The organism is Nonomuraea sp. NPDC023979 (assembly GCF_040639085.1).
GTDB classification, from domain to species: domain Bacteria; phylum Actinomycetota; class Actinomycetes; order Streptosporangiales; family Streptosporangiaceae; genus Nonomuraea; species Nonomuraea ceibae.
Map to the genome: position 1 here is coordinate 1 of NZ_JBEZZG010000020.1, position 113,363 is coordinate 113,363.

Sequence of the window (113,363 nt, forward strand, 5' to 3'; positions counted from 1 at the left end):
GTCAGAAGGGCGTCCAAGTCTGTCTTCACACACCGACCATGGACGCCCTTCGTCACGCCCGCAGCCGATCACCAAATTTCACATCAGCGATCTAGTCGTCGCCCCGGGGGGTGCCGTAGACCTTCGGCTCGAAGTAGCCCTCGGGCTCGGGGACGAACGGCTGGCGCGGGCGCGGCACGTCGGCGCCCGCCCGCAGCTCCTCGCGCAGCTCACGCACGTTGTCGCGCAGGCCGCGCCCCCAGGCGATGCCGAGCACCACGGCCGAGCCGGCGAACAGCCAGGGCGCGCCGCGTGACAGCGAGCTGTAGAGGCCGAGCGCCAGCGACTGCACGATGCCCACGGAGCTGAGCGCCCGCCCGAGCTCGACGAAGAGGGTGGCGACGAAGAACACCAGCGGCGGCGTGACGACCAGCGACAGCAGCTCGCGTGGATTGACCAGGAGCACCGCGAGCAGGCACGCCGCCACGAACGCGACCCCGACCAGCGCCTCGATGCCGGCGACCGCGGCCAGCACGTAGCCGGCGAGCGTGGCGAGCAGCGTGAGCGCGATGGCGCCGCGGGCGGTCAGCCTGACGGCAGATCTCTTGCCTTTCCCGGTCATCGGACCCGCCCCCCTTTATTGCGACCCGTTGGCCAACTTACCGTTCGTGTGCGGGAGGAGAGACGTGGTTTCGAGCAGTTCGGGGGAGGCCAGGGGCCTGGGCACGCCTTCGAGCGTCTCGGGCGTGGCCAGCTCGCCGTCGACCACGCCCAGATCGTGCAGCTTGCGCGCGGTGACGAGGACCCGGCTCTCCAGGGAGCCGACCGTCTTGTTGTACGCCTCCACCGTACGCGCCAGCGAACGGCCCAGCGACTCCACGTTGCGGCCCATCGAGGACAGTCTTTCGTACAGCTCCTTGCCCAGCTCGAACACCGCGCGGGCGTTCTCGCTGAGCGCGGCCTGCTGCCAGGCGTAGTGGGCGGTGCGCAGCATGGTGATCAGCGTCGTCGGGGTGGCGATGTGCACCCGGCGGGCCATCGCGTACTCCAGCAGCCCGGGGTCGCGCTCCAGCGCCGGTGACAGGAACGCCTCGCCCGGGATGAACAGGACGACGAACTCCGGCGACGGGTTGAACCCCTGCCAGTAGGACTTGGCGGCCAGCCGGTCGATGTGCTCGCGGATGTGGCGGGCGTGGGCGTCGAGGCGTACGGAGGCCAGTGACTCGTCGGCGGCCTCGGCGGCCTCCAGGTAGGCGGCGAGCGAGACCTTGGAGTCGACCACGATGTTCTTGCCGCCGGCCAGGCGCACCACCATGTCGGGCCGCATCGCGCCCTCGGTGACCTGTTCGTCGAAGTCGCAGTGGCGCTGCATCCCGGCGATCTCGGCGACGCGGCGCAGCTGCATCTCGCCCCAGCGCCCGCGCGCCTCGGGCCGTTGCAGGGCGCGCACCAGCGCCGTCGTCTGGGCGCGGAGCTGCTCGTGACTCTGCCGGACGAACTCCATCTGCTGGGCCAGCTCGGCGCTCGCGGCCCGGCGTCCCGACTCGGTGTCGCGCAGCTGCGACTCGACCCGCGCCAGCGCGTCCTTCAGCGGCTCCACCAGGTGTTCGACGGCCTGCCTGCGCTGGTCGAGGTCGCCGGTGGCCTCGGCGCGGGTGGCGGCCAGCCGCGTCTCGGCCAGCTCCAGGAAGCGCACGTTGTTGACGTCGAGCGCCCGCGTGGACAGGGCCTGGAAGCGCTCGGCGAGCTGCTCCTCGACGTAGACGAGCTTGTCGGCGGCGGCCTTGGCGCGCGCGTCGGACTCGGCCACCCGCACCGCCGCCCGCGTGCGGGCCACCAGGAATCCGATGGCCGCGCCGACGAGCAGCCCGATGAGGAGGGAGACGACATCCATCCACACGATGATGGCAGCCCTGCCGCGCCGGGACGGGTCCCGACACGCGACACAGTAAACTCGCTGGACGTGAGCCTCTCTATCGGCATCGTCGGCCTGCCCAACGTCGGCAAGTCCACGCTTTTCAACGCGCTGACCAAGACCGGCAACGCCCTGGCGGCCAACTACCCGTTCGCGACGATCGAGCCCAACGTGGGCATCGTCGGCGTGCCCGACGACCGGCTGCCCGTGCTGGCCAAGATCTTCGGCTCGGCCCGGATCCTGCCGGCCAAGGTGGAGTTCGTGGACATCGCCGGGCTGGTCAAGGGCGCGTCCGAGGGGCAGGGCAGGGGCAACCAGTTCCTCGCCAACATCCGCGACACCGACGCGATCTGCCAGGTGATCCGGGTCTTCGGCGACCCCGACGTGACGCACGTCGACGGGGAGATCTCGCCCAAGCGCGACATCGAGACGATCAACACCGAGCTGATCATGGCTGACCTGCAGACGGTGGAGAAGGCGATCCCGCGCCTGCAGAAGGAGTCGCGCCACAACAAGGACAAGAAGGGCGCGCTGGAGGCCGCCGAGGCCGCGCTCAAGGTCCTGGAGACCGGCAAGACGATCTTCGAGGCCCAGCTCGACGGCGAGGAGCTGCGCGAGCTCCACCTGCTGACGGCCAAGCCGTTCCTCTACGTGTTCAACCTCGACGCCGACGAGCTGGTCGACGACGACCTGCGGGCCCAGCTGTCGGCGCTGGTCGCGCCGGCCGAGGCGGTGTTCCTCGACGCCAAGATCGAGTCGGAGCTGGTGGAGCTCGACGACGAGGAGGCGCTGGAGCTGCTGCAGTCGGTCGGCCAGCAGGAGTCGGGCCTGTCGCAGCTCGCCAGGGTCGGCTTCGAGACGCTCGGGCTGCAGACCTACCTGACGGCCGGGCCGAAGGAGACCAGGGCCTGGACGATCCGCAAGGGCGCCACCGCGCCCGAGGCGGCCGGCGTCATCCACACCGACTTCCAGCGCGGCTTCATCAAGGCCGAGGTCGTCTCGTTCGACGACCTGGTGGAGGCCGGCTCGATCGCCAGCGCCCGCTCGGCCGGCAAGGCCCGGATCGAGGGCAAGGACTACGTGATGCGCGACGGCGACGTGGTGGAGTTCCGCTTCAACGTCTAACGTGGGCGCGTGCCCGACGCGATCTTCGCCGACCCCCGGCTGGCCCGGATCTACGACCCGCTCGACCCCGACCGGAGCGACCTCGACGCCTATGCGGCGATGGTGGCGGAGTTCGGCGCGCGGCGGGTGCTCGACGTGGGCTGCGGCACGGGCACGTTCGCGTGCCTGCTGGCCGCGCGTGGCGTCGAGGTGGTCGGCGTCGACCCGGCGCAGGCGTCGCTGGACGTGGCGCGCGGCAAGTGCGGTGCGGTGCGGTGGATCCACGGCGACGCCACCACGCTGCCGCCGCTGCGCGTGGATCTGGCCGTGATGACCGCGAACGTGGCCCAGGTCTTCCTCACCGACGACGACTGGCAGGCCACGCTGCGCGGCATCCGGGCGGCGCTGCGGCCGGAGGGCGTGCTGGCCTTCGAGACCCGCGTTCCCGCCCGGCGCGCCTGGCTGGAGTGGACGCGCGACCGTACCCGCAGGCGGGTGGAGATCGCGGGCGTCGGCGGGGTGGAGACCTGGTGCGAGGTGCTGGACGTGTCCGGCCCGCTCGTGACCTTCCGGCACACGTACGTGTTCGGCGACGGCGGGGACGTGGTCACGTCCGACTCGACGCTGCGGTTCCGGGAGCGGGACGAGGTCGAGCGGTCGCTGGTCGCGGCGGGCTTCCGGGTCGAGGACGTGCGCGACGCGCCGGACCGGCCGGGGCGGGAGTTCGTGTTCGTCGCCCGGTTCGTTGCCTGAGGGACAACTTCCGCGTCAACCACCCGGCGAGTTTGCGCGTCGAATCGTCACGGCGTTCACGCTGAATCGGGAGGCCCTCATGATCCGTCGCATCATCCGCCGACGTCGTCCGGTGCCGAAGCTCGCGGGCATCACCCTGGAGGAGGAGCTGGCCCTGCTCAGGGTGGAGCTCATGTACGGCCTGCGCGTCAACCGGGAGGCATATCTGCGCAGGAAGGTGGACGAACGGGAGGAGCTGGCCACCCGCACGCGCGGAGGCGACGCCAGGACGATGCTCGCGGAGCTGCGCGGGTCGTTGGAGCGGGCCGTACCGCCGGCTGCGCCCCCGACCGTCGTCGACCTCCACAGCCGCCGCAGGCCGGTCGGCGACCAGGGTCCCGAGCCGGCCTGACCCCCTATACGGACGTGCCGCCTGCCCGCTGCCGGGCAAGGCGGCCGTTCCTCTTTTCAGGAGGAAATCGCAGGTCAGAGCACCCCTGACGCCATATGGACAGGAATAGGTGGCCACCGGGTTATGCGTTTTTAGGTCTCTGGCCTGGTCAAATGCCCATTCGACAGGGAACGCACACAAGTCGGCGCTCCGATGCGTCCCATGCGCACTCGGTTTGCCCCCGGACGGCGATGCTTGCAGCATGGGCGTGGCTTTCCTGGAACAATGGCGGAGACCGGATAGGGTGACTGCTTCACCGCGGATGATGGGGATCGGCAACGGACGACACCGCGCCAGCCGGGGGGATTGGCGCGAGCGGAGGCGTGATGGCTCGTAGGTCAACCGTCCAGCACGGTCCTCGGATCGCTGGCGACCCCGGCCTTTCCGCACGCCCTGAACACGCCTTCGACGCGCCGCCTCCGCACAGGCCGCGGCGCGGAGGCTGGTCGGGCGGCGGCGGGCGATGGCTGGTGTGGACCGGGCGCATCATTCTCTGGGCGCTTATTGTGGTTATCGTGGTGAATGGGATCCGTGCCCCTTTTGAGCGGTTTACCGGCCAAAACGCCGCCGCGCCGAATGCGGCCGCCCAACCGGGCAGCTCGTTCCCGGCGGACCGTGGCATGGCGTTCGCCGCGCAGTTCGCCGGCGTTTACCTGAATTTCAGCCCCGACGACGCCGTGAGCAGGTCCGGCAAGCTGGCCGCGTTCATGGCCGACGGCATGGACCAGCAGATGGGCTGGGACGGCAACGGCAAGCTCGGCGCCGTGGCGATCCAGCCGTACGACATCCAGGTCAGCGACGACAACAACGCGATCGTCACCGTCGCGTTCCAGTCGGGCTCCCGCAGGCTTCACCTGTCGGTGCCGCTCTACTACTCCGACGACAGGTTCGTCGTCTCCGGCTGGCCCGCCATCCTGCCCGCTCCCGCGCCGGCCGAGCTGCCGCAGGTGGCCGCGCCCGAGAGCGACGACGTGGCGGCCGCCGAGCTCAAGCCGCAGCTCGAGGGCTTCTTCCGCTACTACGCGCTGGGCAACACCGTCGAGCTGCAGCGTTACGTGACCGCCGGCACGAGCCTGCCCACCTTCGCGGGCGCGTTCACCTTCGGCGAGCTCAAGAGTGTCGTGGTGCCTGTGGGGGGTGCCACCCGTGAGATCCAGGCGGTCGTGGTGTGGATCGTGCCCGACGGCACGCCGCCCGCGGACGAGGCCAACAACCCCGAAGCGGTGTCCGGCCGCCTCCAGCAGGCTTACCGCCTCACTGTCGAGAAGCAGGGCGACAAATGGTACGTCGACGACATCCGCGGTGCCGGTAGGGCCGTTGGGTAGACGCACGACCGCGCTGCTGATCGGCACCCCCCGGGAGGACAAGAAGTGATCTTGAAAACCATAGTGCTCAACCTCATCGAAATGACGCCCACACCAGCACCGACGGGCGTCAACACCGAAGGACTCGCCGACTTCCTGCGCGCGTTCTTCGCCCCGCTGTTCCTCGTCGTCGTGTCCGTGGTCGCGCTGTTCTTCCTCTTCACCCGCGAGATCACGCGCTTCGTCCAGTTCCTGATCCTGGCCGTGGCCATCGGCGTGATCTTCTACGTGCCCAACATCATCGAGGTGACGGCCAAGGCGATCGCGGGCGCGCTGGGCATCAACCAGTGAGGGTTGGGACCGCCTCCGCGCGGTCATGAACGAGCGGGTGGAGAGGAGGACCGCGTGGACCTGCCCACGTACACGAACATCTGGCGTATCGAGAAGCGGCTCTACAAGCTGTACGACCTACGGCTCCCCATGCCGCTGCCCATCGTCTGGATCGGCGTGTTCGTCGGCGTCTTCGTGCCGTGGTCGCTCCTGCTCTGGCTCGTCAGCGTACCCGTCGAGATGCCCTGGCACGTGCTCTTCCTCGTCCCGCCCGGCATCGTCACCTGGCTGTCCACCCGGCCCGTCATCGAGGGCAAACGGCTGACCGAGCTGCTGGAGTCGCAGCTGCGCTACCTGGGGCAGCCGCGCGCCTGGTACCGGCTGTCGCCCGCGGCCGAGCCCGAGACCATCACGTTCTCCGGGCGCGTCTGGCACGCCACGCCCAAGCGGGTGAAGGTCAAGAAGCCCCGTAAGGCCCGCCAGACCGAGCGCAAGCGCGCCCCCGAACGGGTCACCGGGCCCCGCCAGGTCCGCCCCGCCGTGGCGGCCGCCGCCGTGGCCGCCGCGCAGGCGCCGCTCGCCGACCCGCCCGTCCGCTGGGGCTCCCGCGTCCGCCCCACCGCCGCCGCCCCCGCCCTCGCCCCCGAGCCGTCGTCGCCCTCGTCCTCGCCCGCGCCCTCGTCCTCGCCCGCGCCCTCGGCCGTGCCCTCGCCCTCGGCCCCGGTCGAGCTGCGCCTCGTACGCGACACCCCCGCCGCCCCCGACCCCGCACCGGACGCGCAGGGCCTGCGCGCCTTCGACGGCGTACGCGACCCCGCCCCGGCGCGCCCCAGACCGGAGACGGCGGCCCGCAAACCCACGGGCAAGCCGATCGACACCGAGGCCCTGCGCCGCCTCCGCAAACTCGCCGCCACCGCCGACCCCCCCAAACCCACCCCACCCCCCGAGGCCACCCAGACCCCCGAGGGAACCCCGGGCCGCCGCAAGGGCAGCCCGACGCCCGACCGCGCACTGCCCGCCGGGAGCGCGTCCGCTGCCGAGCAGCCCCTGGCGATCGAGGGAGCGTCGGCCTCCGAGCAGCCTCCGGTCCGCGGCGGCGCGCGGGGCCGGCAGAGTGCCCCGGCCCGCGAGAGCGCTGCGGCGTCCGAGCGCCCGCTGACCGCCGGGAGCGCCCCCGCGCCCGAGCCGGCCGCGGCCCAGGAGGGGGCGTCGGCCTCAGAGCAGCCTCGGGCCCGTGAGGGTGTGCGGGGACTTGAGGGTGCGCCGGCCCGTGAGGGGGCTGCGGCTTCCAGGCGGAGGCGAGCTGCTGAGGGTGCGTCCGGTGCTGGGCAGACTCCGGCCCGCGAGCCCGCCCCTGCGCCCGGACAGCCTCCGGTGTCTGCGGTGGCGCATGGAGAGTCCTCGGTCCGTGAGAGTGTCTCCGTCTCCGATGCGGGGCCGGCCGCTGAGGAGGTGGCCGTTTCGGAGGAGTCCCCGGTTGGGGGGAGTGCCGCCCCCGCCTCCGAGCAGGCCCCCGCCCACCAGCGGGCCGACGCCTCCGAGCAGGCCCCCGCCTCTGAGGAGGACGCCGCCCGCTTCCGGGCCGTCGCCCCTGAGGAGGCTCCCGCCTCCGAGGAGGGCCACGGTGAGGTTGGTGGGGCTGGGCCGGAGGCCGAGGGGGATGAGGCGGCGCGGAGTCAGCACAGGAAGGGGCAGCCGCCCAGGTTGGGGCCGGGGGTGGCGTTGCCCGACGCGCGGGCGTGGGCGCCGTTGAGCCCCGATGCCAAGCCCGTCACCCTGTCGCGCCCGCTGCGGGGGCGTGAGGCTGAGCTGCCGAGCCGTACGATTCATCGTCCGGACGTCGTGCCTGGGGAATTGCCGCCCCCAGAGGAGGTCGCGCCGGAGCCGGTGGCCGAGGCGCCGACGGTGCCCGTGGAGCCGGAGGAGGGGCGTGACGGCGGGGCGGCCGTGGTGCCGGGGCCCAGGCCGGGGCAGCGGGTGCGGCGGGTCGAGTCCGTGGTGGGGCGCGATTCGGGCGGCTGGCGGCGCATCGCGCAGGTGGTCGTGGGCGGCAACGGCGTACGGACCGACGGGTCGGAGCTGGACGAGGCGCGCGCCCGGGGCGTGTTCGCCGGGAGCCGGCGGGTGGTGGTGCTGGGGTGCACCGGCGGCGCCGGGCAGAGCACGACGGCGCTGATGCTGGGTCACACGTTCGCGCAGTACCGCGACGACCGGGTGGTGGCCGTGGACGCGGCGTCGGGTGACAGCAGCATGACGAGCCGCATCCATCCGGAGACGCCCGAGACGCTGACGTCGCTGCTGGCGGGGTTGCAGCGGGTGAGCGGCTATCTGACGATGCGCGGCTACACCACGCGCACTGCTTCGGGGCTGGAGGTGGTGGGGGCCGACGGTGACGAGCAGCGGCTGGCCGACCGGGGGCTGTTCTCGGATCACCGGCTGGGCGAGGCGATGAGCCAGCTCGACCGGCACTACAAGCTCACGGTGATCGATCCGGCCGCCGCGCTGGCCGCCCGCGTGCTCCCGTACGCGGATCAGCTCGTGCTCGTGGTGCCCGCGAGCGTGGAGGCACCGGACGCGGTGGCGATGACGTACGAGTGGCTGGACGGGCACGGCTGCGCGGACCTGAGGCGGCGCGCGGTCATGGTGGTCAACGGGGTGAGCCGGCGTTCGATGACGGACGTCGAGCAGGCGGAGGCGGTGGCGCGCGGCAGGTGCCGGGCCATCGTCAGGGTCCCCTGGGACGACGATCTGGCGCCGGGCGGCGCCGGGGTGGTCGATCCGGGGCAGCTGCGCGCGGCCGGGCGGCGGGCGTATCTCGCTCTCGCCGGGGTCGTGATCGCGGGCTTCGCGGCACAGAAGGTCCGAACTGACGAAGAGGAGCTGGCGAGTGACCCCCCGGGCACGAGAATCGGTGAGCGATAAGTGAACATGCGAGCAGGCATGGCCCGTTCATGCGCCGAGGGGGCGGCATGAGCAGGGCGTCTAGAGCGCGTCAGCGCCTGGCGGTCCGCTATTTCGACGACCGCATCCTGCTCACGGACACCGACGCATGGGCGTATTTCCGCCTTCCGACGGTCAGCTACGAGTTCGTCACGCCTGAGGAGCGTGAGGCGCTGGCCACCAACATCACGATCGCGCTGGCCGCGATCAGGATGCCCGACGCCGAGGTGCACCTGCGGGTGGCGCATCGCGCCTATCCGGCGGCGGAGTGGGCGATGGCGCTCAACGCGACCTCCGACGAGGGGCCGGGCTGGCGCGACTACCTGGAGGAGATGTACCGGCACGTCTGGGCGAAGGACTTCTGGTCGAAGGAGGTCTATCTGGGCGTACGGCTCGGTCCGCGGGGCAAGCAGCTGGGCGCCGGGGTGCTGGCTCAGGTGTTCGGCTTCTACCAGAAGACGGAGAAGGTCCTCGGGCTGGAGGACGACCACGTGCCCGAGAGCGAGGTCGGCCGGTGGACCGAGCAGGCCGAGCGGCTGGGCCGGGCGCTGGCGTCCAGTGCCCTGTATGCCCGGCATGCCACGTCGGTGGAGGTCGCGTGGCTGTTCCAGCACGCGGCGGCGGGGGCGCTGGCGGACGCGGCGCCGTCGGCGAGCCCGAAGCGGCGCTGGGGCAAGGGCGAGATCGAGTCGCTGGTCGAGGGTGAGATCCACAACGGCAGGTCGCTGCTGCGGATCGTGCAGCCGCAGGGCGACTCGTACGTGGCGTATCTGTCGTTCGCCCGATTCCCGGATCTGATGCCGTTCCCCGACGGGGAGCCGTGGATGCACTTCGCCGACCAGTTGCCGTTCCCGGTGGAGGTGTCGTCGCGGATGCGGCTGATCCCGCCGGTGAAGGCGTCCAAGGACGTGGCGCGCAAGCTGGCGCACGCCCGCGACATGGACATCCACATCCGCGAGGCGGGCGCGGAGGCGCCGCTGGCGCTGGCGGAGCAGATCGACGCGGCCCGGATGCTGGAGCACGGCATCACGAAGGAGCGGCTGCCGTTCGTGTACGGGTGGCACCGGCTGATCGTGTCGGCGCCGACCGAGGACATCTGCGTGCAGCGGGTGGAGGCGGTCGTCGAGCACTACCGCGACATGGGCATCGACGTGGTCAACTCGACCGGTGACCAGTTCTCGCTGTTCTGCGAGTCGCTGCCGGGCGAGAAGGTGGGCGTCAACGCCTACGCCCAGCGTCAGCCGCTGCGTACGATCGCGGGCGGGATGGCGACGGCGACCGTCGACCTGGGCGACCGGCTGGAGGAGGGCGGCGAGGGCTGGCTGGGCCCGTACATCGGCGAGACCGTCGGCCGGGCGCGCAGCATCGTGCACTTCGACCCGCTGCTGGCGGCCAGCCGCAACCGGCCGACCGCCATCGCGATCACCGGCGAGCCGGGCGGCGGCAAGACGACGCTGGCGCTGCTGATGATCTACCAGATGGCGTTGCGCGGCGTCACGGTCGCGGTGATCGACCCGAAGGGCGACGCAGAGTCGCTGGTCGAGCTGCTGCAGAAGCGCGAGCGCAAGGCGCGGATCATCCCGCTGGGCTCGGCCGCGCCGGGGCTGCTGGACCCGTTCTCGTTCGGGGACGACATCGCGGCCAAGAAGACGATGGCGACCGAGACGCTGCGGCTGCTGCTGCCGCGCATGTCGGAGGAGCGCGAGTCGGCGATGATCCAGGCGGTGGCGGCGGTGTCCAACGCCGCCGACCCGTCGCTCGGCAAGGTCGTCGACTATCTGGAGCAGGCCGAGGACGCCGCGTCGAAGAACCTGGGCGCGGTGCTGCGCTCGATGTCGGAGATGCACCTGGCCAGGCTCTGCTTCGACCCGTCGGGCGGCGACCAGATCGACAGCGAGGGCTGGACCACCGTGTTCACGCTCGGCGGGCTGACGCTTCCCGACGTGGCCACGGGCCGCGACGACTACTCCTACGAGCAGCGGCTGTCGGTGGCCCTGCTCTACCTGGTGTCGCAGTTCGCCCGGCGGCTGATGAACGGCCTCGACCGGCGCGCGCCCAAGGCGATCTTCCTGGACGAGGCGTGGGCGATCACGTCCACGCCCGAGGGCGCCAAGCTGGTGCCCGAGGTCAGCCGGATGGGCCGCTCCCGCAACACCGCCCTCGTCCTGGTCTCGCAGAACGCGGGCGACCTGCTCAACGAACAGGTGACCAACTGCCTGTCGTCGGTGTTCGCCTTCCGCTCGACCGAACGGGTGGAGGTCGGACACGTGATGTCGCTGCTGGGCGTCGAACCGTCGGAGGAGCACAAGGCCGTCCTCAGATCACTGGGCAACGGGGAATGCATTTTCCGTGATCTGGATGGCAGGGCGGGCCGCATCGGAGTAGACCTGATCTCCGAGGAGCTGCTCCGCTGGCTCGACACGAACCCGACACACGACAAACCCGGCGGCGGCGGGCATGATGATCTTCAAGGGGGAGTGGGCCACGCGCAGGAGGTGCGGTCATGAGGATCCGGCTACCCAGACGATGGGCTCTGGCGCTTGTGGTGTTGCTCGGCGTCCTCGTGGTGCCGATCGTGGCGGGCAGCCTGTCGCCCGCCGCCGCGGGCCCGTGTGACCTGTCCGGCGAGCTCGCCCCCGAGGTGATCGGCGGCGGCACCGACGGCATGATGCAGCCGCCGACACCCGAGCCCGGCACGCCGGCGGCGGTCACCAACTACAGCCAGTTCGGCATGGCCGGACAGTTCTGGCACACGCACGAGCTCGGCTGCTCCGACATCGCCGCCGTGCTCGGCAACTCGTGGGCCAACACGATCTTCCTGTGGGCCAAGGCCGTCGACCGGCTCACGATCACGACCTACCAGGCGGCGGCGACCGAGGGGCCGCTCCAGTCGATCAAGGACGTGGTCGACGACATCGTGACGAACCTGTCGGAGGCCATGTACTGGCCCTACCTGCAGCCCATCGTCATCCTCGGCGCGATCTGGCTGGCCTGGTACGGGCTGATCCGCAAGCGAGCCACCACGACCGCCGAGGGCGTGATCTGGATGGTGCTCGCGGTCACGGTCGCCACCTGGTTCCTCAGCCGGCCGCAGGACTTCACCGGCCTGGGCAAGGTCGTCACGGACAAGACCGGCGAGGTCGTCAACTCCGCCTTCTCCGGGCTGCCCGGCGCGGGCGGCGCCTCCTGCCTGCCGCCTCCAGGCGACGCCAGCCCCGAGGTCAAGGCCGGCGGCTTCGGCCAGAACGGCACCCCGGGCGTCGACCAGAACGCCGACGCGCTCTGGTCCACACTGGTGTGCAAGCCGTGGCTGATGGGCCTGTTCGGCACCGCCGACCCCAACCAGCCCATCGTGCGCGACTTCGGCCGCACGATGCTGGAGACGCAGTCCATCCCACCGGCCACGGCAGGCCAACCGGCGCCCGACGTGGGAGCGCATCAGGCGAAATATGCCGAGATCGCTGACAAGCTGCGCAACGACTCGCGTTACTTCATCTTCTCCGGGCGTGACTGGACGAGCCGGCTCGGCGTGGCCATCGGCGCGCTGATCGCCGCGCTGGTGGCCGGGGTGCTCATCTTCCTGGTGGCGGTCTCGCTGCTGGTGCTCAAGGTGGGCTTCCTGCTGTTGCTCATCCTCGGGCCGGTGTTCCTGCTCATCGGCGTGCATCCGGGCAGCGGGCGGATCATCGCCATGCGCTGGGTGGAGATGCTGATCGGCACCCTGCTGCGCCAGGCCGTGCTCGCACTCGTGCTCGGCGTGCTCGTGTACGGTTACGCGCTGATCATCTCGACCGCGATGCCGTGGGGCATGCAGATCCTGTTCATGGCGTTGCTGACGATCGCGGTGTTCTTCTACCGGAGGCCGTTCCAGCACCTGTTCGCCTCCATGAACGGGCACACGCTCACCACCCGCATGCTCGGCGACGCGGCCAGCTCGCCCGTCCTGGAGCGGGCCTCGAACGTGCTGCCGCCGGTCGCCTCGGCCAGGATCGGCCGCTGGGGGGCGCGTAAGGCGGAGCCCATCGTCAGCGCGGTGGCGGGCGGCGCGGCCGGCGCCACGGCGGCGACCGTCGCCCAGGGCCGGGCGCGCGGCGAGGAGGGCGAGACCGGCGCGATGCCGTCGGGCGTCCGGGTGCCCGCGCCGCTCGACACCGACCCGCAGGGCGGCAAGGCGGCCGGGCGGCAGGCGCCCGCTCCCCGCAAGGGCGACGCGCCGCCGCTCAACCTGGGTGGCGCGCCGACCCGCACACGCGGCGCCGGCGCGGCCCCGCGCGGCGCCGCCCCTGGCCGTCCCGGCGGCTCAGGTGGCTCGGGTGGTTCCGGCGGTTCCGGTACGGCGGGCGGCGGCTGGTTCGGCGGCCGTTCGGGCGGTGGCTGGGCGCCACGCGGAGGCTCGGGCGGCACCCGTACGGGCGGTTCCCGCCTCGGCGGCTCGGGCGGCTCAGGCGGCGCGAGCGGCGCGAGCGGGTCCGGCGGGTCGGGCGGGTCCCGGTCCGGCGGTTCCTGGTCGGGCGGGTCCGGCAGGTCGCGGTTCGGCGGCTCCGGGTCCGGGTCCGGGGGGTCGCGCGCGTCGCGGTTCGGCGGTTCGGGCGGCGGCGGGTCCCGGTCGGGCGGGTCGATGTTCGGCGGGTCGCGGCGGACCGGCTCCGGCGGCGGGTCGCGGTCCGACCGGCAGTCGTCCGGCGGCGGCATCTTCGGCAGGAACGAGGACGGGCGCGTGTTCGGCAACGGCGGAGGCGGCAGCATGTTCAGCCGCTCCGAGTCCGACGGCCGCGCCTCCGAGCCGCCGCCGCTGTGGGGCAGCTCCCGCAAGGCCGAGCCGCCGGTGCCGTTCTGGCTCAACCCCTCCCACCCGGACAGGGACTGATCATGGCTCAGCGGAGCGACAAGCGAGGGATGGCCTTCGCCGTCATCGTCGTGATCATCGCTGCCGTCGGCGCCTACCTGTGGCTGTGGCCCGATCCGGAGCAGCCTGCCGCCGAGCAGGCCGCCTCCGGCCGGACCACGAGCACGCCGGTCATCGCGAGCACGCCGCTGGCCACCGCCAGTGACGCGCCCTTCGACGTCTACTCCTTCCTGCCGATGTCCAAGGAGCAGCTCGCCGCCGCCGCCGACCTGGCCGAACGCTTCACCGCCGAGTACGCGACGTACCGCTTCGACGAGGCGCCGCAGACGTACGCCGACCGGGTGCGCAAGTACACCACCGCCGACTTCGGCAACATCCTGGCCAGGACCCGCACCGCGGCCGGCCCGGTGGAGCAGGACGACCAGACCGTGTCGACGGCGACGGCCGCGCTGAAGGAGATCCGGCAGATCGAGAAGACCAGCATCGTGTTCGTCCTCACCGCGACGCAGCAGCTCACCGGCAAGAGCGGCGCCAAGCAGCAGGCGGCCGACTACGCGGTGACGGTCAGCCAGCTGGGCTCCGATTGGCGGGTGTTCGACCTGAGGCCCGCCGACGAGGGCCAGGACGGGGATTCGCAGGGGTGAACACCTCCCGCCCCCGCGTGATCCTCGCGGTCGTCGTCGCCGGGATGCTGCTGCTCGTCCTGGTCATCGTGTCGCCGATGCTGATGACGTCCATCCCGTCGTTCGTCGGCAGCGGTGGCGCGCCGCCCGACTGCGCCGACGGCACCCAGGTGCAGGAGGCGTCCGACTCGGCCGCCTCCGACATCCCCGCCGAATACCTGGAGCTCTACCGGCAGCACGGCAAGAAGATCGGCGTCCAGTGGAACATCCTGGCCGCCGTCGGCAAGCGCGAGACCGACCACGGCCGCTCCAACCTGCCGGGCGTCAAGAGCGGCACCAACTACGCCGGCGCGGCCGGGCCGATGCAGTTCCTGATCAGCACGTGGGGCGGCAAGGCCCGGATCCCCATGTCGTCGACGTTCAACGGCTACGCCTCCGACGGCGACGGCGACGGCATCGGCGACGTCTACAACCCCGCCGACGCCATTCTCGGCGCGGCCAGGATGCTCAAGCGTAACGGCGCCCCCGAGAACGTCCGTCGCGCCCTGTTCGTCTACAACCGGGCCTGGTGGTACGTGGACCAGGTCGAGGAGATCGCCAGGAAGTACGCCAGGTCCGGCGAGGTCGAGGTGCCGCCCGAGACCGACGACTCCTGTGACGAGCCGCTGGTCGAGGCCGCGCCCAGCGACATCGTGCGCAAGATCCTGGCCTACGCGCTGGACCAGCGCGGCAAGCCGTACCTGTGGGGCGGGACCGGGCCCGATGCGTTCGACTGCTCGGGCATCATCTTCGCCGCCTACCGGTCGGCGGGGCTGTCGATCCCGCGCACCACGTTCGGGCAGTGGCCGTTCGGGGTGAAGATCGAACAGGGCACCGAGCAGCCCGGCGACCTGGTGTTCTTCAACGCCGGGCCGGGCACGTCGGCCAACAACCCCGGGCATGTCGGGATGGTCGTGTCGAAGGGGAAGATGGTGGAGGCACGCTGCCGGCTGTGCGGGCCGATCAAGGTGACGAGCTACGAGTCGCGGGACAAGATCGTCGGGTTCACCCGGCCTCTGCAGAACCCCGCCGTCCTCGACCAGCTCGAGAAGCTGAAGAATGCATCCCTATGACAGTGATCGTGGTGGCCGCGGCGATCGTGGGAGACGGCGGGCAGGTGCTCGCCGCGCAGCGGGGCGCGCCCGCGGCGCTGCGAGGCGGGTGGGAGTTCCCCGGCGGGAAGGTCGACCCGGGGGAGAGCGAGCTCGACGCGCTGGTCCGCGAGTGCCGCGAGGAACTCGGCGTGGAGATCGCCGTCGGCGAACGGGTCGGCGGTGACTGGGCGCTCGGCAAGGAGTACGTGCTGCGCGTCTGGCTCGCCACCGTCGCCGCCGGCACGCCCCGGCCCAAGGAACACCTGGCGCTGCGCTGGCTCGCGCCCGGCGCGTACTACGACGTGCCGTGGCTGGCGGGGGACCTGCCCGTGATGAAAGCCGTGGAGAAACTGCTCCGCGAGGATTGAATGGTCGCTCTCTGTGACATAACGATTACTGGGCGTTATTTGTCACGATGAGGGAGGCGGCGTCATGAATCGGGGCTGGATCGTGGGCGGAGCCCTGATGCTCGCTGCCGCAGTGCCCGCCGTGCCGGCGGCGGCTAACGGGGTGTCCATGGTGCTCGACCAGATGGGCAACCCCGACGGAGTGCTCAAATGGATCAGGACCGGCGACGTGCTGCGCTACCAGGTGCGGCTCAAGGGCATGGGGCACGACGCCCGGCTCGCGGTCGCCACGGTCCCGGCCGCCGCCCTCACGACCGTCGCCTGCCCGGCCACTGGGGCTGTAGCGGGAGCTGTCACCGAGCCTGTAGCCGGGGTCGTCCCTGAGGCCGCCGCGAGTCCCGCGCCCGCGCCGGTGGGGGCCGGCGTTCCTCCGGAGGGCGTCCCCGGGCGGGTGGCAGGCGCCCGGGTGACGGCGAACCGGGCGCTCTCGGGGACGGTGGACGCCGGTGCCCGCGTGTGCCTACTGGGGCGGCTCGCCGGCAAGCAGGTCGTGGACGTGACGCTCACCGTTCCGCAGGGGGCCGGCGAGGTCGAGCTGGCCGCCGTGGCGAAGGTGCGCGAGGACGACGGGCTCGGGCACACGACGATCGCCAGGAGTGTGCGTACCGCGGTCTTCGAGGGGCCGGTGCCGCGTGACGTGGTGGGCTTCAGCGGCAACGCCGTACGCCTCACCCAGAAGGCCGCCCCGCCCGCCGCCGTCCCTCCGCGCCCCGGGGGCCACTCGGCACGGCCGTCCCGGCAGGACGCGCTCGCCCAGAGGGACGCGTCCCGCCAGGTACGCCCGCCCGCCCAGGACGCGCCCGCCCTCAATGCCGCACCCTCCGTCGGGGGCGCACCCGCGCCGGGCGACGCCACCACGCGGAGGCGCACGCCGCCCGTAGGTGGCGCGCCCGCGCCGGGCGACCCCACCGCACGTGGCCGCACACCGTCCACGGGCAGCGCGCCCGCTCAGCGGGGCGCATCCGCTCAGAAGGGCGCGACCGCCCATGACGCGCCGGCCCTCAGCGCGGCCCCCTCGGTCGGGGGTGCGCCCGCGCCCGGTGGGGCCACCGTGCGGGGGTATGCGCCGTACGGTGCGGACGCGCCCGCGTTGGGTGGGGCCACTGCCGTTGGCGGCGTGCCCGACCGGCAGGGAATGCCCGCCCCGGGAGGAGCGCCTGCTGCTGGGGTGGCGGTGGCACCTGTGCAGACCGGGCAGCCGGTGGAGGCGGTGGAGGCGCCCTTGCCTCGGGAGGTCGGGGGCGGGAGGATGCAGGTACGGGCCGAGGAGGCGGTGAATCCGCTGGCCGGGCCGCGGGGCGTGCCTGCCGTGGCGGTGGGGATCGCGGCGCTGATGGGGGCGCTGTGGCTGATCGCCAGGGTGCAGCGGGCACGCATTCAAAAAAACGTCTGGTAATTCCGTCTTTACTGTGCCTTTTACCCGACTAGTATTCCCTTGACCATGGTTGCGGGACTGCGCGGAGGGCACAGGTGGCACGCACGCGAGCGACGGCCGTGTCCGCGATGGTGCTCGCACTGGGGCTGACCTGCGCGGGCGTCGCCCCGTTCGTGGGGCAGAGCGCTTCGGCGACTGCCTTGACCCCGGTGGAGCCGTGTGACGCGGGCGAGGTGTGCGAGGAGGGTCCGCCGGAGACCACGGTCACCGTCATCACCACGCTGCCGACGCCGACCCCGACGGAGCAGCCGGAGACGACGGTCACCAAGACGGTCACGGCGACGCCGACTCCGAAGAAGACGACCGCCAAGCCGACGCCGACGAAGACCACGCAGGCGCCCGATCCGACGCCGCAGACGAGCTCGGCCCCGCAGCCGCTGCCGACGCAGAGCGTGGAGGTCCCGGCGGCGACGCCTTCCGAGACGGAGTCGGAGGTCGAGATGCCGCAGGTGGCCACCAGCGACCCGCTGCCGTCGGAGACGCTGCCGCAGTCGTCGGAGAGCGAGCCGATCCCGCTGGAGGTGCGTAACGCGGCGCCGGAGTTCGACCAGCGGACGCTGACGCAGCAGCTCAGCATTCCGGCGCTGGTCATGGTGCTGCTGGTGCTGTTCGCGGTGCTGATCTTCGAGGGCCGGTTGCGCCGGATGGCGCACGCCGCGGCGGTGCGCAAGGCGGGGCCGCAGCTGCCGCCGGTGCCGCCGGAGATGGCGGGCTACCCGGCGGGTCCGGGTTATGCGACGGCGGCGTTCCCGGCTCCCGGATATCCGGGCGGCACGGCGTACGCGCCGATCATCAGCTTCGTCCCGGTGCAGACGTATCCGGGGGGCCAGGTCCAGTACGGCGCGGTCTACCAGGACCCGGCCATGTACGGCCAGGCGGCTCCCGAGCACCAGCAGCCGGCGACCGTGCAGGAGCCGGTGGTGCTGCAGCCGGACCAGTTCGACACCGTGGACCAGGAGCCGGCCTACCGGGCGCCGTTCGAGCCGCTGGTCCCGCCGGAGCCGCCGCCTTCGGACATCCCGCCTGGCGGCGCGGGCCCGTACGAGGACACGCCCGAGCGCCCGCTGGGTGCGGCGTCGATGGCCGAGCAGGGCGACGCCGAGCCGTGGCAGGCGTTCGCGGCGGACCGGACGGTCGTCCAGCCGCTGCCGGGCACGCCGGCGGAGGACACGCCGGCAGACGGCGCGACGGTGGAGGAGCCCCGGCCCGAGCAGGGCAAGCGCAAGCGCGGGCTGCGGCGCAAGAGCAAGTGAGAACGGCGGGGCCCGAAGGCCCCGCCGCCGGTGTCACTTGGACGAGCGCTTGAAGATCTTGTTGCCGAGCCAGACCAGCGGGTCGTACTTGCGGTCGACCACGCGCTCCTTCATCGGGATCAGCGCGTTGTCAGTGATCTTGATGTGCTCGGGGCAGACCTCGGTGCAGCACTTGGTGATGTTGCAGTAGCCGAGGCCGTGGTCCTGCTGGGCCGAGTCCTTGCGGTCGGCCACGTCGTACGGGTGCATGTCCAGCTCGGCGATCCGCATGAGGAAGCGGGGGCCGGAGAAGGCTGGCTTGTTCTCCTCGTGGTCGCGGATGACGTGGCAGACGTTGTTGCACATGAAGCACTCGATGCACTTGCGGAACTCCTGGGACCGCTCGACATCGACCTGCTGCATCCGGTATTCGCCGGGCCGCACGCCCTCCGGGGGCGTGAAGGACGGCACCTCCCGGGCCTTCTGGTAGTTGTACGAGACGTCGGTGACCAGGTCCTTGATGACGGGGAAGGTCCGCATCGGGGTCACCGTGATGGTCTCGTCCTCCGCGAAGGTGGACATCCGGGTCATGCAGCCCAGGCGCGGCTTGCCGTTGATCTCCATCGAGCAGGAGCCGCACTTGCCGGCCTTGCAGTTCCAGCGGACCGCGAGGTCGGGGGCCTGGGTGGCCTGGAGCCTGTGGATGATGTCGAGGACGACCTCGCCCTCGTTCACCTCGACGGTGAAGTCTTCGAGCCTGCCTTCGCCTCCCTCACCGCGCCAGACCTTGAACTTCGCCTTGTAGCTCATTTCGAAATCCCGTCGAACTCGGCCATCTCTTCGTCGGTGAGATACTTCTTCAGCTCGTCGCGGTCGAACAGGGTGATCAGGTCGTCGCGCATCGGGGGCTGGACGCGCTCCTCGACCTGGATCGACCGGCCGTCGCCGGTGGAGCAGACGAGCAGCTTGCGGCGCCACTCGGGGTTCATGCCGGGGAAGTCGTCGCGGGTGTGGCCGCCCCGGCTCTCCTCGCGCTTGAGCGCGGCCCGCGCCACGCACTCCGAGACGAGCACCATGTTGCGCAGGTCGAGCGCCAGGTGCCAGCCGGGGTTGTAGACGCGCGACCCGGCCGCGCCGACGAGCTGGGCGCGCTCCTTGAGCTTCTCCACGACCTCCAGCGCCTCGGCGACCTCGTCGGCCTTGCGGATGATGCCGACCAGGTCGTTCATCGTCCGCTGGAGCTCCTGGTGGACCTCGTACGGGTTCTCGCCCGAGCGCTGGAGCGGCGCCTCGGCCTCGGCGCGGGCGGCGTCCACGTCCGCCTGCGCGGGCCGGGGCCGGGCGGCGAGCGTGTCGACGTAGGCCGCCGCGCCCGCGCCGGCCCGCCGGCCGAAGACCAGCAGGTCCGACAGCGAGTTGCCGCCGAGCCGGTTGGAGCCGTGCATGCCGCCGGACACCTCGCCCGCCGCGAACAGACCGGGCACGGAGGCCGCGCCGGAGTCGGCGTCGACCTCGACGCCGCCCATGATGTAGTGGCAGGTCGGGCCCACCTGCATCGGCTCGGCGGTGATGTCGACGTCGGCCAGCTCCTTGAACTGGTGGTGCATCGACGGCAGCCGGCGCTTGATCTCCTCGGCGGGCAGCCGGGTCGACACGTCCAGGTAGACACCGCCCTGGGGGGATCCGCGCCCGGCCTTCACCTCGGCGTTGATGGCCCTGGCGACCTCGTCACGCGGCAGCAGCTCCGGCGGACGGCGGTTGTTGGCCTGGTCGGTGTACCAGCGGTCGCCCTCCTCCTCGGTGGTGGCGTACTTGTCCTTGAACACCTCGGGGATGTACTTGAACATGAAGCGCTCGCCCTCGGAGTTGCGCAGCACGCCGCCGTCGCCGCGCACCGACTCGGTGACGAGGATGCCGCGCACGGAGGGCGGCCAGACCATCCCGGTGGGGTGGAACTGGATGAACTCCATGTTGATCAGCTTGGCCCCGGCCAGCAGGGCCAGCGCGTGGCCGTCGCCGGTGTACTCCCAGGAGTTGGAGGTGACCACGTACGACTTGCCGATGCCGCCGGTGGCGAGCACCACGGCGGGGGTGTCGAACAGGACGTAGTTGCCGCTCTCGCGCCAGTAGCCGAACGCGCCGGCGATCCGGTCGTCCTGCTTGAGCAGGCGGGTGACCGTGCATTCCTGGAAGACCTTGATGTAGGCCTCGTGGTCGCCGTGCGTCTCGAAGTCCTCCTGCTGGAGGGCGACGACGCGCTGCTGCAGGGTCCGGATCATCTCCAGGCCGGTGCGGTCGCCGACGTGGGCGAGCCGGGGGTACTCGTGGCCGCCGAAGTTGCGCTGGCTGATCTTGCCGTCCTTGGTGCGGTCGAACAGCGCGCCCCACGCCTCCAGCTCCCAGACCCGGTCCGGGGCCTCCTTGGCGTGCAGCTCGGCCATGCGCCAGTTGTTGAGGAACTTGCCGCCGCGCATGGTGTCGCGGAAGTGCACCATCCAGTTGTCGTCGGAGTTGACGTTGCCCATCGCGGCGGCGGCGCCTCCCTCGGCCATGACCGTGTGGGCCTTGCCGAACAGCGACTTGCACACGATCGCGGTGCGCTTGCCCTGCTGGCGGGCCTCGATGGCGGCGCGCAGCCCGGCGCCTCCCGCGCCGATGACGACGACGTCGTATTCGTGACGCTCGATTTCCACTGTGAAACGATTCCTTACGCGAACGGGAAGGCGATGATGCCCTTGGCCACCAGACGGACGTAGAGGTCGGCGCCCATGACGGAGAACATCGAGGCCCAGGCCCACTGCTGGTGCTTGGCGTTGAGCTTGGAGACGAGGGTCCAGGCCTTGTAGCGGAACGGGTGGCGCGAGAAGTGGTTGAGCCGGCCCGCGGTGATGTGCCTGCAGGAGTGGCAGCCCAGCGTGTAGCCGAGGATGAGCACGGCGTTGGCCAGCAGGATGTAGCTGCCGAGGCCGAGCGGCTTGTGGACGAGCGCCAGGATCGCGTCGTAGGTGAGGATCGCGCCGATCAGCAGGGCGAAGTAGAAGAAGTAGCGGTGGATGTTCTGCATGATCAGCGGGAAGCGGGTCTCACCGGTGTACTTCCCGTGCGGCTCCTGCACCGCGCACGCCGCCGGCGACAGCCAGAACGAGCGATAGTACGACTTGCGGTAGTAATAGCAGGTCAGCCGGAACCCGCCCGGCAGACCGAGGATGAGCAGCCCCGGCGGCAGCGCGTACCAGTCGCCGATCGGAGCCCACCCGAACAGCCGGGCGCCGTCGCACACCGCGGAGGTCGTCAGGCAGGGCGAGGCGAAGGGGGCGATATAGGGCTCGACGAAGTTGCTCGTGTCGATGATCGCCCACACCCCGTAGACCAGGAATGAGCTGAGCCCGAGAAACGTCAGCAGCGGGGTGATCCACCATCGGTCGGTGCGCAGGGTGCGCACCTTGACTTGGGCACGCTGCCTTCTCACTGGAGCGTCGGGCGTCGTCTGGGTCATCGCGGACCTCTCCACCTCCCGCGGACCCCGCACGCCTGGGGTCCGGGTCGTCTGTCTGGCGCGCACATGTGGCGGGCGCTGTGCTCCGCTCCGGCGCGCGTTGGTGTGGGATACGTTACGACGCCCGCATACGGATTTGTGAGAAGCATCACTCACTTTTTCCAGGACGACCTGTGATTCCTGTCACGTCCGCCGTCAGGCGCGCAACCCCTGGTTGGGCAACTTCACCACAGTCACAAAAAAGTTATCGATTTGACGGACAACTCTTATGAACTGCTGAAAATCGACCGGTTTTGCGACATACGCATTCGCGTGCATCTTGTAGCTGAGCAGGATGTCCTCCTCGGCCTCCGAGGTCGTCAGGACCACCACCGGGATGGTCCGCAGATCCTCGTCGAGCTTGACCTCCTCCAGCACCTCCAGCCCGCTCTTCCTGGGCAGGTTGAGGTCGAGCAGGATCAGGTCGGGCCGGGGCACGCCGGTGTGCTCGCCCTTCTGGCGCAGGAAGTCCATCGCCTGCTCGCCGTCGTTCACCACGTGCAGGCGGTTGCTCACCTTGTTGAGCTCGAACGCCTCCCGCGTCAGCAGGATGTCACCCTGGTCGTCCTCGACCAGGAGCACCTCGATCGGGCGCCAGTCATTCATCGTCGTCTCCCGCGGCCGGTAGCGTCCATCGGAACGTCGTGCCCGGCCCCTCCGCGTCGCCGTCGAGCCACAGCTGCCCGCCGTGAAACTCGACAATCTTGCGGCAGAGCGCGAGCCCGATGCCCGTACCTGGATACACGTCCCGCGGGTGGAGGCGCTGGAAGATGAGGAAGATCCGGTCGGCGTACTTGGGCTCGACGCCGATGCCGTTGTCGGAGCAGCTGAACTCCCACATGCCGCCCTTGCGGGTGACGCCGATGTGCACGCGGGGCGGTTGCTCGCCGCGGAACTTGACGCCGTTCTCGATGAGGTTCTGGAAGAGCTGCGTGAGCTGGACGCGGTTGCCGACGACCGCGGGCAGCTCGTCGGCGGTGACGGTGGCCTCGACGTCCTCGATCATGCCCGAGAGGTTGACCAGCGCCGCGTCCAGCGCGGGCCGCGTCTCCACCACGGACCGGCCGCTGGTCACCCGGCCGACGCGGGAGAAGTCGAGCAGGTCGTTGATGAGGAGCTGCATGCGCTTGGCGCCGTCGACGGCGTAGTGGATGTACTGCTTGGCCCGCTCGTCGAGCTGGTCGCCGTAGCGCTGTTCGAGCATCTGGGTGAAGCTGGCGACCTTGCGCAGCGGCTCCTGAAGGTCGTGGCTGGCCACGTACGCGAACTGCTCCAGCTCCCCGTTGGAGCGGCGCAGCTCGTCGGCCTGGTCCTGGGCGATGCGCCAGTTCGACAGGATGCGCCGGCGCATCGAGTCGACGTGGCTGGACAGCTCGGCCAGCTCGGCGGGCCTGGCCACGCCGAGGCGGTGGTCGAAGTCGCCGCCCGCGACGGCGCGCACCTGGTCGGTGAGCCGCGCGATGGGCTTCAGCACGGTGAAGCGGACGATGAGCACCAGCGCCAGGACCGAGGCCAGCAGCACCGAGCAGAGCACCACGAGCAGCACGGTCAGCCGGTTCACCTGGGCGGCGATCTCGGGCCGGGGCTCCAGCACGCTCAGCTCGGAGATCATCATCATGATCAGCGTGGCCGAGGTCAGGAACGCGACGCCGGTGAGCGCGCCGGTGATGAGGAACCAGCGGGTGAGCGGGATCCGGCCGACTCCGGTGGCGGGCTTGGCCGGAGGCAGCGGGTTGATGCTCATGAGGCGCTCCTGCGGACGAGCACCGCGGCGAGGTCGTCGCTGAGGGTGCCCACGTGTCGGATGAGCCGGTCGAGGTCGATGACGCCGTGCTGCTTGACCAGGCTGACCAGGCCGTCGACGCCGAGCTCGCCGCCGTGCCCGGCGGCGGCCTCGATGAGCCCGTCGGTGTAGAGCATCATCGACCACCGCTCGCCGAGCGGCACGTCGATGACCGCCCACTCGCGGTCGGGGAAGATGCCCAGCGGCGGGCCGGACGGGGTGCCCTCGACGATCTCGACGACGCCGTCGCGCAGGAGCACGGGCGGCGGGTGCCCGGCGACCCGCATCGCGGCGTGGCTCAGGTCCGGGCTGATCCTGGCCGTGCAGAGGGTGGTGAAGATCTCCGGCGCCTTGCGCTCGGCGCGCAGCAGCGTGTCCATGGTCCGCAGCAGCGGGTCGCCGTCCATCCCGGCGAGCACGAGCGTGCGCCAGGCGATGCGCAGCGAGACGCCGAGCGCCGCCTCGTCGGGGCCGTGCCCGCACACGTCGCCGATGACGACGTGGACCGCGCCGTCGGGGGTCTGCACGGTGTCGAGGAAGTCGCCGGCCAGCCGCTGGCCCTGCGAGCCCGGCAGGTAGCGGGTGACGTGCTCCAGGTCGTGGGTGCGCAGCAGCGGGGTGGGCAGCAGGCCGTTCTCCAGCCGGGCGTTCTCCTCGGCGGTCAGCTCGGCCTTCGTCAGCGCGATGTGGGCCAGGTCGGCGCGCTTGCGTTCCATCGCGTAGCGGACGGCCCTGGCCAGCAGGCGGGCGTCGATGTCCTGCTTGACCAGGTAGTCCTGGGCGCCCGCCTGGACCGCCGCCACGCCGACGTGCGCGTCGCGCAGCCCGGTCAGCACCAGGACGGCCGCGTGCGGGGCCATCGCCAGCACGTGCTCCAGCGCCTCCAGGCCGGTGGCGTCGGGCAGCGACAGGTCGACCAGCACGCACTGGATGTGGGGGGTGAGCTTGGCCCTGGTCTCCGCCAGGTTGCGGGCCCAGGTGATCCGGGGCGGCGCCGCGGCCTGCTTCAGCAGCTCCTCCACGAGGAACGCGTCTCCGTCGTCGTCCTCGATGAGCAGGAGCGTCAGCGTTTCGGATAGGGATGCCGTCACAAACGCCTCTTCGCTGGAGATAGGCCGTCCGCTCATTCTGCGATGAGCTCGACCCCTTGGGGAAGCGTACCCTCCTGACCAGCTTCGACGACGAATGTGAGCAATGTCGTCCGGAACGCCTGGGCCGCCCGCGTCGGCTCCACGTCGCGCCGGTGCGCCAGCGCTATCGTCCGGCTCAGCCCCGGCGGGGCCAGCGGCGTCCCGGCGAGCCCCGGCCGGCCGTCGAGCACCATCGACGGCACCACCGCCACGCCCAGCCCGGCCTCCACGAACCGCAGCACCGCGTCCATCTCGCCGCCCTGCACCGCGAACCTCGGCTCGAACCCCGCCTGCCGGCACGCCGTCAGCGTCGCCTCCCGCAGGTCGTAGCCGCGCCGGAACATCACCATCGGCCGGCCGCGCAGGTCCTCGATCCGCATGTACGGTTTGCGCAACCGCTCATGGGAGGGCGCCACGACCACCAGGTTCTCGCGCAGGATCTCCTCGGTCAGCAGCGCCGGGTCGTCATGCTGCAACGGCATGATGATCAGCGACAGGTCGAGCTGCCCCCGCGCCAGCGCCCGCACCAGGTCACGCGAGCCGCCCTCCTCCACCAGCAGCTCGATGCCCGGGTAGGCGTGGTTGAAGCGGGCCAGCACGTCGGCCATCAGCCCGGCGCACAGCGACGGCGTCGCCCCCAGCCGCACCCGGCCGCTGCGCAGCCCCGCCAGCTCGGCGACCTCCCGCCGGGCCGTCTCGGCGTCCTCCAGCATCCGGCGCGCCAGCGGCAGCAGCGCCTCGCCGGCGGCGGTCAGCGTGACGTTGCCGCGCGCACGGGAGAACAGCGGGGCCCCGAGCTCGGTCTCCAGTGCCTTGATCTGCTTGCTGAGCGACGGCTGGGCGACCCGCATCCGCTCGGCCGCATGGGTGAAGTGCCTGGTCTCGGCCACCGCTACGAAGTACGCCAACTGCTGCAACTGCATGTGATTTTCCTCGCACCGGCGGACTCGCTGGCTTTTATGCCGGCCATACAAACCAGACATCATAGCCTTTGGCTATGGAAACCAGGCCCGCGATGACTTGGACGGATCATCGCTGGTTACCTAGCTTCAGAAGATGTGACAGCCACGATAGAGCGCGGCGCCGCCACCGCGCCCGTTACCTCCCCAGCACCCGTGAAGAAGCCAACGCGCAAGCGGCCCCGCGGGTTCCTCAGCTCGTCCAACGGCAAGAAAGCCGTCATGGCCGTCACCGGCGCCGTGATGGTGCTCTTCCTGATCGGCCACATGCTGGGCAACCTCAAGATCTTCATCAGCAAGGACTCCTTCAACGAGTACGCGCACGCCCTGCGCACGCTGCTGGAGCCGCTGCTGCCCTACCGGACGCTGCTGACGATCGTGGAGATCGCGCTCGTCCTGTCGGTCGTGCTGCACATGTGGGCCGCGATCTCGCTGTCGCGCCGGGCCCGCTCGGCCCGCCCGGTCAAGTACGTCGCCAAGAAGTCGCAGGCCACCGGCTACGCCACGCACATCATGCGGTTCGGCGGCCTGACGATCGCGCTGTTCGTCGTCTGGCATCTGCTCGACCTCACCTTCGGCGTCGTCAACCCCAAGGGCTTCGACTCCACCCCGGCCGACCGCATGATCGCCGGGTTCGACCCGTCCCGCTGGTGGGTCACGCTCATCTACCTCGTGGCCGTCGTCATGGTCGGCCTGCACCTGCGCCACGGCGTGTGGAGCGCCTTCCAGACGCTCGGCTGGGCCAACCGTGACCGCAACAAGGCGCTGCGCCTGAGCGCCGGCCTGCTGTCGGCCGTCCTGGTCGTCGGCTTCCTCGCCCCGCCGCTCGCCATCATGTTCGGAGTCGTGCAATGAAGTACACCGAGGGCCCGGAGATCCGGGACACCAAGGCGCCCGAGGGGCCCATCGAGGAGCGCTGGGAGAAGCGTAAGTTCAGCGCCAGGCTGGTCAACCCGGCCAACAAGCGCAAGCTCAACGTCATCGTGGTCGGCACCGGCCTGGCGGGCGGGTCCGCCGCCGCCACGCTCGGCGAGCTCGGCTACAACGTCAAGTCGTTCTGCTACCAGGACACGCCCCGGCGCGCCCACTCCATCGCGGCGCAGGGCGGCATCAACGCCGCCAAGAACTACCGGGGCGACGGCGACTCGATCTACCGGCTGTTCTACGACACCGTCAAGGGCGGCGACTTCCGCGCCCGCGAGTCGAACGTCTACCGCCTGGCCCAGGTCTCGGTGAACATCATCGACCAGGCCGTGGCCCAGGGCGTGCCGTTCGCCCGCGAGTACGGCGGCCTGCTCGACACCCGCTCGTTCGGCGGCGCGCAGGTGTCGCGTACGTTCTACGCGCGCGGCCAGACGGGCCAGCAGCTCCTGCTCGGCGCCTACCAGGCGCTGGAGCGGCAGATCGCCGCCGGCACCGTCGAGATGTTCACCCGGCACGAGATGCTCGACCTGATCGTCGCCGACGGCCGGGCGCGCGGCATCATCGTGCGCGACATGGTCACCGGCGAGATCGAGCGCCACACCGCCGACGCCGTCGTGCTCGCCACCGGCGGCTACGGCAACGTGTTCTTCCTGTCCACGAACGCCAAGGGCTGCAACACCACCGCCATCTGGCGGGCCCACGAGCGCGGCGCGTACTTCGCCAACCCCTGCTACACGCAGATCCACCCGACCTGCATCCCGGTCTCCGGCGAGTACCAGTCCAAGCTGACGCTCATGTCGGAGTCGCTGCGCAACGACGGCCGCGTCTGGGTGCCGCTGCGCAAGGACGACAAGCGCGCCCCCGGCGACATCCCCGAGGACGAGCGCGACTACTACCTGGAGCGGATCTACCCCGCTTTCGGCAACCTCGTCCCGCGTGACATCGCCTCCCGCGCCGCCAAGAACGTCTGCGACGAGGGCCGCGGCGTCGGCCCCGGCGGCCTCGGCGTCTACCTCGACTTCCGCGACGCGATCAACCGGCTCGGCCGCGACGCCGTCGAGAAGAAGTACGGCAACCTCTTCGAGATGTACGAGCGCATCACCGGCGAGAACCCGTACGACGTGCCGATGCGCATCTATCCGGCCGTCCACTACACGATGGGCGGGCTCTGGGTCGACTACGACCTGCAGTCGACGATTCCCGGCCTGTTCGTGATCGGCGAGGCGAACTTCTCCGACCACGGCGCCAACCGCCTCGGCGCGTCCGCGCTGATGCAGGGCCTGGCCGACGGCTACTTCGTGCTGCCGACCACGCTCGGCGACTACCTGGCGGACGGCCCGTTCGGCGAGGTCGACGAGGCGGCGGTCGCCGAGGCCGAGCTGAAGGTCCGCGACAGGATCGAGCGCCTGCTCGCCGTCAACGGCACCCGCACCCCCGACTCCTTCCACCGCGAGCTCGGCAGGCTCATGTGGGACTACTGCGGCATGGAGCGCACCGAGGAGTCGCTGCGCAAGGCCCTGGAGCGCATCCCCGAGCTGCGCAAGGAGTTCTGGGAGAACGTCAAGGTCTCCGGCACCGCCGAGGAGCTCAACCAGGTGCTGGAGAAGGCCGGCCGGGTGGCCGACTTCTTCGACCTGGCCGAGCTCATGTGCCTGGACGCGCTGGTGCGCACCGAGTCGTGCGGCGGCCACTTCCGCGCCGAGTCGCAGGACGCCGACGGCGAGGCCCTGCGTGACGACGAGGCCTTCGCGCACGTGTCGGCCTGGGAGCACTCGCCCGACGGCGAGCCGGTGCTGCACAAGGAACCGCTCGTGTACGAGTACGTCAAGATGACCCAGCGGAGTTACAAGTGAACCTGACCCTTCGCGTCTGGCGGCAGAGCGGCCCTTCCGACGCCGGCCGGATGGTGACATATCGGGTTGAGGAAGTCTCGCCGGACATGTCGTTCCTGGAGATGCTGGACGTCCTCAACGAGCGCCTCATCCTCGAAGGCGACGACCCGATCGCCTTCGACCACGACTGCCGCGAGGGCATCTGCGGCATGTGCGGCATGGTGATCAACGGCGTCGCCCACGGCGAGCAGCGCGCCACCACCACCTGCCAGCTGCACATGCGCCACTTCGAGGACAACGCCACCATCACCATCGAGCCGTGGCGCGCCGCGCCCTTCCCGGTGGTGAAGGACCTCGTCGTCGACCGCAGCGCCTTCGACCGCATCATCCAGGCGGGCGGCTTCGTCTCCGTCCCGGCCGGCTCCGCCCCCGACGCGCACAGCGTCCCGGTGCGCAAGGAGGACGCCGACGCCGCCTTCGACGCCGCCACCTGCATCGGCTGCGGCGCCTGCGTCGCCGCCTGCCCCAACGGGTCGGCGTCGCTGTTCACCGCGGCCAAGATCACCCACCTGAGCCTGCTGCCGCAGGGCCAGCCCGAGCGCCTGTCCCGCGCCAAGGCCATGGTGGACCAGATGGACGCCGAAGGCTTCGGCGGCTGCACGAACACCGGCGAGTGCACCGCGGTCTGCCCCAAGGGCATCCCGCTCGACACGATCGCCCAGATGAACACGGACTACCTGAAGGCGAACGCCAAGTAGCCGCCGCTTCCCGGCCTATCGTGCGTGCGTGAAGCTCGCGCGGTAGGCCGTCGGCGTGAGCCCCACCCGGTCGACCAGGTGCTTGCGGAGGGAGTCGGCGCTGCCCAGCCCGCTCTTCTCCGCCACCTGGTCCATCGGCAGCTCCGTCGTCTCCAGCAACTCCCTGGCCCGGTCGACCCGGCGGTGCAACAGCCACTGGAGCGGGCTCAACCCGGTCTCCGCGTGAAAACGCCTGGTCAGCGTACGGACACTGGTGCTGGCGTGCGCCGCCAGGTCGGCCAGCGTCAACGGCCGGTCCAGCCGCGCCAGCGCCCACGCCCGTGTCGGCGCCAGCGACGTGCCCCGCTCCGGAGGCAACGGCGTCTCGATGAACTGCGCCTGACCGCCGGGCCGCACCGGCGACACCACCGCCGCCCGCGCCGCCACGTTCGCCACCGCCGCCCCGAAGTCCAGCCTCACCAAGTGCAGGCACAGATCGATGGCGGCCGCCGCGCCCGCCGACGTGAAGATGCCGCCGTCCTCGACGAACAGCAGATCGGGCTGCACCTCCACCGACGGGAACCGGGCCGCCAGATCCCCGGCCAGCCCCCAGTGCGTGGTGGCCCGCCGCCCGTCCAGCAGCCCCGCCTGGGCCAGCACGAACGCGCCCGTACACAGGGACGCGATGCGCGCGCCCGCCCGCTCCGCCTTCCGCAGCGCCGCAAGCACCTCCGGCGGAGCCGGCTCACCGCCGCTGCCCACAGTGATCACCGTGTCGACGCCCGCCACCGCCTCCAGGCCGTCCGTCACCACGATGTCCGGCCCCCCGACGGTCGGCACCGCCCCCGGCCGCGCCGTGCAGATCCGCACGTCATAGTTCGGAACGCTGTTGAACACCATCAACGGGATCGACACATCGAAACTCAGCACCGGGGTCACGACCACGACGGCAATCCGGTGCCTGTCCTGAATTTCCGTCATGGCCAGATCCTCCGGATAGTTGGCATTCCGGCCACTAGGCTACGCCGCCGCCACCCGGAAGCGTGGTCGCCATGACTTTTCACGTGATCGTGGGCCGCGGCGCCGCCGCCTCGAAGACCGCACAACTGCTCGCCGAGGACGGCGAACGCGTGCGCATGATCAGCCGCGCCGGAGGCGGCCCCGAACATCCCCTCGTCGAGCGCATCGCCGCCGACGCCACCGACACCGACCGGCTCACCGAACTGGCCACCGGCGCCCGCACCCTCTTCACCACCGCCGCACCGCCCTACCACGCCTGGCCCGCCCAGTTCCCCGTCCTCGCCGCCTCCCTGCTCACCGCCGTCCGCCGCACCGGCGTCCCGTACGTGATGCTCGGCAACCTCTACGGCTACGGCCCCGTGCACGGCCCCATCCGGCCCGACTTCCCCCTGACGGCGACCGGGCCCAAGGGGCGCACCAGGGCGCGCATCTGGGAGGAAGCCGTCGCCTCGGGCGTCAAGGTGACCGAGGTGCGCGCCGCCCAGTTCTACGGCGCCGGCGCCTACTCCGTGTTCAGCCTCATGGTGCAGCGGCCCGTCCTCGAAGGCAGACTCGCCCTCGTCCCCCAGGAACTCGACGTCCCGCACAGCTACTCCGCCATCACCGACACCGCCCGCACGCTCATCGCCGCCGGACGCGACGAACACGCATACGGCCGCGCCTGGCACGTCCCCACCGCGACCCTGTCCGTCCGCGACCTCGCCGGCCGCCTCGCCCATCTCGCCGACGCCCCGACCCCCCGCCTGGAGCAGCTGACCGAGCGGGACCTCACCCTGCTGGCGCTCACCGACCCCTTCTGGGCCGAACTGCACGAAGTCCTCGCAAAGCCCGGCCACCCCTTCGTCATCGACCACACCGAAACGGAGAAGATCCTCGGCATCACCGCCACCCCTGTCGACACCGTCCTGAGCGACCTGCTCTAAGCCTCATCGAATGCCCGCCCCCAACCGCGCCCCACCGGTCGGTGCCCCACCGTGTCGCGCGCTGCCGGGTCGCGCGCGGTCGGTCCGTGCGTCGCCGGGCCGCGCACCACCGGGCCGCGCATCTTCCGGCCGCAGGCAGTCAGTCCGCACGTCGCCAGGCCAGCACCGTCGGGCACGCATGATCCGGTCGCGCACCGCCAGACCCCGCATCGTCTGGCCGCAGGCCCGTCAGACCGGCACCGTGGGGGCACGGACCGGTCGCGCACCACCCGCTTGAGCGCCGTCCGTGGGCGCACCCTCTGGCGGGCCACCGCTTGGCCACCGTGCCCTGTCCGCCCGTGCCCTGTCCGCCCGTGCCCTGTCCGCCCGTGCCCTGTCCGCCCGTGCCCTGTCCGCCCGTGCCCTGTCCGCCCGTGCCGTCCGTCCGCTCGCCGTCCGCTCGTGCCCCGTCCGTCCGTCCGCTCGCCGTCCGTCCACCCGGCGTCCGCTCGGGCGGCTGTCCGCCCGACGGCCGTCTGTCCGCCGTCCGTCCGCCGTCCGTCCGCCGTCCGTCAGATCGCCCCCACCGTTAGACCTCCCACCGTCAGGGCGCGCGCCGTCCCTCCGCCGTTCACCCGCTCCGCCGGGCCGCCATCCGCTGCCAGCTCACCTCAGGTCGGGCGCGGTCAGGTCGGGCGCGGTCAGGCGCGGTCAAGTCGGGCGGGGGGCAGGTTGGCCGAGGGCAGGTCGGTCGGGGGCGGGTCGGGCGGAGGCAGGTCGGGTGGAGGCGCGGACGCGGTCAGGGCGGACGCGGTGAGCCCCACCGTCTGGGTGCGGTCGTTCGGCTGGCGGGCTGGCGGGCTGCCATGGTGGCGGGGTGGCCGGGGGGTGCGGTGTGTCCTGTGGGTAGGACGGGGCGCCCCGCTCGCCCGATCGTCTTGGGCACTGGGCAACCCGCCAGCCCGGACGCCGCTGGGGTGGCCCGCGCCTCCCTCATGCGTTGGGCGGCGGGAGGCGGTGGGTGTCTGCGCCGGTCCGTGGGGTTTCACGTGAGGAAGTCCGACAGGACGGGGGCGAGCTTGTGCGGGGCCATCATGACGGCTCCGTGGTTGAGGCCGGCGAGCGTGCGGTGCTCGGCGTGCGGCAGCACCTCCGCAAGCGCCCGGGCCGCGTCGTGGAACCCGGCGGGGCTCTTGCTCCCGGTCAGCACCAGCGTGGGCGCGACGGCTCCCGCCCATGCGGCTGCATCCAGAGGCCGCCCCTGCTGAGTGTCGCCCATCACCGCGATGTCGTACGGCAGCGTGGGCGCGAACTTCTTGAGCGTGGACCACACGCCCGGCATCAGCCGCATCATGGCGACCATGAACGACGGCATCCCCTGCGCCCGGGTCATGAAGTGCTTGACGGCATCCCCAGGCCGGTCGGCGGCCAGCAGGGCGTCGATCTCCTGGGCGAACCCGGCCGGTGGCGCGAACCCGTCGCCCGTCACCGCGAACGGCGGCTCGTACAGGGCCAGGCGGTCGACGTTGAGGCCCGCGGCGGCGGCACGCAGGGCGAGCACCGCGCCGGAGGAGCTGCCCAACAGCGACGCCGAGCCGCCCGCATGATGGATGAGCGCGGCCACGTCCTCGATCTCGCGCTCCACGGTGTAGGCGGACCCGTCGCCGCTCGCGCCCCGCCCCCGCCGGTCGTAGTTGATCACGGTGAAGCGCGGTGCGAGCAGGCGGGCGAGCTTGGCCGCGTCCTTGCGGTCGGCCAGCGCAGAGGCGACCAGGATGACGGCGGGACCGGTGCCGAGCTGCTCGAAGGCGATCGGGGTGCCGTCGCGGGAGATCACGGTCGTGGTCGTGGTGGTGCGCATGGGGTGTTGCTCCGTTTCTGTCACGTTCTCGACCGTGTGACGGGTGCCGGGACAAAAAGGAATCGGTCCTCCTGGTAAGGGCGTGAGTGGGTACGTTCGAGCGCGTGACCCTCCAAGACAGGCCGCCCGCGCAGGTCGTCGCCGCGGCGGTGATGTTCGAGTTGGGCGTGTTGGTCGTGCTCGTCTCCGCGGTGGTCGGGATCTTCCAAGGTTTCTGGCCGCTCGTCCTGCTCGCCGCGATGGCCTCCTTCGCCGGTGTTTCGGCGGCGCAAGGGCTGTGGCGCGGCTGGCGGGGCTCACGGATCTTCCTGATGCTGGTGGGCGGGTTGCTGGTGCCGGCGGGGCTGTCCGTGCATGAGTCGTCGTCGGGGCCGTACGTACCGGGCTATGGGCTTTTCGGTCTCTTCGTCGCTGCCTATGGGGTGGTGATGGCCGTGCTGCTCGTCGTGCCGGGATCGTCGCGGGCCTGGTTCGCCGTCAGACCAGCCCCGCCTCGTACGCCGCGATGACCAGGTGGATGCGGCTGCGCGCGTCCAGCTTGGTGAGCAGATGACTGACATGCGTCTTCACCGTGCTGAGGCTGAGGTAGAGCTGTCCGGCGATCTCGGCGTTGGACAGCCCCTTCGCGACCAGGACGAGCACCTCGCGCTCCCGCTCGGTGATGGCCAGCGGCGGAGGCGGCGCCGGACGCCGGATCCGCTCGGCGGCACGCGACACCAGGCTCCGGCTCCGCTCCACGGCGGGCGGCGCGGAGCTCACGAACTGCTGGATCAACCGCCGGGTGGCGGTCGGCGCCAGCAGCGACTCGCCTGACGCGATCACCTCGATGGCCTTGAGCAGCTCGGCCGCCGGGGTGTGCTTGAGCATGAAGCCCGCGGCTCCGGCGCGCAGCGCCCCGTAGACGTACTCGTCCAGGTCGAACGTGGTCACGATGAGCACGCGGGTCTCCGGGCGGGCGGCGCAGATGAGGCGGGTGGCCTCGATCCCGTCCATCACCGGCATGCGTACGTCCATCAGGACCAGATCGGGACGGTCCCGCTCGGCGAGCCGCACCGCCTCCGCACCCGTCGCGGCCTCACCGATCGCCACACATCCGGGCGCACTGTCGACCAGCAGGCGGAAGCTGCCCCTGATCTGCGGTTGGTCGTCGGCCACCAGCACTCGTGTCACTGAGGCAACCTCGCCATCACCCGGAATCCGCCCGGCGCGTGGGCGCCCGCCGCGAACTCGCCGCCGAAGACGCGCACCCGCTCGCGCAACCCCGTCAGCCCGTGCCCGTAAGGCCGCACCGGCCCGTGGCGGCCGTCGTCGACGACCTCCACGACCAGCCCGCCCTCCTGCCGCTGGATCCGGACGTCGACGTGCTGGGCGTCGGCATGCCTGACCACGTTGGTCAGCGCCTCCTGCACGATCCGGTAGACCGTCAGCTCCATTTCTCCGTTCACCTTGCCGTCGATCGCCAAGTCCACTTCCAGCCCGGTCGCCTCGGCCCGCCTCACCAGCACGCCGAGATCGGCCAGGCCGGGAACGGGGGCGAGCTCCGCCCCGTCGTCGTCGCGCAGCACGCCGAGCAGCCTTCCGGTCTCGCGCAGCGCGGACCGGCTGGTCTCCTCGATCGAATGCAGCGCCCGGCTCATCTCGCCCTCGATGCCCACGTGGCCCGCCACGCCCGCCTGGACGGCGATCGTGCTGAGGCTGTGGCCGACGACGTCGTGTAACTCCCTGGCGATGCGCAGCCGCTCCTCCGCGGCTTGGGCCCGGGCGCGCTGCTCGGCGTGCTGGGTCAGCCGCTCGGTGTAGACCCGGCGCTGGCGCACGGTCGTGCCGACGGCCCAGGAGGCGACCAGGATCGCCGCCACCAGGGCTAGTTGCTCCAGCACCGTGTCGGTCACCGGCAGCTCGGCCACGCCCTGCCAGCCCACGGCGACGGCCGCCACGAGGGGGACCGCGGCCCGGTGGCGTGCCGCCACCGTGTAAAGGGCGAGGGGCAGGCACAGCAGGTCGGCGTGCGGGAGCAGGAACTCTCGCATGCCGAGCCCCGCCGCCAGCACCACCAGGAACACCGCCCGCGGCCAGAGCCGCCGGACCGCGATCGGCAAGGTCGTCGCCAGAGCCGCCGCATAGTCGAACGCGTCGGGCGCCACGCTGCCGCGTGACGAGGCGAGCCCCACGAAGGCGGCCGCGAAGAACACGGCGACGCCTGCGTCGAGGCACAGCCAGGCCCGCTCGGGGACCCGGCTCAACAGCGGGGGACGGAGGTCTTCGCGCACGGAACGAAGGTAACCGGGGCGGCGGGGCCGAACATCGGTCTCAGGACCGATGTGGAAAACCCTCGTTCCGGCCGATCGTGGAGCACGTGATCGAAGTGAACGGGCTCACCCGGCGTTTCAAACAGACCCTGGCCGTGGACGACCTCACCTTCGTGGTGCCGTCGGGCAGGATCACCGGCTTCCTCGGCTCCAACGGCGCCGGGAAGACCACGACCATGCGGCTGATCCTCGGCCTCGACCGGCCCACCGCCGGTCAAGCCACCGTCGGCGGCAGACCGTACCGAAGCTTGGAACGGCCGCTCACCCACGTCGGCGCGCTGCTGGACGCGACGGCGGTGCAGGGCGGGCGGCGCGCCGAGCAGCACCTGCGCTGGCTGGCGGCCTCCAACGGGCTCTCCGCACGGCGCGTGGGAGGGCTGCTCGACCTCGTCGGCCTCAGCGACGCGGCCGGCAAACGGATCGGCGGCTTCTCCCTCGGCATGAAACAGCGGCTGGGCATCGCCGCGGCGCTGCTCGGCGATCCCGGCACGCTCCTGCTCGACGAGCCGGTCAACGGGCTCGACCCCGAGGGCATCCGCTGGACGCGGCAGTTGCTGAGGTCGCTGGCCGCCGAAGGCCGCACGGTCCTCGTGTCGAGCCACCTGATGAGCGAGATGGCGCTGACGGCGGACCATCTGATCGTCATCGGGCGCGGCAGGCTGCTCGCCGACGCGCCGATCGCCGAGCTGGTCCGGCCGGGGACGTCGTTGGAGGACGTGTTCATGGACCTTGTCTCGGAGGGCCGGGAGGAGGCTCCGGAGCGGGACGAGGGAGCTCGGGAGCGACGTGGGGCAGTTCAGGACATGAGGCATTCGGGGGTGCGCGGTGGACACGGTCAACGCTGAATGGATCAAGTTGCGGACCCTGCGTTCGACCTGGTGGACGATGGGGATCGCGGTGTTCGTCGCGCTCGTGCTCACCGCGCTGGGCGCCGGCGCCGTCATCTCGCGCTGGGACCCCGGTCACGCCCCTGACCAGGCCGCCATGGGCATCGTGGTGGCCGTGTACGTGGGCGTCATCCTGGCCCAGCTCCCGCTCGGGATGCTCGGTGTGATGACGATCAGCGGCGAGCACGCGTCCGGCATGATCGACGCCACGCATGTCGCCACGCCCGCAAGGTCGCGGGTCCTGCTGGCCAAGGCTGTGGTGCTGGCCGGCGCAGCGGTCGTCGCCTCGCTGCTCATCGCGGTTCCCGGCTATCTGTACGGGCGCGTGGTGGCCGCCGAGTTCAACCCGTCGGCACTGCCGGGGGAGGCGTGGCCGGTGATCGCCGGCGGCACCCTCATGATCGTGGCGACCACCCTGCTGGGGCTGGCGCTGGGCGCCCTCCTGCGTAACGGGGCGGCGGCGATGGCGGCGCTGATGGCGATCATCCTGTTGGTGCCGTTCGTGGCCCGCATGCTGCCCGGGGGCGAGTGGGGCAACTACTTATTGCCGACCTATCCGGCACTGCAGCTCATCGGGCAGGTGCCGGCCATCATGCCGGGATGGGTGGCTTTCACGGTGCTCGGCTGCTGGGCGGTCATCCCGCTGGGCATCGCGGCCCTCACCGGACGGCGCTGAACGGGCTGCGCGCCGGGTCCCGTCCCCGGTCAGGGAAGCGCGTGCGCGTGCGGACCTTGTGAAGGGGCCGTGCGGGCGTGCTGTGGACCTGCTGTGGGGCGCCTGGGGGCCTGCTGCGGGCCCCTGCTGTGGGCCTGGGGGGCTGCTGTGGGCCTGGGGAGTGCCGGTTGCGCTGTGGGGAGTGCCGGTTGTGCTGTGGAAGGTCCGGTTGTGCTGCGGGAAAGGGCTGCATGGGCCGTCCCGGCCTCCCCTGGAGTTGCTCACGGGAGGCCGGGACTGGGTGTGCGTCAGTGGGGGCAGGTGTCGCGGTATTCCTCGATGGCCGTGCCGCTCGGTGGCGGGCAGAGGAAGCGTTCGTAGCGGGTGTCGTCGTCGACGAACCTCTTCAGCCAGGCGACCATCGACTTGGCCATCGTGGTGTTCGTGGTCTGCGGGAAGAAGTGGCTGGCGTTGTTGAGCTCCAGATACGCCTTCTCCGACGAGGAGGGGATGCTCTCGTAGAACGGCTGGGAGTGGGTGGTGACCGAGGCGACGGAGTCGCTCTCGCCGCCGATGATCAGCGTCGGGACGCGTACGCCGGACCAGTTCTTGGTCAGGTTCCACGGCGCGAGCGGGACCGCGGCCTGCAGTGTGGGGCGGTCGTCGGCGGCTTCGAGGGAGCCGCCGCCGCCCATGGAGTGGCCGGCCACGGCCAGGCGGGAGCCGTCGATGCGGCTGCGGATGGCGAGCGGGCTGTCCTCGACCAGCCAGTCGAGGGCGGCCAGGAGCTGGCGGCCGCGGCTGGCGGGCTGGTCGTAGCGGGAGTTGGTCTCGATGCCGATGACCACGAAGCCGTGCGAGGCGATGCGCGGGCCGAGCCAGTCGAGGCTGGACCAGGAGGCGGTGTAGCCGGGGGAGATGGCGATCGCGCCGAACGTGCCCTGGCTGGTGTCGTTCGGGTAGTAGACCTCTCCGCCGCCGAACCCGCTCACGCTGAGGGAGGAGACCGACTGGTCGGAGGTGGAGAAGGGGCCGCGGAGCGCTTCGAGGATGGCGTCGGTGGGGTCGGGGCCGCGCTCGTACGGGCTGGCGGCATGCGCGGGCAGCGCGATGGTTCCGCATGCCAGGGTCGCGGCCATGGCGATCTTCGCGATGGTCCTCGCTGGGGATGACGACATGTCGGGAACTCCAGGTTCTCGGGGGGTGCGACGTCGTCATTTTCAAACGGGGGTGAAGGGGATGCATCGGGTGAATCGCCGGTGTCAGGAGAGGAGGCGCGACAGTTCGACGCGTGAGCGTACGCCGAGCTTGGCGAAGACGTTGCGGAGGTGGTGGTCGATCGTGCGCGGGCTGAGGAAGAGTTGCGCGGCGACCTCGCGGTTCGTGGCGCCTTCGGCCACCAGGCGGGCGATGCGCAACTGCTGTGCGGTGAGCAGCCGCTCGGGGCCGTCGGCCGGCGCGATGGGCACGACGGTCTCGCCCGACGCGCGCAGCTCGGTCCTGGCGCGCTCGCTCCACAGGCCCGCGCCGAGGCGCTGGAACGTCTCCAGGGCGCCGTGCAGGTGTTCTCTGGCGGCACCCGGCCGGCGTTCCCTGCGCAGCGCGACCCCGTACAGCAACTGCGTGCGCGCCGTCTCGAACGGGCACGCGTGCAGCTCCAGCGCCTCCCTGAACAGCTCGCCGGCCTCGCCGCCGGTGGCGAGCAGCGCCCGGCAGCGCGCCACGAGCGCGCGCCGGTCGGGGCTGCGCGTGCTGCCCGCCCAGCGGTCGAGCACCCGCAGCGCGGCCGAGGCACGCCTGCGGTCACCGGTACGGGCTGCCGCCTCGATGAAGTGCGGGCTGGCCATGACCCGGATGACGACATGATCGTTGCCGCGATGGCCGCGCAGCTTGGCCGCCGCCTCCGCCGGACGTCCAGTGGCCAGGTCGAGGTGGGCCAGCGCCCAGTTGCCGAGGCTGGTGGCGATGCCGAGACCATGGGATTCGGCCAGGTCCAGCGCGGCGTGGGCGCGTTCGCGGCAGCCTTGTGCGTCGCCCTGTACGGCGGCGGCGTGGGCCAGCCAGCCGAGGTGACGGGCGGCGGAGTTGAGCTGTCCCGACGCCTGCGCCAGCCGCAGCCCGTCGGCGGCGTGCGTGGCCACCGACGAGTAGCGGCCCAGCCAGAACTCCGCCTGGATCAGCGACTCCAGCAGCTGGGGCACCACGCTGACCGCGCCGCGTCGGCGTGCGGTGTCGATCGCGCGGGCCGACAGCTCGATGGCCGTGGCGTCCTCGCCGAGCAGCAGGCTCGCCACGCAGGCCCAGACGAGGGTGGTGGGGTTGCGTACGGCCGGGGCCAGCGCGACGACCCGCCACAGTGGCCCGGCCGCCGCCCGGTGCCTGCCGCTGAACGTCGCCGCGATCCCCTCCAGATACTCGAACATGAGCTGCGTGTCCTGGCAGTCGTCGCTGCGCCGCAGGAGTGCGGCTTGGTGGGCGATTGCGTGAAATGTACGGATATCGCCGGACATGTAGCTGGCTTCGGCGGCATGCAGGAGCGCCTTGACCGCGACCAGCCGGTCACGGTCCACGAGCCGGGCGGCGGCGGCCAGCAGCTTGGCGCTGGCGCTGTCGGCATGGCCACTGAGCAGCTCCAGCCGCCCGTACATGAGCTCAGCCTCGTCGGTGACCACCGGGCGGTGCAACCCGGCCAGCAGCGACCTGGCCCGGGGGAAGTCCCCGGACATCCACGCGTGCCGAGCCGCCGCTGCCAGCCATGCCGCCTTGCTCGCCTCGTCGCCGCCGAGCTGCGCGGCCCTCTCGTACGCGAGGGAGGGAGTGGGGTGACAGTGACCACCACCCGAGCCGCTTGGTCCGTTCGGCCCGCCCGGTCCCTGCGCCGCGTTGTCCGTGGTGGGCTCGTGGATTGTGCCCGGTGTGTGGCTTTGGCTTGGGGCGTAGATGGGTGGTGGGGCGGGGGCGTACGGGGTGGTGCGGGCGGCGGTGGAGGCGGCGGCGGCCAGGTCGGCGGCGAGTTCGTCCGGCGGGCCGTCGAGTGCGGCGGCGCGGTGCCAGGCGCCGGGCAGGCCGGTGAGCTGCCTCCCGAGCAGCCGGTGCACCTCGCGGCGGCGGGCCAGCGGGGCTTCGGCGTACGCGACGGCCCGCAGCGTCTCGTCGGCGAACACGTACCGGTCCCCGTCCGGCCGGATCACCCCCGCCCGCTCGGCCACCGCAAGCACGGCGAGTGGGTCCGTGGACCGAACGGGTGCCGCTTCGGCGGGAGGATCGTCGGCGCGCCGGGAGGGAGGCGCCGGGATGGCCACGGGATCGCCCGTCCGGACGGCTGACCAGTCGGTGGTTTGGCGCGCTCCCAGGGGCGCGGCCGTGGGGCGAGCGCAAGGCGGGTCCTCTGCGGCCTGGAGGAGGTCGCTGGTGGGGAGGCCGGGGGCGGCGGCCAGGAGGAGGAGCAGGGCGCGGGCCTCGTCCGGTAAGCCCGCGAGCCGTTCCGCGTGTGCCCGGTGGAGGCGGCCATCGGGCGGCAGGGTGTCGGGCGGCGGGGCGAGCCCGGCGAGTTGCGCGGCGGTCAGCGACTCGGCGAGTTCGCGCAGCCCCAGCGGGTTGCCGTGGGCGACCCGTACCAGACAGGCGCACAAGCCCTCCGAGGCCCGGCCGGACAGCAGGTCCCTGGCCAGCGCGTGGCTCGCGGTGTCGTCCAGCGGTCCGACGGCGAGGACCGGGACGTCGTCGGGCACCGGCGGGTCGCCCGGCGTACGGGCTGAGAGGAGGAGCGCGATCCGTTCGCCGGCCAGCCGCCTGGCCGCGAAGCAGACCGCCTCGCGGCTGGCCCGGTCGAGCAGGTGCACGTCGTCCACGCGCACCAGCACCGGCTGCTCGGCGGCGAGCTCGCGCAGGAACTCCAGCACCGCCACCGGCAGGGCCACCCCGCCTCCGGCCACCCCGGTGCGCAGGGCCCGCCCGAGCACCCCGGACCGCACCCGATCGGCGACCGGCCGCAGCAGCGCGTCCAGCCCGGACAGCGGCAGGTGGGCTTCCTGCCGCACCCCGCGCGCCCGCAGCACCGTGAACTCGTTCACCAGCGAGGCCGCCAGCTCCAGGACGGCGGTCTTGCCGATCCCCGGCGCCCCCAGCACCGCCAGCGCGCCCCCGTCACCGCCCCGTGCCCCGTCGAGCAGCCGCCGCACCGCTTCCTGTTCGGCGGCACGGCCATACAGCGTGGTGGACATGACCAGAGTGTTACTCGGGTGTGTCAAGCGATAAAGGGCCCCCTGTAAGGCAGGCGATTTCACCGATTCGCCCAGAAAGATATAGCACCAGCTATTATAGTTCCAGCTATGATAATCCTATGAGCCTCAAGAAGCCCAAGCGGCTGTACGGCCGGGACTTCGAGTGGGAGGAGCTGGCCGACTTCGTCGCGGCGCCGTCCCCTGGTGCCACCTTGGGCCTGGTCTACGGACGTCGCAGGCAAGGAAAGACGCTCATGCTCGAGCTGCTGGCGCGGGAGACGGGCGGCATGCTCTTCGGCGCCACCCAGCAGAGCGAGGCGCAGAACCTCGCCGACCTCGGCGCCGCCTACGCCGAACATCGCAACCTCAGGCAACCGGTCGTCTTCACGAACTGGCGTGAGGCGCTGGACGAGCTCCTTCGCCTCGGGGAAGAGCGGGCGGTGCCTGTGATCATCGACGAGTTCCCCTACCTCGTGTCCGCCACACCGGCCCTGCCCTCCTACCTCCAGCAGGCCCTGAGCCCGCTCGGTCATGCACGGGAGCGCACGTCCACCCGACTGATCCTGTGCGGCAGCGCTCTCACCACCATGGCCCAGCTGCTCGGCGGCGGAGCCCCGCTCCGGGGGCGTGCGGTGCTCGAACTGGTGGTGAAGCCTTTCGGGTTCCGCGACGCGAGCGCGTTCTGGGGGCTCCAACACGACCCGGAGCTGGCGTTCAGGGTGAACGCGCTCGTCGGCGGCACGCCCGCCTATCTGGAGATGTGCGCCGGATCGGGACCTGCCGACCTCGCCGGGTTCGACCAGTGGGTGGGGCGACGGCTGCTGAATCCCGCGTCGGCGATGTTCCGCGAGGGCGGGCTGGTGCTCCGTGAGGAGCCCTCCATCTCGGACCCCACCTCCTACGCCGCCACGCTGGCCGCCATCAGCGCCGGCAACCACCGCCGTGGTGAGATCGCGGCCGCGATGGGCCGGCCCGCCGCCGCCATCGCGCATCTGCTGTCCGGGTTGACCGACATCGGGCTGCTGGAACGGATCGATGACGCCCTGCGTGCCAAGCGCAGCGTGTTCCGGATCGCCGAGCCGGTCGTACGGTTGCACAACCTCATCACGCAACGACACGAGCCCCAGCTGGTCATCGGTCAGGCGGAGCGCGTCTGGCAGTCGAACGCCGACACCGTGGCAGCCAAGATCTACGGCCCCCATTTCGAGGACCTGGCCCGGGAATGGTGCTTCCGACACGCGTCGCAGGACACGCTCGGCGGCTTCGCGACGGCGGTGCGCCCCAGCGAGATCGCCTGCCCGCAGCATCGCCGTGGACACGAGCTGGACCTGGTCGTCAGCGAGACGAACTCGTTCGCGTCCGATCGCGTCATCGCCATCGGCGAGGCGAAGAGCACGCTCGCGCCCATGGACGTGCCCCAGCTTCAGCGGCTCGAGCACCTACGCGCCCTGCTCCCTGACGCGCGCGTCGACGGCCCGCCCAAGCTGCTGCTGTTCACGCGATCCGGTTTCAGCGGCGAACTGCTGCGCGCCGCCGAGGGCCGGCGCGATGTCGAGCTCGTGGACCTCGCCAGGATGTATTCAGGACATTGAGTCAGATACGCAGCGTCAGGCGAATGTCCAGGCGCTGGTGGTCTCGATGCGGTGGCGCCAGAGTTTCTCGCCCTCGCCGCCCGGTTCCCAGCGGGCGGTGAAGTCGAGCAGTGACCGGCAGCGGGCCAGCATGTACGCGTGCCGGTCGGGCCACGGCGGCACCGGTCCGCCGTAGGCGTCGAAGAAGTGACGCAGGTGCGGCACGTGCTCCGGATGATGCGATCGGACGATCCACTCACACCACGCCAGATCCTCCACCGGGCGGCCGGGATGCGCCCACTCCCAGTCGAGGATCGCCGCCGTCTCGAACGTCGCCGGATCGAACAGCATGTTCTGCGGCCCGTAGTCGCCGTGCACCAGGCCCAGCCGGTGCAGCCGCGCCAGCGTGCGCCCGCACTCCGCCAGCACCTCCGCCGCCCGGCCCTCGTCGAGCAGGTCCTGGCCGTGCGCACCCGGCACGAACTGCATGCTCAGGCTCGTCTCGGTGACGGAATGCAGGCGCGGCACCGGCAGCCGCCCGCGCAGCCGCCGCAGGAACCGGCTCTCCGTCCCGAGCCTGATCCGCGCGTCGGGACCCTGGTAACACTTGACGACCAGGGCGCCGTCTCCGACGGTGCTGTTGGTGTAGCCGTGCTCCACAGCCAACGATTCTGGCGCACTCCCGGGCGCGCGTCAGCCCTGGAAAAATGGATTGCTGGAGCGGCAACGACTTTGTCAACCTTGACAGGCTATGCGCTCCCTTCCCGAAGCCGATCCCGGCGTGCCCGACATCCGAAGCCCACTGCGCTACCTCTGGTGGAACGCCCGTCGCCAGGGCCGTCAGCTGCTGGCCGGCATCGGGTTCGCCACGCTGTGGTGGCTCGTGCAGTCGCTCGTGCCCGCCGTGCTCGGCAAGGGCATCGACGCCGTCACGGCCAAGGACACCCGCGCGCTGCTGACCTGGTCGGGAGTGCTGCTGGCGCTCGGGCTGGTGCAGGCGTTCAGCGGGATCATGCGGCACCGGTTCGCCGTCTACAACTGGCTGGCCGCCGCCTACCGCACCGTCCAGCTCACCACCCGGCAGGCGGCCAGGCTCGGCGCCACCCTGCCCAAGCGGCTGTCGACCGGCGAGGTGGTCAGCGTCGGCAACTCCGACATCGCGCACATCGGCAGCTCCATGGACATCCTGCTGCGCGGCACCGGCGCCGTCGTGGCGATCGTCACCGTGACGGTGATCCTCATCTCCACCTCGCTGCCGCTCGGCCTGCTCGTGCTGGTCGGCGTGCCCGTCATGGCGGGCGCCGTCGCGCCGCTGCTCAAGCCCCTGCACAAGCGGCAGCACCGGCAGCGCGACCTGACCGGCGACCTGTCCACCCGGGCGGCCGACATCGTGGCCGGGCTGCGGGTGCTGCGCGGCATCGGCGGCGAGCGGGTGTTCGCCGAGCGCTACCGCGAGGAGTCACAGCGGGCGCGCCACGCCGGCGTCTCCGTCGCGCGCGTCGAGTCGCTGCTCGAAGGCGCCCAGATCCTGCTGCCGGGCCTGCTCATCGCGCTCGTCACCGGCGTCGGCGCGTCCTTCGCGCTGTCCGGCCAGATCTCCGTCGGCCAGCTCGTCGCCTTCTACACCTACGCGGTGTTCCTCATCGGGCCGATGCGCACGCTCACCGAGGCGGCAGACAAGCTGACCAAGGGCCACGTCGCCGCCCGCCGCGTGGTCCGCATCCTGTCGATCGAACCCGAGGTGACCGGCGGCTCCGGCGCCAGCGCGGGCGGCGTGCTGCGCGACTCCTACAGCGGCGTCACCGTACAACCCGGCAGGCTGACCGCGCTGGCCGCGAGCAGCCCCGAGGACGCCGCCGCCATCGCCGACCGCCTCGGCCGCTACTCCGACGGCGACGTCACCTTCGGCCCCGCCGAGCTCGCCACGCTGCCCCTCGACGAGGTACGTGAGCGCATCCTGGTCGCCGACAACGGCGCCCGCCTGTTCACCGGCCCGCTGCGCGACGAGCTCGACGTACGCGGCGGCGCCTCCGCCGAACGCGTCCGCCAGGCCCTCCACGACGCCTGCGCCGAGGACATCGTCGAGGCGCTGCCCGACGGGCTCGACGCCGAGGTGGCCGAGGCCGGGCGCGAGTTCTCCGGCGGTCAGCAGCAGCGGCTCCGGCTCGCCCGCGCGCTGATTGCCGACCCGGAGGTGCTGATCCTCGTCGAGCCGACCAGCGCCGTCGACGCCCATAGCGAGGCCCGCATCGCCCAGCGTCTCGCCGACGCCCGCGCCGGCAAGACCACGCTCATCTGCACCACCAGCCCGCTCGTGCTCGACCGTACCGACCACGTCTTCTACGTCGAGGACGGTCGCGTACGAGCCGAAGGAGCCCACCGCGACCTGCTGGCCACCGCGCCCGCCTACGCCGCGACCGTCACCCGAGGGGAGGACTGACGAGATGGCCCGCGAGATCCTGCCCGTCGCCGATCAGAAACAGGTGCGCGCCTACGCGCGGCGGCTCACGCTGAAGTACCCGCGCCAGCTCGCCGGCGCGCTCGGCCTGCACGGGCTCGCCGCCGTCGCGGGCCTGGCCGTGCCGTGGCTGCTCGGCAATCTCGTACGTGACGTCGAGACGGGCGCCGAGGTCAACGCGTTCCTGGTCGCCGCCGGCATCGCCGGATTCCTGCTGCTGCAGGGGACGCTGGTGCGCTACGCCGTGCTCGCCTCGTCCAAGCTCGGCGAGAAGGTCCTGGCCGAGCTGCGCGAGGAGTTCGTCGACCAGGTGCTCGCGCTGCCGCTCTCCACGGTCGAGCGGGCCGGCGCCGGCGACCTGCTCACCCGTACGTCCCGCGACGTCGACTCCCTGTCCAGGACCGTACGGCACGCCGTGCCGGAGACGCTGATCGCCGTGGTCACGTTCACGATCACCATCGGCGCGCTGCTGCTCGTCGGGCCGCTGCTCATGCTGCCCATGCTGGTCGCGGCGCCGCTGCTCTACTTCAGCACCCGCTGGTACCTGAAGCGGGCCCGTGACGGCTACCTGCGGGAGAACGCCGCATATGCCGACATGACCGAAGGGCTGGCCGAAACCGTCGAGGGCGCCCGTGCCATCGAGGCCCTCGGCCTCCAGCAACGCCGCCGCGAACGCACCGACCGCGACATCAGCCGCTCCTTCGCCGCCGAACGCTACACGCTGCGCCTGCGCGTCATCTGGTTCCCCTCCGTCGAGCTCGGCTACGTCGTCCCCGTCGTGGCCGCGCTGCTGTGCGGCGGCCTCTTCTACAGCTCGGGCTGGGTCACGCTCGCCCAGGTCACCGCCGCCACCCTCTACGCCCAGCAGCTCATCGACCCGCTCGACCGGTTCCTCATGTGGATCGACGAGCTCCAGGTCGGCGGGGCCGCCATGGCGCGGCTGCTCGGCGTCGCCAACGTGCCCGACGACCGGCAGCCCAGCGACGCCCGCCCCACCGGCGAACTGCTGGAAGCCGACGACGTCCGCTACGCCTACCGGCCCGGCCGCGACGTGCTCCACGGCGTGTCGCTGACCGTGCGGCCCGGCGAACGGCTGGCGATGGTCGGCCCGTCCGGCGCCGGCAAGTCCACCCTCGGCCGGCTGCTCGCCGGCATCCACGGCCCCCGCACCGGCGCCGTCACCGTCGGCGGCGTGCCGCTCGTCGACCTGCCCCTGGACGACCTGCGCGGCCACGTCGCGCTCGTCACCCAGGAGCACCACGTCTTCAAGGGCACGCTGCGCGACAACCTGCTGATCGCCCGGCCCGAGGCCGACGACGACGCCGTACGCGACGCGCTCGCGGCCGTCGACGCGCTCGACTGGGTGCTCGCCCTGCCCGACGGCCTCGACACCGTCGTCGGCTCCGGCGGCCTCGACGTCTCCCCGGCCCACGCCCAGCAGCTCGCGCTGGCCCGCCTCGTGCTCGCCGACCCGCACACGCTCGTCCTGGACGAGGCCACCTCGCTCATCGACCCGCGCGCCGCCCGGCACCTCGAACGCTCCCTCGCGGCCGTCCTCGACGGCCGCACCGTCATCGCCATCGCCCACCGCCTCTACACCGCCCACGACGCCGACCGGGTCGCCGTCGTCGAGGACGGCCGCATCAGCGAGCTCGGCTCCCACGACGAGCTCGTCGCCGAAGGCGGCTCCTACGCGGCGCTGTGGCAGAGCTGGCACGGCACCCCGACCACCACCACCCGCTCCTGACCAGCGATAAAGCGAAACCAAAGCGGCCCTCGCTACCGTCGGCGCCGTCGATCCGACGAATGACGGGGGCAGACATGCGCAAGTGGCTAGTCATCCTGGGGATAGCGGCAACGGCCTTCACCGGGGTCACCGGCCCCGCCGGCATCACCGCCGACGGACCGGTCCCGGACCCGCCTCGCCTGTGCGAGACGAACCCGAAGATCGACTGCGACATCCCATGGACCATCTGACGGAAGGACGCGGCAGCCGCTGACCGGCGTGCGGCTCTGGAGCAGTCGCCACACGTGCGACACGGGAAACCAGGGCCGGTGCCACGCCGTACCAGCGGCTGCCACACCCGGCGCGCGGGGGACGCGCCCGGGGTGGCGGTGACGCGGGGCCGGGACCCCGGCCCCGCCCGCCACGCAACAGGGGATGAGCCTGCTGGCGACAGCGGCACGGTGGGGCACGTAGAGCTCCGCATTCCCCCGCGCCGGCCAGCGGCCACGCCGGCCGGTGGAGTGGGGCGCTCGCAAGACGCGCCCGCAGGGGGCTCCGGGGGGCACGCGGGGCAGGCGGCGAGTGCCCAGGGGGAGTCGCAGGGGGTGCGGCGGCCACCGGGGCGCGGGGCGAGTGCCGTGCCGAGGAGGCGTCGCAGGGGGTGCGGCGGGCACCAGGGCGGGGTGAGTGCCGAGGGCGCGTCGTAGGGGTGCGGCGGGCACCGGGGGCGAGCGCCCGCGCGTGCGCCGTACGGGGCGTGGAGGGGCGCTGGGCAGCGGTGGGTGCCGAGGGGGCGTCGCAGGGGCGGCGGGCACCGGGGGTGAGTGCCCGAGGGGGCGTCGCGAGGGGGGGGGGCGCGGTGGGGCACACCGTGGGCGGGGCCGCACGCCGCCTGGTGACGGGGAGCCGGGGCGGGGGACAGCGGGGCTCCGGTGGGCATGTGTGAGCTCCGGGGGGTGTGTGGGGCCGGGCGTGTGGGCCGGGTGTGTGGGGGCGGGGGTGCGCAGGCCAGGGCGTGCGGGCCAGGGCGTGTGGGCCGGGTGTGTGGGGTCTGGTGTGTGGGGTCAGTGGCTGCGGGACAAGGCTGCGGCGGCTTTGGCGCGTAAGGGCTCGGCGTGGATCTCGGCGAACAGCGCCTGTGCCCGCTCCAGCTCCAGCGTCGCGCCGGGGCGGCCGCTCTCCAGCAGGAGCGTGCCCAGGGCCAGGCGGGCGCGGCCCTGAATGAGCCGGTCGCCGACCTCGGCGGCGACGTCGAGGGCCTCGCGCAACGTGCGCTCGGCGTCCGCCGCCCGCCCCAGCTTCAGGTGCGCCTCCCCGAGCCCCTGCAGCACGTACGCCTCCCCGATGCGGTCATGCGCCTCACGGACGATCCTCCTCGCCTTCTCGTACGCCTCCAGCGCCGGCTCGGAACGGCCACGGCGCAGCGACAACTCCGCCAGCCGCATCAGCGCCTGCGCCTCGCCCCGCCGCACGCCCTCCTGGGTGTAGAAGGTCAGCGCCTCCCTGAGCAGCGGGTCGGCCTCGTCCAGCCGCCCGCATTCGCCGTGGATGAGGGCCATGTTCGACAGCACGTACGCCTCCGCCGCCCGGTCGCCGACGGCGCGCAGCAGGCGCCGGGCCTCGGTGTAGCGGTGCAGGGCGCCGTCGAGGTCACCGGCGGCCCGGTCCAGCAGCGCGGCGTTGCGCAGGGCCAGCGCCCGGCCGTGATCTTCGCCGATCTTCTCGAAGATGGCCAGCGCCGAGCCGACCAGGGGAGCGGCGTCTTCGTAGCGCTGCTGGAAGATGGCCAGCGAGCTGAGCGAGAACAGCATCGCGCCCTCCCCACGGGCGTTGCCCGCGGCGCGGCAGGCGGCGAGCGCGGTCTCGGAGACGGCCCGCCAGTCGTCGAAGTAGCCGTAGGTCTCGAACAGCGTCACCGCCGTCATGGCGAGGCTCCAGGCCAGCTCGGCCAGCCCGTGGTCGGCCGTCTGCCGCACGGCGCGGATCAGCACCGGCAGCTCGGAGTCGAGCCAGGCGAGCGGCTCGTCCCCGAACAGTCGTGACCCGTCGATCGGCGGCAGGTCCACCAGGCCGCGCAGGACGGTGAAGTGGCCGCTGTAGTGGCGCCGGTGCGCCTGCTCAACCAGGGCGAGCAGGGTCGCGCCCGCATGTTCGAGCACCGAGGTGCGGATCTCCCGGGGGTCCTCCGCGAACGCGTGCTCGGCGGCGAACATCCTGACCAGGTCGTGCCACACGTAGTGGTCGCCCCGCCGCCGCAGTAGCGCCGCGTCCACCAGCTCCTGGAACGCCCGTTCCAGCACCGTCGCGGCACCGGACGGTGAGGGTGACGGCGGGGTGAGGGTGCCCGAGATGACGGGATCGTCGCCCACGTCCCGCCTCGTGCTGTCCGTCCGTGCCGGTCCCGCCAGGGCGGTGGATGGGGAGTGGATGGGGCGGGGGAAGGCCGAGTGGGGTGCTGTGGTCAGCTCCCGGTGGAGGGTTCGGGTAGCGGGGGTGGAGATGAAGGCGTGGGCCAGCCAGGTGCTGATCTGCTGGCCGCTGATGAGGCCGAGGCGGCGGAACAGGGCCTGGGCCTGGGGCGAGAGGGCGCGGTAGCCGACGTCGAGGACGGCCTTGACGTCCAGGTCGCCGATCGTCATGACGAGGTCCTGGACGGCGGAGTGCGGCCAGGTGCCCAGGCTCGTGCCGGCGATCCGGAGGGCGAGAGGGTGGCCGCCGCACTGCTCGACCAGCAGGCGGATCGCCTCGGGGTCGGCTGCCGAGCCGCCGCCGATGTCCTGGGTGAGGAGCTCGGCCGCGTCCGGGCCGTCGAGCAGGCCCAGCCGGATCACCTGGCGCTCGGGCAGGCCGACGAGCGTGCGGCGGCTGGTCACCAGGACGGCACAGGACGCCCCGCCGGGCAGGAGCGGCTCGGTCTGCTGCATCGACTCGGCGTCGTCGAGCAGGACGAGCACCCGGCGTTCGGCCACCGTCGAGCGGAACAGGGCTGAGCGCTCCTCCAGGGTGCGGGGGACGGCGGGCAGGCCCAGGGCGCGCAGGAAGCGGGCCAGCGCGTCCTGTGGCCGCAGCGCGCCGGACTGGAGGTCCACGTAGAGCTGGCCGCCGGGGTAGGCGTCGGCGAGCCGGTGGGCCGCGTGCAGGGCGAGCTCCGACTTGCCGACCCCGGCCTTGCCCAGGACCGCCACCACGGGCAGCGTCGTCCCGTGCCGCTCGGTCAGCAGCTCCTCGATCCGGGCCAGCTCCGCTTCCCGGCCCGACAACCGCGACAGCACCGGAGGAAGCTGACGCGGCACCGGCCTCGGCGCCGGTGCCGGTCGTGACGCCGATCCGGGCGCCGGTGTGGGCCGGGACGTCGGCCCGGGCGATGGGGTGGCCGCCGTTGCCGCCCCGGCTGCGTCTGAGGCCGGCCCTGCCGATGGTCCCGCCGCCGCTCCCCGGGCGGGCGCTGCCGGGAAGGAGGCGCTGGGAGCGCCCCGCTCTTGAGAGGCGGGGCCGCCCCGCTCCTTATGGGAGGCGGGAGCGCCCCGCTCCCTCTGGGCGGCGGGGCTTCGGCCGCCCTGCTCCTGGGAGGAGGATGTGGGGCCGCCTCGCTCCCGCTGGGAGGACGAGGCGGGGCCGTCTCCGGATGTCTGGGAGGAGAACGGGCCGCCGTCCGGTCTTGCGGAGTAGGGCGCGGGGGACGGATCGTCCGGGGCGGTGGGCCGGCCACGGGGATGGTGGCCGTTCAGGGGGCGGCCGGTCGGCTCCTGGGGTGGGGTGTCGGTGCGGGGGGTCGGAGGGGTGGGGGAGGCGTGGTTGAGGATGGCGTGCTCGATGCGGCGTAGCTCCTCACCCGGTTCGAGGCCGAGGGTGTCGAGCAGGTAGGTGCGGTAGGAGCGGAACACCTCCAGGGCCTCGGCCTGGCGGCCCGCGCCGTAGAGGGCGAGCATGAGGTGGCCGTGGGGGCGTTCGCGCAGCGGCTGGGCCTGGGTGACGGCGCGGAGCTCCTCGATCAGCCGCAGGTGGTGGCCGAGCTCCAGCTCCAGCTCGACGCAGCGCTCGAAGGCGAGCAGGCGGCGCTCCTCCAGGCCGTGGGCGATGCTGCGCACCAGGTCGCTGTCGACGTCGGCCAGGGCGGGGGTGCGCCAGAGGGTGAGCGCCTCCCGCAGGGTGCGGGCGGCCTGGTCGCGGGGTTGCGACTGGGCCTGGGTGATGAGGTGTTCGAAGACGGTCAGGTCCAGGTCGGAGGGGGCGACGCGGATGAGGTAGCCCGACGGCTTGGTGATCACGGTCTGGTAGGGCTGAGCGGTGTCACCGAGGGTGCGGCGGAGCTGGGAGATCCGGATCTGCACCTGGTTGCGCGGGGTGCCGGGTGGGCACTCGCCCCAGATGGCCTCCACGAGCCGGCTGATCGGCACCACCTGGTTGGCCTCAAGGAGCAGCATCGCGAGCACGATGCGCTGTCTGCCCCCGCCGAGCTCAAGCTCTCCCGCGTCGCCCAGGACTTGCAGCGGTCCGAGAATCCTGAATCTCACGGGTCGGATCATGCCCTGGTGCTTTTGCACCAGGATTGTGGACGGGTTGCATTGGCGCAATTTCGTAATATTGCGCCGTTTGCGAAACTTGGCCGGGAGGGTCGTCAGCACGTCGTGCCCTGGGACGGGAGCCGCCCGTCGGTGAGGTAGCGGTCGATGTGGTCACGGGCGCAGGCGTTGGCGCCGTACAGGGTGTGGCCGGGACCGTCGTGGGCGATCGTGACGCTGCCCGGCACCTCGGCGAGGATGCGCGAGACGGCGTCGGACTCGCCCCACGCGCCGGCGCCCAGCAGCGGCGGGAGGCCCTTGGGGAGCGGGGCGGGCGGGTTGGTGACCGGGGCGGGCCAGCCGATGCAGGCCAGCGACCCGGCGGCGAGGGTGTTGGCGGCGCCGGCGGTGGGGGCGGCGCGGCGCACGCGGGTGACGGTGGCGTCGAGCTCCGCGCGGGAGGCGGGGCGCGGCCAGTCGGTGCACTCGGTCACGCCGGTGCTCTGGTCGGGATAGCGGGCGCCGCGCTCGGGGAGGAAGCCGGAGGCGTCACCGGCGTGGGCCCGGCGGACGGCCTTGGCCAGGGCGGGCCAGCCCGGCTCGCCCTGCCGGGCCCGCCCGATCGCGAAGGAGCGCAGGTCACGGCCGGTGTAGGCGACGCCGGCCGCAGCCCGGACCGGGGTGCGGTCGGCCCGCCTGACGAGGGAACGGAACTTGCCGGGGACGTCGCGGCAGTCGCCGGAGGCGGCGCACCAGGTGAAGAAGCGCCGCAGGTGCCGCTCGTTGTCGGCGGCCATGGCCGCCACCTCGGCGCCCCAGTCGGCGGTGCTGTGGTTGAGGGTGCCGTCGAGGACCATCGTGCGGACCTGGCCGGGGAACAGGCGGGCGTAGGCCTGGCCGTAGATGCCGGAATAGGAGGCGCCGTAGTAGTTGAGCCGGTCGCCGCCGAGCGCCTTGCGGATCGCCTCCATGTCGCGGGCGTGGTCGGCGGAGCTCATGTGGGCGAACAGCTCGGGGTCGTTGTGGCGGCACACCTCGGCCGCCCCGCGGTTGGTGTCGGACAGGCGGCCGAAGCCGGCGTCGTCACGCGGGAACTCGGGGATCGGCAGGCGGGTCCAGGTGCAGTCGAGGCCGGTGGCGAGGCCGCCGAACTGGCGGCCGTAGCCGCGGGTGTCCCAGGTGACGAGGTCCATGCGGGCGCGGAGCTTCGTCCACCACGAGGACAGGCTCTGCGTCAGGCCGATGCCGGGACCGCCGGGGCCGCCGTAGGAGATCAGGACCGAGCCCTCGGACCTGCCGGTGGCCTTGAGGCGGCCCAGTTTGAGCGTGATGCGGCGGCCGTCGGGCTTGCTCCAGTCGACGGGCACCTGGAGGTCGGCGCACTCCATGCCGATCTTGTCGCCGGGGCACGGGCTCCAAGCGAGCGAGGGGGCGGGGGACTGTTGCGGGGTGGGCAGGACCAGGGCCAGCGCCAGCAGGAGGGGCTTGAACATGACGTTCACGATCGCGGACGCGGCGCCCCCCGCACATCGGACCACGGTCTGGTTCTGGCGGGTGCCGAATCAGACCGTGGTCTGTCAGACCTGGGTCACAGGTGCAGCGCCTTCTTCAGGAAGTCGACCTGGAGCAGCATCATGTTCTCGGCCACGACCTCCTGCGGCGTCATGTGCGTGACGCCCGACAGCGGCAGCACGCTGTGCTGGCGCCCGGCCGCGAGCAGCGCCGACGACAGGCGCAGCGTGTGGGCCGCGACCACGTTGTCGTCGGCCAGGCCGTGGATGAGCAGCAACGGCCGTTCGAGCTTCGCCGCGTCACCGAAGAGCGAGGACTTGTCGTACACGTCCGGCTGCTCCGCCGGGTCCCCCAGGTAACGCTCGGTGTAGCAGGTGTCGTACAGCCGCCAGTCGGTCACCGGCGCCCCCGCCACGGCGGCGTGGAACACGTCGGGCCTGCGCAGCACCGCCAGCGCCGCCAGGAACCCGCCGAACGACCAGCCCCGGATCGCCACCTTCGTCAGGTCGAGGTCGTCGGGATACTGCTCGGCCACGCCCTGGAGGGCGTCGATCTGGTCGTCGAGCGCGGGCGTGGCCAGGTCGTTCAGCACCGCCCGCTCGAACGCCGGACCGCGGCCCGGCGTGCCCCGCCCGTCGGCCACCACCACGGCGAACCCCTGCTCGGCGAACCACTGGCTCTCCAGGTAGCCGCCGCGCCGGTTGAGGACGCGCTGCGCGTGCGGACCCCCGTACGGATCCATGAGGACGGGCAGCGCCCGCGAGCCGGGCTCGTGCCACGAGGGCAGCACCACGGCGGTGGACAGCTCGCGGCGGCCGGAACGGCCGAGCGAGACGCGCAGGTCGAGGCCGGGACGCTCGGCGTGGGAGGGGATCGGGATCGCCACGCCGTCGCGCCGGACGACGGTGGTGGCCACGCCCTCGGTGTCGAGGCTCTGCTCCGACAGCACGCCGACGCCGCCCGCCATCCGGCCGGAGAACACGCCGGAGCGGGTGGAGACGGGCAGCAGCGAGTGGCCGTCCCAGGTCCAGAGCTGGATCTCGGTGGGGTCGCCGCTCGCGCTGAACAGCACGCTGTCGTGGTCGACGTCGAGCACGGCGCGCACCTGGAGCGTGGGCGGGGTGACGGCGCGGTCGCCGACGAACAGCCGGTGACCGCCGTCGGCGGACGCGACCCAGACCAGCGTGCCGTCGTCGAGGTGGGCGGGCACGCCGGTGACGATGTCGACCCAGGCCGGGTCGGTGTCCTCGCGCACCAGCGTGGACGCGCCGGTCGCGGGGTCGACGGAGAGCAGGCGCATGGTCTTCTGGTCGCGCGACAGCGTCACGATCGACAGCGCGTGGGAGTCCCAGGAGGCGGTGGTCAGGTATTCGTGCTCGAACGGCACCGCGACCCGGGAGCCGTCGAGGCCCAGGACGAACAGCTCGGTGACGGCGTTGGGCGTGCCCGCGGCGGGGTAGCGCTGGACGGTCGCGGGCCGGTCGGGGTTGGCCGGGTCGGCGATGTACCAGGTCCGGACCGGCGCGTCGTCGGCCCGCTCGACCAGGAGCGCGTCGCTCGACGGCGACCACCAGTGGCCGCGCATCCGGTCCATCTCCTCGGCGGCGACGAACTCGGCCAGGCCGTAGGTGACGGTCGGCGACTCGGGCGTCGCCAGGACGCGGTCGGCGCCGGACGTCAGGTCGTGCACGTGGAAGGCGCCGCCGGTGACGTACGCGACATGCCGCCCGTCGGGCGAGATGCGGGGATCGATCACCAGGCCGGGCGTGTCGAGCCTGCGCGTGCTCCCGTCGGCCAGCTCGGTCACGTACAGCCCGCCGGCCAGCGCGAACGCCGCCCTGGTCACCGCGGAGTCGGTCGAGTAGGCGACGACGCCGCCGGCCTGCTCGCGGCTGCGCTCACGCCGGGCGCGCTCCTCGGCAGGCAGGTCGCCCTCGTCGGCGTCGAGCGTGCGCGGATCGACCACCAGCCGCTCGACGTGCGTCTCGGTGTCGAGCTCCCACAGGCAGGTCACCGGGTCGGTGCCGGACCTGGTCCGCAGGAACACGACCCTGCCGCCGTCAGGGGAGATCGTGAAGCCCCTGGGCACTCCGAGGGTGAAGCGGCGGGTCCTGGCGGCCAGGCGCGGGAAGCTCTCACTCATGGGCCCAATCCTGCCAGCAACCAGGCGCCCGTTACGCTTCGGACCATGATGGACCGACGTCTGCTGCTGGTGCACGCACACCCCGACGACGAGTCGATCGGCACCGGCGCGACCATGGCGCGTTACGCCGCCGAAGGCGCCCACGTCACGCTCGTGACCTGCACGCTGGGGGAGGAGGGCGAGGTCATCCCGGAGGAGCTCGCGCACCTGGCAGCCGACCGCGACGACGCGCTCGGGCCGCACCGCATCGGCGAGCTGGCGGCCGCCTGCGCCGCGCTCGGCGTCGAGGACCACCGCTTCCTCGGCGGGGCGGGCCGCTGGCGCGACTCCGGCATGATGGGCGTGGCCTCCAACGACCGTCCCACCGCGTTCTGGCAGGCCGACCTGGACGAGGCCGCCGGCGCCCTGGTCGAGGTGATCCGCGAGGTCAGGCCGCAGGTGCTGGTCACGTACGACGAAAACGGCCATTACGGGCATCCCGACCACATCCAGGCGCACCGGGTGTCGCGGCGGGCGTGGGAGCTGGCCGCCGACCCGGCGTTCGGCGCGGGCGAGCCGTGGCGGATCGCCAAGCTCTACTACACGGCCAGCGCCAGGTCCGTGATGCGCCGGAGCAACGAGGCGCTGCGGGAGGCCGGGTCCGGGTTCATCGTCGAGGACGTGGACGAGATGCCGTTCGGCAGCCCCGACGACGTGATCACCACCGAGATCGACGCGCGCCCCTGGATCGGCCACAAGGCCGCCGCCATGCGCGCCCACGCCACGCAGATCACGGTCAGGGAGCCGTGGTACGCGCTGTCCAACGACATCGGCCAGGAAGTGCTCGGCGTGGAGCACTTCGTGCTGGCCGAGGGCGTACGCGGACCCGCCGTGGCAGGTCCGCCGATCGAGGCCGGAGGGCTCGGCGAGCCGCACGTCCGCGAGAACGATCTGTTCGCCGGCATCCACTAACCTCTCGATATGGAGCAACGCAGCCAGGCCGAGTCGGCGCTGGGCGGAGCCGCCTACGGGATGCTCTTCGTCCTGGGCGTCGTCATGGGCGTGGTGGGCGGCTTCACCCATGCCCACGACGGCGTGCGCCAGCCTGTCACGGCGATCGCCTGGCTGGTCATCCTGTTCGGCGTCAGCCTGGGGGCGGGCAGGCTGATGGGGACCCGCCTGGGCTCCGCGGTGACCTCGGCGGGGTGGCTGCTGGTGTCGATGGCGTTCTCGTTCAAGCTTGGCGCGGGCGATCTGGTCATCTCGGGAAACACGCCCGGGTACGTGTATCTCTACGGGGGGATCGCGGCCGTGGTCGCGGCGTTCCTGCTGTCGCCCTCATCAGGGGGTTCGTGGTTGATGCACGGCCACCCGGAGAGCAGCCGGTCGTAGCGGCATAAAGTAACCTTCGTGCACCATGCGTCCATAGAGCGGCACGGAGATCGGCAAACGTACCGGAAAGTCGTCGGGCGTTTCGCCACCGGTGTGACGGTCGTCACGACCCGGCTCGGAGACGTCGACTACGCGATGACCGTCAACTCCTTCACGTCCGTGTCGCTGGAGCCGCTGCTGGTGCTCTTCTGCGCCGAGAAGGTCGCGCGCTTCCATGACGCGGTGCTGGAGGCGGGGGTGTGGGCGGTCTCGGTGCTGCCGGCCTCCATGGAGGACGCCTCGCGCTTCTTCGCCCATCGCGGGCGGCCGTTGAACGGGCAGCTCGCCCGGTGGGGGCACCACCGGGGGGAGACGGGGGTCGCGCTGTTCGACGCGGCGCTGGCGACGGTGGAGTGCCGGACCGACGCGGTGCACCCGGGCGGCGACCATTCGATCATCGTGGGGGCGGTGACAGCGCTGGGGATGCCGGGTGAGGGCGAGGCGCTGACGTACCACGAGGGGCGCTACAAGAAGCTCTGACGGTCCCACCGGCCCCCTGGAGATCGGGAGCCGGTGGGACGCCGCGTCACTGGACCGGGGGCTCAGGGACGGTCGGCTCGCCCGTCGGGAAGACGGTCGGCGGTGGCGGCTCGGTCGGGGTGTGACAGCCCGGCCCCGGGTCCGTCGGAAGGGTGGGCGGGGGGCCGGTCGGGGTCGGGGTCGGCAGAGGGCCGGTCGGGACGTCCGTCGGGACGTCCGTCGGATCAGGCGGAGGCGGCACGTCGGTGGGCTGGTCCGTCGGCGGGATCAGCGTGGATGTCGGCGTGGGAGTGATCGTCGGGGGCGGGGTGGAGGTCACCGTGGGCGGCATCGGGCCCGTCACCGTCGCCGTCGGCGTGACGGGCGGCACCGGGACCGGCTGACAGGTGATCGTCACCGTGGGGCCTGGCTCCGTGACGGTGACGGTCGGCCCCGGCTCGGTGACCGTGACCGTGACGGTGGCAGTCTCCGTGACCGTCTCCGTGGGGGTCTCCGGGGGCGGCGCCGACGCGGTGACGGTGGCCGTGGGCGTGGCCGTGACCGTCTTGGTGGGCCACGGCAGCGGCTTGACCTTGATCTTCGGCTTGCCGCGCAGCTTGTACGCGCCCTTGCCCACCTTCTTCTGGACCTGGCCCGCGCCGGTGGTCACGGCGAGCTCGGCCGTGGTGGTCCGGCACGACTTGCCCTTGCAGGCGCGCTGCTTGACGCTGAACCTGGCGGCGCCGCCGTACTTGATGGAGACGTCCAGGTAGGAGACGCCCTTCTTCTTGACGATCTTCGTCTTGGCGGTGTAGCGCCCGACCTCGGGTTTCGGGGTGGCGGTGCTGGGGAGCAACGCCAGTCGCGCGCCGGGAGGGGTTTCGATGAGGCGTAGGGGATCGGTGGTCGACGTCTGGGTGATCGCGATTCCGCCCGCACCGGCCAGTGCCGCGGTGCCCAGCAGAGCGCCCAGGATGGCTAATCTCATAATCCTGCTCTTGTGGGAGATTTCAGGACGCAGGCCATTATCCCGACCTGTCAAGATTGGTCAAGACTGAGACGTATGGACAGGCGCTATCGGTTCCGGCGCGTGGTGAACTATGTCAATCTCACCACGCCGCTCGGCCTGCTGATCGCCGCCGCGGGCGGGGCGCGCCGGCAGCCCGGACCCGACGGGCTCGTGCTCGCGTACGGCTACCGCTACCGGTTCCCCGTCGCGGGCGCGTTCACGGTCGGGAACGTGGTGCTGACCAGGCGCGACGCGCTCAGCGACCGGCTGGTGCGACACGAGGGCAGGCACGCCACCCAGTGGGCGTGGTGCGCGGGGCTGCCCATGCTGCCGCTCTACCTGCTGGCCATGCTGGTCTCGCTGGCCGTCTGCGGCGACCAGGCGTCCTACAACCCGTTCGAACGCCTGGCCGACCTCGACGACGGCGGCTACCCGCGCAACGCCGCGCGCTGGCGCAGGCGGGCGTAGCCGCGTCAGGGAGTCAGCTTGAGCGTGTGCGCCGCCGCCTTCTTGACCGACTCCGGCTTCGAGCGCATCGGCAGCAGCTCGCCCCTGGCCCAGACGGCGGCCTGGTCCCAGTAGTTGTCGTGGAAGGCGTGCCCCGAGGCCCCGGTGAGGTTGATCCACTGCGACTTGTCCAGGTCGGACAGGTCGAGGACCATCCGCATCGACGGCACCGAGGTGATCGCGTAGTCCTCCAGGACGTTCCAGCCGGTGGCGTTGACCGCGTCCTTGTTGCCCGCGACCGCCAGCGGCCCCCGGTTGAACAGGGACTCGATCGGGCCGATCCCGGACGTGCCGAGCGTCTGGTGGGTGAGCGTGAGCCGGTGCAGGTCGCCCCAGCGCCACGCCTTGACGTCGTCGCCGAGCAGCTCGGTGAGCTCCCGGTAGGCGGAGGCGAGCGCCTGACGCAGGATGTCGTCGCGCTCCTCGACGCGCTCCTCGGTGGTGACGTCGTCCCAGAACGGGTCGCCGGGGGAGTTCAGCAGTTGCCCGACCACCTCGTACCAGCGGTCGCCGCCGCTCGGCCTGGCCGCCTCCGGCAGCTCGTCGTGGAAGGTCAGCCTGAGCAGGTGCCGCCAGACCGCGTTGAAGTACGCCGCCGGGGCCGAGTCGAGCCCCTGGGCGCCGTCCCAGCCGTCGAGGAGCTGCCTGGCCTGGGCGCTCGGCCCCGCCAGGCTCACCTCCATCAGCGCAGGGACGAGCGTCGCGGCCAGCCCGTTGTGGTCGTCCTGCTGGATGCGCGACATGGCGGCGGCGTCCAGCTTGCCCTTGCCGATCTCCTCCTTGAGCCGGTCGAGGATGCGCTGGGAGCGGAACCCGTACGACCAGTCCTTGGTCAGCAGCGGCGCGTAGCGGGATGGGTCGATGACGGCGTTGTTGGCGGTGACGATGTAGCCCTCGGCGGGGTTGCGCACCGACGGGAGCTGGTCGTACGGGATCGGCGCGGTCTTCCAGTCGTACTCGCCGGTCCAGCCGGGCACGGGCACGGTGCCGTCGCCGTTCTCGCGCACGGGGATGCGGCCGGGGGCCTGGTAGCCGATGGTGCCGCTGGTGTCGGCGTAGACCAGGTTCTGCGCCGGGACGTCGAAAAGCGCGGCCGCCGCCCGGAACTCGTTCCAGTCGCCCGCCTCGTTCAGCGCGAAGATCGCGTCGGCGGTCCTGCCGGGGGTCAGCGCCGTCCACGACAGGGCGACGGCGTTGGCCTCGCCGCTCGGCTTGACGGCGCCCATCACCTCGTTGACCAGCGGCCCGTGCCGGGTGGCGCGCACGGTGATGGTCACCGGCCGCCCGCCCGCGACCTCGATCTTCTCCTGGCGGACCTCCAGCGGGACCCGCTCGCCCCGGTAGAGGTAGGTGTCGCCGTCGACCTTCTCCAGGAACAGGTCGGCCACGTCCGGCCCCAGGTTGGTGAACCCCCAGGCGATCTTGTCCGTGTGCCCGATGACCACGCCGGGGACGCCGGAGAAGGAGAACCCGGTCACGTCGTAGGAGCACGCGTCGCTGAGCTCGCGGCAGTGCAGCCCGGTCTGGTACCAGACGGAGGGCATCTGGGCCGACAGGTGCGGGTCGTTGGCCAGCAGCGGCTTGCCGCTGACGGTGTGGTCGCCGGAGACGACCCACGAGTTCGAGCCGATCCCGTCGCGCTCGGCGGTGCTCATCGTGCTCGGCACCGCCTTCAGCGCCTGCGCGGCCTGGGCGAGCACCCGGGCGCCGGTGCGCTCCTCGCGCGGCGGCCGGGGGTCGGCCCGCTGGTCGTAGACCTCCTTGACGACCGCGCCCACGGTGACGATCGGGTCGTGCCTGTCGTACGGGTAGCCGGGGTAGAGCTGCTCGACCCGCTCGGGCGGCAGCTTGGTGAGGGCGAGCGCGCGGTCGATCTCGTCCTCGAGGTTGGAGCGCAGGTCCCACGCCATGGCCTTGAGCCAGGAGACGGAGTCGAGCGGCGTCCACGGCTCGGGGGTGTAGCCGCCGTTCTGGACCTTCAGCACGGAGTACTCGAGGCTGCGGTCGGAGGCGTTGGGGTTGGCCGCGAGCCAGGCGTTCACGCCCTTGGCGTAGGCGTCGAGGTAGCGCTTGGTGCGCTCGGTGAGCTCGGTCAGCTCCTGCTCGGCGACCCGGCGCCAGCCCATGGTCCTGATGGCCTTGTCGTTGTCGAGCGTCGCCGTGCCGAACAGCTCGGACAGCCGCCCGGCGGTCACGTGCCGCCGGAAGTCCATCTCCCAGAACCGGTCCTGCGCGTGCACGAAGCCCTGGGCCATGAACAGGTCCTCGGAGTTGCCGGCGTAGATGTGCGGGATTCCGTTTTTATCGCGATAAATCTCTACATTTCCGGTTAACCCCGGCAACCGGAGCGTGCCTTCCACCTGCGGGAACGACTGGCGTACCGTGTGGACGAGCACCCCCGCCAGCACCAGCGCCAGTGCCAGCAGAACGGTCAAGATCCGCGCGGACCAGCGCAGTGGCCACGGCATCCACGCGTACGGCCTGAACCTCACGAATACCTCCATCCATCCCGCGCTGGACTAAGTCTGGCAGCCCCCGCTCACTCCTTCCGCCGCCCGTCACGGGGGGTTTCCGAGCCTGTACCGCGTGACATGACGCAACCCCGATGCAACCCACGATCTGCGTATCGTGCGCATGGCGCGTACCGTCCACCACCGCATCAGGACGGCGCCACGCGGGCGGACGGTCCCTGCCATGCCGTCCGCCCGACCTCTCGATAGGTGCTGTTTCCGCGCAGCGATCAGCCGCCCCGCCGCACTGCGTACGGCGGGGCGGCTGGGCAGCGGATCAGGCGGACCAGGCGGGTCAGGCGGCTCAGGCGGCCGGGCTCAGCCCCAGCTCTGGCCGTCCGGGGTGTCCGACACCCTGACCCCCAGCTCGGCCAGCTCGTCGCGCAGCCGGTCGGCCGCCGCCCAGTCGCGCGCCTCGCGCGCCCGCGAGCGCTGCTCCAGCAGCTCGGCCGCGCCCCCAGGCAGCGCCGCCGGGGCCCTGCCGATCTGCGTCGACAGGTCCAGCGCCAGCACCTGGTCCAGGTGCAGGAACGACTCGAACTTGGCCCCGGGAGCCACCTCGGGGTCGCGCTCCAGCTCGCGCATCAGCCGCAGCGCCGACGGCGTGTCGAGGTCGTCGTCGAAGGCCGCCTCGACCCGCTGCACGTAGTGCGCGGCCATGGGCGAGCTGGGCGACTCCGACCACTCGGCCACCCGGGTCCGCCAGCGGCGCAGCGTGCGGTCGGCGGCCCGCAGGGTGTCCCAGGTGAGGTTCATCTGCTGGCGGTAGCGGTGCTCCAGGAACGCCAGCCGCACCGCCAGCGGGTCGAGCCCGGCCTCGGTCACGTCGGACAGCAGCACCACGTTGCCGCTCGACTTGGCCATCTTGCGCCCGTCGAACAGCAGGTGCTCGCCGTGCACCCAGTGCTTGACCACCTCGTGCCCGGTCGCCGCGCCGGACTGGGCGCGCTCGTCCTCGTGATGCGGGAAGCGCAGGTCGATGCCGCCGGTGTGGAGGTCGACGCGCTCGCCGAGGAACCGCAGCGACATGGCCGAGCACTCCAGGTGCCAGCCGGGGAACCCGGCCCCCCAGGGCGCCTCCCACGACAGGTCGCCCTCGGCGGGCTTCCACAGCGCCCAGTCGGCGTGGAAGCGCTTGCGCGGGTCGACGGCCTCGATGCGGTGGGCGGGCTGCAGATCCTCCAGCCGGTTGCCCGAGATCTCCCCGTAGGTGGGGAAGGTCCGTACGTCGAAGAACACCGATCCGTCCGGGACCGTGTACGCGTGTCCCCGCTCGATCAGCTTGGCCACCAGCTCGACCATCGGCTCGATCGTCTCGGAGGCGCGCGGCGTGTGCTCCGGCGGGCGCAGGTTGAGCGCCAGCGTGTCGCGGCGGAACTCCTCCTCGTACGCGCGCGCCAGCTCGGCGGGGGAGCGCCCCTCGGCCCGCGCCTGCATGCGGACCTTGTCCTCACCGGTGTCGGCGGCGCTGTCGTCCGTCACGTGGCCGACGTCGGTGATGTTCTGGCAGACGACCATGCGCACCCGCTGCCGCTCCAGCACCCGCCTGATCAGGTCGGACAGCAGGTAGGAGCGCAGGTTGCCGACGTGGGCCGACCGGTAGACGGTCGGCCCGCAGGTGTACATGCGCAGGGCGCGGGATCGCTCGATCTCCTCGACCTGCCTGGCACGCGTGTCGTAGATCCGCAGCATCCCCCGATGCTAGCCGCCCAGGTAGCCGAGGATGTCGCGGTCGCCGCGCTCCCGCAGCCTGGCGAGCACCTCCTCGCGTGTCGCCGTCTCCGGCAGGCCGATGCGCGCGCCGATCAGGCGCAGCCCCTCGGCCTCGGAGCTGACGGGCGCGGTGTAGCCGATCAGGTAGAGGGCCCGGTTCAGCGGCGGCATCGCGGTGGCCGCCGCCGGCAGGTGACGGGTCAGCAGCTCGCCGCCGTCGGAGACGGTCAGGAAGACGTGGTCGCCCTCGCTCGCCTTGAAGTCGGCCAGCACGTTGCGGATCGACCCCATCGTCGGCTGGTTGTGCCAGCTGATCACCACGTCGCCGGTCGCCGTGGACGCGGTGAGCTGCCCGCCGGGCGCCATCCCCAGGTAGGCGGCGAACCCGGTCGGCAGCGGCGACCCCGAGCCGCGCAGGTGCTCGGCGTTCACGTCCACCCGGTGCCACCAGCGGCCGTCGCGGCTGCGGAAGCTGCGCCGCGTCTCGGAGACGTCCTTGCGCGGCTGGTACGGCTCCGACTCCCCGGTGGGCGAGGTGCCCGCGACGCGGATCCAGCCGCGCTGGGTCCGCTCGAACCCCGGGCCGCCCGAGTAGGCGCGCACCGAGCTCTCGCTGACGTCGTAGCGGGAGGTGAGGTTGGTGACGATCGTGCTGACCGACGCCTCGCCGCCGGCCCGCTCGATCTCCCGGGCGATCATCTCCCGGATGCCCAGGTACTCGTCGCCGCCCCAGCGGGTCAGGCCGTACTTGTTCCTGTCGACGCGGCGGAAGCGCTCGTCGGCGGTGAGCTGGTTGCGGATGCCGACCAGGCTGTAGTCCTCGCCGATGCGCTCCTGGATCTCCTCAGGCGTCAGCGGGCGCCCGGCCACGGCCAGCACCGCCTCGGCCTTCTCGTTGATGCTGCGCGGCCACGGCACCACGTGCTGGTCGAGCACGCGCAGTTGCGGCACGGCGAGGATCCAGCGCTCGGCCACGTCCTCGCGGACGCCGAGCTGGGTGACCATGGCTACGGCCTCGCCCAGCGGGTGCGGGCCGTCGGCGAACAGCTGCCTGGTCTTCTCGCGCAGCTCGTCGGCGCCGCCCGCGACCAGCCACCCGTCGGCCTGCTCGTATCCGGTCAGCAGCGTGCGCACGAACCGCCAGGCGGGGATGCCCAGCGTGCGCAGGTCGCCGCGGTGCCACGGCACGGCGGCGGCCAGGTCGTCGGCGGGCACGGCCGAGCCGAGCCGGCCGCGCAGCCAGGCGACGTGGGCGACCAGCGCGGCGGCGTCCGGCCCGGCCAGCCAGGCTTCGACGTGGTCGCGCAGGTCGCGTTCGATCTGCCGGATCCGTTCCCTGGTGACCGAGAAGCGCTGCGCCAGCTCGTCCAGCGTGGCCCGGTCGGCCGCGTACAGCCGGTCGCGCGCGATCGCCCGCTGGCGGTCGTCCAGCGCGCCGAACAGGGCGTCGATCAGCTCGGGCAGCGGCTTGTCCTGGCGGGCCGGCACGGGCGCGACGGCGGCGGGTTCGAGCAGCCGGTCGAAGACGCCCCCGTACAGCTTCTGCACCACGTCCTTGCCGAGCATCTCCGGGGTCCGCTCGGCCTCGGCCGGGTCGGAGAAGCGCAGCAGGGGAAGGATGTCGCCCAGGAGCAGGTGTCCCCAGAAGGCCACGGACAGGTCGGCGAGCCGGGACGCGACGGCCTGCGTGCCGGCGATGGCGCACACGCGGTCGAGCGGGATCGCCTGCCACCACGCCTCGGGCAGCTGGGGCTCTTCCGCGATCGGCGCGATCTGGCCAGGGGAGGTCCAGCGCAGGGGTGGCGCGAGGTCACTCAGGCTGAGGTTCATTGGGGTCCAACCGGCAAAGGGAAGATATCCGCAGTTCAGACTATGTGATCAGAAGGACAGAAAGGGGCTACCTCTTCCGGAATGGGATATGTAGAGCAATGATCGGGCACGCGTGCACGCGACGAACAGCATGCTCCGCTCCCGCTGCAACGCCCTGGCCCGGGCCCCCGGATCGTCGGGCGGACGCTCGGGGACGACGCCCTCAGCCACCCCGATCAGCGCCACCCGGTCGAACTCCAGGCCCTTCAGATGCGCGAACGCCGACACCCGCACCGGCACGTCCCGCAACGCCCGCCGGGCCGCGCGCACCTGCTCCGGGCCGCGCGCGCCCACGGCGATCCGGTCCGCCGGCACGCCGTCATCCAGCCAGGCAGCGATCACGCTCTCCAATCCGGACAGCTCCGCCTCGGGCGACTCGAAGGCCCGCACCACCGGCCGCGCACCGAAGTGCGAGCCGCGGAAACCGTACATCGCCGACATGCCCTTGACCAGCCCATCGGCCGGACCGCCGCCACGCACCCGCACCGCGAACGCCAGCGTCTCGCGCGAGAGCCGGTGCGACAGCCGAAGCTCGTGCGACTCGGCCGGGATGCCCACCGCGCCCAGCGCCACCCGCGTGTCGGTCACCCGCTGGTGCGGGTCCCCGACGACGAACAGGTCGTCGTGCGCGCGCGGCGCCGCCGCGCGCAGCAGCCGCCACTGCGCCGGGCTCACGTCCTGCCCCTCGTCCACCACGATGTGACGGTACGGTTTGCGCCCCGGCTCCAGCTCGTCGAGCACGTCGCCCGTCGTCCTGGCCAGCAGCCGCAGCGCCTCCTCGGTCAGCTCGGCCATGCTCCGCGCCCCCGGCCCGACCAGCGCCGGACGCCGCCCCTCCGCCAGGCCCACGATGCGCATCGCCAGCCGTTCCGGATTGTCCACGTCGATCCGCTTGCGCAACGCCACGTCCCGCACGAGCAGGTCCAGCCGCGTCGCCAGGTCCTCCGCCAGCCCCTGCGAGAACGTCACCAGCAGCACCGGCCCGCGCCCGTGCGCCGCCAGATGCGCCGCCCGGTGCAGCGCCACCACCGTCTTGCCGGTGCCCGCCCCGCCCACCACCAGCACCGGACGCTCGTAACGCGCCGCCCTGGCCAGCCGATGCTGCGGCGGATGCACGTACGTGCACCACTCCGGCGCCGTCAGCACCTGGTCCAGCTCCGACTTGTCCGCCGCGAACGCCGCCCGGTCCGGGCTGCGCAGCAGCGCCGCGTGCAGATCCTCCGGATCGACCGGCTCCTCCGGCTCCGCCAGCGCGCGGCAGCCGTCCAGCTCCCGCCACGCCTCCGTCAGCGTGCCGCCCCTGGCCAGCACCGCCAGCGGCAGATACTGCGTCGGCGGAAGCAGCGGCTCCAGCGCCTCCAGGTCCGCCTCGGTCGTCACGAGCCGCACCAGAGGCAGCGCCCGCGCGTCGATGCCCAGCGCCAGCAGATCACCATCACAGATCCGCTCGAACAGCCGCGAAGCCCCCGCCGACCGGCGTAACGCCGGCTCCACCCGCTCCAGCGCCTGCGCGTCCCACTCCTCGACCACGCCGATCACCGGGTTGACGCCGTAACGATGCCGCTGCGCGAACGACCAGGCGTCCGCGTCCGGCAGCACCGTGCGCAGCCAGTAGACGTCCCGCTGCCGCACCACCACCCCGCGCAGCCCCTCGGCCAGCCGCAGCGTCGCCACCCGCGCGTCCCGGCCGCCCCGCACCCGCTCGGGATGCGGCGCGCCCGCCACGTTCAGCAGGAACCGCCGCAACGCGACCACGGCGTCCCTGCGCACCGGCTGGGCCAGTGCGCTGAGCTCCCTGGGGGACTCAGGGCCGATCGCGAGCCGCGGCACGGCTCAGTCCAGAAGGCCGAGCAGGTCGCGGTCCCCGCGCTCACGGAGCCTGGTGAGCAGCTCGGGCAGCCCCACCGGGCCGGTCATCCCGATCCGCGTCGCGATCACCCGGGCCGCCTGCTCCCGCGTGCCGCCCGGAGCCGTGTAACCGACCAGGCGCAACGCCTTGGTGATCTTCTCGGCGCCCTGCGCGGCCACCGGCAGGTGCCGGGCACGCAGCACGCCCTCGTCCGACAGCGTCAGGAACAGGTGGCCGCCCTCCTTGGCGCCCACGTCCACCAGCAGCCGCTCGATCGACTCCAGCACCGGCCTGCCGTGCCAGGTCATCGTCAGCTCACCCGCCGCGCTCCTGACCGTCCTGCTCTCACCCGGCGACAGCCCCAGGTAGGAGGCGAACCCGGTCGGCAGCGCGCACTCGCCTCCGGCGAGCTGCTCGGCCGTCACGTCGATCCGCAGCCACCAGCGCCCGTCCGGCTGGCGGAAGCAGCGGCGGGTCTGCGACACGTCCTTCAACGGCTGGTACGGCTTGCCGTGCTCGCCCGAGTTCCCGTTGCCGTCCCCCGGCACCGGCACGGCCGGGGCGAACGCCTGGAACTGGGACGGCACCGGATCCGGCGGCACGAACCCCGGCGGCAGCGCCCCCAGCGGCCCGAGAGACCCGAGCGGCGTCGGCGGCTGCAACGGCGCCGGGGCCGGCTTCGGCGTGAACGCCGACGGGGCCGGGGGCGCCGGAGGTGCCTGAGGGACGGGCGGCGCCGGCGGTCCGGGTGGCGGCGCCGGCGGGCGCGGCGGCAGCGTCGCCAGCACGAACTGCCACGCGGGCACCTCCAGCGCGCGGATCTCCACCCCGTGCCAGTCGGCCGCGTCGATCAGCCGCTCCTTCGGCGCCGCCGGGCCGATCGTCCTGCGCAGCTCGTCCAGATGCGCCCGGTACGGGGCCGCCTCCTCGCTGGCCAGCCAACTGTCCAGCTTCGCCCAGAGCCGCTCCTCCGTGGCGGAGATCTCCGCCGGCGGCACCGCGAACAGCTTCGCCAGCTGGTCCACGGCCGACGGCTGGTCGGTGAACACCCGGTTCTGCGCGACGGCCCAGCTCTTGTCGTCCAGCCCGGCGAACGCCGCCTCGATCAGCTCAGGCAGCTCACCCGCCTGCGCCGACCCTTCCCCGGCGGAGTCCTGGCCGCCCGCCTCCTCGGCCCCCTCACCCCAGCCGGCCTGCGCAGCGAAGGCCCCAGCGGGCTCATCCGCGGCGTGCTCCTCGTCGGCGGCGGCATCCTCGTGCTCGCGCTCGTCGTCGTCGGCGGCGTCCTCACGGTCGTCGGCGGGGGCCGCGTCCTCGTGCTCCTCCGCGAGGGCCGCGTCTCCGGCCTCTTCGGCGGAGGCGGCGTCCTGGCGTTCGTCCTCTTCGGAACGGTCACCCTCGGCGGCGGGGTGCGGGGCCTCCTGGGGCGCGCCGTCCGCGGCGAAAAGCGCGGCCGCGCGCTCCTCCACGGGAGCCGCGTCCTCGTGCTCCTCGGCGGCGGCGCGCTCGCGCTCGTCGTCGGCGGCGTCCTCACGCTCCCCAGCGGCGGTGCCGTCCTCACGCTCCTCGGGGGAGGTGGCGTCTGCGCGCTCCTCCTCCCCATCCGGACGCCCGCCCTCGGCGGCGGGGCGCGGGAGCTCCTGGGGCGCGCTGTCCGCGGCGAGGGGCGCGGCTGCGGCCTCCACAGCGGGCGCCGCGTCCTCGGCGGGGGCGGCGTCCTCGGGCTCATCGTTCTCGGGACGTTCGCTCGCGACGGCGGGGAGGGGCGTGGCGGGGAGTTCGCGCTCGTCGTCGAGGGTGACCGCACTGGACCCGGGGCCGGCCCAGGCGCCGGCGCCCGGGGCCAGCCGGTGGAGTGCGGCCGAGAAGAGGGTGCCGAGCACGGGCCGGGCCTGGATGAACGGCTGGTCGGCCAGCTCGCGCCCGGTGAGCGCCAGCAGCCCCGGCCACGACCCCGCGCGGTCGAGCGCGATCGCGACGTGCGGTTCGTCCGCCTCGTCGGGGTCGAGCACGTGCAGCGCGGGCAGGATGTCGCCCACGGCGGCGGCGGGCCAGTGCTCCAGGGCGATCTCGGTGAGGAGTTCGCCGAGCGATTCCGGTCCGATGGCGGCGAGCACCCGGGGCATGGGCAGGCTGCGCCACCAGGCGTCCGGCAGGTCCGGCTGCCCGGTGAGCAGCGTGATCGTGGACGAGTCGCTCCACCTCAACGGTGGTACGAGGTCGCTCAGGCAGAAGTTCATCCCGTTCCGTTCACCAGCCCCTCACGCCGCCGTCTTGTAGCGGTGCCATCGTCGTCGCCCACGGAACAGACCATAGTCCGGCAAAACAGCCCTACGCATCATGCACTACGCATCAGCGTCGAACGGCGGCAAACCGTAGGCGCACGTAGTCGGCCATCCAGCCGCTCTCCCTGCGAAGGGCGGGCGCGGCGAGCTCGTTCACCCGCTGGAGCAGGGGTTCCACGAGGTCCTGGGGCAGCCCGTCGAGCGCCGAGGCGGCGAACATGCGCACCCAGTCGGCGGCCCCGCGCGGGCATTCGTCGAGCGGGGTGGGCCGGTCGAAGTACTCCAGCAGCCGCACGACGAAGCCTTCCTGCTCCAGGCGGCGGGCGTACTCGGCGGGGGTGGGGAAGTACCACGGCAGTTCGGGCTCGCGCAGGCCGTGCTCGCGCCAGGCGGTGAGCATCGCGGCGGTGAGCTCGGCGCAGTTGCCGGAGCCGCCCATCTCGGCGACGAAGCGCCCGCCGGGGGTGAGGGCTTCGCGCACGCTGGCGATGACGGCGGAGGGCTCGCGGCTCATCCAGTGGAGCGCGGCGTTGGAGAAGACGGCGTCGTACGGCCTGGCCACGGTGAAGTCGTGGCCGTCGCCGACGATGAAGTTCATGCCGGGGTACTGCGCGATGGCCTTCTCGATCATGGCGGCGGAGCCGTCGATGCCGAGCACCTCGGCGCCGCGGAAGGCGATCTGCGCGGTCAGCACCCCGGTGCCGCAGCCGAGGTCGAGAACCCGTTCGCCCGGTTGGGGGTCGAGCAGGTCCACGAGCGGCGCGCCCTGCGTGGACACGTAGCCGAAGCTGCTGTCGTAGGCGCGACTGTTCCACCGCTCCACGCTCGGTGTGTCGTATCGCAAGCCGATCAGCTCTCATTCGTCAGACATCGGGCCCCCGTGGCCGTGCTGTCCGTTCACTTTAGAGCCAATTGTCGCTACGACATATCAGGTCACTTCAGGCTCATCCCACGCTGCGCGCCCACTCCTTCCTCAGGTACGCCTTGGCGGCGTCCGTCTGCGGGATGGTCAGCAGCACGGGCGGCCCGGGGGCGACCGGCAGCTTGGCCGCCTGCTCGGTGTCGAGCGTGCCCTTCATCAGCATGGCCTCGCCGCGCGCCGGCCTGGCGTACCCCTTCTGGAACAGGTTCTGGCCCTCGTCGGAGAAGAGGAACTCCTGCCACAGCCGGGCGGTGGCCGGGTGCGGGGCGTCCTTGTTGATCGCCTGTACGTGGTAGGCGCCCAGTTCGGCGCCGCGCGGGATCGTCACCTTCCAGGAGGTGGCGTCCTGGGCGGAGCGGGCGGCGTTGAGGTGGTCCCAGTCGACGATCACGTTCGCGTGGGCCGGGTCGGTGAGCTGCCCGGCCTGCTTGAGCCTGCCGAACAGGTCGACGGCGCGCTTGGGCTGCGGCATGCCGCCCTGCAGCGACGCCGCCATCACGCCCTTGAACGCCGCGGCCGAGCGCAGCGGGTCGCCGTCGAGCGCCACCTTGTAGCCGGGCTTGAGCAGGTCGCTGAAGGACGCGGGGGCGGGCACGGCACGCGGGTCGTACCCGAGCGACATGTAGCCCCCGTAGGCGGCGTACCAGGCGCCGCGCGGGTCCTTCACGTGGTCGGGCAGGTCGAGCCAGCCCTGCACCTTGTACGGCGCGAACCGGTGCGCGTTGGCCACGGCCACGTCCATCGTCAGGTCGAACACGTCGGGTTTGAGCTGTGCGGCGGCGTCCAGCGAGCGCTTGCTGTTGGCCCCGGGCTCCAGTTCCTTGACCTCGATGCCGTACTTGTCGGCGAACGTGTCGATGATCTCGCCGTAGTTGACCCAGTCGCGGGGCAGCGCGATCACGTGCAGCGTGCCCTCCTGCTTGGCGGCCTGGGCCAGGCGCTCCATGCTGGTGAAGCCCTCCTTCATGGAGGCGGCCCTGGCGTTGACCGGCGGCCCCGTCGGGGCGGCTTCTTGGGTGGACGACGCGCCGCATCCGGCGCTGGCGAGGATGGCTACTGCGGCGGCGCAGGTACGTACGGTCACAAGCTGAATACTTACGGTTACTTCCGCCCGGGTCGAGGAGGCGCGGCGGGAACGACGCGCCCGGCCACCAGCGTTTCCTCGGAAATCTCCACCAGGGTGCCGTCGCGCTTGCGGACGCGCAGCACGCCGCCCTCCCACGATTCGAGGATTCCCACGGCGTCGCGGAACCCTCCGGGCACCTTCCGGCGTGTGGTGATCCGTGCGCCGATGTCCGCGGCTGAGATAGTGATGACGAGGCGAGCGGCCACGAGTTTGCCACCCTCCGTTTCAGCCGGGGTCCGGGCACGGCAATACTAGGGCCTAGCAAACCGCGGTCAGAGTCATGCCATGGTGCGGAATGGTGCGGAGAAGAAGGAGCTCGAGGTGACCTACGTCATCGCGCAGCCTTGCGTGGACGTCCTGGACAAGGCGTGCATCGAGGAGTGCCCCGTCGATTGCATCTACGAGGGCGAGCGCATGCTTTACATCCACCCCGACGAGTGCGTGGACTGCGGCGCGTGTGAGCCTGTGTGCCCGGTCGAGGCGATTTTCTACGAGGACGACCTTCCCGAGCAGTGGAAGGACTTCTACAAGGCCAACGTCGACTTCTTCGAGGACCTGGGCTCGCCCGGCGGCGCCTCCAAGGTCGGCAAGATCGAGAAGGACCACCCGGTGGTGGCGGCCCTGCCGCCGCAGGCCGAGGGATAGCGGGCGCAGGCACGCCCGCGGGTGCTCTGCCCGCGGGTCGTTCCCGCATGTACGGCGCCCGACCAAGGAGAAACGTGAACAACCTGCCCGACTTTCCCTGGGACCGGCTGGAGCCGTACAAGGAACGCGCCCGCGCCCATCCCGACGGCATCGTCGACCTGTCGGTCGGCACGCCCGTCGACCCGGTGCCCGCGCTCGTCCGTGACGCGCTCGCCGGGGCGGCGAACAGCCCCGGCTATCCCTTCACGCACGGCACGAAGGCGCTGCGCGAGGCCGCGGCCGGCTGGCTGCGCCGCAGGCACGGCGTCAGCGTGGGCGAGCAGGACGTGCTGCCGCTGATCGGCTCCAAGGAGTTCGTGGCCTGGCTGCCGACCTACCTGGGCGCCAGGCGGGTGGTCTTCCCCGAGCTCGCCTACCCGACCTACGACGTGGGCGCGCGGCTGGCCGGGGCCGAGGCGACGGCCGCCGACGGGCTGCTGAAGCTCGGGCCGGAGCGCGCCGACCTGGTCTGGGTCAACTCGCCCGGCAACCCCACCGGCAAGGTGCTGCCTGTCGAGCACCTGCGCAAGGTGGTGGCGTGGGCGCGCGAGCGCGGCGCGGTCGTGGCGTCCGACGAGTGCTACATCGAGCTGGGCTGGGAGGACCGGCCGGTCTCGATCCTGCACCCGGACGTCTGCGGCGGCTCGCACGAGGGGCTGCTGGCGGTGCACTCGCTGTCCAAGCGCTCCAATCTGGCCGGCTACCGCGCCGGGTTCGTGACGGGCGATCCCGTCCTGGTCAAGAGGCTGCTGGAGATCCGCAAGCACGCCGGCATGCTGATGCCCCAGCCGGTGCAGGCGGCGATGACGGTGGCGCTCGGCGACGACGCGCACGCCGACGCGCAGCGCGAGCTCTACGCGGCCCGGCGGGCGGCGCTGCGGCCCGCGCTGGAGGCGGCCGGATGGCGGATCGACCATTCGACGGCAGGGCTGTACTTCTGGGCCACTAACGGGCAGAACTCCTGGGACCAGGTAAGCAAGCTTTCCGAAATCGGCATATTGGTCGCGCCGGGCGAATTCTATGGATCAGCAGGTGAGCGGCACGTGCGCATCGCGCTCACGGCCACTGACGAACGGATCGGTGCGGCGGTGCGCCGCCTCCAGTAGGATCGCCCCGCAAGCGCCCCTTCCCGGGGGGTGACATCCGCGAGCACAAATAGATATCGGTCGTTTGCCTAGGCGAACCGCGAGTGGAGCGAGCCGAACGATGAGCATGACCTCCGTGGTCGTCCTCGGGCTGAGCATCGCCACCGTCCTCCTCCTTCTGGGGGCCTTCCTGGCCACCCTCCGCCAGGACAGGAAAGGCCGCACGACAGCGCCACCGGTCGAGGCCGCTCCCGTCGAGCCCCCGCTGCCGGCGCCGGTCAGCGAGCCCGCGCATGCCGGTGCCGACTACACCGACCCGCGCACCATCAAGGTCGGCGACAAGATCGAGGTGTACGGGGCTCCCGCCCGCGTGCTCGGCGCGATGCACCTGTCCTGGCAGGGCCAGCAGTGGATCGAATACCGGCTGCGCGACGCCGCCCGGCGCGTCCAGTGGCTGTCCGTCGAGATGCGCCAGGGCCCGGCCGCCGGCGACCCGCCCTTCCTGGAAGTGCTGCTCTGGACCGGAGTGCCGACCCAGGGCATGGTCCCCGCCCGCAGCTCGCTGGTCATGGACGACGTCGAGTTCCACCCGCTGGAGCGCGGCACCGCCGCCTTCCGCTCCGAAGGCAACACCGGCGCCCCCGACCGGGGCCTGCTCGACTTCGCCGACTACCGCGCCACCGACGGCCGCCTGCTCTCCTTCGAGCGCATCCAGGGCCAGGCGTGGACCGCCTCCTACGCCCAGCCGCTCCCGCCCGGCTCCATCTCGATCGTCAGCCGCGCCACCTAGGCGAGCTCGACCTGCCTGGCCCCCGCCTTGCCGCCTTCCTTCCAGCCGGTCGTCTCGACGTCGTTGACCCAGGTGGCCCCGCTATAGGCGACCTGGGTCAGGCCGTACTCCTGCGCGTGGGCCACCGACCAGGCGGCGATCAGCCACCCGCGCTTCTCACTGGTGACGGCGGCGCTGCCGAGCGCCCGGGTGAGCTGGCGGCGCGCCTCCCGGGTCCGCGCCTTGCGGGCCGCCTGCGTGACGCCGGGGTCCGACGGATAGACGCAGTGCACGGCCCTGGGCAGCCTGCCGGTGAACGCCGCGGCGAGGATGCGGGCGTCGTGCTCGTGCTGGGCGTAGGCGTAGCCGGCGGCCGAGCGCTGCACCGCCTGGGCCGCGTCGGCGATCGGCATCTTGCGGTAGCCCTTGACCTTGGCCAGCGCGGCGAAGAACTTGTTGGCCGAGTAAACAGGGTCCATGATCTGCTTCTTGGTGCCCCAGCCCTGCGACTCGCGCTGCTGGAAGACGCCCACCGAGTCGCGGTCGCCGTAGTTGACGTTGAAGAGCTTCGACTCCTGCAGCGCGGTCGCGTAGGCGATCACCACCGCCCTCTCGGGCAGCTTGCGCCGCGCCGCGACGGCCGCGATCGTGGCGGCGATCTGCGCCTGCTCGACGTCCAGGCTGAGGGCGACCTGGTCCTTGGTGAGCGCGACGCAGCCCGGCTCCGTGACGGCCAGCGGCTTGGCCCGCTTGAGCAGCTGGTAGAGGCCGAACGAGATGGCCACGGCCAGGACGACGACGATCACCGCGATGGTGACGACGCCGCGGGAGAAGCGCAGGTGCACGCAGAAGAACCTACCCGGCCAGATAGGCTCCGTGGCCATGACAGACGTGAGCACCATGTCACCGTTGCCGGCGGTGATCGACGAGCTGTGGGAGCGTCGTGCGGAGTTGTCGGCTGCTGACGCGGAGGCGCGCCACGCGGTGGTCGCCGCCGTGGACCTGCTCGACACCGGCAAGGCCCGCGTCGCCCAGGTGACCGGCGACGGCCTGGTGGCGGTCGACGAGCGGGCCAAACGGGCGATCCTGCTGAGCTTCAAGGTGCTCGGCATGGCCAGGTCCCAGGTGGGCGACTTCCAGCACCACGACCGGGTGCCGCTCAAGAGCACCTTCGACGGCGTGCGGGTGGTGCCGGGCGCGATCGCGCGCTGGGGCTCCTACCTGGCTCCGGGCGTGGTGCTCATGCCGTCGTTCACCAACATCGGCGCGTACGTGGACTCCGGAACCATGGTCGACACCTGGGCCACGGTCGGCTCGTGCGCGCAGATCGGCCGCGACGTCCACCTGTCGGGCGGCGTCGGCATCGGCGGCGTGCTGGAGCCCCCGAACGCCGTCCCGGTCGTGGTCGAGGACGAGGCGCTGATCGGCAGCCGCGCGATGATCGTCGAAGGGGCCCGGGTGGGCCGCGGCGCGGTCGTCGGAGCGGGCACGATCCTGTCGGCCTCCATGCCCGTCATCGACGTCCACACCGGCGAGGAGCTCGGCCGCGGCCGCGTCCCCGACTGGTGCGTGGCCGTGGGCGGCACCCGTCAGAAGGAGTTCCCCGGTGGCACGTTCGGCCTGCCGTGCGTGCTCGTGCTCAAGCGTCTGGAGCCGGGGCAGCGGCACGACAAGGCAGCGCTCAACGACGTGCTGCGCGAACACGGAGTGAACACCTGATGCTCGACCTCACCCAGGACGTACGCACACTGACCGCCCGCATCGTCGACGTCGAGTCGGTGAGCGGCGCCGAACAGGCCCTCGCGGCCCAGGTCGAGCAGGCGCTGACCGCGCTGCCCCACCTGAAGGTCGACCGGTCCGGGCAGACCGTCGTCGCCCGCACCGAGCTCGGCCACGCCGAGCGGGTGCTGATCGCCGGCCACCTCGACACCGTCCCCGTCGCCGCCAACCTGCCCAGCCGCGTCGACGGCGACCTCCTGTACGGGTGCGGCACGTCCGACATGAAGGCCGGGGTGGCCGTCGCGCTCAAGCTGGCCGCCACGGTGCCCGCCCCCGTGCGCGACGTCACGTACGTCTTCTACGACTGCGAGGAGATCGAGGCCGACCGCAACGGCCTCACCCGCGTCGCCCGCGACCACCCCGACTGGCTCGCCGCCGACTTCGCGGTGCTGATGGAGCCCACCGACGGCGTCATCGAGGGCGGCTGCCAGGGCACGCTGCGCGCCGACGTCGTCGTGCCCGGCAAGCGCTCCCACAGCGCCAGGTCGTGGTACGGCATCAACGCCATCCACCGCGCCGAGCCGATCCTGGCCAGGCTCAACGCGTACGAGGCGCGGCTGCCGGTGGTCGACGGGCTGGAGTACCACGAGGGGCTCAACGCCGTCGGCGTCCGCGGCGGCGTCGCCGGCAACGTGATCCCCGACGAGTGCGTGGTCACCGTCAACTACCGTTTCGCCCCCGACCTCACGATCGAGCAGGCGCAGGAGCACGTGCGCGACGTCTTCGACGGGTACGAGGTCCGCTTCGTCGACGCGGCGCCCGGGGCGCGGCCCGGCCTGACGCACCCGGTGGCCGCCGCGTTCACCGCCGCCGTGGGCGGCACCCCGAGGGCCAAGCTCGGCTGGACGGACGTGGCGCGCTTCTCCGCGCTCGGCGTGCCGGCCGTCAACTACGGCCCCGGCGACCCCAACCTGGCGCACCAGCAGGGCGAATACGTGTCGCTGACGCGGATCGTGGAGAGCGAGCAGGCGATGCGCACCTGGCTGACGACCTGACACCCGGCAGACAACATGAAAGTGGCTCTCCTCGCCGGCCATTTGGCGGGGAGAGCCACTTTCAGTCCCGAGCAGCACCCTCGCCGGTTAGACGCAGGGTTCGCGAAATTCGGTTCCAGGTTTCCCGGGAAGTTTTTCAAGATTCTTCCGAGCCGGGTAGACGTGGAGTTCGGGCACGATCCGCACCACACGAAGGGCTAGCGTGAACTCATGAAATCAACCCGCCGGGAAAGGCGTCAGGGGCAGGCGGTCGTACGCGGCGACATGGTCCCCTCCTCCACCCACGACCAGCGGCTGCTCGCCCGACAGGGCCCGGCCGACTGGGTGCACATGGACCCGTGGCGGGTGCTGCGCATCCAGTCGGAGTTCGTCGAGGGCTTCGGCCAGCTCGCCGAGCTGCCCAGGGCCGTCACCGTGTTCGGCTCCGCCAGGACCCCCGGCGACTCGCCCGAGTACGCGGCCGGCCGCGCCCTCGGCAGCGCGCTGGCCAAGGCCGGCTACGCCGTCATCACCGGCGGCGGGCCCGGCGTCATGGAGGCGGCCAACCGCGGCGCCTCCGAGGTCGACGGCGGCGTGTCGGTCGGGCTCGGCATCGAGCTGCCCTTCGAACAGCGCATGAACGACTACGTGGACCTCGGCATCGAGTTCCGCTACTTCTTCGTGCGCAAGACCATGTTCGTCAAGTACTCCTGCGGCTTCATCGCCCTGCCCGGCGGCTTCGGCACGCTCGACGAGCTGTTCGAGGCGCTGACGCTGGTCCAGACGCACAAGGTCACCTCCTTCCCCGTCGTGCTCATGGGCAGCGAATACTGGGGCGGCCTGATCGAATGGATCAAGGGCACGCTGCTCGGCACCGGCAAGATCGCGCCGCAGGACCTCGACCTGATCACCGTCACCGACGACGTGGACGAGGCCGTCAGCATCATCGTCGAAGCCGACCGGGCCCGCTCCCAGCAACGCGAGGAGGAGATCCGGGCCACCCAGTCGCAGGTCGCCGAGCCGCAATAGGCTGGCTCCTCGTGAACATCTGCGTCTACTGCTCCTCCAGCCAGAACATCGACGGCAAGTACCTCCGCCTCGCCTCCGACGTGGGCACCGAGCTCGCCAAGCGCGGCCACACGCTGGTGAGCGGAGGCGCCACCGTGTCCTGCATGGGCGCCGTCACCACCGCCGCCCGCGCCGCCGGCGGCCACACCGTCGGCGTCATCCCCCAGGTGCTCGTCGACATCGAGGTCGCCGACCGCGACTCCGACGAGCTGATCATCACCGCCGACATGCGCGAGCGCAAAGGCGTCATGGACGCCAGGTCCGACGCCTTCCTCGTCCTCCCCGGCGGCATCGGCACGCTGGAGGAGCTGTTCGAGATCTGGACCGCGCGGGTGCTCGGCATCCACGACCGGCCGCTGGTCATCCTCGACCCGTGGGGCCTCTACGGGCCGCTCAAGGAGCTGATCGTCGGCATGCACGACGCCGGGTTCACCCGCGCCGGGGTTTTCGACGCCATCGCCTGGACCACCACCCTGGAAGAGGCGTTCGACCAGCTCGAAGGCCGTGCCACCCCCGTCAGGCCGAGCGTCGCCGAGCTCGGAGAGGCCGTCGGCTGAGCGGGATGCGGCAAGTGCGGGACTCATGCCTCCGTGGTATGAGTACGATGCCAATGTGCTGGTCATACTCGCCATTGCCGCGCTCGCCATCCTGGCCTGCGTGGTGCTGGTCTCCCTCGGCAGGGGCGGTGAGCTGACCGAGTTCCCGCCGGACGTGCCGCCGCTCAACCTTCCCGAAGCCGGCAAGCTCACCGCCGTCGACTTCATGGCGCTGCGGCTGCCCGTCAACCTCGTCGGCTACCACACGCAGTCCGTCGACGAGACCCTGCGCCGGGCCGCCAACGCGATCAGCGCCCGCGACACGCGGATCGCCGTGCTGGAGCAGCGGGTGTCGGAGCTGCTGTCGAGCCGGTTGCACGCGCGCCAGGAGGTCTACGCGGCCCCCGGCGCCGGTCTCCGCACCGACCACGAGCCCCCGGCCGCCCCCCACACCCTCCCCGACCCGGACCCCACACCATCGCCCGCCACCGTGACGGCCTCCGAGGAGCCCGCCCCCGGTGAGGGCGCCGCCGCAGGGGAGGCCGTGAGCGCCTCCCCGGCGGAGCCCCCCGTTCCCGGTGAGGCGGCTGTCCCGGAAGAGACCGCTTCCACAGGGGAGGACGTCGCGCACGACGCCGAGCCGCCCGCGCCCGCCGAGCCGCCCGCGCCCGCCGAGCCGTCGGCGTCCGGCGAAGCCGCGAGCGCCTCCGTGGAGCCCGCCGCCTCCGACGAGGCCGCCGACGAGGTCGCCGTCCCTGGTGAGGGGGCCACCGCGTCCGGCGAGGTCACGTACGTTGACGGGGTGGACGGCGCGGAGCGGGCCGGAGGCGGTCCGGCGCAGAACGGCGAGGGGGAGACGGTGCGGGTGGCGCGGGACGGGGACGAGCGGGCGTGAGCGAGGTGATCCGCTGCTCGTGGACGGGGATGACGGACCCGGTCTACATCGCCTACCACGACGAGGAGTGGGGCCGCCCGGTGCGCGGCGACGACGGGGTGTTCGAGCGCGTGACGCTGGAGGCGTTCCAGTCGGGCCTGTCGTGGCTGACGATCCTGCGCAAGCGGGAGAACTTCCGCCGGGCCTTCGACGGGTTCTCGATCCCGAAGGTGGCGGGCTACACGGACAAGGACGTGGAGCGGCTGCTGGGCGATCCGGGGATCGTGCGCAACCGGGCCAAGGTGGAGGCGGCGATCGGCAACGCGCGGGCGGCGCTGGAGCTGCCGGACGGCATTTCCGAGCTGGTCTGGAAGTATGCCGATCCCGACTCGCCGGTGCCCGCGTCGATGGCCGACGTGCCCGCCGTCACCCCGGCGTCCAAGGCGCTGGCCAAGGAGCTGAAGGGGCGCGGCTTCAGGTTCGTCGGGCCGACCACCGCCTATGCGTTGATGCAGGCGATCGGCCTGGTCAACGATCACATCGAGGGCTGTGTGGCGAGGAGTCAGGCGGGCCGGTGAAAGACGGGGCGTTCCTTGTTGAGGAACGCCTTGGTGGCGGCCAGGTGGTCGTCGGTGGCGACGCATTCGTCCTGGAGGTCGGCTTCCAGGGCGAGCGATTCGGGCAGTGAGTGCGTCGCGGCGTGGGCGAGTGCGCGCTTGGTGGCGGCGTACGCCTGGGTGGGTCCTTGCGCGAGGCGGGCGGCCAGGTCGGCGGCGGCCTCGGCAAGCGCGTCGGCGGGGACGACGCGGTTGACCAGGCCGAGCTCCAGGGCGCGGGCGGCGTCGATGGGCTCGCCGAGCAGCATGATCTCGGTGGCGCGGCCGAGGCCGACCAGGCGTTGCAGCGTCCAGGAGGCGCCGGAGTCGGGCGCGAGCGCGATGCCGGCGAAGGCGAGCGCGAACTTGGCCTTGTCGGAGGCGACGCGCAGGTCGCAGGCGAAGGCGAGGGAGGCTCCCGCCCCGGCGGCGACGCCGTTGACGGCGGCCACGACGGGCTTGGGCATGGTGGTGATGAGCTCGACGATCGGGTTGTAGTGCCGGCGCACGGTGTCGGCGAGGCCGCGGCCGGCGTCGAGGTTGGCGGCGTGCTCGCGCAGGTCCTGGCCGGCGCAGAAGGCGCGGCCGGAGCCGGTGAGCAGGACGGCGCGGACGCCGGGGTCGGCGGCGGCCTTCCGGAGCGCGTCGAGGAGCGCGTCCTTGAGGCCGGCGGTCAGCGAGTTCATGGCGTCGGGGCGGTCGAGCGTGATGGCGGCGACGGCGTCGCGCACGTCATAGCGGATCAAGGCGTCTCCCTCAGCGGCGGTCAATGCATCTCCCTGTCGACGAACGCGGCGGCCGTGGGCAGCAGCCGGGCGGCCTCCTGCTCGAAGTAGGCGCGGGCCTTCTCGCCCGGCCAGCCGGCCGGCAGCAGTTCGGGCGGCAGGCCGGGGTCGCGGAACAGGAAGTTGCGCCATCCGTGCACGAGCCTGCTCCTGGTGGCGAACACCCGGTCGGGCGGGGCCCCGTCGGGCAGGGCGCTGATCAGCGTGACAGCCTCGGCGTGCCATTGCTCGTACGCCTCGCCGATGGCGGTCAGATCCCAGGCGCGGGAGACCAGCTCGCACGGGTCGCCTTCGAGCGCGGCGTCGAACCGGTCGGCGCGCACGCCCTCGGCGTCCAGCAGGTTGTCCAGCTCGGCGGAGGAGTGCGGGCCGATCCAGGTCGTCTCGGACAGCGCGGCGTAGCCGAGGAACGTCAGCTCGGCCCTGATCCGCTCGCGGCGCGCCCGGTCTCTCACGGAGCCGAAAACGATCACGTGCCAGCGGCCGTGCCAGGTCACCGTCCCGGCTCGGTAAATTCTCAGCGCCGCCTCGTCCAGCCGTCTGACGCACTTCGGAGTGAGCCCGTACCCGGGTCCCCGGGGCAGTTTGACGGGCCGCAGCCAGCCCTGCCTGACCATGCGCGAAACGGCGGTACGCACGGCGGGAGCGGCGATTTCCAGCGGTCGCATGAGGCGGACGAGAGCGGCCACGGACGCCTGCCCACCGCGTGAGCGCAGGTGGTCTCCATACAGGTCGAACAGGGCGGCGCGTGCATGCACGAAGTCCAGTTTGGCCGCCTTCGCCCCCCTGGACAACGCATTCTGGGAGGAGATCGTTACCCATGAGGGCTCTCGATGCGGGAGAATAGGACATCACAGAAGACGTGAATGCGCCGACCACCCCCCACGGGCGGTCGGAAATCGCGGGCCGCGGGAGCCCAAGGCAGGAAGGGATGCACGCATGGCGGCGATGAAGCCGCGGACCGGCGATGGTCCGCTCGAGGTCACCAAGGAAGGGCGCGGCATTGTCATGCGGGTCCCCCTGGAGGGCGGCGGCCGGCTCGTCGTGGAGATCTCCGCCGACGAGGCGAAGGCCCTCGGCGAGGCGTTGAAGAACGTCGTCGGCTGAGAGATCCCGGGACAGGTTTGACCCACGACCCTGGCGTACGCCCGTCGCCAGGGTCGCTGACGTTGGAGGAGAGCGAACGTGCCCATTGAGACCGCTGCGTCGGTGGTCGCCGAGGTTCCCGCGGACGCCGCGTTGCTGGCCGTCCCGTACTCGGCGGACCTGGACCCGCCGGCCGTGGTCGACCTGCGCGTGCCGGTCGCGGGGCTGTTCGCCCACTACGAGGCCAAGGGCGAGGCCGGCGAGATCGTCGAGGTTCCCGTAGCGCGCGGCGACGGCGTCGGCCGCGTGCTCCTCTACGGCGTGGGCGACGGTTCGCCGCGCGCCCTGCGCAAGGCCGCGGCCGCGCTGACCCGCCGCGTGCGCGGCCAGGACGAGCTCGTGGTGCTGACGCCCGAGGGCGACGTGACGGCGTTCGCCGAGGCCGCGCTGCTGGCCGCCTACTCCTTCAAGATCGGCGCGCCGGGCAGGCAGCCGGTGGCGGCGCTGACGTTCGCGGGCGCCGACGAGGGCCAGGTGCGGCGCGGCGAGAGCGTGGCGCGGGCCGTGGCGCTCGCCCGCGACCTGGCCAACACGCCGTCGTCGGTGAAGAACCCGGCCTGGCTCGCCGACCGCGCCGCCGAGCAGGGCCTGCCGGTGCGCGTGTGGGACGAGGAGGCGCTGCGGGCCGAGGGGTTCGGCGGCATCCTGGGGGTCGGCCAGGGCTCGGCCAGCCCGCCGCGGCTCATCCAGCTCTCCTACACGCCCGCCGAGCCGGCCGCGCGGCACGTGGTGCTGGTGGGCAAGGGCATCACGTTCGACTCGGGCGGCCTGTCGCTCAAGCCGACCGACAACATGAAGACGCAGAAGACGGACATGGCGGGCGGCGCCGTGGTGATCGCCGTCCTCGGCGCGCTGGCCCGGCTGGGCGCGCCCGTGCGCGTCACCGGCCTGATCGCCGCCGCCGAGAACATGCCGTCCGGCACCGCCCAGCGGCCCAGCGACGTCATCAGGCAGTACGGCGGCCGCACGGTCGAGGTGCTCAACACCGACGCCGAGGGCAGGCTGGTGCTGGCCGACGCGCTCGCCTACGCCGACGCCGAGCTCGACCCGGACGTGGTCGTCGACATCGCCACGCTGACCGGCGCGATGAGCGTGGCGCTCGGGCGCAACGTCGGCGGCCTCTACGCCACCGACGACGAGCTGGCCGGCCAGCTCGTGGCGGCCGGGCGGGAGAGCGACGACAGGCTGTGGCGGATGCCGCTGATCGACGACTACGCCGACGGGCTGCGCTCGTCGGTGGCGGACCTGGCCAACATCGAGGTCGGCTCCACCTACGGGGCCGGGTCGATCACGGCGGCGCTGTTCCTGCGGGAGTTCGCCGGGAAGCGGCCCTGGGCCCACCTGGACATCGCGGGCGTGGGGCGCAGCACGGTCGACGAGGGCGTGCTGACCAAGGGCGCCACAGGCTTCGGCGTGCGGGTGCTCCTGGAGTGGCTGACCCGCTCCTGACGGCCCGTACGGAGCGCGTACGGGCTAGTCGGCGATCTTGATGGCGGCGAGCAGGCCGTCGCCGAGCGGCATGAGCACCGAGCGCAGCCGGTCGTCGGTCTGCACCAGCTTGCCCAGCTCGCGCAGTGAGACCGTGTCGGGGTCGCGCTGGGCGGGGTCGGCGACCCGGTTGTGCCACAGCACGTTGTCGAAGGCGACGATGCCGCCCACGCGCAGCAGGCGCACCGCCTCGGCCAGGTAGTCGGCGTACTCCTGCTTGGCGGCGTCGGCGAAGACCAGGTCGTAGCCGCCGTCGGACAGGCGGGGCAGCACGTCGAGCGCGCGGCCGGCGATCAGCCGCACCCGGCCGCCGGAGAACCCGGCCTCGGCGAACGCTTGCCGGGCCAGCCGCTGGTGCTCGGGCTCGACGTCGACGCTGGTCAGCGTGCCGTCGGAGCGCATGCCTCGCAGCAGCCAGAGCCCCGAGACGCCGCAGCCGGTGCCGACCTCGACGACCGACTTGGCGTTGACCGCCGTGGCGAGGAAGCACAACGCCGCGCCGCCGCCGGGAAGGATGGGCGTGGCGCCCATCTCCAGCCCGCGCTGCCGCGCCGCGTGCAAGATCTCATCTTCCTGATGGAACTGCTCCGCATAGGCCAGAGTGGCCTCTACCGGACTGGTCATCGGCCTCCTCCCCCCACTTTCGTGCGATTGGTCACCGATCGCAGCCTAGGGGAGACACGCCGGGACGGGAACTCAGGAGGCCCCCGAGGCGTTGCAGGTTTAAACGGGCTTTGCCGGTCCTGAAGGCAGCCAGTGCGCATGAAGGGACAAAACCAGGCACTATGGCGGTAGCGGTGGTCCCAAAGAGAGGAGTTCTGGTGGACGAAAGTGACCACCAGGCCGAGACTCCGACGAGCATGTCCGAATCCGACTGGACTCCCCCCACATGGGAGGAAGTAGTGCGGACGCATTCCGCACGCGTCTATCGCCTGGCTTACCGCCTGACCGGCAACGTCCACGACGCCGAGGACCTCACCCAGGAGGTCTTCGTCCGCGTCTTCAGGTCGCTGTCGAGTTACACCCCGGGCACGTTCGAAGGCTGGCTGCACCGGATCACGACCAACCTGTTCCTCGACATGGCGCGGCGCAAGCAGCGCATCAGGTTCGAGGGGCTGGCCGACGACGCGGCGGAGCGACTCCGTGGCCGCGAGCCGTCGCCGGCGCAGGCGTTCGACGACGCGCACCTCGAGCCGGACATCCAGGCCGCGCTCGACGCGCTCGCCCCGGAGTTCCGGGCCGCGATCGTGCTGTGTGACATCGAGGGCCTGTCGTATGAGGAGATCGCGGCCACGCTCAGCGTCAAGCTGGGCACGGTCCGGAGCCGCATTCATCGTGGCCGGGCGCAGTTGCGGGAGGCGCTCGACCATCGGGCTCCCCGTAATTCCCAACTCCCCCCGACCGTTACCCGTGGGGAGGAAGTCTGATATGGCTCATCTTGGAGAACGCGTATCCGCGCTGGTCGACGGAGAACTCGGCCACGCCGATCGTGAGCGCGCGCTCGCGCATCTGACATTCTGCGCTGACTGCAGGCGGGAGGTCGAGTCGGTGCGGGCGCTGAAGTCGCGCCTGCGCTCGCTCGACGGCCCGTCGATGCCGGCCGACCTCACCATGTCGCTGCTGCGCATGGCCGAGCCGGGCGGCCCGTTGCCGCCCCGCGAGCGGCCGTTCCCGGCCCGGACGTTCGGAGGTGTGCCGATCCCGGGCCCGCACAGCATCGCCCCTTTGGACAACAGGCCCCGCAGGGGCGCCAGTGGTGGCGCTTCTTCGGGGCCGGGCCGAGGCGGTAGGCGGCGCACCGCGTACGTGGCCGTCAGCGTGGTCTCGGCGGCCGTGGCGCTCGGCACGTTCTTCGCCGTGTCGGGCGGCGGCCAGACCACCGCGCCTCCGGTCGAGCTCGTCAAGCGGGTGCAGAACTCGCCCTCGACCGCGCAGACGAGCGCGCCCACGCCTTGACCGGTTCGCTCCTGGGATACTCGGGATGGCGTAGTCCATGGCGTGGTGGGCATACGATCTGAGATCGGGATTTGTCGGGCGATTTTGCTGACAATTGCTTTACGACTCTCGTATGCCGATCACGCCATGATTGCGGTGTCCGAGCAAGGAGTGGTGAGTAGTAGATGACCGACGAGACGCGCCCCGACGATGGACGCACGCCGTCGGACAACCCTGATCCACAGGGGCGGCCGGAGTTCCTGCCCGCCGGCGACCAGCCGGAGCGGCGGCCCGAGCCGGGCTGGGGCGCACCGTCGGGCGAGCCCGGCGACACCACGATCTACGGCTCCCCGCCGCACACGTTCGGCTCTCCGGAGTTCGGTTCACCGGAGTTCGGCTCGCCTGAGGGGGTCAGGGGCGACACACGCGCCTACGAGACCCCCTCCTTCGGTTTCGGCAACCCGGGCGGCGAAGGCCCCTCCTACGCCCCTCCGGGCCCCGAGAGGCCGCCCTACGGGCTCAGCAGCCCCAGCGGCGAAAGCCCCGCCTACGGCTTCGCCAGCCCCAGCGGCGAGAATCCCTCGTTCGGCTTCGGCAACCCCGGCGGCGAAGGCCCGGCGTTCGGCCGGCACGGCACGCCGCCCCCGCCCCAGCGCGCGCTCGGCATGGGCGCCGGATGGGCGCCGCCTCCCGGCGGGTTCGGCGGCGGCGCGATGGCGCTGCCCCGGCGCGGGCCCAGCACCTCGTTCCTGATCGTGCTCGCCGTCGTCATCGCGCTCGTGGCCTCCCTGCTCGGCAGCGTCGGCACGTACCTGCTGACCAGGCCGGGCAGCGGCACCGACCCGAGCTTCAACCTCGGCGCCGCGCCCACCGGCAACACCAACAGGCCGCCCGAGTCGGTGGCCGGGGTGGCCTCGCGGGTGCTGCCCAGCGTGGTGTCGCTGGAGGTCGGCAACGTCGGCAACACCGAGGGCGCCTCGGGCTCCGGCTTCCTGATCAAGGACGGCTACGTGGTGACCAACAACCACGTGGTCGCGCTCGCGGCCAAGGGCGGCGAGATCAAGATCCAGTTCAACAACCGCAAGACCACCACGGCCCGCATCGTCGGCCGTGACCCCGGCTCCGACCTGGCCGTGGTCAAGCCGGAGGAGACGTTCGGCACCCCGGAGATCCGGCTCGGCAACTCCGAGGAGGTCGTCGTGGGCGACCCGGTCATCGCGATCGGCTCACCGCTGGGCCTGACCGGCACGGTCACCACCGGCATCGTCAGCTCGCTCAACCGGCCCGTGATCGCGGGCGACGAGAGCGGCGCCACGGGCGAGGAGCCCGCCTACATCAGCGCCATCCAGACCGACGCCGCCATCAACCCGGGCAACTCCGGCGGCCCGCTGGTCAACGCCAGGGGCGAGGTCGTCGGCGTCAACTCGGCGATCGCCACGCTGAGCCGGTCGGTCACCAGCCAGAGCGGCAGCATCGGCCTCGGCTTCGCCATCCCGGTCAACCAGGCCCGCCGCGTCGCGCAGGAGCTCGTCACCACCGGCAAGGCCAAGCGGCCCAAGATCGGCATCGTGCTCGACCCCGAGTGGCGGGGCGAGGGCGTCCGCATCGCCTCCGGCAACCGCAGCGGCCGCCCGCCGGTCGACGCCGGCGGCCCCGCCGAGAAGGCCGGCCTCAAGGCGGGCGACGTGATCCTGGAGGTCGACGGCCTGCGCCTGCAGGACGGCAACGAGCTCATCGCGCTGATCCGCAGCAAGGCGCCCGGCTCCAAGATCGAGATCAAGTACGAGCGCGACGACCAGGAGCACATCGCGACCCTCGTGGTCAGCGCCGACGAGGAACCCGTGCCCACCCCGTCCTGACGCGGGTGCCGACCGCTTCGCAGGAGCCCGTACTCTGTGGATAGGCCGGGGGTTTTGTCCTCGGAGCGGATGGACCGGTAGGAGCTCAGGTGTTCGGACTTGGCTGGTTGGAGATCGGCGCGCTGATCGTCATCGCGCTGCTGGTCTTCGGTCCGGAGAAGCTGCCCCAGGCGGCCGCACAGGCCGGCAAGACGCTGCGCAACCTGCGGCAGATGGCCAACAACGCGCGTGACGACCTGCGGGCCGGGCTGGGGCCGGAGTTCAAGGACTTCGACCCGGCCGACCTCAACCCGCGCAACTTCGTGCGCAAGCACCTGCTCGACGACCTCGAGGACGACTGGAACGCCAAGCCCGCGCTGGACCCCGCTCCCGCCTACGCCGCGCCGATGGCGGAGGAGCTGGGCGTGGGGGAGATCCCCCCGTACGACACCGAGGCGACCTGACGGGCCCACCCGCGTGGTGGGCCCGCCGTGATCGTGATCGTGTCAGCCCCGGTTGGGTGAAAGGCCGAGCTGCATGCCCTTGAGGCTGGAGCCGCGCTTGCTCAGGCCCGCGGCGATCGAGCGGAGCTCGGCGGCGGCGGGCGAGTCGGGGTCGGTGAGGACGAGCGGCTTGCCCTCGTCGCCGCCCTCGCGCAGCCGCAGGTCGATCGGCACCTGGCCGAGCAGCGGCACCCGGGCGCCGAGCGTGCGGGTCAGCGCGTCGGCGACCGTCTGGCCGCCGCCCTCGCCGAAGACCGCGATGCGCTCGTCGCAGTGGGGGCAGGGCAGCCAGGCCATGTTCTCGATGACGCCGGCGATCTGCTGGTGGGTCTGGGCCGCGATGGACCCGGCCCGCTCGGCCACCTCGGCGGCGGCCATCTGCGGCGTGGTGACGACCAGGATCTCGGCCCCCGGCAGGCGCTGGGCCACCGAGATGGCGATGTCGCCGGTGCCGGGCGGCAGGTCGAGGAGCAGGACGTCGAGGTCGCCCCAGTAGACGTCGGCGAGGAACTGGTGCAGCGCCCGGTCGAGCATCGGCCCACGCCACACGACCGGCGTGTTGCCCTCGGGCTTGAACATGCCGACCGAGATGACCTTGATGTCGTGCGCCACCGGCGGCATGATCATGTCTTCGACCTTGGTGGGCCGCTCGGCGGCGCCCAGCATGCGCGGGATGCTGTGGCCGTAGATGTCGGCGTCGACGATGCCGACCTTGAGGCCGCTGGAGGCCATGGCGGCGGCCAGGTTGACGGTCACGGACGACTTGCCGACGCCGCCCTTGCCGCTGGCCACCGCGAACACGCGGGTCAGCGAGCCGGGCTGGTTGAAGGGGATCTCCTTCTCCGGCCCCCGGTCGCCGCGCAGCGTGGTCTGCAACGTCTTGCGCTGCTCGGCGCTCATCACGTCGAGCTCGATCTCGACGCCGGTGACGCCGTCGAGCTTGGCGACGGACGTGGTGACGTCGCGCCGGATGGTGTCCTTCATCGGACACCCGGCCACCGTGAGGTAGACGCCGACCCGCACCTTGCCGTCTGCGGCGATGTCGATGCCCTTGACCATGCCGAGGTCGGTGATCGGGCGGCGGATCTCGGGGTCGATGACGGTGGCGAGGGCGGCCGTCACCTGTTCCTGGGTTGGTGCCATCGAAGTCTCGGCACGCCCGCGAACGAGGGTGCCGTCCCTCCTTTGCCGGTATATGTGTGACAGGCGCCTGCACGCCAGTGAGGATGCCCCTCCATGGTATGAACCAGGCGGGCCGTCCCGTTAATCCAGCGCGGTTTTAGGTGTTTGTGCAACGTTCTAAGGTTACTCCGTGACTGTTCTGCCCGACGAGGGGCTCACCGCCGGGGAGCTGGCGGTCTGGCGCGGTCTGCAGCGAGCCCAGCTGGGCATCACCCGTCACCTGGAGGCCGAGCTGCTCGACGGCCACGACCTGCCGCTGGCCTCGTTCGACGTGCTGACGCACCTGGCCGAGGCGCCGGGGCGGCGGCTGCGGATGAACGACCTGGCGGGCCGGGTGCTGCTGTCGCGCAGCGGGCTGACCCGGCTGATCGACCGGTTGCAGCGTGACGGGCTGGTGACGCGCGAGGCGTGCGCCGACGACGCCCGCGGGCTGTTCGCGGTGCTGACGCAGGCCGGCGTGGAGCGGCTCGCGGAGGCCACACCCACCTACCGGCGGGGCGTGCGGGCGATGTTCCTGGACCGGCTCACGCCCGGCGACCTGGCCCAGGTGCGCGGCCTGCTCGACCGGCTCACGGACGCTCCCTGAGGTCCTCGGCCAGCCGCTGGAGCTCCGAGCGCAGGTAGTCGCGGGTGGTCACCTCGCCCAGCGCCATCCGCAGCCCGGCGATCTCCCGGGTCAGATACTCGATCTCCGCCTGGTTGCGCTCGGCGGTCTCGCGGTCCTGCTCGTACTGGATGCGGTCGCGGTCGTCCTGGCGGTTCTGCGCCAGCAGGATCAGCGGCGCCGCGTACGAGGCCTGCAGCGACAGCATGAGCGTCAGGAAAATGAACGGGTACGGGTCGAACTGCAGGCGGTCCGGGGCGGCGACGTTCCAGAGGATCCACACCGTCACGAACACGGTCATGTAGACCAGGAACCGCGCGGTGCCGAGGAAGCGCGCGATCCGCTCCGACAGCCGCCCGAACGCCTCGGGGTCGTAGTGCGGGCGCAGCGAGCGGCGCAGCTCCCTGGGCTGGTCGAGGCGCTCGCTCGTCACGGCTCCGGCCTCTCGCGCCAGTCCTCCGGCAGCAGGTGGTCCAGCACGTCGTCCACGGTGACGGCGCCGACGAGCCGGTTCAGCTCGTCGACCACCGGGGCCGCGACCAGGTTGTAGTTGGCCAGGTAGAAGGCCACCTCCGGCAGCGTGAACTCGGGCCTGATCGGGTCGATCGACGGGTCGATGACGGCGCCGAGCAGCGTCGACGGCGGGTCGCGCAGCAGCCGCTGGAAGTGCGTCACCCCCAGGTACGGGCCCGTCGGCGTCTCGTTCGGCGGCCGGGTGATGTAGACCTGGGCGGCCACGGCGGGCGTCAGGTCGTGCTGCCGGATGTGCGCCAGCGCCTCGGCCACGGTGCCGCTCGGCGGCAGGATCACCGGCTCGCTGGTCATCATGCCGCCCGCGGTGTCCTGCGGGTAGGTGAGCAGCCGCCGCACCGGGGCGGCCTCCTTGGGCTCCATCAGCGCCAGCAGCTCGGCCGCCTGCTGGTCGGGCAGGCCGCCGAGCAGGTCGGCGGCGTCGTCCGGGTTCATCTCCTCCAGCACGTCGGCGGCCCGCTCGGGCTCCAGCATGCCGAGGATGCCGATCTGGTCGCCGGGCGGCAGCTCCTCCAGCACGTCGGCCAGCCGGTCGTCGTCGAGCGCGCGGGCGATCTCGATGCGCCGCTTGCCCGGCAGGTCGTGCAGCGCGCTGGCCATGTCGGCGGCCCGCATCTCCTCGAACGAGGCGATCAGCCCGGCCGCCCCCTGGTCCTTCTGCAGGATGTCGAACCCGGACACCTCGTCCCAGTCGACGACCTTCGGCTCGCGCCTGCGCCTGCCCTTGTAGACGGCGACCTTGGTGATCTCCCAGGTGGACGGCTTGATCTCGGCCATGGCCACGTCGTAGACGGTCATCTGCTCGTCGCGCACCCGGACGGTCAGGTCCAGCATCTCGCCGATCACCAGGGTCTCCGTGACGCGCTGCTCGAACCGGCGCATGTTGATCCGCCCGGTGAAGATCACCGCGCCTGCCTCGATGCCGCGCACGCGGGTGATGGGCAGGAAGACGCGGCGGCGCGGCTGGACCTCCACGACCATGCCGTGCGCGCTCGGCGGCCGGCTGCCCCGCAGGGTGGTCACCACGTCGCGGATGCGGCCGATCTGGTCGCCGGCGGGGTCGAAGACCGGGGTGCCGGCCAGTCGTGCCACGAAGATCTGCACGTCAGCCACGTTAACAGGGGCCCGGCGTTGCGCCGGGGACCCCGAGCGTGTCAGTATCAAACGTTTCGAACGGTGATTACTCCTCCCTGGTGGTGCGCCCATGCGGTATGCGGGACTCGCGATCGCTTTCGTGTCCTCGGTGTGCTTCGCGTTCTCCGGACCGATGGCGAAATATCTCATCGCGGCCGGGCTCGCCCCCATCGAGGCCGTATGGGCGCGCATGGCCGGCGCCGGGCTGCTCCTGCTCGCCGTGCTCGCGCTGGTCAAACCGGCCGCGCTGCGCATCCCGCGCTCGCGCCTGCCGTTCTTCGGGGCGTACGCGATCGTCGCGGTCGCGGGCGTGCAGGCGCTCTACTTCGTGGCGATCACCCGGCTGCCGGTCGGCATCGCGCTGCTGCTGGAGTTCATGGCGCCGGTGATGGTCGTGCTCTGGGTGCGGTTCGTGCGGAAGGTACGGCTCGCCAGGGCCGCGTTCGTGGGCGCGGTGACGGCGGTGCTGGGGCTGGGCATCGTGGTCGAGTTCTGGGACGGGCTGCGGCTCGACGCGCTGGGGCTGTTGCTGGGGTTGGCCGCGGGGGCGTGCTGCGCCGGATATTTCCTGATGAGCGATAGCTTCGGCGACGACGTGGACCCGCTCGGCCTGATCGCCTGGGGCATGACCGGGGCGGCCGTCGTGCTGCTGCCCTTCGCCCGGCCCTGGGACATCCCGTGGAGCGCCTTCGCCACCGCCGCCACCCCGGCCGCCGGGGCGTCGGAGCTGCCGGTGCTCGGCGCGTATCTGTGGATGGTGCTCGTCGCCACCGTGACGGCCTACATCCTGGGCGTCAACGCGGTGCGCCGCCTGTCGGCCGCCGTGGGCGCCACCGTCGCCTCGCTGGAGGTCATCGGCGGCGCCGTCGTGGCCTGGGTGCTGCTCGGGGAGGCGCTGGGCGTCTTCCAGATCATCGGCGGCCTCATCGTGCTGTCGGGCGCGCTGCTCGCCCAGACCGCCACCGCGGGCGCTCAGCCCTCGCCCGCCACCGGCCTCGCCGAGCCGGTGCGCACCTGACGCCTCAGCAGGTGCACACCGGCTTGGGCGTCAGCCGCAGCACCGAGGAGCCGGCCGCCCACCGCTCGGCCAGATGCTCGCTGTCGGTCGTGTTGAGCCGCTCCTTGACCAGCGCCGCGACGGCCTCGGGCTCGGCGGCCTGGTCGACCAGCTCGATCCTGGCCTCGAACTCGGCGAGCCTGGCGCCGTTGTCCTTGCTGCGCAGCGTCACCCAGACGCTGCCGAGCCCCTCCAGGCCGGGCAGATACTGCTCCTCGCCGCCCGTCACCACGTAGATGGCGCCGTCGTGCCAGGTGTGCCAGGCCAGCCGGGCACGGTCGAGAGAGAGCCAGAGGACGCCGGACTTCTTGGCGCCCTCGATGATGGCCCCGTTGATGTCGGTCACGGCTCGACCTTAGCCGGGGGGCCGATTCCGGGAGGGCCGAACGGGCCACTAGCGTGGGCGCATGCGTTCACGTCGCTCGGTCCTCGCGGTGCCCGGCAGCAATCCCCGGTTCCTGGAGAAGGCGCAGGGCCTGCCCGCCGACGAGGTGTTCCTCGACCTGGAGGACGCCGTCGCGCCCCTGGCCAAGGAGGAGGCGCGCCGCAACATCGTGGCCGCGCTGCGCGAGGGCGACTGGACCGGCAAGACCCGGGTCGTGCGGGTCAACGACCTGACGACGCAGTGGACGTACCGGGACGTCATCGAGATCGTCGAAGGTGCCGGCGACAAGCTCGACTGCCTGATGCTGCCCAAGGTCCAGGACCCCACCGAGATCGTCTGGCTCGACACGCTGCTCACCCAGATCGAGAAGACGATGGGCTTCGAGGTGGGCCGCATCGGCATCGAGGCGCAGATCGAGAACGCCCGCGGGCTGGTCAACGCCGACTCCATCGCCGGTTCGTCCAAGCGGCTGGAGACGCTGGTGTTCGGGCCGGCCGACTTCATGGCCTCGATCAACATGCGCACCCTCGTCGTGGGCGAGCAGCCGCCCGGCTACGAGGAGGGCGACGCCTACCACTACATCCTGATGCGGCTGCTGATGGCCGCCCGGATGCACGACCTTCAGGTGATCGACGGGCCCTACCTGCAGATCAGGGACGTCGACGGCTACCGGCGGGTCGCCCGGCGGGCCGCGGCGCTCGGCTTCGACGGCAAGTGGGTGCTGCACCCGTCGCAGATCGAGGCGGCCAACGAGGTGTTCTCGCCGTCGCAGGAGGACTACGACCACGCCGAGCTCATCCTGGAGGCGTACGAGCACTACACCACCGTGGAGCGGCGCGGCGCGGTCATGCTCGGCGACGAGATGATCGACGAGGCGTCGCGCAAGATGGCGCTGGTCGTGGCCGCCAAGGGCCGGGCCGCCGGGCTGACCAGGACGACCCGGTTCGAGCCCTAGACCTTCAGCCCGATCGTCGTGAAAAACCAGAACGACGAGGTCAGCCAGAGCCCCACCAGCGCGGTGAACGCCAGCCCGCCCAGCACCGGCAGCGTCCAGCCCGGCGCGTCGGCCCTGCGCAGCGACAGCATCTTGGCCACGAACACGCCGTAGAAGAAGCAGCCGAGCAGCGAGTGGACGGCGACCCTGGCCACGTCGTACTGCAGCCCGAGCGCGTACAGGCAGTGGAACGCGACCGGGATCGTCAGCAGGAACGCCAGCCTGCCCGACCAGCGGTGCACGCCCGCCGGGATGTCGACGCCGAGCCGCCCCCACAGCGACAGGGCGGAGACGACCTGCACCAGCGCCAGCACGGTGGCGCCCGTCGTCAGCCACACCTTCATCGGCAGCGCGGCCGAGAAGCCCGCGACGCCCACGGCGAAGCCCGTCGGGGTGTGCGCGCGGCCGTACACGCCGAGCGCGACCATGATCAGGCCGCCGGCGAGCAGCGGCAGGAGCAGCGCGGCGGCACGGGCCGGGCGGTGCTGGATGGCGGTCATCGCATCTCCTCGATGAAGCCGTCGACGTCCTCCGGGTAGACGGTGGTCCCGCCGACGGTGACGGGGCCGGTCGGCTCGTCGCCGTCCAGCCGGGGGACCGGCACCTGCTCGTCGCCCGCGAACGCGGTCCCGACCTGGGTGAACCCGCCCTGCGGATCGCGCAGCACGATCCAGCCGGCGCGGATCCTGGCCCCTCTGACGATGGCGCTCGCCCGGTACAGGCCGGACGGCTTCTTCGCCACCGGGGCCACGAAGGTCCAGCTCTTGCCGCCTATCGACACCCGGCCGGTGGCCCTGCCGTCGCCGAGCTCGGCCTCGACCTTGGCCCCGCCGGAGCCCTTCAGCACGAGCTCGTCGCCGGTCGCGTCGCCCTTGAACCAGACCTCGGTTCTGCCGTCGCAGAAGTAGCCGATGGCCTTGCCGTCGCGGACGGAGATCGCGATCAGGCCGCCGTTGCCCTTGACGCGGCCCGCGTAGTCGGCCCTCCTCGGCGCGGCGGGCACGGACTCCTCGAACGTGGGGGTGGCGCTCGGCTCGGGCGTGCTCTCCGCCACCGGCGCGTTGGTCCCGGTGGTGTTCCCGGTGGTGCCGGCGGCGTTGTCGCCGGTGACGGCGGGGGTGTCCGCCGCGGGTATCGCCGTGATGCTGGCGACACCCAGCCCCACGGCGAGCACGGCGCCCGCCGTCAGGGTGATGACTGGTCCCAGCCTTGACATGGATGCGCTCCCAGGGTCGACATGACCTACGTCCCTGAGCATCCGCCGAAATCGCCGCGCCGTCTGTGAACTATTGCGTACAGGCTGGGAAGATTCTGTAGATGCAGGAGAATCCTGGGCCACCGCATTCCTACGGCACGTACCCGTACCCGCCGCCGCAGCCGTCCTGGTACGTGCCGACACCGCGCGGCGCCCGCTACGACCATCTGGCGCGCACGCCCGCCGCGCAGCTCTGGCGGCAGGTCGTCGGCACGCTCGTGGTCGCCGCCGGGTTCTTCGCGGTCGGGTTCGTCGTGCTGCTCGCCGGGATGATGCTCGGCACGATCCTCGGCATCCCGCCGCCCGCCAACCCCGAGCAGATCTCCGGCGACCCGGTGTTCGGCATGGCCCAGCTCCTGCTGTCGCTGGCGGTGGTGCTGCCGGTGGTGTTCGGCACGGTCGCGCTCGTGCAGCGGCGGCGGCCGGGCACGATCTCCTCCGTCGCCGGGCGGCTGCGGTGGGGCTGGATGCTGCGCTGCGCCGCGCTGGCCGTGCTGGCGCTGGTGCCCGGGCAGGCCGCCCAGCTCGTCACCCTCGCGATCACGGGGGAGCCGGTCGACGACTTCTTCGGCTGGGTCGGGTGGGCGTACTTCCTGCCGGCGCTCGTCGTCATCGTGCTGCTGGTGCCGTTCCAGGCGGCCGCCGAGGAGTACGTGTTCCGCGGATGGTTCCTCCAGGCGTTCGGGGCGCACGTGCGCAATCCGGTGTGGAGCATCCTGATCAGCTCGGCGGTGTTCGCGGGGATGCACGGCTACTCGTCGGCGGGGCTGGTGGACGTGTTCCTGTTCGGGGCGGTCATGGGGTTCCTGGCGGTGCGGACCGGCGGGCTGGAGGCGCCGATCGGGCTGCACGTGGTGAACAACATGGTGGCGTTCGGGCTGAGCGCGGCCTCGGGGCAGCTCGACGACGCGCTGTTGCAGGACCAGGTGCCGTGGCAGTCGCTCGCGGGGTCGCTGGTGCAGCTGGCGGTGTACGCCATCGGCGTGCTCTATCTCGCTAAAAAGCGGTCAATCAGCGCCTATTCCGGATAAATCGCCGCGCAGTGCCGGGAATCTCGCTAGAGAGGTCTCGCCATTCCGGCTCCGGCATGCTGGTCTGGATGTCGTGGGTTGCGAGCGTCATTCGGAAGTGATCATCGGCGCCCCCCGGGGTAGAAGCAGTTGGAACGGTCCGCCTCCCCGCGGCCCGATCCACCCGCCGACCAGGCCAGACCTGACACGTGGAGGAGGTACGGCGCGTGGCCTCCGGCGCCAGTGACGAGCCTCGGCTACCGCCGGGCGACGACGACCCGGGTTCCGGGAGCGGATCCGGCGAACCCCGGATCCGGCACACCCCGCCGGGTCCCAGCGACGACCGTGCCCGCGGCTTACCGGTGACATCCCCCTGGGGCATGCCGCCGTTCGCCGCCCCCACCCCCGAGGACGACGACGAGGCCGCCGAGGACCCGCCCAAGGGCCGGCGCCCCTACAGCTCCCCGACGGCCGACCCCGGGACGGAGCCGCGCCGCCGTCCCCGCCGCACGGTCAACCGGCCCGACAAGCTCGTCGCCTCCGGACCGCCCCGCCCCACGCCGGAGGCCGCCAAGCCCAAGGAACCCCCCTACCACCTGCCTCTCCCGCAGACCGACGACGACGACGAGCCGCGCCCCGTCCGCATCCCCCCGTACCTCCTCACCCACCATCCCCCGGCCCCCGCCCCACCCGACGCTCCCGTACGGCCTCCCGCCCCGGAAGAAGCGGATCCCGTACGGCCCTCCGATCCGGAAGAAGCGGACCCCGTACGGCCCCTCGCTCCCGAGGAGGCGCAGGCCGAGGGCGGCGAGGTGGGCGAGGAGACCGTGCGGCGGGTGGGGAGGCCGCCGGCGGGGCGGCCGACGCGGCCGGACCTGCTCGTGGCGGCCGGCCCGGAACGCCCCGGCAACGGGGGCAGGCACGAGCGGACCCTGGCCCCCTCGGCGGTGCGCCGGGCGAGCCCGATGCGGCGGCGCCGGCGCGGCACGGTGCCGATGGCCGTCGCGCTCGTCGTCGCCCTGCTCGTGGCGGGCGGCGTGCTGCTGTGGCAGTGGGTCACCCCCGACGACCCCGGCCTGAGGCTGGCGGCGGGCGTCGGCAGGCCGGGAGACAGCCTGTTCACCGTGCCCGCCTCCACCGGCCTGGGCTCCAACCAGAAGCTCAACGACATGGCCTCCGTCGGCGGCGCGGTCGTGGCGGTGGGCAGTGACATGACGAGCCCGACGCCGCGCCCGCTGTTCCTGTTCTCGCCCGACGGCGAGCGGTGGCGGCTGGGCCGGGTGACCGGCGCGGCGGCGCCCACGGTGCAGCGGGTCGTCGGCGGCGGCGGACGCTGGCTGGCGAGCGGCGGCGACGAGCTGACCGGGCGCGCCATGTGGACGAGCGCCGACGGCCTGACCTGGGAGGCGGTGGAGCCGGCCGGGCTGGCCGCGTTCCGCGACGGCGACGTGGTGCACGACATCGCCAGGACCGGGTCCGGGTTCGTGGCCGTGGGCCGCTCGACCCTGCAGAACGGCGGCGCGGGCGCGGCCGCCTGGCACTCCGCCGACGGCCGCTCCTGGGACCGCGTCGACACGCGCGGCCTGGACGTGGGCGAGCTGCGCGCGGTGGTGGCGAAGGGCGACACGGCGGTGGCGCTGGCCCAGCCGGGGCAGGGCGACGGCTCGCGGGTGCTGCGCTCGGCCGACGGCGGCCGGAGCTGGGCGGCGACCGGGTTCCAGCTTCCTGAGGCGATGCCGAGGGCGGGCTCGCTGGCGGTGGCGCCGAAGCGGTTCGTGCTGGTGCCGGTCCGCCACCGCACGGCCTCGGGCGACGTGCGCGTCTACTGCTCGCCGACGGGCGCGGAGTGGTCGCAGTGCGGCACGCTCGACGAGCTGGGCGGGCAGAGCCCGGGCGTGGAGTCGCTGATCTCGCACGCGTCGGGCGTCGCGGCCGTCAGCCAGGCGAACCTGGGCGGCTACTCGGTGCTGACCAGCGCCGACGGCGGGTCGTGGAAGGAACGGGCGGAGCTGGGCGACCTGGCGGGGGCGACGCTGCGCGGGTTCACGATCTCCGGCGACGGCACCCTGTTCGCGGGCGGCGACCAGGCGGCGGCCGACGTGGACAACCAGCTCGTGCTGATGGCGGCGCCCGAGCGCGGCAAGCCCGCCCGGGTGCGGCTGGCGGGCGTGGACGGCCTGTCGCGGGCCGCCCGCGAGACCTCACGGGTGGCCGGGCACGACGGCCGTTACGTCGCGGTGGGCTCGGCGTCCGGCGACGCCGGCATCTGGACCAGCCTCAACTGGCAGGACTGGACGTCCATCAGCCTGGGCGGCCCGCGCCAGCAGCGGCTCAGCGACGTGGCCCACGGCCGCAAGGGCTGGCTGGCGGTCGGCGCCACCCAGACGGACGTGCAGGTCACCGAGCCGCTGCTGGTGGCCTCGGAGGACGGCCGGGCCTGGCGCAAGGTGGCCGCCGACGGCGATCTGGCCCGGCCGGGCGACCACCCGTACCTGGACGCGCGCGTCCTGGCCGCCGGGCCCGACGGCTACGTGCTCGCGGGGGAGGACCGGGGGCCGACGGGCACGGTGTCGGCCGCGCTGTGGTTCACGCCGGACCTGCGCCGGTTCACCCGCTCGGACAAGCTGCCGCAGGGCGGCTCCGACGTGCGGATCCACGACCTGGCGGCCACCTCCGACGGCTATGTCGCGGTCGGCGGCGCGGGCGTGGGCGCCGGCGAGAGCGGCGTCGTGTGGGTCTCCGACGACGGCGTCAACTGGAAGGCGCGCAAGCGCGTCGCCCCGCCGGGCACGTCCTCGGCCGGGCTGCGCCAGGTGGCCGCCTACCAGGACCGGCTCGTCGCCATCGGCGCCGCCGTGACGGACGAGGGCGCCCGCCGCGCCTTCTCCGCCGTCTCCGAGGACGACGGCGCGACCTGGCGCACGGCCTGGCTGCCCGCCGAACGGGCGGCGGCGGTGTACGACCTCGCGGCGGCCGGCCCGGGGCTCGTCGCGGTCGGCTGGCACGGCACGCCCGGCGACGGCGACAGCGCCGCCTGGACCTCCGAGGACGGGATCGGCTGGAGCCGCCTGGACCTGACCGAGGACAGCCTGGCGGGGCCGGGGGCGCAGTGGCTGACGGCGGTGACGGTGGCGGGCGAGGAGGTCGTGGCGCTGGGCCGCTCCACCACCTACAGCGACGACCACCTCATCCTGTGGACCTCCACCCTCACGTCCAGCCGCTGATCAGGGCGGGAGCGCGTCCCACTCCCGCAGCGCCTCCAGCAGGCCGGGCGAGAGGGCCAGGCGGGTCAGCTCCGTGCGGGCGCACCAGCGGGCGTCGACGGCGTCGTCCGACGCGCTGAGCACGCCGCCGGTGACCGTGGCGAAGTAGTCGCGGATCTCGTACGTGACGCCGGCCGGGCCGGGACGGTCGACGGCGCCGGCGAGCGGGCCGACGGCGACGCGCAGGCCGGTCTCCTCCATGACCTCGCGGCGGACCGCGGCCTCGTCGCTCTCGCCGGGCTCCACGCGACCGCCGGGAAGCGACCACAGCCCGGCCGACGGAGCATGGCCGCGCCGTACGAGAAGCAGCCGCCCGGCGTCGAAGATGATCGCTCCCACACAATTTACGCGCACATGGCCAAGATTACGACGGGATAACGATGAGCGGCCTTGACGGGGCCGGGCCCGAGGAAGCACCGTGGGTAGCTGTGAGAGCGGCTCCAACGTGCCCACGGTGTTTTGGCCCGCTTCACGGGCCCGGTGCGTGGTCCAGCGCATGGCGTTGTGACGCGCACGGAGACGTCCTGCCGTATCAGCCGCCCCGGCCGCCGTCCGCGACGGCCCTGGAGGCGATGCGGAAGAACTCCATGGTGCCCGTGTGGCTGCCATGGCCGTTGCCGTCCAAATGGATGGTGACCGGCTTCGCGGAGGTGGGCGACGAGCACAGAGGCGTCCGGGCCAGCGTGGTGGCGCTGAGCGGGCCGTCGTTCATGCACGGGCCGGCCGACCTGCTGATCGTCGCCGAGGAGCCCGGGGTGGGGCTGGGCGCGGCGTTCGCCGGGCTCGACGGGCCCGACCCGGGCGAGGGGTTCGACCACGGGCCGCCGAACGCGAAGATCGAGGTGCTCGGGCACCCGACGCCGCTGTGGTGCGTGGGCGCGGCGGCCGACCGGGCCGTCTACGCGGGCGAGGCGGCGGGCAACTGGCTGTGGACGATCGCCTGGCCGTCGGAGGCCGGCTGCCTCATCGCGCTCGCCGAGCTCAGCCTGCTCGATCTGCGCGACCTCGACCTCGACGTGCCTTACGGGGCGTTCTCCCCGAGACTGGAAGACTGACAGGCGTTCCCCCTCGTACGGCGTGCTGGGGGAGCGGTGCTGAGGTTCTTCGTCGAGGCGTTCGTGACGATGTTCGTCATCATGGACCCGCCGGGAGTCATCCCGCTCTTCCTCGCCTACACCTTCGGGCGCACCGCCCAGGAGCGCAAACGGGTCGCCTGGCAGGCGTCGGTGACCGCGTTCTGCCTGATCGTGGTGTTCGCGGTGTTCGGCCAGGCGATCCTCGGCTACCTGCACGTCGAGGTGGCCGCCATGCAGATCGCGGGCGGGCTGCTGCTCCTGCTGGTCGCGCTGGAGCTGCTGCGCGGGGCGGCCGAGCCGCGCGCCGACACCGTCCGCTCCAACGTGAACGTCGCCCTGGTGCCGCTCGGCACGCCCCTGCTCGCCGGGCCCGGCGCGATCGTGGCGACCATCGTCTTCGCCCAGCAGGCCGCCGGGGTGCCCGGCGGCATCCTGGCGCTCGGGCTGGCGATCGCGGCCGTGCACATCCTGCTGTGGCTGTTCATGCGCTTCTCCGTGAGCATCATCCGCCTCATCAAGGAGAACGGCGTCGAACTCGTCACCAGGATCGCCGGTCTGCTCCTGTCGGCGCTGGCCGTGCAACTCATCATCAACGCGATTCGCTCACTCACGCAGACGGGCTAGAGTTCGGAGGCGTGACAGCGCGTATCGAGCGAGTGGTGACCGAGGGCGTCGTCGAGATCGACGACGTCGAGCACAAGGTCGAGAACAACACGTGGATCATCGGCGATGACGACGAAGTGATCGTCATCGACCCGGCGCGTGACGCCGACAAGATCCTTGAGCAGGTCGGCGAGCGCGAGGTGCTCGCCGTCATCTGCACCCACGGCCTGCCCGACCACGTCGGCGCGGCCATCGAGGTGGCCAGCCGCGACGAGGCGGTCATCGCCCTGCACCCCAAGGACAAGCCGCACTGGCGGGAGACCTGGACCGAGACCTGGCCCGACATCGACATGGAGGACGACGGCATCTTCGGCGTCGCCGACGTGCAGCTCGATGTCATGGAGACGCCCGGGGTGACGCCGGGCGGCGTCTCGCTCTACTGCGAGGCGCTGGAGGCGGTCTTCACCGGCAAGACCCTTCAGGCCGACGGCCCGGGCAAGCTCGGCGGCGAGTACCCCCGCCTGGCCGACCAGCTCACCGCGATCGGCGGGCGGCTGTTCACGCTGCCGGCCGCGACGCGGGTGCTGCCCTCGCACGGCGAGGAGGTCACCGTCGGCGACCTGGAGCCGCACTTCGACGACTGGATCTCCGGCTCGCTGACCCGTGAGCCCGCTCCCGAGGGCCCGCTCTCCGACGGCACCCGGGTGTCGGGCATCAAGCTCAACCCGGGCGACGAATAGGGTGCAGGGCCAGCTTCCGCTGGAAGGGATGCCGCGGCGGCTCTATTCGTGCACGCCGTCGCGGTTGAACGCCTGGCTCGACTGCCGGCGCCGCTACCGGTTCACCTACCTGGACCGGCCGCAGCCGTCCAAGGGCCCGGCCTGGGCGCACAACAGCGTCGGGGCGAGCGTGCACAACGCGCTGGCGGCCTGGTGGCGGGAGCCGTACGAGCGGCGCACCCCGCTCACGGCGGCCACCCTGCTCACGAGCGGGTGGATCACCGAGGGGTTCAGGGACGGGGAGCAGTCGGCGCGGTGGCTCGCGCGTGCCCGCGACCTAGTGTCCGGATATGTCGCGACTTTAGACCCCAGTGATGATCCGGTCGGCGTCGAACGGACCGTCGCCACCCGCACCAAGGTCATCGCGCTGTCCGGCCGCATCGACCGGCTCGACCGGCGCGGCGACGAGCTGGTGGTCGTCGACTACAAGACCGGGCGGCGGCCCCTCACCCAGGACGACGCGCGCTCCTCGCTCGCGCTGGCGGTCTACGCGATCGCGGCGTCCCGGATGATGCGCACCCCCGCCCGCGCCGTCGAGCTGCACCACCTGCCGACCGGCGAGATCGTCGAGTGGCGGCACACCGACGAGTCCCTCGGCCGCCACCTGAGCCGCGCCGAGGAGATCGCCCTGGAGGCGGCCGACGCCGACGACCGCTATCGCGCGGCGGTGTCCTCCGACGCCTCCAGCGCCCCGAGCCGCCGCTCCCGGTCCGCCCCGGCCTGGGAGACCGGACCCGGCGGCCCGGCTCTCCACACGCCGCCTCAGCCGCGCCCAGCGGAGCCTGAACCACGGCCCTCGGCGGATCAGGGCAACCCGGGAGCCGCCTGGCCGTCCAAGGACGACCTGCGGCGCGAGCGGGCGTCCGTGGGCCCGGCCGCCGTGCCCGCCGAGATCGACGCGCTGTTCGCGCCCAGCCCGGGGCCGATCTGCGGGTGGTGCGACTTCCGCCGCCACTGCCCGGAGGGGCTGGCCGCCGCCCCCGAGCGCCGCCCGTGGGACGGCCTGGCGGAATAGCGCACCCCTGACCGGCCCGGTCAGGAGGTGGGCCAGTGGCGAGGATGGATGGCGCCGGTCAGGGGCTGGGCCAGTGGCGCGGGTCGACGGCGCCGCGCAGCCCCTTGCGGACGTCGTAGCCGGCCGCCGCCAGCCGCTGCCGGGAGTCGCGCAGCATCCGCCGCGTCGCGGGCAGGAACGCCCGGTCGTGCAGCGGCTCCGGCAGCGCGTTCATGGCCAGCCTGAACGCCGCCAGCCCGGCCGTCACCACGTCCTGCGGCACCTCCGGCAGCATCCCGTACATCCGCCTGGCCCAGTCCGGCAGCGTGTAGTAGCACAGCGCCCCGAACGGGAAGTAGACCGGTTTCCCGGCCGACAGCAGCCGCAGCCGCGGCGGCATCTTCGGCCACAGCAGGAACCGCACGGCCGCCCTGGCCTCCTCCGTGACCCGCAGCGCGGGCCTGGCCGCCTTGAAGTAGGCCGCCATCTCGGCGCGCGAGCCGGGCACGTCCTCGGGGTGCAGCCCCACGTAGGCGGCGCTGCGCCGCTGCTCGGCGAGGTAGCGGTCGGCCTGCGGCCCGGTGAGCGCGAGCCCGCCGCGCCGGGCGACCTCCAGGTAGGACGAGACCTCCGCGCAGTGCACCCACAGCAGCAGCTCCGGGTCGTCGACCCGGTGCGTCCGGCCGCCGGGCCCGACGACGCGCAGGCTCCGGTGGATGCCGCGCACCCGCCTGCCGATCGCGCCGGCCTCCTCCGGGGTGCCGAACGTGACCCGCCCCACGAAGTCGGCGGTACGGCGCAGCCGTCCGAACGGGTCGGTGCGGAAGTCGGAGTTCTGCCAGACGCCGAGCATCGCCAGCGGGTGCAGAGCCTGGAGCATCAGCCCCCGGACGCCGCCGACCCACATCGTGCGGTCGAGGTGCACCCGCCAGGTCGCGCTGCGCGGTGACTGGACGGCGAGGGTCGGGACGGCGAGGTCTTCGGACATGGTGGACGCATGGTTACACAGCGCCCGATCGAGTGTCCAAAAAGTGGCTTTCGGCGTCGTTCCAGAAGCGGACCAGCGCGGCGGCCGTCGTCTCGGGCGCCTCCACGGCGGGTGAGTGCACGGCGCCCGGCACCACCACGCACTCCGCCTCCAGCGTGGCCGCCATCTCCGCCTGCGTCTCGGCCGGCCAGCCGTCGTCGTGCTCGCCGTACAGGACCAGCGTGGGCACCTCGATCTGGCGCAGCTCGGGCGTGCGGTCGTGCATGGTGAGCACCTGCTCGGCCATGCACGCCAGCCCGGTCGGGGAGTTGGCCAGCAGCCGCTTGCGCAGGAACGCCATGATGTCGTCGGGCACCCCGGCGGCCACGGCCTCCGGCTCGAACCTGGCGTGCCACACGTGCTCCAGGCCCAGCTCGGGGATCTCGCGCAGCATCTTGCGGCCGTGGTGGGCGCGCTTGCCGGCGATCGCCGACGGGCCGGAGCTCATCAGCGTGAACGAGGCGAACTTGGTGCGCCCGTCGATGACGGCCTCCCGCGAGACCAGGCCGCCGAAGGAGTGGCCCACCAGGTGCACCGGCTCGCCGCCGCCGAGGGTCTGCGCGAGCTGGTCGACGTCGGCGCCGAGCGCCGCGCAAGTGTAGGCGCCGGGGTCGTCGGGGCCCGGCGACTCGTACTGGCCGCGCAGGTCGATGGCCAGCACCCGGCGGCCCGACTGGGCCAGGGTCTGCAGGACCGCGATGAAGTCTTCCTTGCTCCCCGTCAGGCCGGGCACCAGGAGTGCGGGCCAGCGCTCCACCACGCCGCTCACCGGCGACGCCTCCAGGGCCGCGAACGTGCCCTCGGGGGTGTCGATCTTGCGTGGTGCAACGCCGGGAGGCAGCTGCAGGAATCGCGGCGTACTCACGTGGGGCAACAATACCCAGAGGTCAGTGCGTCAACACCGGCTAACCTCCTACGCTGGTGCCGGATTTCGGGGGAGTTGCCAGCTTATGGGGGTGCCGGACGCCGGGTCCGGGACGCGCGGCGCGTACCTGGAAGGCCGGTGGGCGAGGTTCCGGCCGGAGCGCTCACCCGCCCGTCACGGGGGCCGCTGACATGCGGAAGGGCGCGCACCCGGGTGGGTGCGCGCCCTTCACACTGTGCTCTTCACACTGCGGTCGTCAGCCCGCGCGGCGGCGGTTGCCGCCGCCACCACCGCCACGAGCCTGGCGGCGCTGCTGCTTGCGCTCGGTGGCGGCGGACGGGGCGATGTCGTCGTCGTCCGTCGCCAGGTCGGGCGACTGGAAGATCACCGTGAACGGGCTCGGCGGGATGATCCGCTCCGGCTCCCTGGACGCCGCGGGCGGCGGCGGGGTGGTCAGGAAGCTGGGCACCGGCTCGGCCGGCGACGGCTCGACGGCAGGCGCCACCCGGACCGGCTCCGCGGCCCGCGCCGGCTCCGGCGCCCGCGTGGGCTCCGGCGCCCTGGCGGGCTCAGGAGCGCGTACGGGCTCGGCGGCCTTGACGGGCTCGGGCGCCTTGACGGGCTCGGCGGCCTTGACCGGCTCGGCGCTCACCACGGGCTCAGCGGCCTTGACAGGCTCTGTGACCTTGGCGGGCTCTGTGGCCCTGGCCGATTCGGCGGACGCCCGCTCCGCCGACGAACGGCGGGTGCGGCGGCGCGGCTCGGCGGCCACGGCCTCCACCTCGTCAGCAGAGATGATCGCGGGCGTCTCCTCCGGCTTGCGGGAGCGACCGTTCACGAGCTCGACCTCCGGCGTCTCGACGGGAGTGCCCTCTTCGGCGGACTTGCCACCACGGGTGCGGCGGCGCTGGCGAGGCGTGCGGGCCGGACGGCGTTCGTCACGCTCCTCACGCTCGTCACGGCGTCGGCCGCCGCGGTTGCGGGGGCGGCCCGTCTCGCCGAGGTCCTCGATCCGCTCCGCCGACAGCCCCGCCCGGGAGCGGTTGGCGTGCGGCAGCACGCCCTTGGTGCCCTCGGGGATGTTGAGCTCGGTGAAGACGTGCGGCGAGGTGGAGTAGGTCTCGACGGGCTCGGCGAAGTCCAGGCCGAGCATCTGATTGATCATCTTCCAGCGGGTCAGCTCCTCCCACTCCACGAACGTGACCGCGATGCCCGTGCGCCCGGCCCGGCCGGTGCGGCCGATGCGGTGCACGTAGGTCTTGTCGTCGGTGGGAGCGTCGTAGTTGACCACGTGGGTGACGTCGTCGATGTCGATGCCTCGGGCCGCCACGTCGGTGGCCACCAGCACGTCGATCTTGCCGTTGCGGAAGGCGCGCAGAGCCTGCTCGCGCTGGCCCTGGCCGAGGTCGCCGTGGACCGCCGCGACCGCGAAGCCGCGGGTGTCGAGCTGCTCGGCGACCATGTCGCAGGCCCGCTTGGTCTCGCAGAAGACCATGGTGAGCCCGCGCCCCTCGGCCTGGAGCAGCCGGGCGACGATCTCGATCTTGTCCATCCGGTGGGTGCGCCAGACGATCTGGCGGACCTGCGGAGTGGCCTCACCCTCGCCGCTCTCGTGCTCGGCGCGCACGTGGGTGGGACGGTTGAGGTACTTGCGCGAGAGCGAGACGATCTCACCCGGCATGGTGGCCGAGAACAGCATCGTCTGCCGCTGCGCCGGGATCAGCTTGAAGATCCGTTCGATGTCGGGCAGGAAGCCCAGGTCGAGCATGCGGTCGGCCTCGTCGAGCACCAGGCTGGTGATCTGGCTGAGGTCGAGGTGCTTCTGCTTGACCAGGTCGAGCAGGCGTCCGGGGGTGCCGACGATGACGTCGACTCCGGCCTTCAGCGCCTCGATCTGCGGCTCGTACGCGCGACCGCCGTAAACGGTCAGGACGCGCGAGCCGAGCTTGCCCGCGGCGGTGACGAGGTCCTCGCTCACCTGGTGGGCCAGCTCGCGGGTCGGCACGACGACCAGCCCGCGGGGCTTCTTGCGGTTCTTGCGCGGCTTGCCGATGCTCTGGAGCATCGCGATGCCGAACGCGTAGGTCTTGCCCGTGCCCGTGCGTGCCTGTCCGATGAGGTCCTGGCCGCCCAGTGCGAGCGGGAGAGCCATCTCCTGGATCGGGAACGGTGTGGTGATGCCCTCGGTCTCGAGGGCATCGGCGATTTCTGGTGTGACTCCGAGGTCTCGGAAAGTCGTCAGCGTGGCCTGCCTCAGTCTCAAATGAAGGCGGGCCTGCCGGGACCGATCGGGCGGAAAAATACCCCCGTGCCTGGGTCCTCGCGGTAGAGCCAGCCCTCTCATGTCATCAGCGACCGCGCACCCGGGGAGCGGGGGCATCCGGGAGAGATTCCCCCGAATTTACACAGTGCGGTCGCACTTTCACAGAGCAGTGTACTCGATACCACAACGCTGGCCGAGCTCACGTATGTTCCCGAAGATTGACCGAAGTACGCTGCGACGTATGAACGAGTCCCCTGCGGTCGTCGATTTGCTCGGCGTCCTGGCCTATGCCGAGCTCAGCGCCTTCACGCGGATGACCGACGACGCGGCGCGGCTGGCGCCCACGCTGGCCGACCGGGCCGCGCTCAGCGAGCTGGCCGTGGCGGAGTACGCGCACTTCCGGCTGCTGCGCGACCGGCTCACCGAGCTGGGCGCCGATCCGGACGCGGCGATGCAGCCGTTCGCCGAGGCGCTCGACGCCTGGCACCGCCAGACCACGCCGACCGACTGGCTGGAGGCGCTGGTCAAAGCCTATGTCGGGGTCGGCATCGCGCTCGACTTCTATCGGGAGGCGGCCCGGCGGCTGGAGCCCGCGATCGCCAAGCTCGTGGACGAGGTGCTGGCGGACGAGGGGCGGGCCGGGTTCGCGGTCGAGCGGGTCAGGGCGGGCATCGCCGCCGACCCGGTCGTCGGCGGGCGGCTGGCGCTGTGGGCCAGGCGGATGGTCGGCGAGGCGCTCAGCCAGGGGCAGCGGGTGGCCGCGGCCCGGCCGGAGCTGGCGATGATGCTGGTCGAGTCGGGGGCCGACGACCAGGCCGAGATCTCCCGGATGTTCGCCCGCCTCACCGAGGAGCACAACAAGCGCATGGCGGCGCTCGGCATCTGAACCCGGTGCAGGGCTGTCGAGGGGATCGCACGGCGCGGGGCGGCGAACGGCTGTAGCGTGCCAGGCATGAGGGCCTCGCGCCGCTACGGCAGTTCCTTGACCAGATGTGGGCCGAATCGCTGGCCGTCGCGGGCCGTGCTGCGCAGGGGAGGCGCGTGGTGCCCGGCCCGGGGGCCGGAGATCGCCCCCCGGCGCCGCCGCCCACGCGGCTGCCGCCTCGCCTGACCTGATCTGACCTGACCTTGATCGGGCACTGATCGGGCCCGGCCTGGTCCGGCCCGCCAGACCCGCGACCCCCGGGGCCGGTGGAACGCGGTCCCGGGAGTCAGGTCGTGCGGGCCGGAAAGGTCAGAGGGTGCCGCCGAAGCCCACCGGGCGGGATTCGTCCTCGCCGATCTCGATGAAGCCGAGCGCCGCCACCGGCACGACCACGCGCCTGCCCTTCACGTCAGTGATGGCGAACACGCCCCGCTCGGCTGCCAGCGCCTGCCTGATCTCCTCCTCGACCTGCTCCGACGACAGGTCGGTCTCCACCACGAGCTCGCGGTGTACGGAACGTACCCCGATCTTGACTTCCATCGTGCTCCCTTTCGACGGGGCTGTGCTGGTCCCATCGTGGCCGCTGCGTGCCGGAAACACGCCGATTGATCGCGCCCAGCGAACGGGTTATGCCGTACGCGGAAAACCGCTGATGCCCCGCCAGGCCAGCCGGGCCATGAGCTGCTCGGCCGCGTCCTTCGGGATGGAGCCGTGCTTGGTCACCCAGTAGCGGGCGCTGACCTCGGCCATGCCGACCAGCCCGACCCCGAGCAGGTGCGCCTCGTCGCTGGTGCAGCCGGTGTCCTCCTGGATCACCGCGCTGACCATCTCGGCGCACTCGCTCAGCGACCGCTCCACCCGCTGCCGCACCGGCGCCACGTTGCGCAGGTCGGACTCGAAGACCAGGCGGAACGCCTCGCCCTGGGTGGAGACGAAGTCGAAGAACGCGCTGAACGTCGCCTGGACCCGCAGCTTGTTCTCGCTGGTGGAGGCGAGGGCGTCGCGGCAGCGGTTGACCATGTCGTCGACGTGCAGGTCGAGCAGCGCCAGATAGAGCTCCAGCTTGCCGGGGAAGTGCTGGTAGAGCACCGGCTTGCTGACCCCGGCCCGCTCGGCGATCTCGTCCATGGCGGCCGCGTGGTAGCCGTTCTCGACGAACACTTCCTGCGCGGCGCTGAGCAGCTGCCGGCGGCGGGCGAGTCGGGGCAGCCGGGTGCCCCGGGGCTTGGCGTCCGGGGTAGCGGTCACGCGGGTCTCCAACGTCTTCGTGCGGATCGTGCCGACATCCTACGCGCGGGTAGCCGCCGCCTCAGCGATAGTCGTCATCGTCGAGCTCGACCACGCGGTCCTGGTCGGCCGCGTCGGCGGGGTCGACGTCGAACGGGACCTCCCGGCGCGGCCGGGACTCGTCCTCGCTCAACCGGCGCCGCTGCTCGACGGCGTCGGCCTCCGGCGCCTCCAGCGGCCGCTCCTCGTCGTCGGCGAAATTCGCCTCGTCCCCGCGTACGTCCATCTCCGACATGTCGTTCCCCCTTCACATGTGGCCCCGTTGCGTGCGGACGCACCCAGCCTACGCCGCGTCGAAAAGGTCGCCGTGCTTCTCCACCCTGGCGAGCACGTCGGTCGTGGTGAACACCAGGTCGTCGGCGTGTTCGCAGGTCTCGACCTCCTTCCACAGCAGCGGCGTGGAGACCGTCGGCCTGGCCCTGGCGCGCAGCGAGTAGGGGGCCACGGTGGTCTTGGCCGGGTTGTTCTGGCTCCAGTCGATGAACACCTTGCCGGGCCGCAGCTTCCTCGTCATGACGCTGACCACCTCGCCCGGATGCTCCTTGGCGAGCGCCTGGGCCAGCCGCTTGGCGTACGCGGACGGCTCCTCGCGGCCGTCCCAGGCGGCGTAGAGCTGCATGCCCTTGCTGCCGCTGGTCTTGGGCCTGGCGGTGAGCCCGTCGGCGGCCAGCACCTCGCGCAGCATGAGCGCCACCCGGCAGCACTCGACGATCGTGGCGGGCGGGCCCGGGTCCAGGTCGAACACGAGCGTGTCGGGCGGCAGCGCCTCGCCGTCGTCCGAGACGCGCCACTGTGGGACGTGGAGCTCCAGGGCGGCCAGGTTGGCGTAGTAGACGAGGGTAGGCAGGTCGTCGACGACGGCGAAGTCGATGCTCTCGCGGTCCTTGGTGCTGCCCGGGACCGGCAGCCGGACGCGCCGGACCCAGCCGGGGGTGTGGTCGGGGGCGTTCTTCTCGAAGAACGAGGCCCCCTCGACGCCGTTGGGGTAGCGCTTGACGGTCAGCGGGCGGCCCGCCAGGTGGGGCAGCAGCACCGGGGCGACGCGGCTGTAGTAGTCGATGACCTCGGCCTTGGCGAATCCCTCCTCCGGGTAGAGCACCTTGTCCAGGTTGCTCAGCGTGAGCTCGCGCCCGTCCACCTTGACGGGGACCTTCACCGCGTCACCTCCGCAGGGAGCTTGTCCGCCCGCAGCCCGCGCCACACGGGATGGCGCAGCCGTTGGTCGTCGGTCCACATCGTGTAGGCCACCTCCCCGACCAGATCGGGTCTAACCCATCGATTACGCCACGGGACCGCGTTGCTGAACGGGCTCCGCGCGATCTCCAGCGGCGCCAGCATCCCGTACAGGAGATCCAGGGCCTCCTCGGTGAAGCCGGTCCCGACGTGGCCGACGTACGTGAGGCCGGCGGGCGTGAACACGCCCATGACGAGCGAGCCGATGCCGCCCGCCCGGCGGCCCTTGCCGGGCTTCCAGCCGCCGATCACCACTTCCGTGATGCTCAGGTTCTTGACCTTGATCCAGGCGGGGGAGCGCACGCCGGGCTGGTAAGGAGAATCGAGCCGTTTGGCCACCACGCCTTCGAGGCCCTGCTCCGAGGTGGCCGCCAGCAGGCCGGAATCGCCGGGGAAGTAGGGAGGGGCGCCGATGTCGAGCTCGTCCAGGAGGCTGCGCCTGGCCCGGTACGGCAGGTCGCACAGGGACATGCCGTCGAGATAGAGCAGGTCGAAGGGCAGGTACGTGACGGGGTAGCGCTCCAGGATCAGCGGCTCGGGGTCGGTCAGGTGCATGCGCCGCTGCAGCCGGACGAAGTTCGGCCGGCCGTGGCGGTCCAGCGCCACCACCTCGCCGTCGATGACCGCACTTTTCATGCCGAAGTCCGAAATTTCGGGGTAGCGGCGGGTGTAGTCAGCCCCGTGCCTTCCCGTCACCCGGAGGCCACCGTCCACGTGCACGATGGCGCGAATGCCGTCCCACTTGACCTCGAGGCCGTACCGGTCGTGATCGGAGGGTAGTTCCCCTGGTACAGCCAGCATTGGTTCAATCGAGTGTGGCATTGGTTGCACCATGACGGGTATGTGCCCATTGGTGGACCGCCCGCTACTGCTGAGGAGTGCCGATGCGCAGCATCTGGAAAGGTGCGATCTCCTTCGGGCTGGTCACCATCCCCGTCAAGCTCTACACGGCCACCGAACAGAAGGACGTCAGCTTCCACCAGGTGCACCGCGAGGACGGCGGCCGCATCCGCTACAAGAGGGTGTGCACCGTCGACGGCGAAGAGGTCGCCTACGCCGACATCGCCAAGGGTTATGAACTCGGCACCGGCGAGATGGTCGTGCTGACCGACGAGGACTTCGAAGGACTGCCCCTCAGCACCTCCCGGCGCATCGACGTGCTGCAGTTCGCCCCGGCCGAGCAGATCGACCCCATCTACTTCGCCAAGTCCTACTACCTCGAACCCGACGCCCAGGGCGCCAAGCCGTACGTGCTCCTGCGCAACGCCCTGGAGAGCTCCGGGCAGGTCGCCGTGGTCAAGGTGGCGCTGCGCCAGCGTGAGTCGCTCGCCACGCTGCGGGTCCGCGACGGCGTGTTCGTCCTGGAGACCATGCTGTGGCCGGACGAGATCCGCAAGCCCGACTTCGAGTTCCTGGACGAGGACATCGAGGTACGGGCCCAGGAGCTCAAGATGGCCGAATCGCTCATCAACACGATGGAGGCCGACTTCGACCCCACCGAGTACCACGACACCTACCGCGAGGCGCTGCAACAGGTGATCGAGGCCAAGGTGGCGGGCAAGGAGGTCGTCGCGGCCCCCGAAGAGGAGGAGGCCGGGCCGGCCGTCGACCTCATGGCCGCGCTGCGCGCCAGCGTCGACGCCGCCAAGCGCGAGCGCACCGGCGGGGGCGCCGCCAAACCCAAGAGGGCCGCCAAGGAGTCCAAGGAGTCCAAGGAGTCCAAGGAGAAGGAGGCGGCCCCCAAGCGCAAGGCGCGCAAGTCCGCGTGACTCAGACGGACAGCCACTTCTTCGGGCCGAGGTTCTTCAGCCTGTCGGTGCGCGCGTAGCCGATCTTGCCGCGTTCCGGGGCCAGGACCTTCGTCCACTTCTCACCGGGGCGCGAGGCGCACGCGCCCAGTGTGCGGCCCTGGGAGCCGAAGTGCTCCAGCTCCTTCGCGCCCCGTTCCGGCTTCACGTAGACCCGCGTCCCGGCCTTCACCCGGTAGGCGCACGTGGTCAGCCGCGCCTGGGCGGTGGCGTTCCCCCGATCCCGGGTCTCCGGCCTCGGCCCCCGCGCCTCCCTCTCGACGCGCCCCTCCGTCAGCCCGGGCCCCTGCCGGGCGTCGCGCCGGTCACCTGCTCGGCGGTCGCGCAGGTCGCCGGGGGTGCGGGTGTCCTGGAGAGCGCGGGTACGGGCCTCGCGGGCCTCACGGTGGTCGCGGGTCGGGTGGCGGTCGTTCGCCCAGTGGTCCGGGTGGGTGGGGAGGTTGTCGGCCCAGTGGCCGCGCCGGTCGTGCCGGTCGTGCCGGTCGCGGTGGTCGGCGGACCAGCGGTGGCGGGCTTCCTGGAGGTCGCGGGCCCGGGCGTGGCGGGACTCGTGGAGCTCCTGCCGCAGCTCGCGCAGGTCGCGGTGGGCGTTCGGGCCGGGCGGTGCGGGGTCGGCGAGCACGGGTGGGGCGGTCGCCAGGGCGGCGCCGGAGGCGGCCAGCAGGACGGCCGCGATGCGGGTGAATGCCATGGAAGCAGCTCCTATGTCGATGAAACTCCTCCTTGCATCGCATTTCCGACCCCGGACGGGAATGCGCCGCACAGCCGTATGACCGAATGCGGGTCCACGGCTTACCCGCACACATGAAAGCGAGGACACCGGAGATGATCCGGCGCCCCCGCGTTAGCTCTGCCCGGAACCCCGGGCCGAGATGATCGGTTTACCAGTGGCCACCGTGGTTGTGGCGGATCTTCAGGCAGCCGCGACGGTGCACAGAGCGGACCTTGTCCTCGGCCAGGTTGAGGAACACCTTGACACGGTTGACGTAACGGCCGTGGCCGTGACGGTGGCCGTGGTGGCCCCAGCCCCAGCCGTGGCCGTGGCCGCGACCCCAGCCGTGGCCGTGGCCCCAGCCGTGGCTGCGGTGCCAGCGGCACCAGCGCGGGTGAGCGACGAAGTTGGAGACGTTGGTGGCCGCGCCGACGCTGGTGGAGGCGTTGGCGGTGGTGGTGGCGGAGGCCGCCTCGCCGACACCCACCATGCCGCCGGTGAGGGCGGTGGTCAGCGTGGCGGCAGCCATCATGGTCTTGAGCTTGGACATTGTGCTTCCCCCTGAACGGTTCCTTGCACTTGCGGCAATTTCCGTGATGACGGAGAGTGCCTGAGATGTCACGCTGGGTGTCATCTGGTTGTCATACTTTCCGGGGGTTGCAGGCCATAAACGGCGATCAAGTCCTTTTGCCGCACGCTTGGCCTGTCGTTAGATCAATTAGAGATGTATGAAGCGATATAAGCTGAAATGTCCAGAAACTCGTGTGTGAGGAGGAGGCATGGCAGAGCCGGTCCCGCACTGGCCGGGGCGGATGGTCGGTGACGTCCACGTCAGGTCCACCCCGCCCGGCGCCCCCGAGCAGGCGGTCTTCGTACACGGTCTGGCAGGGGCGGCCACCAACTGGACCGACCTCATGGACGAGCTGAAGGACGACGTCACCGGGCACGCGATCGACCTGCCGGGCGCCGGGCACTCGCCCGCGCCTGCCGACGGCGACTACAGCGTGGCCGCGCACGCGGCCGCGGTCGTCCGGCTGCTGGAGCAGGTCGGCCCGGCGCACCTGTTCGGCAACTCGATGGGCGGGGCGGTCTGCGTGCGCGTCGCCGCCGGACGCCCCGAGCTGGTGCGCTCGCTCACGCTCATCTCGCCGGCGCTGCCGGACCTGCTGCCCCGCTCCGGCCCGGTGCGGGTGGCCGCCGCCGCGACGCCCCGGCTGGGCGAGTGGGTGGCGAGCCGGCTCAAGCTGATCCCCGCCGAACAGCGGATCAACGCCTCGTTCGCGGTGGTCTGGGCGGACATGGCCGCCGTGCATCCGGTACGGCTGCGCGAGGCGATCGAGGAGCAGCGGCGCCGCGACGAACTGCCGTACTCCGCGGCCGCGATGATCGGCTCGGCCCGGGGCATCGTGGCGGAGTACTTCCGGCGCGGCGCGGACAACCTGTGGCGCCAGGCCGAGAAGATCCAGGCCCCCACGCTGATCATCCACGGCCGCCACGACCGGCTCGTCCGGCCCGCGATGGCCGCCAGGGCGGCGCGCGCGTTCCGTGATCTGAGAC

Annotated in this window: 104 protein-coding genes (1 of these 104 running past the window's edge); 55 read left to right on the forward strand and 49 right to left on the reverse strand. The window is 72.0% G+C overall.

What is annotated here, in order from left to right; translation table 11 throughout:
- Positions 1-91 precede the first annotated feature (91 nt).
- Both AB0G11_RS29640 and AB0G11_RS29645 read right to left on the reverse strand, forming a co-directional pair.
- The gene (locus AB0G11_RS29640) at positions 92-601 is read right to left on the reverse strand and encodes a DUF6542 domain-containing protein (RefSeq protein WP_219504940.1); all 510 of its coding nucleotides are present in this window, start codon (positions 599-601) and stop codon (positions 92-94) included.
- Positions 602-616: 15 nt separating this feature from the next.
- Positions 617-1,873 (reverse strand): DNA recombination protein RmuC, encoded by a 1,257-nt coding sequence (locus AB0G11_RS29645; RefSeq protein WP_357589891.1) that lies wholly within the window; start codon positions 1,871-1,873, stop codon positions 617-619.
- Positions 1,874-1,942: 69 nt separating this feature from the next.
- On the opposite strand from AB0G11_RS29645, the gene ychF reads away from it, so the two are divergent.
- From ychF to AB0G11_RS29710, 13 genes are all read left to right on the forward strand, one after another.
- The gene (gene ychF, locus AB0G11_RS29650) at positions 1,943-3,019 is read left to right on the forward strand and encodes a redox-regulated ATPase YchF (RefSeq protein ID WP_357589893.1); all 1,077 of its coding nucleotides are present in this window, start codon (positions 1,943-1,945) and stop codon (positions 3,017-3,019) included.
- A gap of 9 nt (positions 3,020-3,028) precedes the next feature.
- Complete coding sequence (locus AB0G11_RS29655; RefSeq protein WP_308125742.1) at positions 3,029-3,751, forward strand: class I SAM-dependent methyltransferase; 723 nt, start codon at positions 3,029-3,031, stop codon at positions 3,749-3,751.
- Positions 3,752-3,830: 79 nt separating this feature from the next.
- Complete coding sequence (locus AB0G11_RS29660; protein WP_357589895.1) at positions 3,831-4,142, forward strand: hypothetical protein; 312 nt, start codon at positions 3,831-3,833, stop codon at positions 4,140-4,142.
- Positions 4,143-4,801: 659 nt separating this feature from the next.
- The gene (locus AB0G11_RS29665; RefSeq protein WP_246644889.1) at positions 4,802-5,506 is read left to right on the forward strand and encodes a conjugal transfer protein; all 705 of its coding nucleotides are present in this window, start codon (positions 4,802-4,804) and stop codon (positions 5,504-5,506) included.
- 81 nt (positions 5,507-5,587) lie between these two features.
- On the forward strand, positions 5,588-5,836 hold the full coding sequence (locus AB0G11_RS29670; RefSeq protein ID WP_246644910.1) for a hypothetical protein: 249 nt from the start codon (positions 5,588-5,590) through the stop codon (positions 5,834-5,836).
- A 54-nt stretch (positions 5,837-5,890) separates the two neighbouring features.
- A complete protein-coding gene (locus AB0G11_RS29675) occupies positions 5,891-8,737 on the forward strand; it encodes a TcpE family conjugal transfer membrane protein (RefSeq protein WP_357589897.1) in 2,847 nt (948 codons plus the stop codon).
- A 47-nt stretch (positions 8,738-8,784) separates the two neighbouring features.
- Positions 8,785-11,262: an ATP-binding protein gene (locus AB0G11_RS29680; RefSeq protein ID WP_219511462.1), complete on the forward strand. Its 2,478-nt coding sequence runs from the start codon at positions 8,785-8,787 to the stop codon at positions 11,260-11,262.
- Positions 11,259-13,622, forward strand: coding sequence for a type IV secretion system protein (locus tag AB0G11_RS29685; RefSeq protein ID WP_357589899.1), 2,364 nt, complete (start codon positions 11,259-11,261; stop codon positions 13,620-13,622). Before AB0G11_RS29680 ends, AB0G11_RS29685 begins: the two co-directional genes overlap by 4 nt.
- A 2-nt stretch (positions 13,623-13,624) precedes the next feature.
- Entirely contained in the window at positions 13,625-14,245 is a 621-nt protein-coding gene (locus AB0G11_RS29690) for a hypothetical protein (protein ID WP_357589900.1), read from the forward strand.
- Positions 14,242-15,336: an NlpC/P60 family protein gene (locus tag AB0G11_RS29695; protein ID WP_357589902.1), complete on the forward strand. Its 1,095-nt coding sequence runs from the start codon at positions 14,242-14,244 to the stop codon at positions 15,334-15,336. The genes AB0G11_RS29690 and AB0G11_RS29695 overlap by 4 nt, the downstream gene beginning before the upstream one ends.
- Positions 15,333-15,725 carry a (deoxy)nucleoside triphosphate pyrophosphohydrolase gene (locus AB0G11_RS29700; RefSeq protein WP_219511469.1) on the forward strand — a complete coding sequence of 131 codons (393 nt, stop codon included), beginning with the start codon at positions 15,333-15,335 and terminating at the stop codon, positions 15,723-15,725. Before AB0G11_RS29695 ends, AB0G11_RS29700 begins: the two co-directional genes overlap by 4 nt.
- A gap of 97 nt (positions 15,726-15,822) precedes the next feature.
- Positions 15,823-17,160: a hypothetical protein gene (locus tag AB0G11_RS29705; RefSeq protein WP_357589904.1), complete on the forward strand. Its 1,338-nt coding sequence runs from the start codon at positions 15,823-15,825 to the stop codon at positions 17,158-17,160.
- A 74-nt stretch (positions 17,161-17,234) separates the two neighbouring features.
- Complete coding sequence (locus AB0G11_RS29710; RefSeq protein WP_357589906.1) at positions 17,235-18,452, forward strand: hypothetical protein; 1,218 nt, start codon at positions 17,235-17,237, stop codon at positions 18,450-18,452.
- A 33-nt stretch (positions 18,453-18,485) separates the two neighbouring features.
- On the opposite strand, the gene AB0G11_RS29715 is transcribed toward AB0G11_RS29710, so the two are convergent.
- The 7 genes from AB0G11_RS29715 to AB0G11_RS29745 form a co-directional block, all read right to left on the reverse strand.
- Positions 18,486-19,241: a succinate dehydrogenase/fumarate reductase iron-sulfur subunit gene (locus AB0G11_RS29715; RefSeq protein ID WP_219511475.1), complete on the reverse strand. Its 756-nt coding sequence runs from the start codon at positions 19,239-19,241 to the stop codon at positions 18,486-18,488.
- Positions 19,238-21,124, reverse strand: coding sequence for a fumarate reductase/succinate dehydrogenase flavoprotein subunit (locus AB0G11_RS29720; RefSeq protein ID WP_357589908.1), 1,887 nt, complete (start codon positions 21,122-21,124; stop codon positions 19,238-19,240). The genes AB0G11_RS29715 and AB0G11_RS29720 overlap by 4 nt, the downstream gene beginning before the upstream one ends.
- 14 nt (positions 21,125-21,138) lie before the next feature.
- Positions 21,139-21,927 (reverse strand): hypothetical protein, encoded by a 789-nt coding sequence (locus AB0G11_RS29725; protein WP_219511478.1) that lies wholly within the window; start codon positions 21,925-21,927, stop codon positions 21,139-21,141.
- A 195-nt stretch (positions 21,928-22,122) separates the two neighbouring features.
- Positions 22,123-22,572, reverse strand: coding sequence for a response regulator (locus AB0G11_RS29730; RefSeq protein WP_357589910.1), 450 nt, complete (start codon positions 22,570-22,572; stop codon positions 22,123-22,125).
- Positions 22,565-23,710: an ATP-binding protein gene (locus AB0G11_RS29735; protein ID WP_219511482.1), complete on the reverse strand. Its 1,146-nt coding sequence runs from the start codon at positions 23,708-23,710 to the stop codon at positions 22,565-22,567. The genes AB0G11_RS29730 and AB0G11_RS29735 overlap by 8 nt, the downstream gene beginning before the upstream one ends.
- A complete protein-coding gene (locus AB0G11_RS29740) occupies positions 23,707-24,840 on the reverse strand; it encodes a fused response regulator/phosphatase (protein WP_308126069.1) in 1,134 nt (377 codons plus the stop codon). The genes AB0G11_RS29735 and AB0G11_RS29740 overlap by 4 nt, the downstream gene beginning before the upstream one ends.
- 32 nt (positions 24,841-24,872) lie before the next feature.
- Positions 24,873-25,802: a LysR substrate-binding domain-containing protein gene (locus AB0G11_RS29745; RefSeq protein ID WP_219511486.1), complete on the reverse strand. Its 930-nt coding sequence runs from the start codon at positions 25,800-25,802 to the stop codon at positions 24,873-24,875.
- 192 nt (positions 25,803-25,994) lie between these two features.
- Here AB0G11_RS29745 and AB0G11_RS29750 point away from each other — a divergent pair, with 192 nt between their 5' ends.
- The 3 genes from AB0G11_RS29750 to AB0G11_RS29760 are packed head-to-tail and all read left to right on the forward strand — an operon-like array spanning position 25,995 to position 29,352.
- Complete coding sequence (locus AB0G11_RS29750; RefSeq protein WP_308126070.1) at positions 25,995-26,693, forward strand: succinate dehydrogenase cytochrome b subunit; 699 nt, start codon at positions 25,995-25,997, stop codon at positions 26,691-26,693.
- Positions 26,690-28,615, forward strand: coding sequence for a fumarate reductase/succinate dehydrogenase flavoprotein subunit (locus AB0G11_RS29755; protein WP_219511490.1), 1,926 nt, complete (start codon positions 26,690-26,692; stop codon positions 28,613-28,615). The genes AB0G11_RS29750 and AB0G11_RS29755 overlap by 4 nt, the downstream gene beginning before the upstream one ends.
- Positions 28,612-29,352, forward strand: coding sequence for a succinate dehydrogenase/fumarate reductase iron-sulfur subunit (locus AB0G11_RS29760; protein WP_219511491.1), 741 nt, complete (start codon positions 28,612-28,614; stop codon positions 29,350-29,352). Before AB0G11_RS29755 ends, AB0G11_RS29760 begins: the two co-directional genes overlap by 4 nt.
- A 15-nt stretch (positions 29,353-29,367) precedes the next feature.
- On the opposite strand, the gene AB0G11_RS29765 is transcribed toward AB0G11_RS29760, so the two are convergent.
- Positions 29,368-30,312, reverse strand: coding sequence for a helix-turn-helix domain-containing protein (locus AB0G11_RS29765; RefSeq protein ID WP_219511493.1), 945 nt, complete (start codon positions 30,310-30,312; stop codon positions 29,368-29,370).
- A 71-nt stretch (positions 30,313-30,383) separates the two neighbouring features.
- On the opposite strand from AB0G11_RS29765, the gene AB0G11_RS29770 reads away from it, so the two are divergent.
- On the forward strand, positions 30,384-31,274 hold the full coding sequence (locus AB0G11_RS29770) for an NAD-dependent epimerase (protein ID WP_357589912.1): 891 nt from the start codon (positions 30,384-30,386) through the stop codon (positions 31,272-31,274).
- 1,024 nt (positions 31,275-32,298) lie between these two features.
- Here the strand turns inward: AB0G11_RS29770 and AB0G11_RS29775 are convergent.
- On the reverse strand, positions 32,299-33,114 hold the full coding sequence (locus AB0G11_RS29775) for an alpha/beta fold hydrolase (protein ID WP_357589914.1): 816 nt from the start codon (positions 33,112-33,114) through the stop codon (positions 32,299-32,301).
- A gap of 104 nt (positions 33,115-33,218) precedes the next feature.
- Between AB0G11_RS29775 and AB0G11_RS29780 the strand changes: the two genes are divergently transcribed.
- Complete coding sequence (locus AB0G11_RS29780) at positions 33,219-33,623, forward strand: hypothetical protein (RefSeq protein ID WP_357589916.1); 405 nt, start codon at positions 33,219-33,221, stop codon at positions 33,621-33,623.
- On the opposite strand, the gene AB0G11_RS29785 is transcribed toward AB0G11_RS29780, so the two are convergent.
- Both AB0G11_RS29785 and AB0G11_RS29790 read right to left on the reverse strand, forming a co-directional pair.
- Positions 33,592-34,284: a response regulator transcription factor gene (locus tag AB0G11_RS29785; RefSeq protein WP_219511501.1), complete on the reverse strand. Its 693-nt coding sequence runs from the start codon at positions 34,282-34,284 to the stop codon at positions 33,592-33,594. The two genes, AB0G11_RS29780 and AB0G11_RS29785, sit on opposite strands and share 32 nt — an antisense overlap.
- The gene (locus AB0G11_RS29790; RefSeq protein ID WP_219511503.1) at positions 34,281-35,384 is read right to left on the reverse strand and encodes a histidine kinase; all 1,104 of its coding nucleotides are present in this window, start codon (positions 35,382-35,384) and stop codon (positions 34,281-34,283) included. Before AB0G11_RS29790 ends, AB0G11_RS29785 begins: the two co-directional genes overlap by 4 nt.
- An 86-nt stretch (positions 35,385-35,470) precedes the next feature.
- Here AB0G11_RS29790 and AB0G11_RS29795 point away from each other — a divergent pair, with 86 nt between their 5' ends.
- The gene (locus tag AB0G11_RS29795) at positions 35,471-36,268 is read left to right on the forward strand and encodes an ATP-binding cassette domain-containing protein (protein ID WP_219511505.1); all 798 of its coding nucleotides are present in this window, start codon (positions 35,471-35,473) and stop codon (positions 36,266-36,268) included.
- Positions 36,269-36,278: 10 nt separating this feature from the next.
- On the forward strand, positions 36,279-36,986 hold the full coding sequence (locus tag AB0G11_RS29800; RefSeq protein ID WP_357589918.1) for a hypothetical protein: 708 nt from the start codon (positions 36,279-36,281) through the stop codon (positions 36,984-36,986).
- A 287-nt stretch (positions 36,987-37,273) separates the two neighbouring features.
- Here AB0G11_RS29800 and AB0G11_RS29805 read toward each other — a convergent pair whose 3' ends face one another.
- On the reverse strand, positions 37,274-38,104 hold the full coding sequence (locus AB0G11_RS29805) for an alpha/beta hydrolase (protein WP_357590029.1): 831 nt from the start codon (positions 38,102-38,104) through the stop codon (positions 37,274-37,276).
- A gap of 123 nt (positions 38,105-38,227) precedes the next feature.
- Positions 38,228-41,188 carry a LuxR C-terminal-related transcriptional regulator gene (locus tag AB0G11_RS29810; RefSeq protein WP_357589920.1) on the reverse strand — a complete coding sequence of 987 codons (2,961 nt, stop codon included), beginning with the start codon at positions 41,186-41,188 and terminating at the stop codon, positions 38,228-38,230.
- 119 nt (positions 41,189-41,307) lie between these two features.
- Here AB0G11_RS29810 and AB0G11_RS29815 point away from each other — a divergent pair, with 119 nt between their 5' ends.
- Positions 41,308-42,780 (forward strand): ATP-binding protein, encoded by a 1,473-nt coding sequence (locus AB0G11_RS29815; protein WP_357589922.1) that lies wholly within the window; start codon positions 41,308-41,310, stop codon positions 42,778-42,780.
- A gap of 15 nt (positions 42,781-42,795) precedes the next feature.
- Here the strand turns inward: AB0G11_RS29815 and AB0G11_RS29820 are convergent, their stop codons facing one another.
- The gene (locus AB0G11_RS29820) at positions 42,796-43,419 is read right to left on the reverse strand and encodes a phosphotransferase (RefSeq protein WP_357589924.1); all 624 of its coding nucleotides are present in this window, start codon (positions 43,417-43,419) and stop codon (positions 42,796-42,798) included.
- 121 nt (positions 43,420-43,540) lie between these two features.
- On the opposite strand from AB0G11_RS29820, the gene AB0G11_RS29825 reads away from it, so the two are divergent.
- The 3 genes from AB0G11_RS29825 (at position 43,541) to AB0G11_RS29835 (ending at position 47,194) form a co-directional block, all read left to right on the forward strand.
- Positions 43,541-45,199: an ABC transporter ATP-binding protein gene (locus tag AB0G11_RS29825; protein ID WP_357589926.1), complete on the forward strand. Its 1,659-nt coding sequence runs from the start codon at positions 43,541-43,543 to the stop codon at positions 45,197-45,199.
- A 4-nt stretch (positions 45,200-45,203) separates the two neighbouring features.
- Positions 45,204-46,964 carry an ABC transporter ATP-binding protein gene (locus AB0G11_RS29830; RefSeq protein WP_357589928.1) on the forward strand — a complete coding sequence of 587 codons (1,761 nt, stop codon included), beginning with the start codon at positions 45,204-45,206 and terminating at the stop codon, positions 46,962-46,964.
- Between the two features lie 74 nt (positions 46,965-47,038).
- On the forward strand, positions 47,039-47,194 hold the full coding sequence (locus tag AB0G11_RS29835) for a hypothetical protein (protein ID WP_219511524.1): 156 nt from the start codon (positions 47,039-47,041) through the stop codon (positions 47,192-47,194).
- A gap of 813 nt (positions 47,195-48,007) precedes the next feature.
- On the opposite strand, the gene AB0G11_RS29840 is transcribed toward AB0G11_RS29835, so the two are convergent.
- From AB0G11_RS29840 to AB0G11_RS29850, 3 genes are all read right to left on the reverse strand, one after another.
- The gene (locus tag AB0G11_RS29840; protein WP_357589929.1) at positions 48,008-51,457 is read right to left on the reverse strand and encodes a BTAD domain-containing putative transcriptional regulator; all 3,450 of its coding nucleotides are present in this window, start codon (positions 51,455-51,457) and stop codon (positions 48,008-48,010) included.
- A 104-nt stretch (positions 51,458-51,561) separates the two neighbouring features.
- The gene (locus tag AB0G11_RS29845) at positions 51,562-52,938 is read right to left on the reverse strand and encodes an alpha/beta fold hydrolase (RefSeq protein WP_357589930.1); all 1,377 of its coding nucleotides are present in this window, start codon (positions 52,936-52,938) and stop codon (positions 51,562-51,564) included.
- Between the two features lie 95 nt (positions 52,939-53,033).
- On the reverse strand, positions 53,034-55,100 hold the full coding sequence (locus AB0G11_RS29850; protein WP_219504726.1) for a S9 family peptidase: 2,067 nt from the start codon (positions 55,098-55,100) through the stop codon (positions 53,034-53,036).
- Between the two features lie 45 nt (positions 55,101-55,145).
- On the opposite strand from AB0G11_RS29850, the gene mshB reads away from it, so the two are divergent.
- The 3 genes from mshB to AB0G11_RS29865 are packed head-to-tail and all read left to right on the forward strand — an operon-like array spanning position 55,146 to position 56,990.
- Positions 55,146-56,051, forward strand: a complete 906-nt coding sequence (mshB, locus tag AB0G11_RS29855; RefSeq protein WP_357589932.1) for an N-acetyl-1-D-myo-inositol-2-amino-2-deoxy-alpha-D-glucopyranoside deacetylase — start codon at positions 55,146-55,148, stop codon at positions 56,049-56,051.
- Between the two features lie 9 nt (positions 56,052-56,060).
- The gene (locus AB0G11_RS29860; RefSeq protein WP_219504731.1) at positions 56,061-56,471 is read left to right on the forward strand and encodes a DUF6113 family protein; all 411 of its coding nucleotides are present in this window, start codon (positions 56,061-56,063) and stop codon (positions 56,469-56,471) included.
- 18 nt (positions 56,472-56,489) lie between these two features.
- Positions 56,490-56,990 carry a flavin reductase family protein gene (locus AB0G11_RS29865; protein ID WP_357589934.1) on the forward strand — a complete coding sequence of 167 codons (501 nt, stop codon included), beginning with the start codon at positions 56,490-56,492 and terminating at the stop codon, positions 56,988-56,990.
- A 46-nt stretch (positions 56,991-57,036) separates the two neighbouring features.
- Here AB0G11_RS29865 and AB0G11_RS29870 read toward each other — a convergent pair whose 3' ends face one another.
- Positions 57,037-57,957 carry a hypothetical protein gene (locus AB0G11_RS29870; protein ID WP_357589936.1) on the reverse strand — a complete coding sequence of 307 codons (921 nt, stop codon included), beginning with the start codon at positions 57,955-57,957 and terminating at the stop codon, positions 57,037-57,039.
- Positions 57,958-58,032: 75 nt separating this feature from the next.
- Here AB0G11_RS29870 and AB0G11_RS29875 point away from each other — a divergent pair, with 75 nt between their 5' ends.
- Positions 58,033-58,446: a hypothetical protein gene (locus AB0G11_RS29875; protein WP_219504737.1), complete on the forward strand. Its 414-nt coding sequence runs from the start codon at positions 58,033-58,035 to the stop codon at positions 58,444-58,446.
- 5 nt (positions 58,447-58,451) lie between these two features.
- On the opposite strand, the gene AB0G11_RS29880 is transcribed toward AB0G11_RS29875, so the two are convergent.
- The 8 genes from AB0G11_RS29880 to AB0G11_RS29915 form a co-directional block, all read right to left on the reverse strand.
- Positions 58,452-60,953, reverse strand: a complete 2,502-nt coding sequence (locus AB0G11_RS29880) for a penicillin acylase family protein (RefSeq protein ID WP_357590031.1) — start codon at positions 60,951-60,953, stop codon at positions 58,452-58,454.
- Between the two features lie 360 nt (positions 60,954-61,313).
- Positions 61,314-62,687: a cysteine--tRNA ligase gene (gene cysS / locus AB0G11_RS29885; protein WP_357589938.1), complete on the reverse strand. Its 1,374-nt coding sequence runs from the start codon at positions 62,685-62,687 to the stop codon at positions 61,314-61,316.
- 9 nt (positions 62,688-62,696) lie between these two features.
- Entirely contained in the window at positions 62,697-64,538 is a 1,842-nt protein-coding gene (locus tag AB0G11_RS29890; protein WP_357589940.1) for a sigma factor-like helix-turn-helix DNA-binding protein, read from the reverse strand.
- Between the two features lie 48 nt (positions 64,539-64,586).
- The gene (locus tag AB0G11_RS29895; RefSeq protein WP_219504746.1) at positions 64,587-66,407 is read right to left on the reverse strand and encodes a UvrD-helicase domain-containing protein; all 1,821 of its coding nucleotides are present in this window, start codon (positions 66,405-66,407) and stop codon (positions 64,587-64,589) included.
- A 3-nt stretch (positions 66,408-66,410) separates the two neighbouring features.
- Entirely contained in the window at positions 66,411-68,633 is a 2,223-nt protein-coding gene (locus AB0G11_RS29900; RefSeq protein ID WP_357589942.1) for a hypothetical protein, read from the reverse strand.
- A gap of 145 nt (positions 68,634-68,778) precedes the next feature.
- Positions 68,779-69,555, reverse strand: coding sequence for a methyltransferase domain-containing protein (locus tag AB0G11_RS29905; protein WP_219504750.1), 777 nt, complete (start codon positions 69,553-69,555; stop codon positions 68,779-68,781).
- Between the two features lie 100 nt (positions 69,556-69,655).
- Positions 69,656-70,717: an ABC transporter substrate-binding protein gene (locus tag AB0G11_RS29910; protein ID WP_219504751.1), complete on the reverse strand. Its 1,062-nt coding sequence runs from the start codon at positions 70,715-70,717 to the stop codon at positions 69,656-69,658.
- A gap of 17 nt (positions 70,718-70,734) precedes the next feature.
- Positions 70,735-70,965 carry a hypothetical protein gene (locus AB0G11_RS29915; protein ID WP_219504753.1) on the reverse strand — a complete coding sequence of 77 codons (231 nt, stop codon included), beginning with the start codon at positions 70,963-70,965 and terminating at the stop codon, positions 70,735-70,737.
- A 115-nt stretch (positions 70,966-71,080) separates the two neighbouring features.
- Here AB0G11_RS29915 and fdxA point away from each other — a divergent pair, with 115 nt between their 5' ends.
- The 3 genes from fdxA to AB0G11_RS29930 all read left to right on the forward strand — a co-directional run bounded on the left by fdxA (position 71,081) and on the right by AB0G11_RS29930 (position 73,318).
- Positions 71,081-71,404: a ferredoxin gene (gene fdxA / locus AB0G11_RS29920; RefSeq protein WP_219504899.1), complete on the forward strand. Its 324-nt coding sequence runs from the start codon at positions 71,081-71,083 to the stop codon at positions 71,402-71,404.
- A gap of 74 nt (positions 71,405-71,478) precedes the next feature.
- Entirely contained in the window at positions 71,479-72,549 is a 1,071-nt protein-coding gene (dapC, locus tag AB0G11_RS29925) for a succinyldiaminopimelate transaminase (RefSeq protein ID WP_219504755.1), read from the forward strand.
- Between the two features lie 100 nt (positions 72,550-72,649).
- A complete protein-coding gene (locus AB0G11_RS29930) occupies positions 72,650-73,318 on the forward strand; it encodes a DUF4178 domain-containing protein (protein ID WP_246644764.1) in 669 nt (222 codons plus the stop codon).
- Here the strand turns inward: AB0G11_RS29930 and AB0G11_RS29935 are convergent.
- The gene (locus AB0G11_RS29935; protein WP_357589944.1) at positions 73,315-74,181 is read right to left on the reverse strand and encodes a hypothetical protein; all 867 of its coding nucleotides are present in this window, start codon (positions 74,179-74,181) and stop codon (positions 73,315-73,317) included. The genes AB0G11_RS29930 and AB0G11_RS29935 overlap by 4 nt on opposite strands.
- Between AB0G11_RS29935 and AB0G11_RS29940 the strand changes: the two genes are divergently transcribed.
- The 6 genes from AB0G11_RS29940 to AB0G11_RS29965 all read left to right on the forward strand — a co-directional run bounded on the left by AB0G11_RS29940 (position 74,180) and on the right by AB0G11_RS29965 (position 79,106).
- Entirely contained in the window at positions 74,180-75,016 is an 837-nt protein-coding gene (locus AB0G11_RS29940) for a 2,3,4,5-tetrahydropyridine-2,6-dicarboxylate N-succinyltransferase (RefSeq protein WP_219504757.1), read from the forward strand. The genes AB0G11_RS29935 and AB0G11_RS29940 overlap by 2 nt on opposite strands.
- Positions 75,016-76,071 (forward strand): succinyl-diaminopimelate desuccinylase, encoded by a 1,056-nt coding sequence (dapE, locus tag AB0G11_RS29945; RefSeq protein ID WP_219504759.1) that lies wholly within the window; start codon positions 75,016-75,018, stop codon positions 76,069-76,071. Before AB0G11_RS29940 ends, dapE begins: the two co-directional genes overlap by 1 nt.
- 264 nt (positions 76,072-76,335) lie before the next feature.
- Positions 76,336-77,079, forward strand: coding sequence for a TIGR00730 family Rossman fold protein (locus AB0G11_RS29950; RefSeq protein WP_308125741.1), 744 nt, complete (start codon positions 76,336-76,338; stop codon positions 77,077-77,079).
- Between the two features lie 11 nt (positions 77,080-77,090).
- Positions 77,091-77,675 carry a TIGR00730 family Rossman fold protein gene (locus AB0G11_RS29955; RefSeq protein WP_219504763.1) on the forward strand — a complete coding sequence of 195 codons (585 nt, stop codon included), beginning with the start codon at positions 77,091-77,093 and terminating at the stop codon, positions 77,673-77,675.
- Between the two features lie 55 nt (positions 77,676-77,730).
- Complete coding sequence (locus AB0G11_RS29960) at positions 77,731-78,549, forward strand: hypothetical protein (protein ID WP_357589946.1); 819 nt, start codon at positions 77,731-77,733, stop codon at positions 78,547-78,549.
- Positions 78,546-79,106, forward strand: a complete 561-nt coding sequence (locus AB0G11_RS29965) for a DNA-3-methyladenine glycosylase I (RefSeq protein ID WP_219504767.1) — start codon at positions 78,546-78,548, stop codon at positions 79,104-79,106. Before AB0G11_RS29960 ends, AB0G11_RS29965 begins: the two co-directional genes overlap by 4 nt.
- Here AB0G11_RS29965 and AB0G11_RS29970 read toward each other — a convergent pair.
- Together AB0G11_RS29970 and AB0G11_RS29975 are read right to left on the reverse strand one after the other, a co-directional pair.
- Positions 79,091-79,870: an enoyl-CoA hydratase-related protein gene (locus tag AB0G11_RS29970; RefSeq protein WP_357589948.1), complete on the reverse strand. Its 780-nt coding sequence runs from the start codon at positions 79,868-79,870 to the stop codon at positions 79,091-79,093. The two genes, AB0G11_RS29965 and AB0G11_RS29970, sit on opposite strands and share 16 nt — an antisense overlap.
- A 20-nt stretch (positions 79,871-79,890) precedes the next feature.
- Positions 79,891-80,667, reverse strand: a complete 777-nt coding sequence (locus AB0G11_RS29975; RefSeq protein WP_308125732.1) for a PaaX family transcriptional regulator C-terminal domain-containing protein — start codon at positions 80,665-80,667, stop codon at positions 79,891-79,893.
- A 181-nt stretch (positions 80,668-80,848) separates the two neighbouring features.
- Between AB0G11_RS29975 and AB0G11_RS29980 the strand changes: the two genes are divergently transcribed.
- The gene (locus tag AB0G11_RS29980; protein WP_020545024.1) at positions 80,849-81,016 is read left to right on the forward strand and encodes a DUF3117 domain-containing protein; all 168 of its coding nucleotides are present in this window, start codon (positions 80,849-80,851) and stop codon (positions 81,014-81,016) included.
- A gap of 78 nt (positions 81,017-81,094) precedes the next feature.
- Entirely contained in the window at positions 81,095-82,504 is a 1,410-nt protein-coding gene (locus AB0G11_RS29985; protein WP_357589950.1) for a leucyl aminopeptidase, read from the forward strand.
- A gap of 24 nt (positions 82,505-82,528) precedes the next feature.
- Here the strand turns inward: AB0G11_RS29985 and AB0G11_RS29990 are convergent, their stop codons facing one another.
- Complete coding sequence (locus AB0G11_RS29990) at positions 82,529-83,167, reverse strand: O-methyltransferase (RefSeq protein ID WP_219504775.1); 639 nt, start codon at positions 83,165-83,167, stop codon at positions 82,529-82,531.
- 161 nt (positions 83,168-83,328) lie between these two features.
- Here AB0G11_RS29990 and sigE point away from each other — a divergent pair, with 161 nt between their 5' ends.
- The 4 genes from sigE to AB0G11_RS30010 all read left to right on the forward strand — a co-directional run bounded on the left by sigE (position 83,329) and on the right by AB0G11_RS30010 (position 86,780).
- Entirely contained in the window at positions 83,329-83,970 is a 642-nt protein-coding gene (gene sigE, locus AB0G11_RS29995) for an RNA polymerase sigma factor SigE (RefSeq protein ID WP_219504778.1), read from the forward strand.
- A 1-nt stretch (position 83,971) separates the two neighbouring features.
- Positions 83,972-84,499: an anti-sigma factor gene (locus AB0G11_RS30000; protein WP_357589952.1), complete on the forward strand. Its 528-nt coding sequence runs from the start codon at positions 83,972-83,974 to the stop codon at positions 84,497-84,499.
- Between the two features lie 164 nt (positions 84,500-84,663).
- A complete protein-coding gene (locus AB0G11_RS30005; protein WP_246644766.1) occupies positions 84,664-86,337 on the forward strand; it encodes a trypsin-like peptidase domain-containing protein in 1,674 nt (557 codons plus the stop codon).
- An 89-nt stretch (positions 86,338-86,426) separates the two neighbouring features.
- Positions 86,427-86,780 carry a sec-independent translocase gene (locus AB0G11_RS30010; RefSeq protein WP_219504782.1) on the forward strand — a complete coding sequence of 118 codons (354 nt, stop codon included), beginning with the start codon at positions 86,427-86,429 and terminating at the stop codon, positions 86,778-86,780.
- A 42-nt stretch (positions 86,781-86,822) separates the two neighbouring features.
- Here AB0G11_RS30010 and AB0G11_RS30015 read toward each other — a convergent pair whose 3' ends face one another.
- Positions 86,823-87,962 (reverse strand): Mrp/NBP35 family ATP-binding protein, encoded by a 1,140-nt coding sequence (locus tag AB0G11_RS30015; protein WP_219504784.1) that lies wholly within the window; start codon positions 87,960-87,962, stop codon positions 86,823-86,825.
- A gap of 169 nt (positions 87,963-88,131) precedes the next feature.
- Between AB0G11_RS30015 and AB0G11_RS30020 the strand changes: the two genes are divergently transcribed.
- Entirely contained in the window at positions 88,132-88,587 is a 456-nt protein-coding gene (locus AB0G11_RS30020) for a MarR family transcriptional regulator (protein ID WP_219504785.1), read from the forward strand.
- On the opposite strand, the gene AB0G11_RS30025 is transcribed toward AB0G11_RS30020, so the two are convergent.
- Both AB0G11_RS30025 and AB0G11_RS30030 read right to left on the reverse strand, forming a co-directional pair.
- The gene (locus tag AB0G11_RS30025) at positions 88,571-89,038 is read right to left on the reverse strand and encodes a DUF1003 domain-containing protein (RefSeq protein ID WP_357589954.1); all 468 of its coding nucleotides are present in this window, start codon (positions 89,036-89,038) and stop codon (positions 88,571-88,573) included. The two genes, AB0G11_RS30020 and AB0G11_RS30025, sit on opposite strands and share 17 nt — an antisense overlap.
- Positions 89,035-90,240 (reverse strand): CBS domain-containing protein, encoded by a 1,206-nt coding sequence (locus AB0G11_RS30030; RefSeq protein WP_357589956.1) that lies wholly within the window; start codon positions 90,238-90,240, stop codon positions 89,035-89,037. The genes AB0G11_RS30025 and AB0G11_RS30030 overlap by 4 nt, the downstream gene beginning before the upstream one ends.
- A 100-nt stretch (positions 90,241-90,340) precedes the next feature.
- On the opposite strand from AB0G11_RS30030, the gene AB0G11_RS30035 reads away from it, so the two are divergent.
- Complete coding sequence (locus AB0G11_RS30035) at positions 90,341-91,288, forward strand: EamA family transporter (RefSeq protein WP_219504788.1); 948 nt, start codon at positions 90,341-90,343, stop codon at positions 91,286-91,288.
- Positions 91,289-91,292: 4 nt separating this feature from the next.
- Here the strand turns inward: AB0G11_RS30035 and AB0G11_RS30040 are convergent, their stop codons facing one another.
- The gene (locus AB0G11_RS30040) at positions 91,293-91,673 is read right to left on the reverse strand and encodes a hypothetical protein (RefSeq protein WP_246644768.1); all 381 of its coding nucleotides are present in this window, start codon (positions 91,671-91,673) and stop codon (positions 91,293-91,295) included.
- Positions 91,674-91,734: 61 nt separating this feature from the next.
- Between AB0G11_RS30040 and AB0G11_RS30045 the strand changes: the two genes are divergently transcribed.
- Entirely contained in the window at positions 91,735-92,667 is a 933-nt protein-coding gene (locus AB0G11_RS30045) for a CoA ester lyase (protein WP_219504789.1), read from the forward strand.
- Here the strand turns inward: AB0G11_RS30045 and AB0G11_RS30050 are convergent.
- The gene (locus tag AB0G11_RS30050; RefSeq protein ID WP_219504790.1) at positions 92,664-93,206 is read right to left on the reverse strand and encodes a DUF6529 family protein; all 543 of its coding nucleotides are present in this window, start codon (positions 93,204-93,206) and stop codon (positions 92,664-92,666) included. The genes AB0G11_RS30045 and AB0G11_RS30050 overlap by 4 nt on opposite strands.
- Positions 93,203-93,922 (reverse strand): hypothetical protein, encoded by a 720-nt coding sequence (locus AB0G11_RS30055; RefSeq protein WP_357589958.1) that lies wholly within the window; start codon positions 93,920-93,922, stop codon positions 93,203-93,205. The genes AB0G11_RS30050 and AB0G11_RS30055 overlap by 4 nt, the downstream gene beginning before the upstream one ends.
- A 101-nt stretch (positions 93,923-94,023) precedes the next feature.
- Between AB0G11_RS30055 and AB0G11_RS30060 the strand changes: the two genes are divergently transcribed.
- Positions 94,024-94,992 carry a CPBP family intramembrane glutamic endopeptidase gene (locus AB0G11_RS30060; protein WP_357589960.1) on the forward strand — a complete coding sequence of 323 codons (969 nt, stop codon included), beginning with the start codon at positions 94,024-94,026 and terminating at the stop codon, positions 94,990-94,992.
- Between the two features lie 341 nt (positions 94,993-95,333).
- Complete coding sequence (locus AB0G11_RS30065; RefSeq protein ID WP_357589962.1) at positions 95,334-98,195, forward strand: hypothetical protein; 2,862 nt, start codon at positions 95,334-95,336, stop codon at positions 98,193-98,195.
- Here the strand turns inward: AB0G11_RS30065 and AB0G11_RS30070 are convergent, their stop codons facing one another.
- Positions 98,196-98,573, reverse strand: a complete 378-nt coding sequence (locus AB0G11_RS30070) for an NUDIX domain-containing protein (protein WP_308125734.1) — start codon at positions 98,571-98,573, stop codon at positions 98,196-98,198.
- Between the two features lie 41 nt (positions 98,574-98,614).
- Between AB0G11_RS30070 and AB0G11_RS30075 the strand changes: the two genes are divergently transcribed.
- The 4 genes from AB0G11_RS30075 to AB0G11_RS30090 are packed head-to-tail and all read left to right on the forward strand — an operon-like array spanning position 98,615 to position 101,707.
- Positions 98,615-99,289, forward strand: a complete 675-nt coding sequence (locus AB0G11_RS30075) for a DUF6758 family protein (protein WP_246644770.1) — start codon at positions 98,615-98,617, stop codon at positions 99,287-99,289.
- Positions 99,290-99,325: 36 nt separating this feature from the next.
- Positions 99,326-99,934: a MarC family protein gene (locus tag AB0G11_RS30080; RefSeq protein ID WP_308125735.1), complete on the forward strand. Its 609-nt coding sequence runs from the start codon at positions 99,326-99,328 to the stop codon at positions 99,932-99,934.
- Between the two features lie 11 nt (positions 99,935-99,945).
- Complete coding sequence (locus AB0G11_RS30085; RefSeq protein ID WP_219504796.1) at positions 99,946-100,653, forward strand: MBL fold metallo-hydrolase; 708 nt, start codon at positions 99,946-99,948, stop codon at positions 100,651-100,653.
- A 28-nt stretch (positions 100,654-100,681) separates the two neighbouring features.
- On the forward strand, positions 100,682-101,707 hold the full coding sequence (locus AB0G11_RS30090) for a PD-(D/E)XK nuclease family protein (RefSeq protein ID WP_357589964.1): 1,026 nt from the start codon (positions 100,682-100,684) through the stop codon (positions 101,705-101,707).
- Between the two features lie 58 nt (positions 101,708-101,765).
- Here the strand turns inward: AB0G11_RS30090 and AB0G11_RS30095 are convergent, their stop codons facing one another.
- The 3 genes from AB0G11_RS30095 to AB0G11_RS30105 form a co-directional block, all read right to left on the reverse strand.
- Positions 101,766-102,674, reverse strand: a complete 909-nt coding sequence (locus tag AB0G11_RS30095) for an oxygenase MpaB family protein (protein WP_357589966.1) — start codon at positions 102,672-102,674, stop codon at positions 101,766-101,768.
- Between the two features lie 13 nt (positions 102,675-102,687).
- Entirely contained in the window at positions 102,688-103,578 is an 891-nt protein-coding gene (locus AB0G11_RS30100) for an alpha/beta hydrolase (protein ID WP_219504799.1), read from the reverse strand.
- Positions 103,579-103,834: 256 nt separating this feature from the next.
- Entirely contained in the window at positions 103,835-105,730 is a 1,896-nt protein-coding gene (locus AB0G11_RS30105; protein WP_357589968.1) for a DEAD/DEAH box helicase, read from the reverse strand.
- A gap of 352 nt (positions 105,731-106,082) precedes the next feature.
- On the opposite strand from AB0G11_RS30105, the gene AB0G11_RS30110 reads away from it, so the two are divergent.
- Entirely contained in the window at positions 106,083-106,727 is a 645-nt protein-coding gene (locus AB0G11_RS30110; RefSeq protein ID WP_219504803.1) for a ferritin-like fold-containing protein, read from the forward strand.
- Positions 106,728-107,075: 348 nt separating this feature from the next.
- On the opposite strand, the gene AB0G11_RS30115 is transcribed toward AB0G11_RS30110, so the two are convergent.
- From AB0G11_RS30115 to ligD (AB0G11_RS30135), 5 genes are all read right to left on the reverse strand, one after another.
- On the reverse strand, positions 107,076-107,306 hold the full coding sequence (locus tag AB0G11_RS30115) for a DUF3107 domain-containing protein (RefSeq protein WP_049574576.1): 231 nt from the start codon (positions 107,304-107,306) through the stop codon (positions 107,076-107,078).
- Positions 107,307-107,393: 87 nt separating this feature from the next.
- Positions 107,394-108,014, reverse strand: coding sequence for a TetR/AcrR family transcriptional regulator (locus AB0G11_RS30120; RefSeq protein ID WP_219504804.1), 621 nt, complete (start codon positions 108,012-108,014; stop codon positions 107,394-107,396).
- 61 nt (positions 108,015-108,075) lie between these two features.
- On the reverse strand, positions 108,076-108,288 hold the full coding sequence (locus AB0G11_RS30125) for a hypothetical protein (protein ID WP_246644781.1): 213 nt from the start codon (positions 108,286-108,288) through the stop codon (positions 108,076-108,078).
- Between the two features lie 48 nt (positions 108,289-108,336).
- Complete coding sequence (gene ligD, locus AB0G11_RS30130; RefSeq protein WP_357589970.1) at positions 108,337-109,209, reverse strand: non-homologous end-joining DNA ligase; 873 nt, start codon at positions 109,207-109,209, stop codon at positions 108,337-108,339.
- On the reverse strand, positions 109,206-110,087 hold the full coding sequence (gene ligD, locus AB0G11_RS30135) for a non-homologous end-joining DNA ligase (RefSeq protein WP_219504810.1): 882 nt from the start codon (positions 110,085-110,087) through the stop codon (positions 109,206-109,208). The genes ligD (AB0G11_RS30130) and ligD (AB0G11_RS30135) overlap by 4 nt, the downstream gene beginning before the upstream one ends.
- 83 nt (positions 110,088-110,170) lie before the next feature.
- Between ligD (AB0G11_RS30135) and AB0G11_RS30140 the strand changes: the two genes are divergently transcribed.
- Positions 110,171-111,055: a Ku protein gene (locus tag AB0G11_RS30140; protein WP_357589972.1), complete on the forward strand. Its 885-nt coding sequence runs from the start codon at positions 110,171-110,173 to the stop codon at positions 111,053-111,055.
- 1 nt (position 111,056) lies between these two features.
- Here AB0G11_RS30140 and AB0G11_RS30145 read toward each other — a convergent pair whose 3' ends face one another.
- A complete protein-coding gene (locus AB0G11_RS30145) occupies positions 111,057-111,785 on the reverse strand; it encodes a hypothetical protein (RefSeq protein WP_357589974.1) in 729 nt (242 codons plus the stop codon).
- A 190-nt stretch (positions 111,786-111,975) separates the two neighbouring features.
- Entirely contained in the window at positions 111,976-112,356 is a 381-nt protein-coding gene (locus tag AB0G11_RS30150) for a hypothetical protein (protein ID WP_219504816.1), read from the reverse strand.
- A 229-nt stretch (positions 112,357-112,585) separates the two neighbouring features.
- Between AB0G11_RS30150 and AB0G11_RS30155 the strand changes: the two genes are divergently transcribed.
- On the forward strand, positions 112,586-113,363 hold the 5' portion of the coding sequence (locus tag AB0G11_RS30155; RefSeq protein WP_357589976.1) for an alpha/beta hydrolase. Its footprint extends 119 nt past the window's final position; only the first 778 of its 897 coding nucleotides appear in the window; its start codon is at positions 112,586-112,588; its stop codon lies beyond the right edge, outside the window.

Excerpts from the sequence above, each read along its gene's own strand:
- AB0G11_RS30045 (WP_219504789.1), top strand. The coding sequence starts at position 91,735 with ATGCGTTCACGTCGCTCGGTCCTCGCGGTGCCCGGCAGCAATCCCCGG.
- mshB (WP_357589932.1), top strand. The coding sequence starts at position 55,146 with ATGATGGACCGACGTCTGCTGCTGGTGCACGCACACCCCGACGACGAG.
- AB0G11_RS29950 (WP_308125741.1), top strand. The coding sequence starts at position 76,336 with ATGGTCCCCTCCTCCACCCACGACCAGCGGCTGCTCGCCCGACAGGGC.
- AB0G11_RS30110 (WP_219504803.1), top strand. The coding sequence starts at position 106,083 with ATGAACGAGTCCCCTGCGGTCGTCGATTTGCTCGGCGTCCTGGCCTAT.
- AB0G11_RS30075 (WP_246644770.1), top strand. The coding sequence starts at position 98,615 with ATGAGCGGCCTTGACGGGGCCGGGCCCGAGGAAGCACCGTGGGTAGCT.
- AB0G11_RS30150 (WP_219504816.1), bottom strand. The coding sequence starts at position 112,356 with ATGTCCAAGCTCAAGACCATGATGGCTGCCGCCACGCTGACCACCGCC.
- AB0G11_RS29715 (WP_219511475.1), bottom strand. The coding sequence starts at position 19,241 with ATGAGCTACAAGGCGAAGTTCAAGGTCTGGCGCGGTGAGGGAGGCGAA.
- AB0G11_RS30115 (WP_049574576.1), bottom strand. The coding sequence starts at position 107,306 with ATGGAAGTCAAGATCGGGGTACGTTCCGTACACCGCGAGCTCGTGGTG.
- AB0G11_RS30055 (WP_357589958.1), bottom strand. The coding sequence starts at position 93,922 with ATGTCAAGGCTGGGACCAGTCATCACCCTGACGGCGGGCGCCGTGCTC.
- AB0G11_RS29845 (WP_357589930.1), bottom strand. The coding sequence starts at position 52,938 with ATGTTCAAGCCCCTCCTGCTGGCGCTGGCCCTGGTCCTGCCCACCCCG.
- AB0G11_RS29690 (WP_357589900.1), top strand. The coding sequence starts at position 13,625 with ATGGCTCAGCGGAGCGACAAGCGAGGGATGGCCTTCGCCGTCATCGTC.
- AB0G11_RS29730 (WP_357589910.1), bottom strand. The coding sequence starts at position 22,572 with ATGAATGACTGGCGCCCGATCGAGGTGCTCCTGGTCGAGGACGACCAG.
- AB0G11_RS29645 (WP_357589891.1), bottom strand. The coding sequence starts at position 1,873 with ATGGATGTCGTCTCCCTCCTCATCGGGCTGCTCGTCGGCGCGGCCATC.
- AB0G11_RS30140 (WP_357589972.1), top strand. The coding sequence starts at position 110,171 with ATGCGCAGCATCTGGAAAGGTGCGATCTCCTTCGGGCTGGTCACCATC.
- AB0G11_RS29990 (WP_219504775.1), bottom strand. The coding sequence starts at position 83,167 with ATGACCAGTCCGGTAGAGGCCACTCTGGCCTATGCGGAGCAGTTCCAT.
- AB0G11_RS29745 (WP_219511486.1), bottom strand. The coding sequence starts at position 25,802 with ATGCAGTTGCAGCAGTTGGCGTACTTCGTAGCGGTGGCCGAGACCAGG.
- AB0G11_RS29940 (WP_219504757.1), top strand. The coding sequence starts at position 74,180 with ATGACAGACGTGAGCACCATGTCACCGTTGCCGGCGGTGATCGACGAG.
- AB0G11_RS29725 (WP_219511478.1), bottom strand. The coding sequence starts at position 21,927 with ATGACCCAGACGACGCCCGACGCTCCAGTGAGAAGGCAGCGTGCCCAA.
- AB0G11_RS29860 (WP_219504731.1), top strand. The coding sequence starts at position 56,061 with ATGGAGCAACGCAGCCAGGCCGAGTCGGCGCTGGGCGGAGCCGCCTAC.
- AB0G11_RS29930 (WP_246644764.1), top strand. The coding sequence starts at position 72,650 with ATGAGCATGACCTCCGTGGTCGTCCTCGGGCTGAGCATCGCCACCGTC.
- AB0G11_RS30105 (WP_357589968.1), bottom strand. The coding sequence starts at position 105,730 with ATGGCTCTCCCGCTCGCACTGGGCGGCCAGGACCTCATCGGACAGGCA.
- AB0G11_RS29935 (WP_357589944.1), bottom strand. The coding sequence starts at position 74,181 with ATGGCCACGGAGCCTATCTGGCCGGGTAGGTTCTTCTGCGTGCACCTG.
- AB0G11_RS29980 (WP_020545024.1), top strand. The coding sequence starts at position 80,849 with ATGGCGGCGATGAAGCCGCGGACCGGCGATGGTCCGCTCGAGGTCACC.
- AB0G11_RS29765 (WP_219511493.1), bottom strand. The coding sequence starts at position 30,312 with ATGACGGAAATTCAGGACAGGCACCGGATTGCCGTCGTGGTCGTGACC.
- AB0G11_RS30015 (WP_219504784.1), bottom strand. The coding sequence starts at position 87,962 with ATGGCACCAACCCAGGAACAGGTGACGGCCGCCCTCGCCACCGTCATC.
- AB0G11_RS29700 (WP_219511469.1), top strand. The coding sequence starts at position 15,333 with ATGACAGTGATCGTGGTGGCCGCGGCGATCGTGGGAGACGGCGGGCAG.
- AB0G11_RS29810 (WP_357589920.1), bottom strand. The coding sequence starts at position 41,188 with ATGTCCACCACGCTGTATGGCCGTGCCGCCGAACAGGAAGCGGTGCGG.
- AB0G11_RS29680 (WP_219511462.1), top strand. The coding sequence starts at position 8,785 with ATGAGCAGGGCGTCTAGAGCGCGTCAGCGCCTGGCGGTCCGCTATTTC.
- dapE (WP_219504759.1), top strand. The coding sequence starts at position 75,016 with ATGCTCGACCTCACCCAGGACGTACGCACACTGACCGCCCGCATCGTC.
- AB0G11_RS30095 (WP_357589966.1), bottom strand. The coding sequence starts at position 102,674 with ATGTCCGAAGACCTCGCCGTCCCGACCCTCGCCGTCCAGTCACCGCGC.
- AB0G11_RS29665 (WP_246644889.1), top strand. The coding sequence starts at position 4,802 with ATGGCGTTCGCCGCGCAGTTCGCCGGCGTTTACCTGAATTTCAGCCCC.
- AB0G11_RS29770 (WP_357589912.1), top strand. The coding sequence starts at position 30,384 with ATGACTTTTCACGTGATCGTGGGCCGCGGCGCCGCCGCCTCGAAGACC.
- AB0G11_RS30090 (WP_357589964.1), top strand. The coding sequence starts at position 100,682 with ATGCCGCGGCGGCTCTATTCGTGCACGCCGTCGCGGTTGAACGCCTGG.
- AB0G11_RS30125 (WP_246644781.1), bottom strand. The coding sequence starts at position 108,288 with ATGTCGGAGATGGACGTACGCGGGGACGAGGCGAATTTCGCCGACGAC.
- AB0G11_RS30060 (WP_357589960.1), top strand. The coding sequence starts at position 94,024 with ATGCAGGAGAATCCTGGGCCACCGCATTCCTACGGCACGTACCCGTAC.
- AB0G11_RS30000 (WP_357589952.1), top strand. The coding sequence starts at position 83,972 with ATGGCTCATCTTGGAGAACGCGTATCCGCGCTGGTCGACGGAGAACTC.
- AB0G11_RS29755 (WP_219511490.1), top strand. The coding sequence starts at position 26,690 with ATGAAGTACACCGAGGGCCCGGAGATCCGGGACACCAAGGCGCCCGAG.
- AB0G11_RS29670 (WP_246644910.1), top strand. The coding sequence starts at position 5,588 with ATGACGCCCACACCAGCACCGACGGGCGTCAACACCGAAGGACTCGCC.
- AB0G11_RS29880 (WP_357590031.1), bottom strand. The coding sequence starts at position 60,953 with ATGCCGTGGCCACTGCGCTGGTCCGCGCGGATCTTGACCGTTCTGCTG.
- AB0G11_RS29735 (WP_219511482.1), bottom strand. The coding sequence starts at position 23,710 with ATGAGCATCAACCCGCTGCCTCCGGCCAAGCCCGCCACCGGAGTCGGC.
- AB0G11_RS30035 (WP_219504788.1), top strand. The coding sequence starts at position 90,341 with ATGCGGTATGCGGGACTCGCGATCGCTTTCGTGTCCTCGGTGTGCTTC.
- AB0G11_RS30050 (WP_219504790.1), bottom strand. The coding sequence starts at position 93,206 with ATGACCGCCATCCAGCACCGCCCGGCCCGTGCCGCCGCGCTGCTCCTG.
- AB0G11_RS29805 (WP_357590029.1), bottom strand. The coding sequence starts at position 38,104 with ATGGCCGCGACCCTGGCATGCGGAACCATCGCGCTGCCCGCGCATGCC.
- AB0G11_RS29850 (WP_219504726.1), bottom strand. The coding sequence starts at position 55,100 with ATGAGTGAGAGCTTCCCGCGCCTGGCCGCCAGGACCCGCCGCTTCACC.
- AB0G11_RS29870 (WP_357589936.1), bottom strand. The coding sequence starts at position 57,957 with ATGAGATTAGCCATCCTGGGCGCTCTGCTGGGCACCGCGGCACTGGCC.
- AB0G11_RS29775 (WP_357589914.1), bottom strand. The coding sequence starts at position 33,114 with ATGCGCACCACCACGACCACGACCGTGATCTCCCGCGACGGCACCCCG.
- cysS (WP_357589938.1), bottom strand. The coding sequence starts at position 62,687 with ATGCTGCGGATCTACGACACGCGTGCCAGGCAGGTCGAGGAGATCGAG.
- sigE (WP_219504778.1), top strand. The coding sequence starts at position 83,329 with ATGGCGGTAGCGGTGGTCCCAAAGAGAGGAGTTCTGGTGGACGAAAGT.
- AB0G11_RS29705 (WP_357589904.1), top strand. The coding sequence starts at position 15,823 with ATGCTCGCTGCCGCAGTGCCCGCCGTGCCGGCGGCGGCTAACGGGGTG.
- AB0G11_RS30005 (WP_246644766.1), top strand. The coding sequence starts at position 84,664 with ATGACCGACGAGACGCGCCCCGACGATGGACGCACGCCGTCGGACAAC.
- AB0G11_RS30145 (WP_357589974.1), bottom strand. The coding sequence starts at position 111,785 with ATGGCATTCACCCGCATCGCGGCCGTCCTGCTGGCCGCCTCCGGCGCC.
- AB0G11_RS29640 (WP_219504940.1), bottom strand. The coding sequence starts at position 601 with ATGACCGGGAAAGGCAAGAGATCTGCCGTCAGGCTGACCGCCCGCGGC.
- ligD (WP_219504810.1), bottom strand. The coding sequence starts at position 110,087 with ATGCTGGCTGTACCAGGGGAACTACCCTCCGATCACGACCGGTACGGC.
- AB0G11_RS29815 (WP_357589922.1), top strand. The coding sequence starts at position 41,308 with ATGAGCCTCAAGAAGCCCAAGCGGCTGTACGGCCGGGACTTCGAGTGG.
- AB0G11_RS29685 (WP_357589899.1), top strand. The coding sequence starts at position 11,259 with ATGAGGATCCGGCTACCCAGACGATGGGCTCTGGCGCTTGTGGTGTTG.
- AB0G11_RS29835 (WP_219511524.1), top strand. The coding sequence starts at position 47,039 with ATGCGCAAGTGGCTAGTCATCCTGGGGATAGCGGCAACGGCCTTCACC.
- AB0G11_RS29660 (WP_357589895.1), top strand. The coding sequence starts at position 3,831 with ATGATCCGTCGCATCATCCGCCGACGTCGTCCGGTGCCGAAGCTCGCG.
- AB0G11_RS29830 (WP_357589928.1), top strand. The coding sequence starts at position 45,204 with ATGGCCCGCGAGATCCTGCCCGTCGCCGATCAGAAACAGGTGCGCGCC.
- AB0G11_RS29890 (WP_357589940.1), bottom strand. The coding sequence starts at position 64,538 with ATGAACCTCAGCCTGAGTGACCTCGCGCCACCCCTGCGCTGGACCTCC.
- AB0G11_RS29875 (WP_219504737.1), top strand. The coding sequence starts at position 58,033 with ATGGACAGGCGCTATCGGTTCCGGCGCGTGGTGAACTATGTCAATCTC.